General features: G+C 43.9%; 96 protein-coding genes, 3 tRNA genes and 1 pseudogene (1 of these 100 cut by a window edge). 57 read left to right on the top strand and 43 right to left on the bottom strand.

Features of this window, described 5'->3' with window-relative positions; translation table 11 throughout:
- Window positions 1-187 precede the first annotated feature (187 nt).
- From folP to GTQ48_RS09485, 7 genes are all read left to right on the top strand, one after another.
- The gene (folP, locus tag GTQ48_RS09515) at window positions 188-1009 is read left to right on the top strand and encodes a dihydropteroate synthase (RefSeq protein WP_163106461.1); all 822 of its coding nucleotides are present in this window, start codon (window positions 188-190) and stop codon (window positions 1007-1009) included.
- A 12-nt stretch (window positions 1010-1021) separates the two neighbouring features.
- Window positions 1022-2365 (top strand): phosphoglucosamine mutase, encoded by a 1344-nt coding sequence (gene glmM, locus GTQ48_RS09510; protein ID WP_163106460.1) that lies wholly within the window; start codon window positions 1022-1024, stop codon window positions 2363-2365.
- A 95-nt stretch (window positions 2366-2460) separates the two neighbouring features.
- The gene (tpiA, locus tag GTQ48_RS09505; RefSeq protein WP_163106459.1) at window positions 2461-3204 is read left to right on the top strand and encodes a triose-phosphate isomerase; all 744 of its coding nucleotides are present in this window, start codon (window positions 2461-2463) and stop codon (window positions 3202-3204) included.
- A gap of 10 nt (window positions 3205-3214) precedes the next feature.
- Window positions 3215-3631, top strand: a complete 417-nt coding sequence (gene secG / locus GTQ48_RS09500) for a preprotein translocase subunit SecG (RefSeq protein WP_163106458.1) — start codon at window positions 3215-3217, stop codon at window positions 3629-3631.
- Between the two features lie 10 nt (window positions 3632-3641).
- Window positions 3642-3727: transfer RNA gene (locus tag GTQ48_RS09495), tRNA-Leu, on the top strand.
- 303 nt (window positions 3728-4030) lie between these two features.
- Window positions 4031-6325, top strand: a complete 2295-nt coding sequence (locus tag GTQ48_RS09490) for an EAL domain-containing protein (protein ID WP_163106457.1) — start codon at window positions 4031-4033, stop codon at window positions 6323-6325.
- Window positions 6326-6594: 269 nt separating this feature from the next.
- Window positions 6595-6753 (top strand): YqaE/Pmp3 family membrane protein, encoded by a 159-nt coding sequence (locus tag GTQ48_RS09485; RefSeq protein ID WP_032096492.1) that lies wholly within the window; start codon window positions 6595-6597, stop codon window positions 6751-6753.
- Between the two features lie 312 nt (window positions 6754-7065).
- On the opposite strand, the gene GTQ48_RS09480 is transcribed toward GTQ48_RS09485, so the two are convergent.
- The 3 genes from GTQ48_RS09480 to GTQ48_RS09470 form a co-directional block, all read right to left on the bottom strand.
- Window positions 7066-7506 carry a hemerythrin domain-containing protein gene (locus GTQ48_RS09480; RefSeq protein ID WP_163106456.1) on the bottom strand — a complete coding sequence of 147 codons (441 nt, stop codon included), beginning with the start codon at window positions 7504-7506 and terminating at the stop codon, window positions 7066-7068.
- A gap of 201 nt (window positions 7507-7707) precedes the next feature.
- Entirely contained in the window at window positions 7708-9060 is a 1353-nt protein-coding gene (gdhA, locus tag GTQ48_RS09475; protein ID WP_163106455.1) for an NADP-specific glutamate dehydrogenase, read from the bottom strand.
- An 8-nt stretch (window positions 9061-9068) separates the two neighbouring features.
- Window positions 9069-10697 carry a diacylglycerol kinase family protein gene (locus tag GTQ48_RS09470; RefSeq protein ID WP_163106454.1) on the bottom strand — a complete coding sequence of 543 codons (1629 nt, stop codon included), beginning with the start codon at window positions 10695-10697 and terminating at the stop codon, window positions 9069-9071.
- A 193-nt stretch (window positions 10698-10890) separates the two neighbouring features.
- Here GTQ48_RS09470 and GTQ48_RS09465 point away from each other — a divergent pair, with 193 nt between their 5' ends.
- Both GTQ48_RS09465 and GTQ48_RS09460 read left to right on the top strand, forming a co-directional pair.
- Complete coding sequence (locus GTQ48_RS09465; protein WP_163106453.1) at window positions 10891-11421, top strand: DUF2878 domain-containing protein; 531 nt, start codon at window positions 10891-10893, stop codon at window positions 11419-11421.
- Window positions 11422-11472: 51 nt separating this feature from the next.
- Window positions 11473-12177, top strand: a complete 705-nt coding sequence (locus tag GTQ48_RS09460) for an SDR family NAD(P)-dependent oxidoreductase (RefSeq protein ID WP_163106452.1) — start codon at window positions 11473-11475, stop codon at window positions 12175-12177.
- A gap of 160 nt (window positions 12178-12337) precedes the next feature.
- On the opposite strand, the gene GTQ48_RS09455 is transcribed toward GTQ48_RS09460, so the two are convergent.
- From GTQ48_RS09455 to GTQ48_RS09445, 3 genes are all read right to left on the bottom strand, one after another.
- On the bottom strand, window positions 12338-13168 hold the full coding sequence (locus tag GTQ48_RS09455; RefSeq protein WP_163106451.1) for an HAD family hydrolase: 831 nt from the start codon (window positions 13166-13168) through the stop codon (window positions 12338-12340).
- Between the two features lie 99 nt (window positions 13169-13267).
- The gene (locus GTQ48_RS09450) at window positions 13268-13849 is read right to left on the bottom strand and encodes a hypothetical protein (protein ID WP_163106450.1); all 582 of its coding nucleotides are present in this window, start codon (window positions 13847-13849) and stop codon (window positions 13268-13270) included.
- A 1047-nt stretch (window positions 13850-14896) separates the two neighbouring features.
- A complete protein-coding gene (locus GTQ48_RS09445) occupies window positions 14897-15181 on the bottom strand; it encodes a hypothetical protein (protein WP_163106449.1) in 285 nt (94 codons plus the stop codon).
- 301 nt (window positions 15182-15482) lie between these two features.
- Between GTQ48_RS09445 and proB the strand changes: the two genes are divergently transcribed.
- The 3 genes from proB (at window position 15483) to GTQ48_RS09430 (ending at window position 18959) form a co-directional block, all read left to right on the top strand.
- Window positions 15483-16592, top strand: coding sequence for a glutamate 5-kinase (gene proB / locus GTQ48_RS09440; RefSeq protein WP_163106448.1), 1110 nt, complete (start codon window positions 15483-15485; stop codon window positions 16590-16592).
- Window positions 16589-17836, top strand: coding sequence for a glutamate-5-semialdehyde dehydrogenase (locus GTQ48_RS09435; RefSeq protein ID WP_163106447.1), 1248 nt, complete (start codon window positions 16589-16591; stop codon window positions 17834-17836). The genes proB and GTQ48_RS09435 overlap by 4 nt, the downstream gene beginning before the upstream one ends.
- Window positions 17837-18011: 175 nt before the next feature.
- Window positions 18012-18959 carry a mechanosensitive ion channel family protein gene (locus GTQ48_RS09430; protein ID WP_338023303.1) on the top strand — a complete coding sequence of 316 codons (948 nt, stop codon included), beginning with the start codon at window positions 18012-18014 and terminating at the stop codon, window positions 18957-18959.
- On the opposite strand, the gene GTQ48_RS09425 is transcribed toward GTQ48_RS09430, so the two are convergent.
- The gene (locus tag GTQ48_RS09425) at window positions 18956-19507 is read right to left on the bottom strand and encodes an HNH endonuclease (RefSeq protein ID WP_163106446.1); all 552 of its coding nucleotides are present in this window, start codon (window positions 19505-19507) and stop codon (window positions 18956-18958) included. The genes GTQ48_RS09430 and GTQ48_RS09425 overlap by 4 nt on opposite strands.
- A 299-nt stretch (window positions 19508-19806) precedes the next feature.
- Here GTQ48_RS09425 and pnp point away from each other — a divergent pair, with 299 nt between their 5' ends.
- The 6 genes from pnp to GTQ48_RS09400 all read left to right on the top strand — a co-directional run bounded on the left by pnp (window position 19807) and on the right by GTQ48_RS09400 (window position 28126).
- The gene (gene pnp / locus GTQ48_RS09420) at window positions 19807-21918 is read left to right on the top strand and encodes a polyribonucleotide nucleotidyltransferase (RefSeq protein ID WP_163106445.1); all 2112 of its coding nucleotides are present in this window, start codon (window positions 19807-19809) and stop codon (window positions 21916-21918) included.
- A gap of 120 nt (window positions 21919-22038) precedes the next feature.
- Window positions 22039-22332, top strand: coding sequence for a DUF1244 domain-containing protein (locus tag GTQ48_RS09415; protein ID WP_032096480.1), 294 nt, complete (start codon window positions 22039-22041; stop codon window positions 22330-22332).
- A 226-nt stretch (window positions 22333-22558) separates the two neighbouring features.
- Window positions 22559-23395, top strand: a complete 837-nt coding sequence (locus GTQ48_RS17680; protein WP_239060057.1) for an MATE family efflux transporter — start codon at window positions 22559-22561, stop codon at window positions 23393-23395.
- An 18-nt stretch (window positions 23396-23413) separates the two neighbouring features.
- Window positions 23414-23905 (top strand): MATE family efflux transporter, encoded by a 492-nt coding sequence (locus GTQ48_RS17675; RefSeq protein ID WP_275405628.1) that lies wholly within the window; start codon window positions 23414-23416, stop codon window positions 23903-23905.
- Window positions 23906-24306: 401 nt separating this feature from the next.
- The gene (locus tag GTQ48_RS09405; RefSeq protein ID WP_163106444.1) at window positions 24307-27063 is read left to right on the top strand and encodes a M16 family metallopeptidase; all 2757 of its coding nucleotides are present in this window, start codon (window positions 24307-24309) and stop codon (window positions 27061-27063) included.
- A gap of 106 nt (window positions 27064-27169) precedes the next feature.
- Complete coding sequence (locus tag GTQ48_RS09400; RefSeq protein WP_163106443.1) at window positions 27170-28126, top strand: PhzF family phenazine biosynthesis protein; 957 nt, start codon at window positions 27170-27172, stop codon at window positions 28124-28126.
- Between the two features lie 116 nt (window positions 28127-28242).
- Here GTQ48_RS09400 and GTQ48_RS09395 read toward each other — a convergent pair whose 3' ends face one another.
- Window positions 28243-28482 carry an RNA recognition motif domain-containing protein gene (locus tag GTQ48_RS09395; RefSeq protein WP_163106442.1) on the bottom strand — a complete coding sequence of 80 codons (240 nt, stop codon included), beginning with the start codon at window positions 28480-28482 and terminating at the stop codon, window positions 28243-28245.
- A gap of 194 nt (window positions 28483-28676) precedes the next feature.
- On the opposite strand from GTQ48_RS09395, the gene GTQ48_RS09390 reads away from it, so the two are divergent.
- Complete coding sequence (locus tag GTQ48_RS09390; RefSeq protein ID WP_163106441.1) at window positions 28677-30122, top strand: M24 family metallopeptidase; 1446 nt, start codon at window positions 28677-28679, stop codon at window positions 30120-30122.
- Between the two features lie 83 nt (window positions 30123-30205).
- Here the strand turns inward: GTQ48_RS09390 and GTQ48_RS09385 are convergent, their stop codons facing one another.
- Window positions 30206-30664: a nuclear transport factor 2 family protein gene (locus GTQ48_RS09385; RefSeq protein WP_163106440.1), complete on the bottom strand. Its 459-nt coding sequence runs from the start codon at window positions 30662-30664 to the stop codon at window positions 30206-30208.
- Window positions 30665-30966: 302 nt separating this feature from the next.
- Window positions 30967-31932, bottom strand: coding sequence for a cysteine synthase A (gene cysK, locus GTQ48_RS09380; protein ID WP_163106439.1), 966 nt, complete (start codon window positions 31930-31932; stop codon window positions 30967-30969).
- 213 nt (window positions 31933-32145) lie between these two features.
- Here cysK and GTQ48_RS09375 point away from each other — a divergent pair, with 213 nt between their 5' ends.
- Window positions 32146-32982, top strand: a complete 837-nt coding sequence (locus GTQ48_RS09375) for an AAA family ATPase (protein ID WP_163106438.1) — start codon at window positions 32146-32148, stop codon at window positions 32980-32982.
- The gene (locus GTQ48_RS09370; protein WP_163106437.1) at window positions 32982-34163 is read left to right on the top strand and encodes a vWA domain-containing protein; all 1182 of its coding nucleotides are present in this window, start codon (window positions 32982-32984) and stop codon (window positions 34161-34163) included. Before GTQ48_RS09375 ends, GTQ48_RS09370 begins: the two co-directional genes overlap by 1 nt.
- Window positions 34164-34267: 104 nt before the next feature.
- Here GTQ48_RS09370 and GTQ48_RS09365 read toward each other — a convergent pair whose 3' ends face one another.
- The 9 genes from GTQ48_RS09365 to cmoA all read right to left on the bottom strand — a co-directional run bounded on the left by GTQ48_RS09365 (window position 34268) and on the right by cmoA (window position 44801).
- The gene (locus GTQ48_RS09365) at window positions 34268-35641 is read right to left on the bottom strand and encodes an MATE family efflux transporter (RefSeq protein ID WP_163106436.1); all 1374 of its coding nucleotides are present in this window, start codon (window positions 35639-35641) and stop codon (window positions 34268-34270) included.
- Between the two features lie 133 nt (window positions 35642-35774).
- Window positions 35775-37025, bottom strand: coding sequence for a molybdopterin molybdotransferase MoeA (moeA, locus tag GTQ48_RS09360; RefSeq protein ID WP_163106435.1), 1251 nt, complete (start codon window positions 37023-37025; stop codon window positions 35775-35777).
- Between the two features lie 299 nt (window positions 37026-37324).
- The gene (locus tag GTQ48_RS09355; RefSeq protein WP_163106434.1) at window positions 37325-38008 is read right to left on the bottom strand and encodes a phosphoglycolate phosphatase; all 684 of its coding nucleotides are present in this window, start codon (window positions 38006-38008) and stop codon (window positions 37325-37327) included.
- 201 nt (window positions 38009-38209) lie between these two features.
- Window positions 38210-39964, bottom strand: a complete 1755-nt coding sequence (locus GTQ48_RS09350; protein ID WP_163106433.1) for a sugar phosphorylase — start codon at window positions 39962-39964, stop codon at window positions 38210-38212.
- A gap of 1 nt (window position 39965) precedes the next feature.
- Window positions 39966-41192, bottom strand: a complete 1227-nt coding sequence (locus GTQ48_RS09345) for a glycosyltransferase family protein (protein WP_163106432.1) — start codon at window positions 41190-41192, stop codon at window positions 39966-39968.
- Window positions 41193-41204: 12 nt separating this feature from the next.
- A complete protein-coding gene (locus tag GTQ48_RS09340) occupies window positions 41205-42014 on the bottom strand; it encodes an HAD-IIB family hydrolase (RefSeq protein WP_163106431.1) in 810 nt (269 codons plus the stop codon).
- On the bottom strand, window positions 42014-42883 hold the full coding sequence (locus GTQ48_RS09335) for a kinase (protein ID WP_163106430.1): 870 nt from the start codon (window positions 42881-42883) through the stop codon (window positions 42014-42016). Before GTQ48_RS09335 ends, GTQ48_RS09340 begins: the two co-directional genes overlap by 1 nt.
- A 95-nt stretch (window positions 42884-42978) precedes the next feature.
- A complete protein-coding gene (gene cmoB / locus GTQ48_RS09330) occupies window positions 42979-43962 on the bottom strand; it encodes a tRNA 5-methoxyuridine(34)/uridine 5-oxyacetic acid(34) synthase CmoB (RefSeq protein ID WP_163106429.1) in 984 nt (327 codons plus the stop codon).
- A 107-nt stretch (window positions 43963-44069) separates the two neighbouring features.
- The gene (gene cmoA / locus GTQ48_RS09325) at window positions 44070-44801 is read right to left on the bottom strand and encodes a carboxy-S-adenosyl-L-methionine synthase CmoA (protein WP_163106428.1); all 732 of its coding nucleotides are present in this window, start codon (window positions 44799-44801) and stop codon (window positions 44070-44072) included.
- 173 nt (window positions 44802-44974) lie between these two features.
- Between cmoA and GTQ48_RS09320 the strand changes: the two genes are divergently transcribed.
- Complete coding sequence (locus GTQ48_RS09320; RefSeq protein ID WP_163106427.1) at window positions 44975-45610, top strand: response regulator transcription factor; 636 nt, start codon at window positions 44975-44977, stop codon at window positions 45608-45610.
- 240 nt (window positions 45611-45850) lie between these two features.
- Here the strand turns inward: GTQ48_RS09320 and fadE are convergent, their stop codons facing one another.
- From fadE to purM, 4 genes are all read right to left on the bottom strand, one after another.
- Window positions 45851-48313 (bottom strand): acyl-CoA dehydrogenase FadE, encoded by a 2463-nt coding sequence (gene fadE / locus GTQ48_RS09315; RefSeq protein ID WP_163106426.1) that lies wholly within the window; start codon window positions 48311-48313, stop codon window positions 45851-45853.
- 472 nt (window positions 48314-48785) lie between these two features.
- A complete protein-coding gene (locus tag GTQ48_RS09310; protein WP_163106425.1) occupies window positions 48786-49538 on the bottom strand; it encodes a DUF3108 domain-containing protein in 753 nt (250 codons plus the stop codon).
- Window positions 49498-50148, bottom strand: a complete 651-nt coding sequence (gene purN / locus GTQ48_RS09305) for a phosphoribosylglycinamide formyltransferase (RefSeq protein ID WP_163106424.1) — start codon at window positions 50146-50148, stop codon at window positions 49498-49500. Before purN ends, GTQ48_RS09310 begins: the two co-directional genes overlap by 41 nt.
- Window positions 50145-51188, bottom strand: a complete 1044-nt coding sequence (gene purM / locus GTQ48_RS09300; RefSeq protein WP_163106423.1) for a phosphoribosylformylglycinamidine cyclo-ligase — start codon at window positions 51186-51188, stop codon at window positions 50145-50147. The genes purN and purM overlap by 4 nt, the downstream gene beginning before the upstream one ends.
- A 418-nt stretch (window positions 51189-51606) precedes the next feature.
- On the opposite strand from purM, the gene GTQ48_RS09295 reads away from it, so the two are divergent.
- Together GTQ48_RS09295 and hda are read left to right on the top strand one after the other, a co-directional pair.
- Window positions 51607-53040, top strand: coding sequence for a DUF2066 domain-containing protein (locus tag GTQ48_RS09295; protein ID WP_239060055.1), 1434 nt, complete (start codon window positions 51607-51609; stop codon window positions 53038-53040).
- Between the two features lie 6 nt (window positions 53041-53046).
- Window positions 53047-53784 (top strand): DnaA regulatory inactivator Hda, encoded by a 738-nt coding sequence (hda, locus tag GTQ48_RS09290; RefSeq protein ID WP_163106422.1) that lies wholly within the window; start codon window positions 53047-53049, stop codon window positions 53782-53784.
- Between the two features lie 167 nt (window positions 53785-53951).
- On the opposite strand, the gene GTQ48_RS09285 is transcribed toward hda, so the two are convergent.
- From GTQ48_RS09285 to arsC, 3 genes are read right to left on the bottom strand one after another with little or no spacing between them, the layout of a single operon-like run.
- Window positions 53952-54371 carry a DUF2069 domain-containing protein gene (locus GTQ48_RS09285; protein WP_163106421.1) on the bottom strand — a complete coding sequence of 140 codons (420 nt, stop codon included), beginning with the start codon at window positions 54369-54371 and terminating at the stop codon, window positions 53952-53954.
- Window positions 54361-55005 (bottom strand): NAD(P)H:quinone oxidoreductase, encoded by a 645-nt coding sequence (wrbA, locus tag GTQ48_RS09280; protein ID WP_163106420.1) that lies wholly within the window; start codon window positions 55003-55005, stop codon window positions 54361-54363. Before wrbA ends, GTQ48_RS09285 begins: the two co-directional genes overlap by 11 nt.
- Window positions 55005-55358, bottom strand: coding sequence for an arsenate reductase (glutaredoxin) (gene arsC, locus GTQ48_RS09275; RefSeq protein ID WP_163106419.1), 354 nt, complete (start codon window positions 55356-55358; stop codon window positions 55005-55007). The genes wrbA and arsC overlap by 1 nt, the downstream gene beginning before the upstream one ends.
- A 220-nt stretch (window positions 55359-55578) precedes the next feature.
- On the opposite strand from arsC, the gene GTQ48_RS09270 reads away from it, so the two are divergent.
- Window positions 55579-56166, top strand: a complete 588-nt coding sequence (locus GTQ48_RS09270) for a TlpA family protein disulfide reductase (RefSeq protein ID WP_163106418.1) — start codon at window positions 55579-55581, stop codon at window positions 56164-56166.
- 8 nt (window positions 56167-56174) lie between these two features.
- On the opposite strand, the gene bepA is transcribed toward GTQ48_RS09270, so the two are convergent.
- Entirely contained in the window at window positions 56175-57638 is a 1464-nt protein-coding gene (bepA, locus tag GTQ48_RS09265) for a beta-barrel assembly-enhancing protease (RefSeq protein WP_163106417.1), read from the bottom strand.
- A 333-nt stretch (window positions 57639-57971) separates the two neighbouring features.
- Here bepA and GTQ48_RS09260 point away from each other — a divergent pair, with 333 nt between their 5' ends.
- Window positions 57972-59045 (top strand): AI-2E family transporter, encoded by a 1074-nt coding sequence (locus tag GTQ48_RS09260; protein ID WP_032096452.1) that lies wholly within the window; start codon window positions 57972-57974, stop codon window positions 59043-59045.
- A 135-nt stretch (window positions 59046-59180) separates the two neighbouring features.
- Here the strand turns inward: GTQ48_RS09260 and bcp are convergent, their stop codons facing one another.
- The gene (gene bcp, locus GTQ48_RS09255; RefSeq protein ID WP_163106416.1) at window positions 59181-59648 is read right to left on the bottom strand and encodes a thioredoxin-dependent thiol peroxidase; all 468 of its coding nucleotides are present in this window, start codon (window positions 59646-59648) and stop codon (window positions 59181-59183) included.
- Window positions 59626-60183: a glycine cleavage system transcriptional repressor gene (locus GTQ48_RS09250; RefSeq protein ID WP_163106415.1), complete on the bottom strand. Its 558-nt coding sequence runs from the start codon at window positions 60181-60183 to the stop codon at window positions 59626-59628. Before GTQ48_RS09250 ends, bcp begins: the two co-directional genes overlap by 23 nt.
- Before the next feature lie 178 nt (window positions 60184-60361).
- Between GTQ48_RS09250 and dapA the strand changes: the two genes are divergently transcribed.
- The 5 genes from dapA (at window position 60362) to GTQ48_RS09225 (ending at window position 66770) form a co-directional block, all read left to right on the top strand.
- Entirely contained in the window at window positions 60362-61246 is an 885-nt protein-coding gene (gene dapA / locus GTQ48_RS09245; RefSeq protein WP_163106414.1) for a 4-hydroxy-tetrahydrodipicolinate synthase, read from the top strand.
- A gap of 13 nt (window positions 61247-61259) precedes the next feature.
- On the top strand, window positions 61260-62363 hold the full coding sequence (gene bamC / locus GTQ48_RS09240; protein ID WP_163106413.1) for an outer membrane protein assembly factor BamC: 1104 nt from the start codon (window positions 61260-61262) through the stop codon (window positions 62361-62363).
- Window positions 62364-62375: 12 nt separating this feature from the next.
- A complete protein-coding gene (purC, locus tag GTQ48_RS09235; protein ID WP_163106412.1) occupies window positions 62376-63089 on the top strand; it encodes a phosphoribosylaminoimidazolesuccinocarboxamide synthase in 714 nt (237 codons plus the stop codon).
- A 156-nt stretch (window positions 63090-63245) separates the two neighbouring features.
- On the top strand, window positions 63246-64124 hold the full coding sequence (locus tag GTQ48_RS09230; RefSeq protein ID WP_163106411.1) for a DMT family transporter: 879 nt from the start codon (window positions 63246-63248) through the stop codon (window positions 64122-64124).
- A gap of 294 nt (window positions 64125-64418) precedes the next feature.
- Window positions 64419-66770 carry a sensor domain-containing phosphodiesterase gene (locus GTQ48_RS09225; protein ID WP_239060054.1) on the top strand — a complete coding sequence of 784 codons (2352 nt, stop codon included), beginning with the start codon at window positions 64419-64421 and terminating at the stop codon, window positions 66768-66770.
- Between the two features lie 264 nt (window positions 66771-67034).
- Here GTQ48_RS09225 and GTQ48_RS09220 read toward each other — a convergent pair whose 3' ends face one another.
- The gene (locus GTQ48_RS09220; protein ID WP_163106410.1) at window positions 67035-67931 is read right to left on the bottom strand and encodes a LysR family transcriptional regulator; all 897 of its coding nucleotides are present in this window, start codon (window positions 67929-67931) and stop codon (window positions 67035-67037) included.
- 193 nt (window positions 67932-68124) lie between these two features.
- Here GTQ48_RS09220 and GTQ48_RS09215 point away from each other — a divergent pair, with 193 nt between their 5' ends.
- Window positions 68125-69315, top strand: coding sequence for an MFS transporter (locus GTQ48_RS09215; RefSeq protein WP_163106409.1), 1191 nt, complete (start codon window positions 68125-68127; stop codon window positions 69313-69315).
- A gap of 9 nt (window positions 69316-69324) precedes the next feature.
- Window positions 69325-69546: pseudogene (locus tag GTQ48_RS09210) on the top strand (TIGR03571 family LLM class oxidoreductase); the annotation flags it as partial.
- 215 nt (window positions 69547-69761) lie between these two features.
- Here GTQ48_RS09210 and GTQ48_RS09205 read toward each other — a convergent pair.
- Window positions 69762-70859 (bottom strand): NADH:flavin oxidoreductase, encoded by a 1098-nt coding sequence (locus GTQ48_RS09205; RefSeq protein WP_163106408.1) that lies wholly within the window; start codon window positions 70857-70859, stop codon window positions 69762-69764.
- A 358-nt stretch (window positions 70860-71217) separates the two neighbouring features.
- Here GTQ48_RS09205 and GTQ48_RS09200 point away from each other — a divergent pair, with 358 nt between their 5' ends.
- Window positions 71218-72453, top strand: coding sequence for a sensor domain-containing phosphodiesterase (locus GTQ48_RS09200; RefSeq protein ID WP_163106407.1), 1236 nt, complete (start codon window positions 71218-71220; stop codon window positions 72451-72453).
- A gap of 116 nt (window positions 72454-72569) precedes the next feature.
- Here GTQ48_RS09200 and GTQ48_RS09195 read toward each other — a convergent pair whose 3' ends face one another.
- Window positions 72570-72965: a DUF3718 domain-containing protein gene (locus GTQ48_RS09195; RefSeq protein WP_163106406.1), complete on the bottom strand. Its 396-nt coding sequence runs from the start codon at window positions 72963-72965 to the stop codon at window positions 72570-72572.
- 243 nt (window positions 72966-73208) lie between these two features.
- Between GTQ48_RS09195 and GTQ48_RS09190 the strand changes: the two genes are divergently transcribed.
- Window positions 73209-73583: a winged helix-turn-helix domain-containing protein gene (locus tag GTQ48_RS09190; RefSeq protein WP_163106405.1), complete on the top strand. Its 375-nt coding sequence runs from the start codon at window positions 73209-73211 to the stop codon at window positions 73581-73583.
- A 108-nt stretch (window positions 73584-73691) separates the two neighbouring features.
- Here GTQ48_RS09190 and yfaE read toward each other — a convergent pair whose 3' ends face one another.
- From yfaE to ubiG, 4 genes are all read right to left on the bottom strand, one after another.
- Entirely contained in the window at window positions 73692-73964 is a 273-nt protein-coding gene (gene yfaE, locus GTQ48_RS09185; protein WP_163106404.1) for a class I ribonucleotide reductase maintenance protein YfaE, read from the bottom strand.
- A 12-nt stretch (window positions 73965-73976) separates the two neighbouring features.
- Window positions 73977-75107 (bottom strand): class Ia ribonucleoside-diphosphate reductase subunit beta, encoded by a 1131-nt coding sequence (gene nrdB / locus GTQ48_RS09180; protein ID WP_163106403.1) that lies wholly within the window; start codon window positions 75105-75107, stop codon window positions 73977-73979.
- 107 nt (window positions 75108-75214) lie between these two features.
- Entirely contained in the window at window positions 75215-77536 is a 2322-nt protein-coding gene (nrdA, locus tag GTQ48_RS09175) for a class 1a ribonucleoside-diphosphate reductase subunit alpha (protein WP_163106402.1), read from the bottom strand.
- A gap of 577 nt (window positions 77537-78113) precedes the next feature.
- Window positions 78114-78833, bottom strand: coding sequence for a bifunctional 2-polyprenyl-6-hydroxyphenol methylase/3-demethylubiquinol 3-O-methyltransferase UbiG (ubiG, locus tag GTQ48_RS09170; RefSeq protein WP_163106401.1), 720 nt, complete (start codon window positions 78831-78833; stop codon window positions 78114-78116).
- Between the two features lie 315 nt (window positions 78834-79148).
- On the opposite strand from ubiG, the gene gyrA reads away from it, so the two are divergent.
- The 10 genes from gyrA to pyrF all read left to right on the top strand — a co-directional run bounded on the left by gyrA (window position 79149) and on the right by pyrF (window position 92225).
- The gene (gene gyrA / locus GTQ48_RS09165) at window positions 79149-81842 is read left to right on the top strand and encodes a DNA topoisomerase (ATP-hydrolyzing) subunit A (protein ID WP_163106400.1); all 2694 of its coding nucleotides are present in this window, start codon (window positions 79149-79151) and stop codon (window positions 81840-81842) included.
- 172 nt (window positions 81843-82014) lie between these two features.
- Complete coding sequence (gene serC, locus GTQ48_RS09160) at window positions 82015-83100, top strand: 3-phosphoserine/phosphohydroxythreonine transaminase (RefSeq protein ID WP_163106476.1); 1086 nt, start codon at window positions 82015-82017, stop codon at window positions 83098-83100.
- Between the two features lie 19 nt (window positions 83101-83119).
- Window positions 83120-84409: a 3-phosphoshikimate 1-carboxyvinyltransferase gene (gene aroA / locus GTQ48_RS09155; RefSeq protein ID WP_163106399.1), complete on the top strand. Its 1290-nt coding sequence runs from the start codon at window positions 83120-83122 to the stop codon at window positions 84407-84409.
- 186 nt (window positions 84410-84595) lie between these two features.
- Complete coding sequence (cmk, locus tag GTQ48_RS09150) at window positions 84596-85267, top strand: (d)CMP kinase (protein ID WP_032096431.1); 672 nt, start codon at window positions 84596-84598, stop codon at window positions 85265-85267.
- Between the two features lie 121 nt (window positions 85268-85388).
- Entirely contained in the window at window positions 85389-87059 is a 1671-nt protein-coding gene (gene rpsA / locus GTQ48_RS09145) for a 30S ribosomal protein S1 (protein ID WP_032096430.1), read from the top strand.
- 76 nt (window positions 87060-87135) lie between these two features.
- Window positions 87136-87423 (top strand): integration host factor subunit beta, encoded by a 288-nt coding sequence (gene ihfB, locus GTQ48_RS09140; protein ID WP_032096429.1) that lies wholly within the window; start codon window positions 87136-87138, stop codon window positions 87421-87423.
- A gap of 189 nt (window positions 87424-87612) precedes the next feature.
- Entirely contained in the window at window positions 87613-89952 is a 2340-nt protein-coding gene (locus tag GTQ48_RS09135) for a PilZ domain-containing protein (protein WP_163106398.1), read from the top strand.
- Window positions 89953-90051: 99 nt separating this feature from the next.
- Window positions 90052-90312, top strand: a complete 261-nt coding sequence (locus tag GTQ48_RS09130) for a LapA family protein (RefSeq protein ID WP_235207789.1) — start codon at window positions 90052-90054, stop codon at window positions 90310-90312.
- Entirely contained in the window at window positions 90312-91481 is a 1170-nt protein-coding gene (gene lapB / locus GTQ48_RS09125; RefSeq protein ID WP_163106397.1) for a lipopolysaccharide assembly protein LapB, read from the top strand. The genes GTQ48_RS09130 and lapB overlap by 1 nt, the downstream gene beginning before the upstream one ends.
- A gap of 48 nt (window positions 91482-91529) precedes the next feature.
- Window positions 91530-92225: an orotidine-5'-phosphate decarboxylase gene (gene pyrF, locus GTQ48_RS09120; RefSeq protein WP_163106475.1), complete on the top strand. Its 696-nt coding sequence runs from the start codon at window positions 91530-91532 to the stop codon at window positions 92223-92225.
- A 115-nt stretch (window positions 92226-92340) separates the two neighbouring features.
- Here pyrF and ald read toward each other — a convergent pair whose 3' ends face one another.
- Window positions 92341-93474, bottom strand: coding sequence for an alanine dehydrogenase (ald, locus tag GTQ48_RS09115; RefSeq protein ID WP_163106396.1), 1134 nt, complete (start codon window positions 93472-93474; stop codon window positions 92341-92343).
- A gap of 161 nt (window positions 93475-93635) precedes the next feature.
- Between ald and lrp the strand changes: the two genes are divergently transcribed.
- From lrp to GTQ48_RS09080, 7 genes are all read left to right on the top strand, one after another.
- Window positions 93636-94121, top strand: a complete 486-nt coding sequence (gene lrp, locus GTQ48_RS09110) for a leucine-responsive transcriptional regulator Lrp (protein WP_032096289.1) — start codon at window positions 93636-93638, stop codon at window positions 94119-94121.
- Between the two features lie 223 nt (window positions 94122-94344).
- A complete protein-coding gene (locus GTQ48_RS09105) occupies window positions 94345-97152 on the top strand; it encodes a DNA translocase FtsK (protein WP_163106395.1) in 2808 nt (935 codons plus the stop codon).
- A 4-nt stretch (window positions 97153-97156) separates the two neighbouring features.
- Window positions 97157-97936, top strand: coding sequence for an outer membrane lipoprotein periplasmic chaperone LolA (lolA, locus tag GTQ48_RS09100; RefSeq protein WP_239060052.1), 780 nt, complete (start codon window positions 97157-97159; stop codon window positions 97934-97936).
- Window positions 97923-99230, top strand: a complete 1308-nt coding sequence (locus GTQ48_RS09095) for a replication-associated recombination protein A (RefSeq protein ID WP_163106394.1) — start codon at window positions 97923-97925, stop codon at window positions 99228-99230. The genes lolA and GTQ48_RS09095 overlap by 14 nt, the downstream gene beginning before the upstream one ends.
- A gap of 12 nt (window positions 99231-99242) precedes the next feature.
- Entirely contained in the window at window positions 99243-99638 is a 396-nt protein-coding gene (gene crcB / locus GTQ48_RS09090; protein ID WP_032096285.1) for a fluoride efflux transporter CrcB, read from the top strand.
- Window positions 99639-99648: 10 nt separating this feature from the next.
- Window positions 99649-100944 (top strand): serine--tRNA ligase, encoded by a 1296-nt coding sequence (gene serS / locus GTQ48_RS09085; RefSeq protein WP_163106393.1) that lies wholly within the window; start codon window positions 99649-99651, stop codon window positions 100942-100944.
- 268 nt (window positions 100945-101212) lie between these two features.
- Window positions 101213-101911: an SOS response-associated peptidase family protein gene (locus GTQ48_RS09080; protein WP_163106392.1), complete on the top strand. Its 699-nt coding sequence runs from the start codon at window positions 101213-101215 to the stop codon at window positions 101909-101911.
- Between the two features lie 217 nt (window positions 101912-102128).
- Here the strand turns inward: GTQ48_RS09080 and GTQ48_RS09075 are convergent, their stop codons facing one another.
- The 5 genes from GTQ48_RS09075 to GTQ48_RS09055 all read right to left on the bottom strand — a co-directional run bounded on the left by GTQ48_RS09075 (window position 102129) and on the right by GTQ48_RS09055 (window position 104576).
- Complete coding sequence (locus tag GTQ48_RS09075; protein ID WP_032096282.1) at window positions 102129-102476, bottom strand: TusE/DsrC/DsvC family sulfur relay protein; 348 nt, start codon at window positions 102474-102476, stop codon at window positions 102129-102131.
- 223 nt (window positions 102477-102699) lie between these two features.
- Window positions 102700-103089: a DsrH/TusB family sulfur metabolism protein gene (locus GTQ48_RS09070; protein WP_163106391.1), complete on the bottom strand. Its 390-nt coding sequence runs from the start codon at window positions 103087-103089 to the stop codon at window positions 102700-102702.
- Entirely contained in the window at window positions 103089-103457 is a 369-nt protein-coding gene (locus GTQ48_RS09065; protein ID WP_163106390.1) for a DsrE family protein, read from the bottom strand. Before GTQ48_RS09065 ends, GTQ48_RS09070 begins: the two co-directional genes overlap by 1 nt.
- The gene (gene tusD / locus GTQ48_RS09060; RefSeq protein WP_163106389.1) at window positions 103457-103846 is read right to left on the bottom strand and encodes a sulfurtransferase complex subunit TusD; all 390 of its coding nucleotides are present in this window, start codon (window positions 103844-103846) and stop codon (window positions 103457-103459) included. Before tusD ends, GTQ48_RS09065 begins: the two co-directional genes overlap by 1 nt.
- A 64-nt stretch (window positions 103847-103910) precedes the next feature.
- Window positions 103911-104576, bottom strand: coding sequence for a Bax inhibitor-1/YccA family protein (locus tag GTQ48_RS09055; protein ID WP_163106388.1), 666 nt, complete (start codon window positions 104574-104576; stop codon window positions 103911-103913).
- Window positions 104577-104815: 239 nt separating this feature from the next.
- Between GTQ48_RS09055 and GTQ48_RS09050 the strand changes: the two genes are divergently transcribed.
- Together GTQ48_RS09050 and GTQ48_RS09045 are read left to right on the top strand one after the other, a co-directional pair.
- Window positions 104816-104907 (top strand) — tRNA-Ser (locus GTQ48_RS09050).
- 162 nt (window positions 104908-105069) lie between these two features.
- Window positions 105070-106536 (top strand): DUF3360 family protein, encoded by a 1467-nt coding sequence (locus tag GTQ48_RS09045; RefSeq protein WP_163106387.1) that lies wholly within the window; start codon window positions 105070-105072, stop codon window positions 106534-106536.
- Between the two features lies 1 nt (window position 106537).
- Here GTQ48_RS09045 and GTQ48_RS09040 read toward each other — a convergent pair whose 3' ends face one another.
- On the bottom strand, window positions 106538-107443 hold the full coding sequence (locus tag GTQ48_RS09040) for a LysR family transcriptional regulator (RefSeq protein ID WP_163106386.1): 906 nt from the start codon (window positions 107441-107443) through the stop codon (window positions 106538-106540).
- Between the two features lie 205 nt (window positions 107444-107648).
- Between GTQ48_RS09040 and GTQ48_RS09035 the strand changes: the two genes are divergently transcribed.
- From GTQ48_RS09035 to ovoA, 3 genes are all read left to right on the top strand, one after another.
- Window positions 107649-108107 (top strand): DoxX family protein, encoded by a 459-nt coding sequence (locus GTQ48_RS09035; protein ID WP_163106385.1) that lies wholly within the window; start codon window positions 107649-107651, stop codon window positions 108105-108107.
- A gap of 171 nt (window positions 108108-108278) precedes the next feature.
- Window positions 108279-108370 (top strand) — tRNA-Ser (locus GTQ48_RS09030).
- A gap of 382 nt (window positions 108371-108752) precedes the next feature.
- A protein-coding gene (gene ovoA, locus GTQ48_RS09025; RefSeq protein ID WP_163106384.1) for a 5-histidylcysteine sulfoxide synthase crosses the window boundary here: on the top strand, window positions 108753-109607 show its 5' end (the start). It continues 1254 nt past the right edge of the window; only the first 855 of its 2109 coding nucleotides appear in the window; it begins with the start codon at window positions 108753-108755; the stop codon falls past the right edge of the window.

The raw sequence follows: 109607 nt of genomic DNA, 5'->3' as shown, positions 1-109607 counted from the left end.
ATATTAAATAATTAAAACTTGCTCGTGAATGACATTCATGGTCATTATCTAATGCTAAAGGCATGATTTTAAGCATATAAATGAAAAGGGATCTACATAAGTAGATCCCTAATAAAGTATCAGCCCAAGTTAATCTGGCGTTTTTTATTATAGACACTGTAATCTACAAATATTAACGAGTTTTTTAATGCAGTTTGCCAATCACTCTATCAATCTTTCTGAACCTCGAATTATGGGTATTTTAAATGTCACCCCCGATTCTTTTTCTGATGGGGGACAACATACCTCCATTCAACACGCAGTTCAGCATGCACTCAAAATGGTTGAGCAGGGCGCTACTTTTATTGATATCGGTGGAGAGTCTACTCGACCGGGCGCAAAAGAAGTGGCGCTTCAAGAAGAATTGGACAGAACCATCCCAGTTATTGAAGCCATTTCGGCAAACAGCGACTGTGTCATTTCAATAGACACAAGCAAAGCGCAGGTGATGACTGAAGCTGTTAATGCTGGTGCCGGTTTGATAAACGATGTAAGAGCGCTTCGCGAACCAGGCGCGCTAGCTGCGGCTGCAAATGCTAACGTACCTGTATGCTTAATGCATATGTTAGGTCAACCAAGAACCATGCAGTCTAACCCGCAATACGATGATGTACTCGCAGATGTAAGCCAATTTTTACTTGAGCGTATTGACGCCTGCAAAAGTGCTGGAATAGACAAGTCGTCTATATTGTTAGACCCTGGTTATGGCTTTGGGAAATCACTTGAACACAATTACGCGTTGGTGAAATATCTTCCTGATATCATGGCGTTAGGTCTTCCTGTTTTAGTGGGCATGTCTCGAAAATCTATGATTGGAAAGTTATTAGACAGAAATGTGGACGAACGCTTGGCTGGAAGCATAGCACTCGCTACAATTGTCGCTCAAATGGGCGCACACATAATACGTGTACACGATGTGCAAGAAACGGCGGATGCTGTGAATATCGTGAAAATGCTGAATAAAATGTAATAAGGAATAATAATGAGTCAGCGTAAATATTTTGGTACCGACGGTATTCGCGGGAAGGTTGGCGAAAGCAGCATAAACCCCGAGTTTTGCATTAAATTAGGCTGGGCCGCGGGTAAAGTACTTGCCGGACGGGGTACGAATAAAGTGCTCATTGGTAAAGATACCCGTATTTCTGGATACATGCTTGAGTCTTCTTTAGAAGCAGGGCTTTCAGCGGCGGGTATCAACATAGGTCTTTTAGGTCCAATGCCGACGCCTGCTATTGCCTACCTTACCAAAACATTCCGCTCTGAAGCTGGTATTGTTATCAGTGCGTCGCACAATCCTTATTACGATAACGGCATAAAGTTCTTTTCCGCTCAAGGCTTTAAGCTTGACGATGACATTGAATTGGCAATAGAAGAAATGCTTGAGCGACCAATGACATGCGTTGCGTCTGATAAACTTGGTAAGGCAACCCGTATTGATGATGCCGCAGGTCGTTATATCGAGTTTTGCAAAGGCACGTTCCCTTCTGAATTGTCTCTCACTGGTATAAAGATAGTAGTCGATTGCGCCCATGGCGCTACCTATCACATTGCGCCTAATGTACTGAGAGAGCTTGGCGCTACTGTTATTGAAATTGGCACCGCGCCAAATGGCTTGAATATTAACGATGAAGTTGGCGCGACGGCGATGGACGGCATTGTAGCAAAAGTTAAAGAAACTGGGGCTGACCTCGGATTTGCCCTAGACGGTGATGGTGATAGGCTCATGATGGTTGACCATCTAGGCAACGTTCTTGATGGCGATCAGATTGTTTATATCATCGCACGGGATGCGCTAAAAAATGGTCAGATGCAGGGCGGTGTAGTCGGTACATTGATGAGTAACCTTGGCTTAGAGAACGCATTGAGTAAGTTGGGGGTTCCATTTGCTAGAAGCAATGTGGGCGATCGCTACGTCATGGAGCTTCTACAGCAAAAAGGCTGGTCTATTGGCGGAGAGAACTCAGGTCATATACTTAACTTGTCTATGTGTTCAACAGGCGATGGTATTGTCGCAGGCCTTCAGGTGCTCGCCGCTATGCTGCGTTCGCACATGGATTTACATGATTTAGCCAGCGGATTTGAAATGTATCCTCAAACCTTGGTTAATGTGCGTTATACAAAGCAAGATATTGACTACCTAGCACATCAAGATGTACAAAATGCAAAACAGGAAGCTGAGGCAGCACTGGGTAAAACCGGCAGAGTATTACTGCGAAAAAGTGGTACTGAGCCTTTAATAAGAGTTATGGTTGAATCTAACGAAGAGCAAAAGTCCGAGAAATGGGCTGAGCATATTGCAGAAACTGTTCGTAATCTCGCCAATTGATTGGTGTGGCAGGAAATTTCGCTTTTTATACTTGTATCTTACGTTGTAAATAGTTAATATCACGCCCGCTAAAAGACAGGGCTAAGGTCGACATAGTGAGTAAAAAAATAAGACAGTCGCTAGTTGCTGGAAACTGGAAAATGAATGGAAGCGCTGCGCTAGTTGCTGACTTCAATGAGAAGCTCAAAACAGTGCAATGTGACGCAAATATAGTTGTTTGTTCACCGTCTACGCTGTTTCATCATTTTTCTGCCGATGCATTTTCTCTAGGTGCTCAAAATGTAAGTCACCTAGACAACGGCGCCCACACTGGTGAGTTGTCTCTAGAGATGATTAAAGATGCCGGTTGCAGTTATGCAATTGTCGGTCACTCTGAAAGAAGGGAAGACCAGCAGGAATCAAATGACCTTGTCGCATCGAAAGCAAAAAAATGCGTTGAGGCCGGTGTTACGCCTATTATTTGTGTAGGTGAGTCCCTTGAAATTCGCGAAGCGGGTAACGTAGAGCAATTTGTGGGTGAGCAGCTAGATGCATTAACTTCAACGCTTTCGGTTGAAGAGTTGTCAAAATCTGTTATTGCTTATGAGCCGATTTGGGCCATAGGAACAGGAAAAACAGCAACGCCCGAACAGGCGCAAGAAGTACACGAGTTTATACGAGGTTACTTTAACAAAGTGGACGCAGATTTGGCTCTCAAGCTTCCTATACTATATGGTGGAAGTGTGAAACCCGATAACGCGCAAACGTTGTTTTCACAAAAAGACGTAGACGGCGGTTTAATTGGTGGAGCCAGTTTAAAAGCTGAAGATTTTATTTCAATTTGCCAAGCGGCAAACTGACGAGGTATTTATGATATATGAAGTGCTTTTAGTAGCATATCTAGTTGTAGCGCTCTTATTGGTTGGGTTTGTATTAATCCAGCAAGGAAAAGGTGCGGATATGGGTGCTTCTTTTGGCTCAGGCGGCTCAAACACAGTGTTTGGATCAGGCGGCTCTGGTAACTTTATGACGCGCACAACGTCAATTTTAGCAGGCTTGTTTTTCTTCATAAGCTTGTCACTAGGTGCGATGACTGCAAACCGTGAAAGCGCTGATGATGAGTGGAATAATTTAGACGTACCTGCAGCGGTTGAAGCACCGGTGGAAGTACCAGGCGATACAGACGTGCCGGTAGTGGAAGACGTGCCAGCACAATCTGATATCCCAGTTTCTGATGAAACAAAAAACGATGTGCCTGTTGTTGATAGCAGCGACACACCAGATTAAACAGTTTATTGCGGAAGTGGTGGAATTGGTAGACACGCCATCTTGAGGGGGTGGTGAGCATAGCTCGTGCGGGTTCAAGTCCCGCTTTCCGCACCAACTTTAAAGGGCCAGCAGAAATGCTGGCCCTTTTTTTATTCTCTACATATACATTTGCCAAATCAAGAACCTACGAAAAGCGCTCATTTATGCTGGCTTTAAAGTATGCTTCGTTTGTGTATCGGTAACAAAATAAAAAATAAGTGCAAAATAAAGTGTAATAACAGCATGGTTACCCTGTCTTGATGGGGCTAAGTCAGCTATTATTTTCCTAATATATCGAGGGTTGCTGCATTTTGTTTTGAAAGCGAGAGCAGCAACACGCCATAAAACGGCAAAAACTCATTCACTAGAGGCGTATTCGTGCATACAGGTCTTCGCCAATCATTGACTAGGCTTATCGCTATCGGGGCAACCATTGCGACGCTATTCGTGTTCATCGCACTGTGGACGTCGTTTAGCACCTTGATAAAAAGTCATTTGGACAAAGAAGTATTCATTGCCGAAAGCGCTTTAGAAAAAGTAATAACTGAACAAAAAAGGTTACTTAGCACCACGCTTGATGCCCTGACAGGCTCTGAAGCACTCAACAACCTTAAAACGCTCTCTGATGCCTCTTCATTCATAAACTCTTTTAACCGTGAAAGAGGCTCATCGAACATTGTGCATTTAGCGATTGTAAATCTAGATCATGTTGTTAACGCCTCTAGCTCTCCGCTATTCAAAGCAGGAAAACAAGCTAAACAGAGCGTTGCAATGGCTGCCATGGGGTTAACGCAAACCATTGCGATGGTTAACGGGAAGCTGACGTACCTCAGGTTTAAAACAATACAATCTAACGGTATTCGCTACTATTTACTCATCGCTAGGCATATTCAAGACGACGTGATTCAAAGCGTAGAATCATTTTCAAACGCATATATCAACATTATTGATAGTAATACTGGTGCAGTTTTAGCGTCTACGCTACCTGAACATATTAAAGGTTCGCGCCAGTCTATAGCCTCTCAAATCAGGTGGCACGATATTACTTTTTTAGACACGGCTGAGTACATAGAGCACACTGTCTCACTAGAGTCCTTATCGATTGCACCTGTAAAGATAACATTTTTTGTGGATGTTGCAGCTCAGGTGGAGAGCTTTCGCTCAATACAGCTGACTTTGTTTTCTCTCTATATTTTAGGCCTTTTTACCATCACTCTATTTGCCCTGATATGGATACGAAGGGTCACAATACCGATGAATTCCGTGATAGGAGCTATTAATAATATAGCGTCTGGGCGCTATAAAAATACGTTTGAGAAAACAGGGAATTTCCACGAAGTTGTTGCATTGGAAAAAGCGGTTGATGGCATGCAGAAGAGCATCTCCCAGCGCGAGGACAGCATTCGGTATCAGGCACAGCACGATGATTTAACGGGATTATTCAATCGCAATTATCTAGAACGCTATTTTGTTGAGCAAATGCGAGAGCCTAAATGGGTACAAGTTATTGCTATCACCGTTATTGGCTTTCGAACTATTAACGACTTGTACGGCTACTCTAACGGGGACAATACATTAAAGACGTTAGCAAGACGTTTATTGCGCTGGCCGGGCACATCTGCGCGCTTAGCCGGCGGTGAGGTTATTTACGTCACCGATGAGCCCCTGAATGATAATCAACTTGAAACGTTAAAACATATTCTTGAACAGCCCGTTGAAAGTAACTTGATAACGATTCCTGTCAAAGTGGCTATGGCGGTATTATCGTGTCCTGAAGATGCGCATACCACGGAAGAGCTCTTTAGGAAGCTCAATATTGTGTCTGACAAAGCCATTCGAACAGGTGCTTGGTCAGTTCACTATAGTGCAGAGTTAGAGGCTAACTATAATAGACGCCTATCAATTACGACTGAGTTAAAGCGTGCCCTTGCAACTCAGCAAGATGAGCTATCTATGGTATATCAACCTAAGATAGATTTACGTTCGATGAAGGTATGCAGCATGGAAGCACTAATACGCTGGAATAACAGTAAATTAGGCCATGTTGCACCGGATGAATTTATTGCCATCGCTGAGCAGGCTGGTCTTATCGAGCAAGTGACTAAGTGGGTAATGCGCCAAACTATTTCAGATCTGGCCTATTTCAGAGAACAATATTACGATTTTACCATCGCGATGAATCTGTCAACACAAGACATACAGAACAAAGCCTTACTCAATGAATTGGTTGCTTTTTTGACAGAGAAAGGACTATCACCTGCGTCACTTCAGCTTGAAATAACAGAGAGCGATTTAGTCTCTGATGCAACCCTTGCAGTAGAGAATCTATCATCGCTAAGAGCTTTAGGGTTTCGCTTTGCTATCGATGATTTTGGTACAGGTTACTCTTCACTGGCCTATTTGAAAAATTTACCGGTTGAATCAATCAAAATAGATAAAAGTTTCATTTTGGCGCTCGCAACCCAAGATAACGATCAGCAAATCGTTCACACTATTTTAAGCTTAGCCAGCATATTCGACTTAAGAGTGGTTGCAGAAGGGGTGGAGGATGAAGAGTCTTTACGCATTTTGAAAGAATGGGGGTGCGACGAGGCCCAGGGGTACTTTATAAGTAGGCCTTTGAAGCGAGAAGACTTAGAAGTATGGCTGCTTAATTCACCATTCAAAAAGTAAATTGAATAAGAAAGATGCGCGCTTCTATATGGAACAAAAGGCGTTAATCACAATTATTATTACTTTTTGGTAATACTGGAACGTATTATGCTTTATTTAAGAACTAGGTGCTAAGTGCTAAGCGTTTAGAACGCTTTTACGGTCTAGTGTTTTTAAACTAAAGAGTTAAAGCAATTTGAGCATTATGTGGTTTCATTACTCACTAATTAGCTGCATATTTAGCTAAAAAATAGCAAAGAACGAAATTAAGAACAAACAAGGAATTTATTATGGACATCATACGCGTACTACTATCAATCTTACTTCCTCCATTAGGTGTGTTTTTGCAAGTAGGCATTGGCGCCCACTTCTGGATAAACATACTGCTTACTATTCTTGGTTATTTTCCAGGCGTAATTCATGCGGTTTATATCATCGCGAAAAAATAGTGAAGGTATAAAAGGTCAAACTTTAAAAAGCCAGTGACAGAAATATGATTTCTGTCACTGGCTTTTTTGTTGCGTGTTTTTTACCAACGCTTTTGCAATAAAGTGAATTGTTATGTGTTCGAAGGAATGTGCACTTAAGAGTGTGAGCTTCGAAATACGTATTTAGGTAAAGACATTTTCGTACTTGCACCCAAAAAGTCATTGCTTCATATTATGGATTAAAGCCAGTATGCAAAAACCCTCTATGTATGGCTCTCACGTCATATATAGAGGGTTTTTCAGCTCTTAACACTTGCATTAGGTATTGGCGAGTTAAGACGCTAACTCTTGGTTCATTTCTTTCTTATAACCTGCCGCTAGTTCGGTCTTTTGGTGTTCATTAAGCACTCTTCCCGCTACGTGAAAGAACTCTTGCTCTTCGTCAGCTAAATGGTGCTCAACTTTTCCCTGAAGCACTTTTAAATGATGCAGCCATGCAGGTGAACTCATATCGGTATCGTCTAACTTTGCGATAAGCTCATCAATTTCATGATGCTCTGCAATTCCATGCCGCGTTAAATCTATCGTCGCGTCTTTCTCAAGAAGATGAGTATAAAAATGACGTTCCTCAGCAATAGCGTGGCTCTCAAGCTGTTGTTTAAGTTCTTCGAAATATTCTTGACGGGCAGGGGTATTGCCACTTGTCTCTGCAAGAATTTTAAGCAGTAGGCGTTGCTTCTCATGGTCTTGACGTAATGCTTCAAAGATTTTCACAGTTAGTTCCTCATTAATTAAATATTCAATTACTTATATAGTGTAATGCGATAACCATTCCATAATGCTGAATTTTGTATCTCATTGAATATTATGCGATTTTATTTGAATTAAATCGGGCGCTTGATGTGGGCGTACAAATGTGAGCAGTTTTTACACTTTGTACGCCTAATCTTTCAAAAGGAATTATACACTGTTGGTTTACACGCCTTGTGCAACAATAGCATCCGCTAATCTTCTAAACGCGGCGATGTTGGCGCCTTTCATGTAGTTAATGTAACCGTTTCGATTAGCTAGCAATTTGGCTTCCTCAAGGCAACGCTCATGAATACTTTGCATAATAGACTGTAGCTCTTCATCGAGAATGTGGGCACTACGTTGACTAAACATCGCATTTTGCGACATTTCTAAACCCGAAAGGGCAACGCCACCTGCGTTGGATGCTTTACCAGGTACATAGGCTATATTTTTGCTAATGAACGCTTCTTGAGCTTCTATACTACAAGGCATATTTGCCCCTTCTAGCACCATAGTACATCCATTTTTCAATAGCTCTTTTGCGTCGGCTTCGTGAAGCTCATTTTGTGTTGCACAGGGTAGGGCGATATCACATTTAATATGCCAAGGGGTTTTCTTTTCAAACCACACTCCAGCGCCTCTTTTTTCAAGTGCGACCAATATATTGTCTGATGTGGTGTGTTGTTTGATAGCCCACGCGATGTCAGCTTCGCTGAAGCCCTCGTCGCAAAACAACAACCCGCGACTGTTTGATAGTGTGACAACACGCGCGCCTTTTTGAATGGCTTTTTGCGCAGCGTGCAGGGCAACATTACCCGCACCAGAAACCACAACGCGCTTATTGTTGAGATCTGTGTCGTTGGCCTTACACACCGACTCAGTAAAGTAGATAAGGCCAAATCCTGTTGCCTCGGTTCTCACATAGCTTCCACCAAATTCAAGGCCTTTCCCCGTGAGAACGCCTTCAAACTTGTTGTTTAATCGGCGATACTCACCATACATGTAGCCAATCTCTCTTGCTCCAACGTTGATGTCGCCCGCTGGAATATCGGTATTGGCACCAATATGACGTTGAAGTTCTCGCATAAACGCCTGGCAAAAAAGCATAATGTCACGGTCGCTTCTACCTTTAGGATTAAAGTCTGAGCCTCCTTTACCACCGCCCATTGGTAAGCCCGTTAATGCGTTTTTAAAGCATTGCTCGAAAGCCAAAAACTTCAGTACTGAAAGATTCACCGTTGGATGAAACCTTAATCCCCCCTTGTATGGGCCCATTGCGCCGTTATGCTGCACGCGCCAACCTTGATTAACTTCTACGTTTCCTTCTGAGCTTACCCAGGAAACCGTGAAATAGATAACACGCTCTGGCAAACACAGGCGGCGAACGACGTCTCCCTGTTTGTAAGCGCTATTGGCATTGTAAATTGGAATGATGTCTTCTAGTACTTCATGAACAGCCTGAAGATATTCTTTTTCGTTTTCAAATTTTGTATTTAAAAAACCGTAAATTTCATCAAAGTTACTGACGTCTGACATGTGGGTATTTATTCCTTGTTTTCTATATTGGTAAGCACATTGAGGCTTCTAGGAGAGGTAGTTATTGACAAGATGTCTGCTTGATAGATTTCACCATCTACTGCATATGACACTGTGCTATCGAAAGTTAGTGTGACTGTTTTAGCTTGCGCATGACGAATATTCTCTGAGTGACGCTTGCTTTCGCTGGGTCTCAATATTAATTCTGCCAACGACAATAACTGCTTATCAGGTGTGGTTTGGGGTATCAGCCACGTCAGGTCAAGCTTTCCGTCAGTAATATCTGGTGGCTCATCACCTTGAGCTAGCGCCGTTGACATGGGGGCAGCATTGGCCACTACAAAACTTGGCGTTGTCAACGTATCTTCTTCACCCTCGTCGGTTTGAATGCGAAATTTCATATTTTGATTGTTACTGATAGCGCTCCACAGGCCTTTGAGATAGGCAAATTGACCGCCTTCATTTTTTTCATCTCTATCTGCGGATGAAATCATTTGTTCCTCAAAACCAACGGCAGCAACGAGTAACATGATGTTGTCATTACAGCTTGCCGTATCAATAGACAGTGTTTTACCTTCGATAATAATGTCGCAGGCAATATCAATTGGCATTACTTTGCTCATGTAGCCGTGAAGCACTTGGCTAAGTGCATTCGCTGTGCCTAACGGAATAAAGCCCATGGTAAGCGGTGTATTAACGAGTACTGAGGCAACCTCTGCCAAGGTACCATCTCCACCGCACGCCACAACGATATCGGCGCCTTTGTCTTTTGCCTTTTGGGCAAGCACTTTTCCATCTTCATCTGGGGTGGTTTCAGCTACGGTCACATTGAATTTTTCGTTTAGCCGCGCCAATATCTGGCTTTTGTTTTGTGACCATTTGCCGCCCCCCGCTACGGGGTTAGCGATAAGAAATAGATTCTGTTGTAGAGAAAGTAGCCCACCTTTTTTTACCTTTTCTAAAGCAGATAACTGTTTCTTGTTAAGCCTTGCAGTTTCACGTATTTGATTAATACTCTGCATGGCCTGGTCAACGGTTAACGATGGGTCTTTTGCTAACAAATAAGCCGCAACCACGAGTACAGAACGTCCTCTGCCTAAGGCACAATGCACAACCACATTTCGCTCAGCTGCTATCTGTTGATCAATCCAGTTGATAGCATGAATAAGTTGCTCTGAAGTGGGACTTGTATGATCAAGTACAGGAATATTAAGGTATTGGTAGTCTTCGCGCAGCGCGGTGTAATCAAGACCATCAAATTCGGCGGTGACATCAAGTATGGCGGCAATATCATTTTCATTTAATAGGTCAACATGCTGACCAGACATTCGACATGCTAAAAAAAGATTGTCTTTCACCTTCTGCAGAGGAGGCACCTTATCAGTTCTTCGCGCGTATTCGTTGTAAAGCCACGAACCGAATAGGAAAGGAACGAAAATCCAGCGTATATAAAAGGGGATGGAGCCATCATCGCGTTTTCTAAAAAGAGAGGGATAGTTGAAAATGTAAGCACTGCTCACCGCTGCTAAAGAAAACGAAGTCCATCCTAGTAAAATTTTCAAGACAATAGATTGACTAATAAGCAGAAGAGCAAATGCTAGTAGTGCACCGGCGATATAATATTTAACCATCTTCACGGCGAAACATATCCTTTGTTATTGCAATTAGTTATCTATACAGCACAGGGTTAAATTTCGTTTACTTTTCTAAATAATTTAAGGCCCTCATTATTCGTTGCATCTCATGTAGATAATGAACTTTGTTTGTGTTGTCGTCGTAAGTGAGGTTATCTAGTCGTAACTGATGTTTCGTAAATAACGAGTGAGTTCAATGAAAAACGATGTTGTTGTTAAGGTTGCCAATTTTGTATGGTTTCAAACCATTTGGTGGCTAGTGATTTTATTTCAGAACCAAGCTGTTCTTGCAGTCGTCGGGTTACTCATTCTGTGGCTTTGGTTTTCAACGGAACGTCAAAATGACCTAAAACTGATGGCATCCATGTTTGTTATCGGCACTCTTATCGATACAGCACTGACTGTATCAGGCGTTTTCATTTTTACTGAGGCGCAAGCCAATATTTCTTTGCTACCCATTCCTATTTGGCTCAGTTTGCTATGGGCTGGCTTTGCTGGCACCGTGTACCACAGTCTCACTGTGTTTAAGGGGCGTCCACTTTTAGCTGCACTAGGTGGCGCCATTTTTGCGCCGCTTAGTTACATTGCAGGGGCTAATTTTGACGCTGTTGAACTGGGCTTCTCTGTGCCTGTAACGTTTGTAATTATAGGGATAGTATGGAGCATTGCGTTTCCATTTTGCTTTTATCTATCAACCGTGTTTGTATCGTCAGACACCCAGAAATAGTCGTCGGTAAAGCGCGGCTTTACATCCATCAACTCAAGGAGTGTATTGATTATGACAAAAAATGTTTTGGTCACCGGAGGCAATAGGGGCGTTGGCTTAGAGATTGTCAAAGGCATGGTTGCTGAAGGCTACAAAGTGTTAATGGGCTGTCGAGACGAAGATGCCGGACTAGAAGCGAAAAAAGATATTGTTGGTGGAGATCTCCACGTTATCGAAATGCCTTTGGACAATGAGTCTGCCATTGTAGACGCATTTACGAGAGCAGAAGCGGTATATGGGCCTATTGATATTTTGATTAATAACGCTGGCGTGTTAGACGATACCCAGTGGACAGACGTGACCTCCGAGTCATTTGCATCGTCTATGCAAGTCAACGTTTTCGCACCGTTAACATTAATTCAGCAGTCCCTCCCGAAAATGATAGAGCGAGGATTTGGCCGGATTATTAACGTCAATTCTAGCTATGGTAGTTTTCATGAATCCCTAGCAGGTCCATTTTCTTATGCAATATCAAAAGCAGCCGTTAACGCACTAACCGTGAAGATGGCTGCGGTAGTAGACAATGCAAAAGAAGATAAAGAGATTGATGTTGCGGTAAACAGTATGACTCCAGGTTGGGTGCACACGAGGATGGGGGGGGCAGATGCACCAAAAACCCCTGAGGAGGGGGCCGATACTGCAATATGGCTAGCAACGTTGGCAGACGATGTACCCAATGGCAAGTTCTTTAAAGATCGAAAAGAAATTGCTTGGTAAAAGTGATTCGTAAATGCAATTTAGAAGGCTGCCAATGTTTAAGGCAACCTTCTGCTTGTAGAGGCAGTCCTCTACGTATAGAAGCATCGTGGCGCTATGGTTTGGCAAATTTCTTTCTTAGTAAAGCTTTGCCGAAATAGCACTGTGGCGTACGTACTGGTTATAGCGAAAATCGCTCTCTCAAAAATCGTGCAACACCATCCTCATGATGATGGCCTATGATGGATGATGCAGCCTCCTTGATGGGCGCTTTCGCATTACTTGGTGCGTAAGCCTCATCCGCTATGGAAAACATACTCATATCGTTATCGCTGTCTCCAAAGCAGATTACATTTGTCGCCCCTAATTGCTGCTTTAATATTTCAACGGCACTACCCTTGCTGGCGAGTTCGTGATGCACATCCATCCATCGATATCCATCGCCTTCAATTGCAGGGCCTGAATAGGCAATTAGGCCCTCGTTGGCATTAAGCTCGTTCCACATTCCCCGAATAACATCCCCATCACCTATCATGCTGATATTGGTAATATGCGCCTGGGCCGGCATGTGGTCAAATGGTAGTAGGGCTGCTTTTGTTTTTGAAAAATATTTATTGATGAGGTTTTTCTCAATCTCATGCTGCGGTGCGTGATGAAATATGATGTGGTCGTGATGTTGCGTGTTTACATCCACCGTATTGATAAAAGGCGTAATTCCATTACGAGTAGCACACTCAATAATTGTGGCGGCTTCGTTGTCATTAAGTAGGTTTTCAAGTGTAAGAGCATTGCCAGTAGGGTCCCAGATGGCGACGCCATTGTTGTATATATGGGGTAGTACAAATGGTTGCTGCCCAATCACATGCTGTGCAGAGTGCATTGTCCTCCCAGTTGCCACGGTGTATGCAATATCGCGTTCACTGAGAAGTGCTAGTGTCTCTCTGGTGTAATCCGATATTTCGGACGACTTGTTCAGTAACGTTCCGTCTAAATCAAAAAAAATTAAATCCATAGATACTGTCCGGTCGATGTAGGTGAGGGCAATATGATAAAGATCCCATGATACGGGATCTTTACTCAATAGTTTAATAGAACGGAAGGTCTATGTAACTTATTTAATCGATTGCACTACATTGTTGCTTTGTTGCTGTAGCAAACCTGAAATCGTCTTTGCGGATTGTGATTTATGTAAATTAATAATTAATGCCGACTTTCCGTTACGAGCGGCATCACTCACATTCAAAACAATTTCGTTGCGATCTGGTCGCAGAGCAATTAAGCCCGCCACAAACATACCAATAAATGTACCAGGGCTTATGAGGGCGATGTGCGTAAACCAAGGATTTTGTTGCGTAAGTGCTGGTCCGTACTGCGTTAGTAGAAACGCAGCAATCATACCTATGACAAACCCTATCCCAGAAAGCGCAAGATGCGACGTCCAAAGGGTGTTTGCTATAGATGAAGATTTCTGCTCCAACTTTTCGCTCAATTTGGGGTCACAAGGCTCTATCAACTCGCTTTGGTGCGAGGCAACGTTTGTTTCTTCTTCAACCCGTCTCAAAGCAATTTTTGCCTCGTCAGTAGTGTCAAATATAGCAGCAACCTGGAGCTTGTCACTTGAGACAATCGCTGCTCGTATATTGGGGTTGCTACTCTCTTGTGACGTAGTTGTATTCTGGCTGTTGCTTTTCATTGGAACTCCCATATTTCAAAACTTACAGCTGCCTTCACGCAAACCCGAAAATTGCTTGATAAAAATTTAACATCCTATTTTTGTCTTTAATCGTTAACGATGTTAATCAAACAATTGTCAATTAAGTAGCATGTCGGGCATGAACGCTGTGCAGTTGAAGTGCAATATCGATTCATTTGTATTAATTCGCTTATGAATAAACGTATACAAGATGTATTCCGTTCATAAATTTTATCGCATCAAAGTAGTAGTGAGTTGCTCAGACGAGGCTATGTGTAAAAAAGGTGAATAGTTGTATCGCTGTATCTTATTGAATTTAAAGTACTAAGCACAAGAGTCAAGTTATATTCCTGATCAAGAAATTTGAATTCAACGCTACAAGCCGCTTCACATTCAATCGTAATAGAGGCTCAACATAAGGATGATTGTGTGTCGGTTTTTCACAACATTTGCAAAAATAACACGGTAAATTCGACAGTAGATGATTATGCCAGCACGCTCCAATATTTTACTTCACTCGAAGTTAAAAAAACGCAATCAGTGAGAATTAGAGCTATTTTTCATTAAGATTTCGGCGATTCATTTGTTGTCATAAAACTGTTTTAGGATGTTCCTAAAAGCCAAGGGATAGCTTCTTTGGAATGTTATTTGTTCAGGAAGGGTGGTTTGTTTCATTTAAGACGCAAATGTTTTGTTATCTATGTAACTGGTTAAATTTTGTTTAAGATTATAGCTGATTGTATTGTTTCATAGTAAATAAGTGTTTTTTAATCATATGAAAATTAACAAAAAAATTTAATTTTTGAACCAATGTTGTTCGTGAAACACGTTAAACGTAAAACATCATGCTACTAGTACTGACTGCAAGTTGAGCATAATTTGCGCTTGAAATATTCTCAAAAATCTATATATTGTTTGAACTCTAATGATTATTGCTCGATGTAAATAGCATTTTGCTAGAAAGGCATGCACGTTGCTTGAGCTGGAACATAATGATTAGATTCCCGAAGCTGAAGAGGACTTTGTTCACTATATGACATCTGAAAGTTACATATCGCTGGCAGCGTTTTCGACAACATTGCTAGGTAAAGGCGTGTTTGCACACCGCCCGATAAAAAGTAACGTAGCGAATGCTTCAGTAAACGGACAGCTTAAAAGCGGAGCAGAAAAATCGTCTCTGCCACATTTTTTGCCTTCAAGCACTACAACATGCACGGCTTGCTCACCAACAACACGTTCACGAATTGAATATTCGCGAACGGCAGCAGGTTTATTGTCGGTGCGTAACAACATTGCGCTAAGGGGAGTAAGTTCGTCTCTTAGGCTGCGCAAGGTTTTCTCAAAGACCAATTCATTATTTTTATCAATACCGTCAGAACCGCTTCGTTTATTGGAACTGCGTGGCTGAATGTGATTTAAAAAAAATGGTCTAAAATTAATAAAACTAAGTTAAAAATTACTATGGAGCATGCAATTTGCAGTTGCTTCAAGGCCGGCTAACGCCAATCGCGTTTTAATACTTGATAATGAGTATTTAAGAGCATTGCAATTAACTGCACTGCTCAAGAACATCGATAGATAAAGCGCCGGTCAAGAATTTGCGAATCAACAATCTAAAGGTTAGATATTTATTATGAGTCATCCAAATTGGAATCGCGTAGTTATCAAAGTGGGAAGCGCACTAATTGCACCTAATCAACAGGGGTGTAGTAGTCACTACTTACTTAGCATTGCGCAATTCATCGTGCGCTGTAGAGCCAATGGTACCCAGGTTGTTTTAGTTTCCTCGGGGTCAGTGGCTGCAGGTTCACACATGTTTGCAGATCAAGAAAAATCTAACATAGCGGTCAAAAAAGCTATGGCTGCTGCAGGGCAAACAGAAATGATTGCAACCTGGGATAGATTGTTCGATTTTCCGTCTGCTCAAATGCTGCTAACACACGCCGATCTGCGTGACAGAGAGCGTTATGTCAGTATCAGGGAAACTATTTTCAGTCTTCTTTATAACAACATTCTACCAATCGTAAACGAAAACGATACGGTTACGACTGACAAGTTGAAAGTTGGCGATAACGACAACTTGTCAGCAATGGTTGCAGCAGCAGCGGATGCTGATGCACTAATAATATGCTCTGACATTGATGGGTTGTACAATAAAAACCCACACGAACACGATGATGCAAAGATGCTTAAATCGGTGGATACCATTGATGAAAGTATTTACGCCATGGCCGGCGGTGCAGTGAAAGGTGGCGTTGGTACCGGCGGTATGCGCACCAAAATTGAAGCTGCAGAAAAAGCAGTGTCACATGGCATAGACACCTACATAATTAATGGTTTTACAGAATTGTCGTTTAATATGCTGTTGGCCGGTGAAAACCCTGGCACGCACTTTAGACCGTTCAAAAAACCAATGAAAGAAAATGAACATTGGATGCGTCACACATCAAACGCCCAAGGTGAAGTTATTATTGAAGGTAACTTTGACGGCACGTTGATAACGGACAGCGACCAACTGACAAGCAGCGAAATTATCGGTGTAAACGGCGAGTTTTCAGTGGGCGATACCATATTGGTTCGAAAAGAAGACGGAACGAAACTTGTTAAAGCCAAATCGAATTACAGTAGCTGTTTATTGAATTTTATTGCTAATCAGGAAAGTGATGAGTTTGCCCATGAATTCGAAGAGAAGACAGGGCCAATTATTTCTGATCAGCACGTAGCAAACCTGGAGAAAGAATGAGTATTATTACTGAGTTAGCACAACAAGCAAAACAAGCTGCACGTACACTGGCAATTTTGGATGAGAGCCAGAAAAACGCGGTGTTAACTGACATGGCTGCAGCGATTCGAGCAAATAAAGACAAAATTATTGCTGTGAATGAGAAAGAAGTTGCACGAGCTAAAGAAAATAATCTAGACGCTGCAATGATTGACCGTTTGATCCTTGACGATGAGCGCATTGAATCAATGGCCGAAGGCATCGAAGTTATCGTTGAACTTGACGATCCAGTGGGCAAAGAACGTGTGTTCGGCACGCGTCCTAATGGCATCGAAATTAAGAAAATGCGTATACCTCTTGGTGTAGTGTGCATGATTTATGAAGCACGCCCAAATGTAACAGCAGATGCTGGTGCTCTATGCTTCAAATCGGGTAACGCGGTAATACTGCGTGGTGGTAAAGAAGCGCTAGATACCAGCCTTGCGATAGCAGAGCTAATGCAAGAGACTCTTGAAAAGCACAACTTGCCAAAAGCCCTTGTAACCGTGGTGCCAAATCCTGACCGTGCGCTGATGCAAGAACTCATGGAACAGAGAGACTACATTGATGTGATAATCCCTCGCGGTGGTGAAGGGCTTATTAACTATGTAACTGAGAACTCAAAAGTGCCAGTTATCCAGCACTTTAAAGGTGTATGCCATCTTTACGTAGACAGCGATGCCGACTTAGACAATGCGCTAGAAATTTTACTTAACGGTAAGACGCAGCGTACGGGCGTATGTAACGCTTTAGAAGGGTTAGTTGTTCACCAAGCCGTTGCTGGTGAGTTTTTGCCTCGCGTCGCTCAGGCGTTTAAAGAGCACAACGTAAAAGTTCACGTAGACAGCAAAGGCGCTTCTTACTTTGAAGGCGCAGATGTTATCGACGAAAGTGGCTACGGTGAAGAGTATCTTGGCCTTGAAATTGCCATTCGCGTGGTTGATGATTTTGACGGTGCCATCGACCATATTGCACAATTCGGTAGTAATCATACTGAAGTAATCTGCACGAAAGACAAAGCAAAAGCGAAGCTTTTCCAACGTGCCGTTGATGCCAGTGTGGTAATGGTAAATGCATCATCGCGTTTCTCAGATGGTAGTCAACTAGGTTTAGGTGCCGAAATTGGTATTGCAACAACCAAGCTGCATGCCTATGGACCAATGGGTCTTGAATCGCTCACGTCGGAAAAATATTTGGTTAATGGCGAAGGTCAAATTCGCGCGTAAACCCCATTTCCATAGACATCATAAGGTGTTACTTATGACATTCTTTTGATATTCCTATGGGATTCAGACTGGTCGGCATTGTGCCAACTAGTTGCGTGCTTCATAATGCAAAGCGCTGACACTCGTCAGCGCTTTTTTTTTACTAAATTTTCAAATTACGTCTCGGAGTACATGCGTGCAGATAATGATAGAGCCAGAACAGCTATGGCAGCAACTTATTGCTTATGCGAACGAATACAAACTAGTGGCCTCTATTTTATTGCTCGTAATGCTTCACTATGTAAAAAAAGGGCTTCTACGTCTCATTAAACATAGAAGTACTCGCCACGGCGAGGACCGACGAAACCAAATCAACATTCTTGAGCAGCTAGGCAATGCATTCATCATAATCTTGCTGATGGTAGTGTGGTCATCAGAAATACAAACCTTGGCCATATCCATAGCGGCATTCATGGTAGCCATAGTACTGGCTACCAGAGAGTTTATTCAGTGCTTCATGGGGTTTATCTACTACCTTAGCGCCAGACCGTTTCGTGTGGGTGACTGGATCCAAATGAATAACGTGATTGGTGAAGTTGTCGAAATGGACTGGGCGAAAACTGCATTATTAGAGGTTGACCCAGAAAGCTTCAACTTTACCGGCAAGCATGTTTATGTGCCTAATAGCCAGCTAGTGACACAGACTGTCAAAAACCTCAACTTTATGCGCCGCTACAGACTGCATTCCTTTGAAATCGTTAATGAACCCACCGTTAACGCTTACAGTTTATTGCCTGCATTTCACGCCAGAGCGCAAGCACACTGCGAATACTTTCGCGATGTTGCTGAAAGGTATAAAGGATTAATTGAGCGTCACCTAGAACAAGAGTTTATTCGTATTGACCCTGAAGTTGAAATTAAGACCAACGAATTAGCAAAAGTCGTGGTTAAAGTGAGTTTGTTTTGCCCCACCGCCGAAGCTCATGAATTGGAACACAAGATGTGTTCAGATTGGCTAAGTCTATGGTTTAGAGCGATGAAAGAGGACAACTTACTGGGCAATACCCCAGAGCAAGCCGCTATCGGGGTGCCGCAACACCTTGGTGCTGCAACACAGCCATCAGCTGGTGGCGGTGGTTTCTAACTACATGTCCATTGCCGATTTCGAGTGAAATGATTTTGTAAAAAAGCCATCTGGTCTGCGAGAATTTTCCTGTTCATCAAGTAAAAACGCTCATAAACGTTTGGTCTGAAAGGAACGGCGAGTAAGGGCATGCTAGCTTCTTCAGGTGTTTTTGCGCCTTTGGCGTGGTTGCATCGCTGACAGGCAGAGGCAACGTTAGTCCAGTTGTCTTTACCGCCCCGAGAGCGGGGTAGAATATGATCGCGAGTAAGCTGTTTTGGCGCAAACTGTGTACCGCAATAAAGGCACATGTAATTATCGCGGCGAAAAAGGTACTTATTAGTTAACGCAATTTTTCCGCTCATATCAGTGACCTTGCCATCGCAAGCTATGATACTCGATAACGGCAGCTCACTTTGAATGCCAGCGTGATTCCAGCCTCCTTTAAGCGTGATGGCGTCTTTACCAAGTTCAAACAATACCTTGTCCTGACAATACAGTTTGGCGGCGTGTTCTATATCTATCCACTCTTGTGGCATTCCAGCCTTATTCAGTCTTAGCACAAGCATAAATTCCCCTTAACGCACATTTGTTTTATACGGTTATTTTGTGAGGTTGTTATTTTTGACCGTTGCTCAAACACCAGCATACTCGATTTTATGGCATCAGTTTATTGCATTGTGATGAAAATATAGCCATGTCATCACATTTAATACAGTCACAAAGCTGCGGTGGGGAATAGGGGAGATAAATACATAATAATTTCAATGTTAGCTCGCATTTGACGATGGCAAAATTCAGCGTTCATAGCTATACTAACCGCCGCAATTAAAAGCGATAAATAAAGATTGAAATTAAAGGACAAATAGTGACTCCTATTACTAAATCATTTCAGTATGGTCAGCATACTGTAACTCTAGAAACGGGCGTAATCGCTCGTCAGGCAACAGCAGCGGTTTTAGCGAGTATGGACGACACGTCTGTATTGGTATCGGTAGTTGGCAAGAAAGAAGCAAATGCGAATCAAGACTTCTTTCCTCTAACAGTTAATTACCAAGAAAAAGCGTATGCTGCAGGTAAAATTCCTGGTGGATTCTTCAAACGTGAAGGCCGTCCATCTGAAGGTGAAACGTTAATTGCACGTCTTATTGACCGTCCAATTCGTCCACTTTTCCCTGAAGGCTTCAAAAACGAAGTTCAAATCATCATTACGGTAATGTCTGCTAACCCAGATATTCCAACTGATATCATCTCTCTTATTGGTACATCAGCAGCGTTAGCGATTTCTGGTATGCCTTTCAACGGCCCAATTGGTGCCGCACGAGTAGGTTTCAGTAACGGTGAATACATTCTTAACACCCGCGCAGAAGAGCAAGAATCAAGTGAGCTTGATTTAGTTGTTGCTGGTACTGAAGCGGCAGTATTAATGGTTGAATCTGAAGCCGCTGTGCTTTCAGAAGACACTATGCTTGGCGCCGTTATGTACGGTCACGAGCAAATGCAAGCAGTCGTTACTGCGGTTAACGAATTCGCAGCAGAAGTCGGCACTGAAAAGTGGGACTGGAAGCCGGAAGAAGAAAACACGTCGCTTAAAGATAAAGTGAAAGCACTTGCTGAAGCAGAAATGACGGCGGCTTACCAAATTTCCGACAAGCTAGAGCGTAAAAACGCTGTAGTTGCTGCAACAGACAAAGCGCTAGCGGCGATTGTTGCTGAAGATGAAGAACAAGACCAAAAAGAAGTGCTTGAGCTTCTTCACGACCTTGAATCTGACGTAGTGCGCTCTCGCATTCTTTCAGGTGCACCTCGTATTGACGGTCGTGATCCTAAGATGATCCGTGCTATCGACGTAGCGACTGGCATTCTTCCACGTACTCACGGTTCTTCGTTGTTCACACGTGGTGAAACGCAGGCAATCGTAGCTGCAACACTAGGTACAGAACGTGACGCACAGATGATTGACGAGCTTCAAGGCAAGCGCGACAGTCGTTTCATGCTTCATTACAACTTCCCTCCATACTGTGTAGGCGAGACTGGTTTTGTTGGGTCTCCAAAGCGTCGTGAGATTGGCCACGGCCGTCTAGCGAAACGTGGTATCCAAGCGGTTATGCCAAGTGAAGAAGAATTCCCGTACGTAGTACGTGTGGTATCTGAAATCACTGAGTCTAACGGTTCATCATCTATGGCATCAGTGTGCGGTACGTCACTTGCGCTAATGGATGCTGGTGTTCCTATTAAGGCATCAGTTGCAGGTATTGCAATGGGTCTAGTGAAGAGCGACGAAAACTTTGTTGTACTTTCAGACATCCTTGGTGACGAAGATCACCTTGGCGACATGGACTTTAAAGTTGCGGGTACTACCGACGGTATTACTGCACTTCAAATGGACATAAAGATTGAAGGTATCACTAAAGAAATCATGCAGATTGCGCTTAAGCAAGCTAAAGAAGCCCGTTTGCATATTCTTAAAGTGATGGACGAAGCGATTGGCGGTCACCGTGAAGAGCTTAGTGAATTTGCACCGCGCATTTACACCATGAAAGTTGACCAAGACAAGATTCGTGACGTAATTGGTAAAGGCGGAGCAATGATTCGCCAAATTACTGAAGAATCTGATACCAACATCGAAATTGAAGATGACGGCACTATCAAAATCTTTGCAACAGAGCGTGCGAAAGCAGAAATCGCTATTGCTAAGATTGAGCAAGTGACTGCTGAAATTGAAGTGGGTAAAACCTATAACGGTAAAATTACCCGCATCGTTGACTTCGGTGCTTTCGTAGAAGTACTTCCAGGTAAAGAAGGTCTTGTTCACATTTCACAAATCGCTCATGAGCGAGTGAACAAAGTAACTGATTATCTTAAAGAAGGCGAAATGGTTGACGTTAAGGTTATGGAAATTGATCGCCAAAACCGTGTACGTTTAAGCATTAAAGAACTTCTAGAAAAACCTGCTCCAAAGTCTGACGACGCAGAGTAAGTATGTTTAAATGCGGTAAACACCGTAGTTAAACAACGAAGTTAAAAAGAAAGTTATAAAAAGGGAGCCTGGCTCCCTTTTTTGTTTTGTGAAAATGAGTTTTACAGCTAAGGATTAAAAATGGATAAACAAACGCAAACCGAAGTAGAAGCAGCAGTTTTTCGTCGCTTAGTAGAGCACCTTGATGCCAACAAAGATGTTCAAAATATCGACCTAATGATTCTGGCTGACTTCTGCCGCAATTGTTTAGCAAAGTGGTACTCAGCTGCTGCAAACGATAAGGGCGTTGAAATAGATTATGACGCGGCACGTGAAGTAGTTTACAAGATGCCTTATTCTCAGTGGAAGGAAAATCACCAGCTGCCGGCTTCTGATGAACAATTAGAAAAATTAGCGGCAAGACAAAACAAGTAAGGGTTTCCTTTCCCTCAAGCATCTCGATACCGCTGAGGCAGCAGTACAAAAAGTCTGTTGTCTCATAATAAACTTAAACCCTTAGATTACGTAACTTTTGTGTAACCAATATTTTTGTACAGATTTTTTATTGTTGATATAGGGACAGTGTTTCTAAGGGACGATGCTTCTATTAGCTTAAAAATCGTATGTCACTGCGCCTACTCGACATAGCTGGAGAAGCTTAATGCAAGAAGCCTTAAAAAAATCTGAACCATCGCTGACGGAAGGCTCCATATTCTCTCACATGGTGCGCTTGGCGATCCCCGCCTCAACGGGCATGATTTTCAACACCTTGTATAACCTCACGGATACCTGGTTTGCCGGCTATTTGTCAGATAATGCGCTCGCAGGCTTATCTATCGCATCAAGTGTTTTCTTTTTACTTTTATCAATCGGTATTGGTATTCAAACCGGTGCGTCTGCAATGATTGCGCCCGGGGCTGGACGAGGAGAGACTCACGAAGTTAAAGGGTGGCTAGATAATGTAAGCGGCATTGCCATCGCCTTCAGTGCACTTTCATGTATTTTAGGTTACTTTACGGCGCGCCCCTTAGTGGTGTTGCTTGGTGCTGAGCCTAATATTGAGCCACTGGCGATGGAGTATCTATGGGTAACGCTAGCAGGCACCGTAGGCTTCACTTTATCGTTCGGTGCCGCTGGTGCGTTAATGGCACTGGGAGATACTAAATCTAATCGCAACGCCCTGATGATTGGTTTTTTTGCGAATTTCGGACTTAATCCGCTATTTACCTTCGGCCTTGATTTAGGGGTAAGCGGCATAGCACTGGCTACCGTAGTGATAAAGTTTGCTACTGCCTTTTACCTGCTTCGTGTACTTATGAAGCGTTTAAATATATCGGTAATGCCCACCTTTGATAAACAACGTTGGCTCGATCTTCTGAAGCAAATTTTACCTGCCAGCTTTAACATGCTCACAATTATTTTGGGTGGGTTTATTACCGTCGCGCTTATTGGTCAATTCGGGAGCGAACACGTGGCAGGGTACACCGTTGGTCTTTGACTTGAGCAGGTACTTTTACTGCCAGCATTAGGTTTAAACAGCGCGGTAATGGCTATTGCAGGTCAGAATATGGGCGTGGGTTTTTACGACCGAGTAGCCCAGACGTACCGAAAAGGATTGTTAATCGGTTTCTTAATGGCAGTTGTTTCTATTCCGGTGATGTATTTTCTATCGCCAATGGCAATGGGTCTTTTCAGCGACGACAGTGCCATTAAAAATACAGGCGTCACTTACCTTCGAATTGATACGTTAGCGTTTTATGCGTACGTTGTTTTGTTTCAGAGTGTGGCTATTTTGCAGGCAATGCAAAAGCCCATGTTTCCTATGTATCTTGGGATTGCCCGACAGCTTGTTGTGCCTGCCTCCATTAATTATGTGCTCATTGTGATGTGGGACTATCCCATGGTATCCATGTTCTACACCATAGTGACTGTGGTTATCTTGAGCGCCATTATTGCTTTCTTCTATACCACTAGAGAAATTAATCGAGTTAAGGGCCCTAGCTCCTAAAAAGACTCCTAGAAAAAGCGTCTAAAAAAGTGCCTAAAAAGAGCTCCTACAGCAAAGAAAATTACGACTCAAACCTACTAAGTTGAGAATAATAAAGGGAGGGTTGTACTAATGTGTCTCGAGCCACACCAGCGGCTACTCCTTGACGTTGCATCGTGCTTTAACGTTTTGTAACGATTATTCTTTATTAGTCCTTTGCGTTACCGCTGTTGAAAGGCTACCTTAATTTAGATGGTGGGTACAATCTGCATTTTTGCCGCCCGAGAAAGGTTTAACACCCCAAAGCTAAAACAAAAATTTACGACAAAAATTAACGTCAGAAACTGGCGTGTTGACCTACGAACTAACCTACGAATAAAGTCATAAACGTTTTGCAAACATAAAAATAAGGATAATATTTTATGAGTGTGTTCAAACATATTACGAGGCAGTTTTCTAAAAAATGCCTGAGTATTGTCGCTATTACCTTGGTAGGAATATCCCCCGTGGTAGCTAACGACGATATTGATATAAGCTATGAAAAGTTCACGATTGATAACGGTCTTACCGTTATTGTTCATGAAGATCGCAAAGCCCCCGTTGTCGCAGTGGCGGTGTGGTATAAAGTGGGGTCGAAGGATGAGCCCGAGGGTAAATCTGGTTTTGCTCACCTTTTTGAACACCTTATGTTCAACGGCACTGAAAACTACGATGACGAGTGGTTTGGACCTCTTCAAGAAGCTGGCGCTACCGGGCTAAATGGTACAACAAATTTTGACCGCACCAACTATTTTCAAACCGTTCCAACTCCAGCGTTAGACCGTATTTTATGGATGGAATCGGATCGCATGGGTCACCTTTTAGGTGCAGTTACTCAAGAGAAGCTTGATGAACAACGCGGCGTAGTGCAAAACGAAAAGCGTCAAAGAGAAGATCAGCCATACGGCGCGTTTTTAGGTCATGCTGTTAAAGCATTGTTTCCCAATGAACACCCTTATTCTCACAACGTTATCGGCTCTATGGATGATTTGAATTCAGCGTCTTTAGATGACGTGAAATCGTGGTTTAATAAATATTATGGCCCGAACAACGCTATCCTGGTGCTAAGCGGTGATATTAATGCCGAAGAGGCCAAACCGATGGTAAACAAATACTTCGGTGATATTGAGCCCGGTCCATCACTTGCCAAGTGGCAATCTTGGATCCCAAGCCGCTCTGCGAATACACGGGAAATTATTCAAGACAAAGTACCGCAAACTCGTATTTCTCGCTTGTGGGTGTCTCCTGAAAACAAAAGTGCAAAAGCCACAGACTTGTTAATTGCAGCAAGTGTGTTGGGCGATGGTAAAAACTCTCGCATGTACAAAGAGTTGGTTTACGATCAACAGATTGCTACCAATGCGTCAGTATTTAACTACGAACTGCAAATTGCATCCATCTTTGGTTTGAGTGTTGATGTGGCTGCGGGTGAAGATGTAGAAAAAGTAGAACGCGAAATGGATAAAATTATCCAGGAATTCTTGCGCAAAGGACCAACGAAAGATGAAGTTAAGCTGGTATCTACAAAACGACGCGCCTCAATCATCCGTGGACTTGAAGAAGTTGGCGGCTTTGGTGGTAAAGCCGATAGATTAGCAACGGGTGAATTCATTGCAGGTGACCCTACTTATTTCAAAACAGAACTAAAAGAATTGGCTAATGCAACGCCTAAGAAGATAAAAGCGGCAGCTAAAGAATGGTTAGGTGATGGCTGGCACCAGATTACTTTTGTGCCATTTGAAGAGCATGCTGCTAGTGGCGAGGGCGTTGACCGCAGTTCAGGGCTTCCTGATATTGCTGCTGAAACACAGCTTACCTTTCCAGAAGTGACCCAGACCACACTATCAAATGGCATAAATGTGGTATTCGCAAAGCGTTCTACCGTGCCGCTTATTAATGTTGCGGTTCAGTTTGACGCAGGCTACGCGGCAGATGCGGGCGGCAAACTTGGTTTAGCAAGCTTTGCAACGGGTATGCTCGATGAAGGTGCAGGTCGTTACGACGCGCTCGAATTAGCTGCAGAGCTTGAGCAATTAGGCACAAACCTTAATAGCGGCTCAAATTTAGATACGACAACAGTGCGCATGTCCATGCTTAAAGAGAATATGGAAGAGTCACTTGCCTTATTTGGCGATATTCTCAAAGACCCAACGTTTGATAAAGAAGAAATTGAGCGTCAGCGCACATTGATACTCAGCAATATTGCACAGCAGATGACACGCCCAATAAGCATTGCGCTTACGCTGCTGCCACCACTAATTTACGGTGATGATCATGCCTATGGCATACCTTTCACAGGTTTAGGTACGGCGCCTGATGTGACTTCAATTACGCGCAGCGATTTAATCGACTTTAAAAACACGTGGTTACGCCCAGACAATGCGACCATTTTTGTTGTTGGCGATACAACCCTTGACGATATCAAACCCACGTTAGAAAAAGAGTTTGGTAAATGGAAAGTATCTGGTGAAAAAGGGACTAAGCAGATTGCCGAAGCACAGCTGCCTGAAAAAGGTCGAGCCATTATTATCGACCGCCCTGGGTCACAGCAGTCACTCATTCTTGCCGCCCACCTTGCACCACCAACGGGTGTTGAAAATAACATCGCGATTAACGCAATGAACGAAACGCTCGGCGGCGCATTCACTGCGCGGGTAAACATGAATCTTCGCGAAGATAAAGGGTGGGCATACGGTGCTTACACATTCTTGCAGGAAGCTCGTGGACAACGGCCATACATGGTTTATGCACCAGTGCAAACCGATAAGACTGGCGCGTCGCTAGAAGAGCTAAAGAAAGAGCTTAACGGCTATCTTGGTGACAACCCACCTACTGAAATGGAATTGAACAGAGCCCGACTCGATCAGGTACGTTCGTTACCCGGACAGTATGAGACAGCAGGTGCTGTACTAGGTAGCTTATTGTCAAGCAGTCGGTTTAATCGCGAATTTAATTATCCAGAAAGCTTGGTAGAAAAATACAATGGCTTAACCCTTGACGACTTAAATAGCGCAGCTAAACAAGTTGTACAACCAGGTAAGCTTACGTGGCTAATTATTGGTGATGCTGAGAAGATTAAGGCGGAAGTAGAAGCCGCTGATATTGGACCTGTAACGGTTCAGGATATGAGCAGCCTTTAAACAAACTCCCATAATAAAAGCCGAAGCAGATATTGCTTCGGCTTTTTTGTTTGTAGCTTTTATTACATTGTTTATTAAAACTTTTTTTGAAACGAGGAAATGCCAAATGAAGACAATTGAAGTGCATTTGGTCAATGCGTTTACCGCTTTTGATGAGGGCGGAAATCCTGCGGGGGTGGTACTAAATGCAGATAGCTTGTCTGCTGAAGAAAAACTGAAGGTTGCTCAGGCCGTGGGCTATTCTGAAACTGCCTTTGTCTCTAAAGACGAATACGCCGACTTGGCGCTGTCATTTTTCACCGTCACTGGTGAAGTTGATTTTTGCGGCCATGCCACTCTCGCTGCATTCTCACTGATGTTTCAACAGGGAATATTACAAGCAGGGGACTATACACAACGCACCAAGGCGGGAATGTTGGGGGTGAGTATCACGGGCGACGGTAATGTCGTTATGGAGCAAAAGTCGCCAGAGTTTACCCAACGCCTTCCTTATGAAGATGTATCTGAACTTATTGGAATTTCACCTGATGTTTTGGCATCCACTCAACTTCCCATTGAAGTTGTTTCTACTGGGCTGCCGGATATTATTGTGGCTGTGCCAACAGGGTATTTAAGTAAAATTGACCTAAACGCAGATAAAACCACTGAGTTTTGCCGACAGCATAATGCAGTTGGCATTCACGCCTTTGAGATCTGTGAATCCTCGTCTAACCTCACCGCGAGTTGTCGAAACTTCGCCCCTTTGCTAGGGATCGCGGAAGAATCGGCTACCGGAAGTGCCAGTGGTGCCTTGGCCTGTTATTTAGCTAAGCATAGTATTGAAGAGATTGATTCTAAAGGAAGCAGCAGTGAAAATTGCAGCAAACACCAGCGTGCGCTCACTAAGGTGAATCCAACTTTTAACTTCGTCTTTGAGCAGGGGCGGGCAATGGGATGTGTTTCACGTATTTTGGCTACTGTTGCCATTAAAGACAGCGAAAACACTCAATGGGAAGTATCGGTGGTAGGCTTAGCCAGCCTTATTGGCAAAAAAGCTATCGAGCTGAGGTCCCCGAGTATCTAAAGCTCACTTACTTTTGTTCCGCTTAAGGTAATAGCCTAGAGGGATGCCGGAAGCAGAACGTGTTCAGATACTCAATGTGCCAAAGTGAAATCGTAAGGGCGCTTGTTTTAAAAGCCCTAGTCTTGGACTAGTTTTACCCGTATTTTATTACTTGCCAATGTAGTGTGGTGAAGACTTTTCAAAGCATTGTTAGCCTCGTCAGCATCAGCCATCTCAACAAAGGCAAAACCTTTTGATTGGCCGGTCTCTTTGTCAAGTACAAGGCTGCACTCATTTACAGTGCCGTGCGCTGAAAAAAGAGTAAGAATTTCTTGTTCTGTGGTCGTTCTCGCAAGATTGCGAACTAGAAGTTTCATAGGATCGTCGCTTTATAGAGTGAACCTTTATTGTCTCAGGTATAAACAAGCAAACCAAGCAAAGAATACATTTATTCAACACGCCCTAGTTGCTGTGAAATCCTTGGTCGGTGGTAGCGTTTAACAATGAATGTCAGGTCTGAGTTTTTAAATGTAAAACTCAACTCTCAATACGTGATAAAAGGAAAAGAATAATGATTACGCACAAACGATATATACCGTTGTTATTGATTGTACTAGTGAGCGGGGGACTCTATAAAAATGCCTATGGCCAAACCAGCAGCGACGAAAATCTGCTATCTGAAAAGTCCTATGCAAGGGAGCCGAATGCTGTAAATAGGATCCCCTCTTCTGAGGAAGTAAAAGGATATATCGAGTATTTCAATTCGCCATCTCCCTGGCTTGAAATACGAAAGAAGCGCATTAGAACGTTATTGCCCGGCGCAATGGCTGCCGCAGACTTGGACCACTGGTTAATTATATGCCGCGAGAATAACAACGATCCACTAGCCAACCATGTAGGTTGTGAAAATGCAGGTGGCACAGCGGTGGTTCTCTTTAGTAAAGATAGTGAATCCGAGGCAGTGACTTCACGGATATTTTCACCATTGAGTGAGTCAACGGCGTTAAAAGAATTAGGTACGTTTGACTTTGTAATCGACGTAGATAAATCACAAAGCGCGATAGAGGCAGCATCATCGTATCTCACTCAGCAGAATACGAAAGGCCAAATTGGGATTAATAGCTTTACCGTTAACCCACTTGCTGATGGACTAAGCCATTCACAATATATAGCACTTAACGACGCTTTTACAGATACTGATATATCATTTAAAAGCGCTGAAGACGCTATTTACTATTGGCTTGCGCGAAAGTTACCAGAAGAAATAGAGATCATGGCGAAAGCCGCGGCTATTACCTCAAGGTGGGAATATGAAGCTTATCAAGCCGTTATTCCAGGAAAGAGCACTGACCTAGACATTGCTCAATTCTTAAAGCGTAAAATATCGGACGCGGGAGTAGGAGATGGTTGGGCTCCTAGTCAGAATCCAGCGGTTAATTCCGGTCCAGACAGAGGGCATTCACACCCTACTGATCGAGTGATTCAGCGAGGGGATGTCATTCAAATAGATTTCGGAATACGCGTTTTTAATCAGTGGGTCACTGACATTCAACGTTTTGCGTATGTGTTGCAAGAGGGTGAGGCACAACCACCGGAGCAACTTCAGCATGCTTGGAAAAGTGCAATCAATGGTCGCAACGCAGCATTTAACGCCATGACTCCCGGTGCTAAGGGTAATGCTGTTCACAAAGCGCAGCAATACGTTATGCAGCAATCAGGCTCTTTACCAGTTATGTGGAGCACAGGTCACCCAGTGGGTTATGTGGCGCACGATGTCGGGCCCAATTTGGGAGTGAGACCTGCATCCGATAAACTATTGGATAGACATATGACCTTTGCATTTGATGGTTTTTTTAGTTGGTATTATTCTGAAGACAATACAGATACATCAACATTTTTACATGAAGGAAAAAATCAAAAAACTAAGACTATTTCAGTAGAAGATATGGTAGTCATTCAAGAGGATGGTGCTAGATTTCTAACGCCACCGCAAACTTCTCTTATCTTAATACAGTAGATGTGGTGAAGAGAGCGTGTCAGCCAGCGTTTTTTTATTACTATGGAGCACGCTCTTGTTAGGATTGGGTAGGAAGAGAAAGCCTATAAATAGGTATCGGGATGAATTTTATTGATTTTCCAATCACCGTCTTCTTTTATAAGGTCTAAGCTGCGTAATTTCTCGATTTTATCATCGCCATACATACCGCTTAAAAAGACGGTAATGGTAGATTTCTCCGCAAACTCGGTTCTGCCTAAGCTGCCAGACGTTTGAGGTGTCACGATTACTGTGTCGTATTTTAAATTGAGAAGATGTCGCTGAACGTTTCTATTGGTGTGGTAGCGTTTAAGTATGCGAGTCATCTTTTCACTAGATAATGAAATGGCTCTATCTAGATTGTCATCTTCATACACGCTATTTAAAAAGGCAACGGCAGTGTATTCAGGTGTACTTTCATCAAGCATGCCATAGCGCCCAATTCCCTTTTCCTTCTCACCACATGCGCTTAGCACTAGCAAAACGGTTAGCCAGAACACGATATACAACTTATTAGCGTTCATTCTTTCAGCCTCCTGGGCGTTTAATCTTAAGGGCATTTGATCTCAAGTGTAATGCACACTATCTAGCGCAAATTAGTCTGCCCATTGTCTTTGAATGCAAGAATACCAAAAATGTGGCGGCTAAACGAAATGCAAAAACAAAAAAGCGAGAAACTTTTTCAAGTTTCTCGCTTTTGTTCTCAATAAAAGAGCGTGCTCTGCCTTTTTTCATTAATGCATGCTTTGCACTAAAGCGTGTTTTCTATTAAAACAGGTTAGCCTTAGCGACACTCTGCGAGGTTAGTTCGCAGTAGGTTTGTCTATTATTGCACTTCTTCTTGTTCGTCGAAGGCTCCCGCAAACATTGGGCTACTTAAGTAACGCTCAGTTGCGCTGGCTAAAAGCACGACAACAATCTTGTCTTTATTTTCTGGACGTTCAGCAAAACGCTTTGCTGCTACAACCGCCGCACCAGAAGAAATACCCGCTAATATGCCTTCGTCGGTCATTAGCTTGCGTGCCATATCCATACAATCTTCGTTTGAGACTTGCTCTACTTCGTCGATAAGACTTAGGTCAAGGTTGCCCGGGATGAATCCTGCACCAATACCCTGAATTTTATGTGGGCCTGGCGTTAACTCTTCACCCGCAAGTGCTTGGGTAATAACAGGAGAGTCAGTTGGTTCAACCGCAACAGAGGTAATGGCTTTACCTTTAGTGTTTTTAAGGTAACGACTTACACCGGTGATGGTGCCGCCTGTACCTACGCCAGCGACGAAAGCATCAACTTTACCATCGGTGTCTTCCCAAATTTCAGGCCCGGTGGTTTTTTCATGGATGGCTGGGTTTGCCGGGTTGTCGAACTGCTGCAATAACACGTACTTGTCAGGATCTGAGTTCACAATTTCTTGTGCAGCGGCCACAGCCCCTTTCATGCCTTTTGGCGCTTCGGTAAGGACTAAGTTTGCGCCTAGTGCTTTAAGCAGTTTACGTCGCTCTAAACTCATGCTGCTTGGCATGGTTAGAGTTATCTTATAGCCTCGTGAAGCCGCAACAAACGCTAGGGCAATACCTGTATTACCACTTGTAGGCTCTACGATCTCTTTACCTTTAGTCAGTACACCGCGTTCTTCCGCATCCCATACCATGTTTGCACCAATACGGCACTTAACGCTGAAGCTTGGGTTACGAGACTCTATTTTTGCGTACACGTTGCCAGAGGTAACGCGATTTAATTTCACTAATGGCGTACGGCCAATCGCAAGAGAATTGTCGTCAAATACGTTCATTTCTAATCCTTAACTCGTTCTTGATTTGCAAGCAAATCCCAACAGTCGTGATCTGTACGACCTTTTTAATAGTTAATAATTCATAGCCTGAATTTGGGGATTTCTTTATACCCCTATATCATTGGCCCCAAACGTAAAAATGCAAAGTGTTTTTTAGCTATATGTTATTGTTAAATTACATGAAGACGAAGAATTAAACGGAGTATAAGAAGAATGGCTTTTAGTGGCACGTCTAATTACATCGCAACCAAAGACTTACAGCTTGCGGTAAACGCAGCTATCACCCTAGAGCGACCCTTATTAATCAAGGGCGAGCCAGGTACCGGTAAAACGATGCTTGCTGAAGAGCTCGCTGAAAGTTTAGGCACTGAGCTTATCCAATGGCATATCAAATCGACGACTAAAGCTCAGCAAGGACTGTACGAATACGATGCGGTTTCCCGTCTTCGTGATTCACAGCTTGGCGACGATCGTGTTCACGATATTAAAAACTACATTGTTAAAGGAAAGCTTTGGGAAGCATTTACCGCTGAAAAACGCCCGGTATTGCTCATTGATGAGATAGACAAAGCCGACATCGAGTTTCCAAACGACTTATTGCTCGAGCTCGATAAAATGGAATTCTATGTGTACGAGACTCAAGAGCGCGTTGTCGCCGCTCAGCGTCCCATCGTGATTATTACGTCCAATAATGAGAAAGAATTGCCCGACGCTTTCTTGCGCCGTTGTTTCTTCCACTATATTCAATTTCCAACACCTGAAGATATGGAAGAGATTGTTAATGTTCACTTCCCTAGTCTTAAGAAGAATTTGCTGAGCGAAGCATTAGGTGCATTTTTCAATCTACGTGATGTGCCAGGGCTTAAGAAAAAGCCATCGACCTCTGAGCTAATTGACTGGCTTAAGCTGCTGGTCGCTGAGGATATTCCACCTGAGGCACTACACAACAAAGATGGGAAAGCATCTATTCCACCACTTTATGGTGCATTGCTGAAAAATGAGCAAGATATTCACCTGTTTGAAAAACTGGCCTTTATGGCGAGACGCTAATGCTTATTCAGTTTTTTTTCACGCTGCGAAAATATCAGGTTAAAACAACCCTTCGCGAGTTGCTTGATTTACTCAGGGCAATGGAAAAGCACGTGGTGTATGCCGATATAGAAGCGTTTTACAGTTTGTCGCGCACCATCATGGTAAAAGATGAAACTCAGTACGATAAGTTCGACCGGGCTTTTGCTAATTATTTTGAAGGTGTCGAGTCAATTGACTTATTTGGTAAAGAGATCCCTGAGGAATGGTTACGCAAAGAGCTTGAAAAGAACTTAAGCGCTGAAGAGCGCGAGGCCCTGAGGCAAGCTGGTGGTCTTGATGAGCTTATGGAAACCCTCAAAAAACGTTTAGAAGAGCAAGAAAAACGTCACCAAGGTGGCAACAAATGGGTAGGCACGGGCGGTACGTCACCCTTTGGCGCTTATGGCGATAATTCTGAGGGCGTTCGCATTGGTCAAAAGGGCAATCGCAAGTTCTCAGCTGCTAAGGTATGGGACAAACGGGAATTCAAAAACCTGTCGTCAGATGTAGAGCTAGGCACGCGAAACATTAAGGTTGCCCTTCGAAAGCTACGCAAATTTGCCCGCACAGGTGCGAGTGAAGAGCTTGATGTTAGAACGACCATTGGTGAAACCGCGAAAAAGGGTGGCATGCTGGATATTCATATGGCACCTGAAAGACACAATGCGGTTAAAGTGTTGATGTTTTTCGACGTGGGAGGCTCTATGGACCCCCATGTAAAAACTACTCAAGAGCTGTTTTCAGCGGTGCAGTCTGAATTTAAGTACTTGGAATACTTTTATTTTCATAACTGCGTGTATGAAGAAGTGTGGAAGGATAATTTGCGCCGTAATAAAGAGCGGATCTCAATATGGGATATTATTCATCGATACGGCAAAGATTATAAAGTGATTTTTGTGGGGGATGCCACTATGGGGCCTTATGAAATCACTTATCCTGGTGGCAGTGTCGAGCACTGGAATGAAGAGCCGGGCAGTGCATGGATGCAAAGGCTATTAAACCATTTCAGTAACGCGGTTTGGCTCAACCCTCAGGCTGAAAATTATTGGCCTTATTACTCGTCTATCAAAATTATGCGTGAAATTATGGAAGACAAAATGTATGGGTTGACGCTAGAAGGGCTCACCGAGGCCATCAAAGGACTGAGTCGCACTCGCTAATACACAAGTGGTTAATAGCAGTATGTGCGTCTAAAGCGCGCTGTAAACACGAGAAACTAGGCCCTTTTTATTTCCTTGAATGAAAGGGCCTAGCGAAAAAACCTTTACGCAGGTTGTTCGATAAGCACGTTGGTCGAACGCTGAATATAAAGCAGCCTGGCTCCCAGTAATACTGCGGCAGCGCTTAATCCCACAATAAATCCAATCCAAAAGCCAGCTGCAGCCATTGGCTCGTTAGTCAGCCAGGAGGTTCTTCCCAAAATAATGCCGGTGGGAAGCCCGATAAGCCAATATGACACAAAGGTGATGATAAACATTGCCGTGGTGTCTTTATATCCTCGCAGCGCATTGGCCGATATTACCTGTACAGCGTCTGAGAGCTGGAAAAGCGCTGCATAGATAAGTAGGGCATTGGCAATAGCGTAAACCTCGCCGTCGCTTGTGTATAAGCTGATGATGAAACCTTTAGCCACAAGGGTGAAGGTGGCGGTACACGCAGAAGTAATAAATCCAATTAATATGGCACTTCGCGCTGCTATTTTTGCCTGTCGAGGGTTCTTTTGTCCAATACGGTAGCCAATGCGAATGGCCACGGCCATACCTATACTCATCGGAAACATAAACATCAGTGCTGAAAAGTTAAGCGCGACTTGGTGGGCTGCAACGACTGTTGCGCCAAACGGTGCAAGAAGTAGGGCAACGGCAGAAAACAGCGTTACTTCAAACAGGATTGTCATTGCAATAGGAAGGCCTAAAGCGAAGGTTCGACCAATGGTTTTTAAGTTTGGACGGTACCATTGATTAAACAGGTCGTATTTGCGCAGCGCAGGTGCAAGTCGCACGTAAATAAAGGTAGCAATTAGCATGGTATAAATAACCAGCGCAGTAGCAACCCCGCAGCCAGCACCACCCATGGCAGGTAATGGGCCAACGCCATAAATGAATAAATAATTGCCCACAATGTTTGCCATTAACCCAATGACGGTAATGATCATGGTGGGCTTTGTTTTACCCAGTCCTTCACAATAATTCCTCAACCATTGATAGATAGCAAAGCCAGGCATGGCAAGAAATACATAGATGACGTAGTCCACGGTTATGCTGTGAAGCTCTGGTGCCATTGGAAATAACGATACGATACTTTCAGTAAAGGGAATAAACGCGGCGATGACTAAGCCTACAAATAACACTAAATAACCGGCCTGCTGACTGGCATCAGCAATACCAGCAATGTTCTTGTTACCTTGTAGCCTTGAGATGATAGGCGGTAAGGCAAGGGCAATACCCTGAATGAAGCAAAGAAGGGGGATGGTAATACTAAAACCTAACGCCACCGCAGCCATGTCAGTCGCGCTGTAGCGTCCTGCCATGATGGTGTCACTCACACCCATGAGCATTTGCGTAATTTGGGCAATAAGCAATGGCCAGGCTAACTTTAATACGTCTCTAGCTTCGATAATAAAGCGTTTTCTATTCACAGATGTTTATTCTCACGGTAAAAAATTCAGACTAAGATGTTTTTAAAAGCTCATGTCTAAACAGCATTGTTTGAAAGATGAAAAGCAAAAGGCATAGCTCAATAGGCATAGCTCAACAGGCAAGGCTTAAGCGCTAGGTAAATGGCATCACCGGCACCGTATCGCCTATAGCTAATGTGCTTATATCTTCATGGATGATCATAAAGCAATTAGCGGATGTGATCGATGTCATCACGCCTGAGCTTTGAGTTTTAAACGGCGTGACCACTAAGTTCCCATTGTCGTCGTAACTCATCGTGGCTCGCTGGTAATCTCGACGCCCAGCGCGACCCTTAATGTCTTTTGTCAGCGTGGCCGTTACTGTGAGCGCAGTGTGACCATCTTGCCGCCCCTGCATTTTACTAATGATGGGAAGTACAAGAAGCTTAGCCGTCACAAACGAGGAAACTGGGTTACCTGGAAGCCCACAAAATACGGTATTGTTCAATCTACCGAGTGCAAAAGGTTTTCCAGGTTTAACGGCAATTTTCCAAAACTCGATGTGGCCCATGGCCTCTATGACGTCTTTTACATAATCGGCATCGCCAACGGATACACCGCCGCTGCTCACCATAATATCCACATGGTTGCCTGTCACGTTGCTAGTAGGGTCTGCAGTAGTAGATGCCGCTTGATGAAACAACCTAGTCAGAGATGCTTTATCATCTTCAACTATGCCAAAATCGATAACTTCTACATTTTGGTCACTTAGAATAGCGCTTATGCCAACACGGTTCGACTCGTAAATTTGCGTGTCGCTACGCGACTCTCCAGGGGCCGCCAGTTCGTTGCCAGTGGCAACAATACCAACTCGTAATTTTCGATAAACCACAACCTCGTTTAGGCCTTGAGAGGAGAGTAACATGAGGTGCTCTGCCCGCAGCTGAGTCCCTTCTTTAATAAGAACTTGCCCCTTGGCGATATCATTGGCTTGAGGGCGAATATTTTGACCCAGTGTAGGGGCCTCATTAATGATCAGGTTGCCGTTGGCATCATTGCCACAGTTCTCAATCATTATCACTGTATTCGCGCCATCTGGAATAGGCGCGCCAGTCATAATTTTGTAAGCATGACCCGCGGAAAGGGGGGTAGAAGCCTTTTCTCCAGCTGTAATAATACCTTGAACGGTAAGCGCTTGGCCTTGAGTGTACGAATTTGCATTAATAGCAAACCCGTCCATTGCAGAGTTATCCCATGGCGGCACATCTATCGTGGCGACAACGTCTTGTGCCACTACACGACGATGTGCACTAAACAAGCTTATTGTTTCAATGTCAGAAACTACATGTGTCGCTGCCAGCGCCTTTGAGAGCGCCTCTTCCAATGAAAGCCAGCTGGATGACATTTCGATAACTCCCTGAGTGATTTAACCGTGGCATGAGGCTGTTTACTTTTGGCCAAATAAAGACGAAAACAAAGTTAACAACGATAAAAATAGACGGGGAATACTACAGAAAAAGTACGCTATTCACCAAAGGTAAATGCGATAGTGTTTATCCTTTATTGAGAGTCTTAACTAAAATTGAGGGTGAAGAGTGACTAGTTGGAAGTATCGATTAGACTAGGTGCTCTATTGGACGCCGCTTGTATAGGCTTGAGGCTATAGGGCTGAAGGTGTAAGGGAAAAGTGCTAAGTAAATAGTGCTAGGGGGTAATTGAAGCGATCCGACTAAAGTCATCGAATACCCAATTAGGGTTGTGTGCACCAATATCTTCGCCGTAGTTATACCCATAGGTAAGTCCAACACTTCGCATGTTTGCAGCATGTGCCGCTAAAATATCGTTTTTCGAATCGCCCACCATTACGCACTCACTTGCTTTGACGTTCAGGGTTTTACAAACATGGTTCAAAGGCAAGGGGGAAGGTTTCTTTTCCTTTAAAGAATCACCCCCAATAAAAAGAGAGAAAAAAGATTCTACCTTGAACGCTTCTACAATGGGGGCAATAAACTTTTTGGGCTTATTGGTTACTAGCGCTAGCGTATAGCCTTTGCGTGAAAGGGTACTGAGTGTGTCATACACATGAGGGTAAAGAGTAGAAGCGCGACACACGTTTAAATCGTAATGATATAAAAAACGCTGAAAGGTATGGTCGATTAACTCGTTGCTTATAGAGTTACACTGCTGCGTGTTAGCATCAGTTTTACCCGATAGTCCTCGTTCAACCAGCACTCTTGCACCATTACCCACCCAATTTCTAATTGTGGATTCACCAAACTTTGCCATACCCACATCGCTGAGTGCATTGTTTAATGCACTCGCAAGGTCGGGAACTGAATCAACAAGTGTACCGTCTAAATCAAATATAAAAGTGGTTATAGGTTGCATAAAATACTGTTCATTTCTGTTTAAAACTACGGTCCATGTTTGAGACTACTGTCTGTGTTTAGGGCTATGTCGAAGGATACTTGCCCATATCGACAACTTGCTCTAAATACCTGGAGCCAAGTGAGCCGAAACCCTCTTTCGTCACAGGTTTCGGCACTTAGGCCACAGTCTCATATAGGCCAGCAGCCTTACCGATACACACTATTCAAAGTCTTGATTACTGATCCATAATGTCTGGTAGGGCTTCAATTGAATGAAGCCGCTTGAAAGACAAATTTCATCACGTGTTACCAAGTCTATCCAGTTGTCAGTGCCGATTAAATTGATATCTGATAGCAAAATGGTTTTTTCTTCATCGCAAATATTATTTACGCAGAAAATACTCTGCTTTCTATCAAGACTTTGTCGCCAATACCCAAATATTTCATTACCCAACTGCAGCGTGAACTGAGTTGCATTTGGGTGAAACGCCGGTTGCGCCTTTCGTATGCGGATAAGCTGAGACACCCGGGTTAACACTTTGTGGTGTTGAGAGAAGGGCGAATCGAGCAAAGTCTCTAATTCATCAATATTCCAGCGACGACGGTTAATACTTCGATTTTGTCCTGTATTCGCCACTTTTTCATAGTCATTGGAGGTGCCCAATAAACTATGAATATACAGCCCGGGAATACCTTCCATGCCTAGCATAATTGAGTGGGCACAGATAAAGCGGTCTACTTGGAACCGGTCTGGCCCTTTAGTGGTGCCTTGTAATGCGTCAAACAGGGTAATATTAATTTCATAAGGTTTTTGTTTACCATGCTCAGATGCACGCCAAGAAATCTTACCGCCAAAGTTCTGCATGGTATGAACCAATTCGGATATTTCCTCATCGTCTAGCAGCCCCTCTGCGGGACGCAGTCCAATACCATCATGAGATGCAATGAAATTAAAATAGGCCGTGCCGTTTTGCGCGGGCGGCATACTCATCATCCAGCTTTTTAAATAGGTACAGTCGCCGGTCACTAACGTGTTAACCAAAAGCGGTGGTAGAGAGAAGTTATAAATGGCATGCGCTTCGTTAGCATTGCCGAAATACGTTAGGTTTTCTCTATTCGGAATGTTGGTTTCTGTGATGATAATAATAGAAGGATCGACATGCTCAATCAGCGTTCTCAGTAAACGCACAACTTCGTGGGTTTGAAACAGGTTGATGCTGTTTGAACCGACAATTTTCCACAAAAATGCCACCGCATCTAGGCGGAAAAGCTTGGTGCCTTTATCAATATACAGTTTGATAATGTCCACAAAGGCCAGCAGCACCTTTGGATTTCTAAAATCAAAATCGACCTGATCATGACTGAAGGTACACCACACGTACTTAGTCCCTTCGGCGGTTTCCGTTTCTCGCAGTAACGGTGACACACGAGGCCTAGTTACCATAGAAAGGTCATCTTGCGGGTCTGCGGTAAAGAAAAAATCTGAACCGGGTCCTTCACTTTTAATAAAGTTATCAAACCAAACGCTTCTCGCCGAGCAATGGTTTATTACCAAATCTGTCATCAGCCCATAGTCTTTCGCTATGGCCTCTATGTCGTCCCACGAGCCTAACGACTCATTCACTGTTGAGTAATCAATGACTGAAAAGCCATCATCGGAGCTATAGGGGAAGAACGGCAATATATGCACATTGTTGATCGTGTTTTTGCAATATTGATGTAAGAAGTTATTCAAGGTTACCAATGGTTTTTCGTTATCACGAATAACGCTATCACCATAGGTGATCATGATAATATCTTCTTCGTCCCAATAGTTATGGTGAGATTGAGGCGAAGCAATGTCTTCGCTCGATGCTATGCCGATAGCGGCTAGCAGCTGCTCCGTTAGCGTGTCATAGGACACGTCTAACGAAACATCGGCATAGATAGTCTCTAAATGGTGCTTTACTTTGTCATAGAGAGGATCCCATGCCATATTACTTCTCCATATATTCGGCGGTGTCTGCTTCAACCGCTTCAAGTAGGCGTTCTAAAATGTCAGGTACCGCACTAGTTACTCGGTTCCAACTTGGAATAAACGGCGTTTCCATCGGATTTTCTAAGAAATTTTGACCCGCTTTCATAATGTTACTGGCAAACATTTCTACCGCTTTTTCTTCGCTGTGAATGTCTAGGGTTAACCCGTTCATTACCGCGTCGTTGTGGTAGGTTTCGATAAAGTCGAGTGCAATCCTAAAGTACGTCGCCTTAATTGAGCGGAACATTTCATTACTGAACGTATAGCCCTGAGTGGCCAGTTTCCTGAAAATGGCTTTAGTGATGTCGATAGACATTTTTGATAAGCCGCCTTGATCATTATTCAATGATAAATCCTGGTGCTTATGGTCGTAAATATCGCAGATGTCTGCTTGGCATAGACGGTTATGGGAATAGTTGCGATGCATCTCAGACAACACACCAATCTCTAGTCCCCAGTCGCTCGGAATGCGAATGTCGTTTAACACGTCACGTCTAAATGAAAACTCTCCCGCAAGTGGATAACGAAAGCTATCCATAAACTCAAGGTATTCATTGTCGCCCATAATGCGTTTTAGGGCTCTTAGCAAAGGAGTTACCAGCAAGCGAGAAACACGACCGTTAATTTTACCGTTGGCAACACGGGCGTAAAACCCTTTACAGAACTCGTAGTTAAAGTTGGGGTTCGCAACGGGATAAATTAGCTTGGCAAGTAAGTCTTTTTCATAGGTCACAATATCGCAATCGTGAAGCGCCACAGATTCAGCGCGGTTTGAGGCCAGTATGTAACCCATGCAGTACCAAACGTTCCTGCCTTTACCCATTTCCTTTGGGGCTAAACCCTGCGCTTGTAACTCTTCGTCTAAGGCCTTTAGGCGCGGCCCATCGTTCCATAACACTCGGTGGTGCTGTGGTAATTTACCGAAAAATTTAAGTGCGTGTTTATATTGCTCTTCGTTGGCTCTGTCTAATCCGATAACAACTTCGGCCAAATAGGGAACCGATGTAAGCTCACCAATAATATGAGGTAATGCGTCACCTTCAAGCTCTGAAAACAAAGAGGGCAAAATTAACGCCATGGGACGTTTTTTGGAGAATTGTAATAGCTCAGCCTCTAAGTCTTCAGTAGGTCTGCGCGATAAGTTGTGTAATGTAGTAATAACACCGTTTTGATAAAAATCAGCCATGTGTGCTCCTGATTATAGAGATAGCAATTGAGTAAGCATTTCAGTCCAACCTTCTGGACCGTTAAGGGTGCTGGTATATACCTCTTCTTTTTTTACTGTTGGCGGAGGATTTACCGGTGATAAAATTCGTATTGAGACATCTGCCGCTTCTAGCATGGCAATATCGTTATTTCCGTCTCCAAGGGCTACGGTTTGTACGCAAACCCCATTTTGTCTTTGGTATTCTTTTGCCAGCCACGTTAGCGCTTGGCCTTTATCGCAGTTGCCGGAAACGTGGATAAATCGCCCACCTTCTAGAGGATACGCACCTCTTTGTGATACTGCTTTGAGAAATTTTTGTTTATCATCATCACTTCCTTGCCACAAAATGGGCTCGCCAAACTGACGCTTAGCAGCAAGAGAGGCTGAGTATTCATCTAATCCGGTACTGTCTTGGATTTCTTCAATGGACATTTTGGAAAACTGTTTGTAGCTGCCTTCAAAGTCACCGCTTATTTTTTCCAACAGCTTAATCCAATGATTTTTGCTCGATATAAACGCCTTACACCAATATCCGTCTACCCACACTGTGCCAGCTGGCTTTTGTTTAAAAAAACCATGAGGAATAAAAATGGCAGCGCCATTTTCAATGATGAAAGGGCCCGTTAAATCTATTTTTTCTCTAAGAGGCTGAAGCTCTGCAAAGGTCTTGCTGGTGGTTGGAATAACGGGGATCTGCTTTTTGTCCAATGCGGTTAAAGCCGGTTTCGCCGCCTCAAAAGAGTAAGTATGATGGTCTAACAGCGTGCCATCCATATCGGTGAAAACAAGCGTTTTTGTCATTACTTCAAATCCTGTTGTGTGATGTTTCTGTGTTCGTCTAAATAGAATACGGTATCGCATTGCTGAGGGAGCGTACTGAGTGCATGCTCAGTAAGGCGCTGATAGTGTTCAATAAAGCGAGCAACCTCATCATCGTTCATTACGCCAGTTTTTTCACCTTTAGACGTTTTGGCAAGCTTGTGCTCTTGCTCTAAACGCCAATGTAGAACGCTGTCGAAGGAGGGCGCCGCTAGCATTACACTATAATCTATCTTGTTAAAAAGTGTTTGATATTGATTACCTAATTCGCTGTTAACAAAAGAGCGCCATGTACACAGAGAATCTTCCTCGCTTTCTAGCGCATTAACAGGGTGTGTTAACGCTGACGATTCTTGTGGCGAGACGCCCACGCACCACCCTTCTAAAATAATGACATCAGAAAGAGCGTCCATTACCGGCCACTGAGATATCGGGAAGGGGTTATCTGTGGATTTATCAAACCGTGGGAGTTGTGTACGTTCGCCTTTTTCAAGCATAGAAAACGTATCGAGAGCCAATGCTATGTTGTGGGTTCCCGGTACGCCGCGCGTCTTTAATAGTGGGTGTACCTTTATGGCAAGGGCGTTTCGGTGTTTTTTGTCGAGATAAAAATCATCGATGGAAAGAGAGACCACACGCATGTCGTGCTCAGATTTCAAAAAGGTTTCTATAAAACTTGTGAGTGTAGACTTTCCAGAGCCTTGGCAACCATTAATACCCACAATGAATGGTTTTTTTGCACTTTTTTGGTGCTTTAGTAACTGTTCACAGAGTGGGATGAACCACATTTGTGCAGTGTCTGCATAACTACTTGGCAGATGATGGGCTGTTAAAAAGCCATGTATATCCATGTTGTCACCCTAATCAATACAGAATTAGCACTCCATAGCTGATTAGGGTTACAACATCTATGCCAACAAAGCGATTAACTTCAAGATGAGCGCAATTACTTTTTGTTAGCGACGATCACGGCTCTTTGTGGTGCAGGGTAGCCTTCAATGGTGCGCGTAATATCTTCTGGGTTGAGAAAATCTTTCAACGACTGGGTCTCCATCCATTCTGTTGCACGCTGCTCATCAAGGGTAGTGTGGTTAATATCAACTACACGTATATTTTCAAATCCGAGACGCTCTAACCACACCATCAGCGCCTTTGCACTGGGAAGAAACCAAACATTACGCATTTGTGCGTAACGCTCGCCAGCCATCAGTACAGTGGTTTCATCACCATCAACAACAAGGGTCTCAAGCACTAACTCGCCACCCTTACGTAGCTGGTCTTTCAACTGGGTAAGAAACTGCATGGGATCCTTACGGTGATAGAGGACTCCCATTGAAAACACGGTGTCGAAAGCCTTAAGCGGCTGCATGTCTTCAATGCCAAGGGGCAGGAAATGAATATTTCGTTGTCCGATAAAGTGCTTAATGGCTTGAAACTGAATTAAAAACAGCTGTGTGGGGTCGATACCATAAACACCGGATGCGTCTTCGCCCAGCATTCTCCACATGTGATAGCCACTGCCACAGCCTACGTCTAGCACTTGTCTGTTTTTAAGCGGCGCAATATGAGGCACTACGCGATCCCATTTCCAATCTGAGCGCCACTCGGTATCGATGTGAATGTCGTGCAGATAGAAAGGGCCTTTACGCCAAGGCATAAATTGCTTCAATAACCCACTAATTTGTTTTTGAGTATATTCGTTTATGTCAGCAGCAGTGCCTACGGTTACGCTGGTGCTTAATTCAACAGTGCTAGGCGCTGTTTGCGGCAACTTGGCGAGAAGTCGACACCACTTGTCGAACTCACCGTGCTTATTGTGTTGCTGCCAAGTGTTGAGTTGTGAAGGAAGCGTTTGAAGCCACGCTGAAAGAGGGCTATCTAACAGAGATTTATAGCAGTCGTTAAACCAAGTCTGCGCTAATTTGCTCATTGTGTTCTCGTTGTGCTCTTAATGTATTAAACGTTGATAACGCCGTGTGTAGCTAAAAGAAATGGTGAGTGCCAATAAAGTGGTACATGTAACTTGAGGCTGTACACCTATTGCTTAAGGGCAACAATAGAGGTGAAGTTGTAGCACTTAAACCACATCACTACCTCGTCAAACCCCGCGTTGCTGAGCCTTTGCTCATGCTCTGCATACGTATCGGTCAACATGACCTTTTCTAGCGAGGCACGTTTTTGACTGACTTCTAACTCGCTGTAGCCATTATCACGCTTAAATTGATGATGTAAGTCGATTAAAAGCTCATTTCCAGCCACTGAAGGGTGGCGAATTTTTTCAGATAAAACCAGTATGCCCCCAGGATTCAAGCCGTCAAAAATTCGTTTAAGCAGACTCTCCCTATCCGCAGGGGGAATAAACTGCAAAGTGAAATTCATTATCACCATAGATGCATTATCTATCCGAATGTCCTGGGCCATTCCTTGTTCAACTCTAACAGGGTTTGGCAATGAAAAGGTTTGAACAACCCGCTTGCAGCGGTCAACCATTGCCTCAGAGCTATCAATGCCGATGATTTCACAGGTTTTGTTTTCTGTTGCTCTTGCCACCGATAAACTTGCTGCGCCAAGAGAGCAGCCCAAGTCATAAACACGGCTACCATCGGTTACTTTCATTGCAGCAAGTTCACCAATAGCGTGAATAATAGATTCATAGCCCGGCACCGAGCGTTGAATCATATCGGGAAACACATCAACCACTGACTCATCAAATTTAAAGTCGGTGACTTTGTTCAGCGGGGCGGCAAAAATGTTGTCGTGTTTCTTCACGTATTTCTCTTGGTTTTGAATCTGGACGCTCAATTTTACCGTTTGAAACGAAAATGCCAAACCAAAACGTAAAATATATACTGAATTTGCAGGTTTTTTGCGGTTAAGGGGTTTTAGTAACTAGTCTAAAGTATTAATCTATACTCATATTATAAAAAGGACGTAGTACGTTAATGACTAGAATCTTAATTGCAGACGATCATCCGTTGTTTCGAGAAGCATTGAGTGGTGCGCTTACCCCTTATTTCGAGAATGCTCAAATCGTTGAAGCGGAAAGCCTAGAGACTGCCCAAGACAGACTTAGCGAATATGATGATATCAAGCTTGTACTTCTCGATTTGAATATGCCTGGTGGCGAATACTTCAATGGGTTAATTACGCTGAGAGAGCAATACCCGAATATCCCAGTTGGCGTTATCTCAGGTAGCGATAGTGTTGAAGTTGTTGCTCAGGTAATGAGTTTAGGTGCTCAGGGCTTTATTCCTAAAGTATCTGCAACAAGAGAGGTTGCGCAAGCTATTGTAGATATGATTGCTGGCAAAAAGTGGCTACCTGATGGCGTTGAAGAGCAACTTGAAAAAGTGGACGACGAGCTTAAAGTATTGCTGCAAAGATTCAGAGAATTAACGCCTAAGCAAATTCAAGTACTCTCATACTTGCGTGCGGGTCTTATGAATAAGCAAATTGCTCATGAGATGAACGTGACTGAGGCCACTATTAAAGCGCATATAAGCGCAATACTTCGCAAGTTAGAGATTAATACTCGTACTCAAGCGGTGTTATTGATGGATAAACTTCAGCTAAGCTAATATAAGAGCTAGCATTTGAGCTAAAAAGTGCGCGGCTAATCCTTAAATTGAAATGAGATCAAAGCCAATTTGGCGTGAGTCTATTAGCGAGACCGTTATAAAAAAACCGAACTTTGCGTTCGGTTTTTTTGTGTTTCTCACTTTATGTCTCAAGTAAGGAACAGGGATTAAAATACAAAGATAAAAAAGGCCGCTGTAGTAGCGACCTTGTTTTTAAAGCGAAATAGCTAAAGCGATAAACTATGCAGCCTTGCCGCTACGTTTCTTCGCGGCACTTGTTGAATTTATCTTGGCCACAAGTTCTTCATGGTCAAAGTCGTCAACGTTAATAGTGCGCAGTCTTCCGGCTTCCGTTTTGTGCAGTAACTCAGCTTCAGCTTTATCAATAATACCTTCAGCTAAGGCTTCGTCTGCTAACACGTCCAAACGAGTAAATGGAAGTTTTGCTTTCTTATGCTTACAAATGCGGTCAAACACAGGCTCGCTTAGCAACACATCATCAAGCGTTTGCTCAAGGTCGCCGAACAGGCTACCGTCTTCACGGCTTAGGTATTGACCATAACCTAGACGGCTACGTGCTGATGACGGCGTCTGAAGCATTTTAGCAATCGCATGTTCAGTTTTATCTGAAGGTTTACCAACACGACGTCCTACAGGAAGCACCATCACGCGTAATGCTACTGCAATGGCTCTGTTAGGGAAGTTCGCAAGGAAGTCTTCGATAGCCGTTTCTATATCGTGCAATGTGTTTTGCATTGCCCAATGTAGAAGAGGAAGGTCTTCTTTTAAACGACCGTCTTCATCGAAGCGCTTCAGCGTTGTGCTACCCATATAGATACCGCTTAGAATGTCGCCCAATCGAGCAGACAAACGTTCGCGACGTTTAAGATCGCCACCAAGTACACCCATAGACACATCTGTTAGTAGCGCTAAGTTTGCACTGTAACCTTGCATTAGTTTGTAATAGCGTGCTGTTTCGTCGGTAAATGGGGCACTGCTGAATGCTCCATTCGTTAGCGAGAACCAAATACTGCGAACAGTATTTGCTACCGCAAAACCAATGTGTCCGAATACGGCTTTGTCGAAAGCAACAAGTGCGTCTTTCTTATCTTCAATTGCAGCAGCTTGAAGTTCTTTCAACACAAATGGATGACAGCGCATTGCTCCTTGGCCGAATATCATCATGTTGCGGGTAAGAATATTTGCGCCCTCAACCGTGATTGAAATGGGAACGCCTTGATACCCACGACCTAGGTAGTTATTGGGGCCAAGCATAACGCCTTTACCACCATGAACGTCCATGGAATCGTCCATGACTTGACGCATTTTTTCCGTCAAATGGTATTTACATATCGCTGAGATAACAGAAGGCTTCTCGCCAAGGTCTACACCCACCGTTGAAAAGCGGGTTACGCCGTCCATCAAGTAAGCATTACCACCAATGCGTGCTAGCATCTCTTCAACGCCTTCCATATGACCAACTGGCATACGGAACTGGCGACGAATTCGCGCATAAGCACCTGTAGCAAGCGATACTGATTTAGCGCCGCCTGCAGCAGAAGAAGGTAGGGTAATACAACGACCAACAGACAAGCATTCCATCAGCATACGCCATCCGCGACCAGCCATTGAAGGCCCACCGATGATGTAGTCAATAGGGACGAAAATATCGTTGCCCTTCACCGGACCATTTTGAAATGGTGTATTAAGTGGGAAGTGACGACGACCAATTTCTAACCCCTTCGTATCGCGAGGAATAAGCGCACAGGTAATGCCTGGGTCGGCATTATCGCCAAGTAAACCATCTGGATCTTTCAATTTAAATGCAAGGCCAATAACCGTAGCAACTGGTGCGAGGGTGATATAACGCTTACTAAATGTAAGGCGCATACCTAACACTTCTTCACCATTGAATTCGCCCTTACACACTATACCAACGTCTGGAATAGCGCCTGCATCTGAGCCCGCTTCTGGACCCGTCAGCGCGAAACATGGAATTTCGTCACCAGCGGCAAGTCTGGGTAAATAATGGTCTTGCTGCTCTTTAGTACCATAGTGCTGTAGTAGCTCACCTGGACCTAATGAATTGGGTACACCTACCGTACTTGAAAGGACAGCACTCACACCTGCCAGCTTCTGTAAAACACGAGACTGAGCAAATGCCGAGAAATCTAAACCGCCATATTCTTTCTTAATGATCATAGCGAAGAATTTATGATCTTTAAGGAACTGCCAAATTTCAGGAGGCAGGTCGGCGTCTTTATGGTTGATTTGCCATTCGTCCACCATAGAACATACTTCTTCGCATGGTCCGTCTAGGAACGCCTGTTCTTCTGCTGTTAAACGGCCTTTAGGGATGCGGTGTAGCTTGTCCCAATCTGGCTTACCACTGAATATATCGCCATCCCACCAGACAGTACCGGCATCGATAGCTTCTTGTTCAGTACTCGACATTTCAGGCATTACCTTGCGATAGAATGCCAATAATTTCGTCGAGATGTGCTGTTGTCTAATATTCGACAGCGTGAAAGGGAGTGTGAGTGCTAAATACACTACCCAGCCTAAAAGGCCAATGTCACCAAAAAAGGTGCCTAAAACCATGACGCCTGCACCCATGGCAACTGCTGTTACCAAGCTAGTGCGCTGATAGCTAGCGACTGCTAGTGTCACAACGACCAGTAAAAACCATATAAAATCTGCCATACATCACTCCTGAAAGGCCTTGAATAATACACTTGTCTGACATTTTGAACGATGGAGCTTGGTTTGCTCGTGTTTAGTTGCCTAATGCCATGTTCTTTTAACTGCATTTTGAGGTCAGACCAGCATGCCCTAAACGTATTATTTAATGGCCGAAAGATCAAGATTATTACATGAATAATCTACTAATCACGGCGTAAATAATAGGCGGTTAATTAAAGTATAGCGGTTACTGAAAAATTCAGATCAAAACCCACAGCGATGATGGGGATGTGCCGCCTTAAATTATGCCCCTTTGGTAAAGTCCAATTTACGATAATAACAGCGCAATGATTGAAAAAGGCCGCAGATAGCGGCCTTTGGAGGGGAAAAGAGGTAAGCTAAAAACTTATTCAAAGTTCATTCAGGGCTCATTGACTTAAGCCCAATTGCCAAGGCGAACTAGACAAAGCTTGGCCCCATGTAAAACAATGAGCTAAAGCGTTTCAAATGCTTTTAATTTGATATCGCCTTGTTCTTCGCCTTCTTTAAATTGTTGTAATCTAACCAGGGCATAGTCTAATGAAGGTGCAAACCAAGCAAAAGTTTCGCGCTTTCTAGAATCGCGGATTAATTTCACTTTCACTGTCTTTAAATCGCCGTAAGGTAATTTCAACGTTTCGTTGTCTACAACCTCAACGCCGTATTGACGACGCTGACCACGATAATTAATAAAGTCGTAAGTCAGTGACGTTTCACCTTTAGCCAGTTGTTTGGCTAGATCTAAACGGTAAATTTGATTATCAAATTCTCCATCCCATTCAAATGCATTGCCATTATCAACGGTTATTTTGCCGTTACCCTGATGACTGAAAGACACTTCTAATGATTTATCTGGGCCGGTACCCGAGCGGCTATAATAGTACTCAGATGGTACGATATTATCGCCCTGAATTAGAAATATTGAATGTTCACTGCGTTTATCAGAGAGGAAAAACTTCGATACTTTAGAAGTATAAATAAGCGAATATTTTTCTTCGCCTAATTGGGAGAGCTCGATGGAGGCTTGACCCACATCGTCACCCCATTTATAAGCTGTATAGGTGGCTTTATAGGGTTCAATAGACAGCGAGGTATCAGCGAATGCATTCGCTGATACCGCACTCAAGGAGATAAATAGCGTCGCTAATACGTTTTTTGCTCGCGCATTACTCGTTCGCATAACCTGTTTCTGGAAGCTCTTGCTCATCTAAGATAGCCTTATTGTCTCGCATCGATAACCTGCCTGCGCTAAACCAGCCCAGAACAAGAGGGTAAATACGCCTCTCTTGCTCCTGTACACGCTCAGCTAAGTCGCTTGCAACGTCATCTTCAAACACTGGCACTCTGCATTGAATAATAACAGGGCCGCCGTCGAGTTCTGGTGTCACAAAGTGAACACTAACCCCGTGTTCCTCGTCACCGTTATCGATAGCACGCTGATGTGTATGTAAACCTTTGTACTTAGGCAACAATGATGGATGAATGTTCACTAATTTTCCAGCGAATGCATCAACAAATTCGGGTGTGAGTATTCGCATGAAACCTGCAAGTACCACACAATCTGCACCGAAGGCCTCAATCTGCGCTCTTAAAGCGGCATCGTAGGAGGCTCTGTCATCAAAGTCGGTGTGGTCAAGACAGATGGCCTCGATACCGGCATCTGCTGCCCGCTCTAAGCCATAAGCATTTGGACGGTTACTGATAACGCCGCTTACTACGGCATTGAGTCGGCCGGCAGCAATTGCATCGATAATCGCCTGCAAATTACTACCATTACCAGAAATGAGTACGCAAAGTTTTGTCACAGTGCTGCTCACCCGTTTATCTCTACTTGTTCACCGTCGCTATCTTTTGCTTCGATGGCACCAATAAGCCATGCATTCTCACCCTGACTGTTTAGTATTTCCAGTGAGCTCTCAACATCGCCTTCGTCAACAACGATAACCAAGCCAACGCCGCAGTTAAAGGTGCGATACATTTCATGACGAGTGACATTACCTTGAGTTTGTAACCAAGAAAAAATCTCTGGCCATTCCCAAGTGCTTTCGTCAATAACAACTTTTGCATCGTCAGGAAGCACACGAGGAATATTTTCCCAGAAGCCGCCACCGGTAATATGGGAGATTGCACTCACTTTAATTTGCTCTAACAGGGCAAGCACAGACTTAACATAGATGCGTGTGGGCTCAAGAAGGTGATCGATAATAGGCTTGCCGTTTAACTCGGCATCAACGTCGGCTTGACTCACTTCTATAATTTTACGCACTAACGAGTACCCGTTAGAGTGGGGGCCTGATGAGCCCAAGGCTATCAACTTTTGCCCTGGCTTAACGGTTGTTCCGTCAATGACTTTTTCTGCTTCAACAACACCTACACAGAATCCAGCAATATCGTAGTCACCGCCGTGATACATTCCAGGCATTTCAGCGGTTTCACCACCAATAAGTGCACAGCCTGCTAGTTCACAGCCTGCGCCAATACCAGTCACTACCGACGCTGCAACATCGATATCTAACTTGCCTGTCGCGTAATAATCCAGAAAGAACAGCGGCTCTGCGCCTTGAACAATGAGGTCGTTAACACACATGGCTACTAGGTCAATACCTACGCCATCATGGCGATTCGCGTCCATAGCCACGCGAAGCTTAGTACCTACGCCATCGGTTCCAGAAACAAGCAGTGGTTTTTTGTATTTAGTAGGTAACTCACATAACGCGCCAAAACCACCTAAATTACCTTTTACTTCAGGTCGGTGGGTTTTTTTAGTGACTGATTTGATGCGCTCTACAAGTTGATTTCCTGCGTCAATATCTACGCCTGCGTCTTTGTAGCTTAAAGAGGTTTTATTTTCGCTCACGGTTGGGCCCTGGAACTAAGAGGTAGAAAACCGCGGATTCTACCAGTTAGTTGACACAAGTCCAATTTGTAGCGGTGATTTTATGGCCTTTTTTCGGATTATCCTCTCCACGGCCTAGCAGGCGATTAAAATATTTATTGGTTTAAGGATGAAATAAAACCCAATATAAAAGAGAATGGACGTACCGCTGGCACGTTATCACTATTTTTTTATGGATATCGGCATGTATTTAGTCATTAGCATCAACGCTTGTTTGTAAGCACCGTGTTGATGCACACTTGAACATCAGGGCGTTGGCAGCGTAGTTGTTGATAGCGGAATTGTGAGCAGGGAGTTGTAAGCAAAGATTTGATAGCAAGCAGCTGATAGTAAACTGTTAAGACAGAAATACAACAAAGATGGAGCATTAACATTGACAATGAGTAGGGCATTCTCACTCGCCGGAACGAATAACTTGATGAAACCGTACCCTTCTTTACTACTGACGTTTGCAGTCGGTTTTACTCTCGTCTGCGCTTCTTTCGTCGCAAGCGCTACCCAGAGAATAGTTGTGAATGAAGCGAAGATCCTTGTCGAAGATCAGAGCTCTCGCGCTCAACAAAAAGCAGCCAAACAAGCATTGCGAGAGGTGTTTTTGAAGATGTCTGGGTCTACTGAATCCCTTAGAAATCCCGGCGTAAAAGCCGCACTATCTTCACCTCAGTCTTTGCTTCGGTCTTATCGCTATTCCTATGAAGGTAGCGAAACCTATTATGTTGCTGAATTTGATAGCACTAAAGTAGGTGAAATTCTACAACGTGAAATGTTGCCCCTGTGGGGCGACAGAAGGCCTGAGACGCTAATATGGCTAGCGGTGAAAGACGACAATGAAAACAAGCTTATTATTGACGAGTCTTTAGATTTTCCAATCGCAGAAGCGCTGAGAACCACCGCACAAGAAAGGGGGTTACCGTTAAGTCTTCCTCTTATGGATTTAACAGATAACGTCAACATTACTACTTACGATGTGTGGGGACGTTTTGTTGAGCCCGTTCGAGAAGCTTCTCGCAGATACAGCGTAGACAACATTATCGCCGCTCGAGTATATAAAAACGATTCGTCCTTTATTCCGGACCTACCCAACGCTGAGCCGAATGCGGCCCTCAATTCAAACAGTAACCCAAACGGCAACCCGAACAGCAATTCAAGTGGCGAAGAAAGTACGCAATTTGAACACATGTCTGACGAGTCAGATAACTATGGCAGCAATAACAAAGAGCTTGTTGAAGAGGGTGGCTATGTAAGTAATAGCCAAGGTGAACAGACAGGCGACACTAACACTTACAACGACACCACCGACGGAGTGAGTGAGTCAGGTGTGAAAAAAGTTAAACCAACGATCAAACCCTTTACCATGGACGAATTTGAAGCGTATGCCGAGCAGTCTGAAGAGGGAGATTTCGGGCTTGATTGGGTTTTTATCAGTAAAGAAAGCGTGAGTTACGGCAGTATTTATGCTGATTCACCCGCTGAACTTGGTAACGCACTGATGGATGCCTATGCGGACTACCTATCGTCGCAATATGCTGTCGTTGGCGTTGATAAGGCGAACCGTGAAGTGCTTGAGATATCTATTGCGAACGTTGGAACCATTGAAAGTTATGCCGCTGTAAGTCGCTATCTTACCACGCTAAGCGTAGTTGAAAGTGCATCTCTTAAGGCCCAGCGAGGTACAGTCGCAACGTTTTCCATTACGCTTATTGGTACGACAGAAGACCTTATGAATACGGTTGGCCTCGAAGCAAAACTCAGACCTGTAGCTGATGCCTACGGCCAGCCCGTAGAAGGTTTCAGTTTCTATTGGAATAACTAACTATTTATGCAATTACCTTTACCTGTGACGCTGCCCATTGATGAGAACTTCGATAGTTTCGTGGGTGATGGTAATGAAGAAATAGTCACTTTGTTAACTGATATTGTTGATGCGTTACCAAGCTGGCGTAACTCGTCCTCATTGGGGCAACTCGTATCTCTCAAACTTCCCCTTGTTACCTTACTGGGTGCAAGCAGTGCGGGGAAAAGTCACTTGTTATTTGCAGCGTGTCACCAGCTTGCAAACAAACAAGTGAATCACCTGTATTTAAACCTCAATGATTATCAAGCGTGGTCTCATGATATTTTCGATGGTCTCGAAAACTTATCGCTAATTGCTCTAGACAACGTTCATGCCATTGCGGGAGATGCAGAATGGGAAGAAGCGTTATTTGACCTACTCAATAGAGTGGTGGAGACCCAAGACACTCTCGTGCTGTGTACCAGTCATTTAGGCCCTTCAAACCCGGCATTTTCTCTGCCTGATTTACGTTCGCGCTTAGCGTGGGGCGTTATCTATCACATCAATCCACTTGGGGATGATGGCAGAGAAAGGGCGGTTCGAATTAGAGCATTAGAAAGAGGGCTTAAGTTATCTAACCAGGCCCTGAATTTTCTACTTCATCACAGTGAACGAGATTTGAAAAGTTTAATGACGCTGCTGGGGCGGCTCGACACACGCTCCTTACAGGAACAAAAGCGATTGTCGGTGGCCATGGTAAAACGAGAGTTAGGCATTCAATAATACCCTTTAATGGAAGAAACCATTTATGTTGAGCAGCGTTTCCAGCGTCACATGCTGAGCCACACTAAAACGAATACCTACACCTAAACGTACCCACTTGCACATTTAGGGTATGCGTTGAAACGCCGCTCTTTGTTGAGTAAACAAACTAGTTCTAAGTAAACCCACTATTTCTGTTGCTCGAAATACTCTTTTTCTTCCTGCATTTCTTCTTTCAGTTTTTTGATACCCAAACCAAGTTCGCGACCTCGTTTTCTTGCAAATGCTGCACAACCAACAAACATAGTGGTGCAAAGCACTAACTCAACAACGCCATACCAACGCTCAGCGGGTACTGCATACACCACGGTGCAAGCGTGAATAAGGTAAAACAGTACGACAAAGTTCGCCCATGCATGAGTATAGGGTTTGCCTTTCAATACGCCGCGATAAGGCAACAGTAAAGGCAACAGATAAATCAGCACAATAAACGTAGGCGAGTAGGTGTGTACCTTGGTAAAGGTAAATTGCCATAACGTAAGCCATATTATCAGTAGGGTGTGGCTTACGAGCGCTAAATAGCGAAAAAAGCGCGTATCAGATGCCATTCTCATTCTCCGAATGTGTAGGTGTATAAAGTTGTTGAGCAAATGAAGCCAAGCGTTTGCCTTGTGCCATACACAGTGACTTCTCGTCGTCGCTCAATTGATTTGAACTTTTTAGGTTGGAATGCGCCACGTGCGTAACGCCGTAAGGACTGCCGCCGGTTGTGGTGGTATGAAGCTCAGGCTCACTGTAGGGCAAACCACATAGCACCATGCCATGGTGTAAAAGCGGGATCATCATGGAAAGTAGCGTAGACTCCTGACCACCGTGCATGGAGGAAGATGAGGTAAATACGCAGGCTGGTTTGTCAATGAGCGAGCCTTTGAGCCACAACTTACTGGTTGTGTCTAAAAAGTGTTTCATCGGCGCTGCCATATTGCCAAAACGGGTAGGGCTTCCCAGTGCAAGGGCGCTGCAATTTTCTAACTCTTGCAATGACACCACAGGCACATCCAGTTCAGGATCACCGGTCGCAATGACAGCGCTACCATCCTGGTCTTGCTCCTCAACTTTTAAGCCAGGCACAGTACGGACAATAACAGGAACATCGGTGGAGGTAATACCTTGTGCAATGGCGTCAGCCAGGCGCTTGGTGCTTCCATGGCGACTGTAATAAAGAACAAGAACGGGTTTCACTATACTATTTCCAATACATTTTCAGGTGGACGACCAATGCGAGCGTGGTCTCCGTTTATCACAATAGGGCGCTCAATTAATTTAGGTGTAGTAACCATTGCCTGTAATAAAGCATGGTCGTCGACGTCCGCATTCATCAATTTTGCTTCTTTGTATTCTGTTTCCTTGGTACGCATCATGTGGCGAACCGATTCAACGTTAAGTTTTTTAAATATTGATGTGATTTCATCAAGGCTCAGCGGAGTTTTCAAATATTCAATAACGTTGGGCGTAATGCCATTTTCTTCTAGCAATGCCAAGGTTTGTCTGCTTTTAGAACAGCGCGGATTGTGGATGATAGTAACTTGAGTCATGAATAAAGCCTTACTTTGATATTTTGCGCAGACTATTGCGCTTTTGATTTTTGTTTTCAAGCAATAATCAGTGAGAAGGCGAAAAATGTTGAACGCCATTCAGGTTTCGTACTACTTTAAACCCTTAACAGTGCCTGTAGACTCTGAAAAGCACCGAAGAATTAGAAACGAAAACATATTGCTCGCACCCATATTGACGAAGAATTTACGGAAAACACGTATGGCCAACAAATTTAAGCCAATCCAAGCAGCACAAGCCTTTAATTCAAAAAAAGATACAAAAAGAAATACAAAAACAGGAACGAAAACAAAAGCGTTTAGCGTAAAAGCATTAGGCTTCGTTGTGGTAACGCTACTCGCGCTAGGTGCTGGTATTTTCACTTATCAGTCGCAGCGCAGTGATTTCGAAACAGTGAGTGGCCAAGGTTACCAATGGAGCGAATTACAAGGGCAGTGGACCGTAATCAATTACTTTGCGCCCTGGTGTGCGCCGTGCTTACGCGAAATGCCCGAGCTAAACGCGTTTAGTAAAAACCTGCCTGAGGACACGTTAATTTTTGCGATAAACTACGATAGGCAAACATCCACACAGATTACTGAAATGGCAAATAAATACACCATTGAAGTGCCTATTATTTTTGCATCTGAAAATACAGTGCTTCCCATGGAGAAGCCACCGTATCTACCAGCAACATTCATAGTAGGCCCAGAGGGAAAAGTCGTCGATACCATCATGGGTGAAGTATCAGAGCAAGAGTTGCGAGAGCGAATTCAACAGTTGAAGACTGCGGCCAATAAAGCCGCATAGGTTCGTAATTAAAGCCGCTCTAATCGGTCCTCTTGATCTCTAAACTGCTTAATGCGAGCTCGTATGCGTTGCTTTTGTAAATGATTGTCGCCGGCAAAATTGTAGGCATATTGCAGTTCATCTACTGCTCTGTTGTAGGCTCCATAAAGCGCATACACTTCCGCTTTACTTTGATGCATCTGAGAGAAGCGTTTCGCTTTTTGATATGCTTCGCTCATCATTTGATAAGCCACCTGATAATCTTTCTTTACTAGCAAGAAGTCTTTAAGCAGTATAATAGCATCGTCGTATTTTTGGGCGCTTATAAGTGCATTCGCTTGATTCAGCGCCAACACTTGGTTTCGCGGGTTATGCGTAACGTGAGGCTTGAGCATTTCTACCGCTTTTAACGGTTCGCCAAGGGCGATATATATGTCCGTTGCTGCATCGAGATAGAAAAGGTTGGTTGGGTCTTTTTCCAAAAGCTCGTCTAAAATCTTCTGGGCTTTCTTGTTCTCTTCGTTTCGCATATAAGCCAGAGTGAGCCCATACAGAGAAGCTTCTCTGCTTCGCTGCGCTTGTTGCTCAACGGCGGCCTGATAATATTCGAGTGAATAATCTGCATCGAAAGAGTAGCGTGACTTTATTCGCGCCTTTGCTAATTCAAACTGCTTGTTAATCGGCAAATAGCGTCTTGGATAGTCATTAGCGCGGTTTCTAGCGTCAGCAATACGCGTTTCAGTTAGAGGGTGAGTTAACAACCTAGCTGGCGGTCGTGACACCATTCTATATTCTTCTGCCATGGTCGAGAAAAAGCTCGCCGCACCTTTGGGATCAAACCCCGCTCTGGCTAGCATGGCAATTCCAATTCGGTCGGCTTCTTGCTCGTTAGACCTTGTATAATCTATTTGCAACTGCGCTGAGGCTGCCGAACCTGCCTGCATCGCTGCCATGCCTGCTTGAGGGTTCGCAATTGCAATAAGCACACCACCTATCAGTGAGGCTAGGGCCAGCGGGGAAGCCCGCTTTTGTGCTTGCATTCTTCGCGCAATGTGACGCTGGGTAACGTGAGATATTTCATGGGCAAGCACCGAGGCAAGTTCACTCTCATTGTCTGCTCGTCGCATCAATCCAGCGTGAACACCAATATGACCGCCAAAGAAAGCAAATGCGTTAATGGCATCGTTATTAACCCAAAAAAATTGGAAGGGGAATTTGGCATTATCTGCATGCACTACTAGGCGATTACCTAAATCCTGCAAATATTCATCTAATACAGGATCGGCGATAATTGGACTTTGGCCGCGCATTTGACGCATGACTGCGTCGCCAATGATCATCTCTTTGTCAAGAGAAATGGCGTCTGACGCTACCACTCCTATCTCGGGTAACGTATTTCTGTTGCTGTATTTCATATCTTGGGCAACAGCAGATAAGCTGAGGATAAGAGCGCAAGAAAGAATAATAAACGGCGCAGATGATTTTTTTCTCATGAACCTACAAGTGTACCAATGTTGTTTACTGTTTTGTTAGAACCATAAGTGGTTAAACAGTTTCATTTTTCTTAGAATATTTCACTAATAGTTGCGGCTATCATTGTGCACCATGCTTTACGTTATTGCTACATGTGCAATTCAGAACAAGCTGCTCGATAACCGTCTAGCTTAAACGCTTTCTTCGATTGAAAGTCATTTACTTACAGTTTTGTACGCAAGTAATGCCATACCAGTTTGATTTAGAAAGATTCTTATCTACTACTTATTGCTAACTCGCCATCTGATAAACTATTATGCGTGTCCTATTCTTTGTATTTTCTGGATATTGATATGATTAGCGTGTTTGGTCGATGGTACCGCCGCAAATTTTCCGATCCCGATGCAGCAATGCTGCTTATCTTAATTTTACTTAGCACCGCGGTTCTATTGCTGTGGGGCGAATTGATCATGCCTGTTTTGGTAGCGGCGGTTATCGCGTATCTTCTCGACTGGCCTGTGACCAGATTAATAAAGTTGGGAGTAGGAAGGGGGATAGCATGCGGCGTTGTGCTTCTTGGGTTTATTACGATCACTATTCTTACGCTAATAGGCCTTGTACCTATTATTTCTAAACAAAGTGTTAACCTTATCCAGGAGACGCCACTTATCTGGCAAAAAGCCCAAGAGTGGATTTTAACATTACCAGACAAATATCCTGACTACGTTCAGGTTTACCAAATTCATCAAATGATGGAAGGGTTAAACGACAAGCTAGTTGAAGTGGGAGAAACGCTTATTTCCGTGTCGTTTAGCAACATTGCTAATGTGGCTGCACTACTGGTTTACATGGTGCTTGTACCCCTAATGATATTTTTCATGTTAAAAGACAAAATGTTCTTTTTAGACAGCATCTCTCGATTGCTTCCAAAAGAGCGGCGGCTAATTACCCAGGTAGGTCACGAAATGAACTCTCAAATTGCCAATTATATTCGGGGTAAGGTCATTGAGATTGTCATCGTAGGTGTGATTAGCTGCGCGACGTTTGTTCTAATGGATTTGCGTTACGCTATCTTGTTAGGCGTTCTTGTGGGGCTTTCTGTGTTAATTCCTTACATCGGCGCTGCAGTGGTTACCATACCGGTCGCCATTGTTGCTATGTTTCAGTGGGGCATTAGCCCTGAGTTTTGGTATCTCATGCTAGCTTACGGCGTTATACAAGGCTTAGATGGCAATCTACTGGTGCCACTTTTGTTCTCTGAAGCAGTGAGTTTGCACCCCCTTTACATCATTATTGCTGTTTTGGTATTCGGCGGTTTGTGGGGGTTCTGGGGCGTGTTTTTTGCAATTCCACTTGCAACCCTAGTCAAGGCAGTGATAACCGCGTGGTCCAGTAACCCCGTAAAAGAGACGCCAGAAGTCGCATAAAAGAGAAGCACTGGTACAAAAAAAGCCCCTGAATTAAGGGGCTTCTTCATTTTGGCGATTTAACATTCGAAACAGGCGAGTTTTAAATTCGCCGCATTCCTCTTGTTTTACACTACGGGCTTTCGCTGTAAGCAATTAGCCATTGTTTAAGTAGTCTAGCACCACGATATGGTGGTCTTTCGTTTTGAATTTATTGAAGACGTGTTCAACTGTACCTTCTTCATTGATTAAAAACGTTAATCTATGTATGCCGTCGTATTCTTTGCCCATAAATTTCTTAAGACCCCACACTCCAAAATCATCTGCCACAGCGTGATCTTCGTCCGATAATAAGGTGAAGTTCAGACTCTCTTTCTCGATAAATTTCGGCAGGCGTTTTACTGCATCAGGACTAATACCTAATACCACAACGTTTTTCGCTTCAAGTTCGCTTTGGATATCACGAAGTCCTTGAGCCTGCACCGTGCATCCTGGCGTCATCGCTTTTGGATAAAAATAAACCAAGACCTTTTTACCTGCGAAGTCAGTCAATGCAACGGTTTCGCCATTTTGGTCTAAAAGAGAGAACTGTGGTGCTTTATCACCAGCTTGTAGTGTTTTCATTAGGATCCTTTTTCTGTTTGTCTACCACTTTGCCCGTAACATTTAACGAAGCAAATAGGGTCATTAGATCAGATTCTAGTTGTTCAAAGCTTTCTGATGTGGGAATAGACACCACAAATTTACACTGCATAACGTTATGGTCTGACTCTTGGTACGTTCGCTGCCTAAACGCACTAATGATGGCATCGCGATCGGCAAAAAAGCCAGTAACCGACTGAATGAGTCCCGCCGCGTCTTGGCCACTAAATTCAACATTGAGCAGATTAGCAAGATTTTGTTTTTCGTGGTGACTTGTCCGCTTCATCATCGATAACAAATCTAGACGTTGGATAACCGCGGGTAAGGTGCATTCAGCCTTTGTGATGGCGCTTTGGCTTCCCTCAATAATCATAGTGAGAGAAAACTCCCTCCCATAGACTGCTTGTCGACTATCGAGAATATTGCACTGGGCCTGCGAAACTGCGGTGGCTATTTCGCTTAGAATGCCGCTCTTATCTGTACCTAAAAGTGTAACGATTAGTTGGTGTTTAGACATCAAATTCACTTTAAACCTAGCAATGGCGGGATGTTAGCATAGAGTTTTTTGTTAAGTTAGTGCCTTTTTGGCGTCATTGCATAAGTTATTGTCAAATTCTTGTCTATTTACCCGCGCAACTGCTTGTGTTTGCGCACTGAGATAATTAACATGTGCGCTCACATTTTGCGGAGAGATTATGTTTACTGGTAGTTACGTCGCACTCGTCACACCCATGTTCGAAAATGGCGATATAGATTATAAGTCTTTAGAGAAACTCATTAAGTTTCATATAGAACAAGGAACCCACGGGATTGTTTCAGTTGGAACAACCGGTGAATCAGCGACACTTCCCTTTGACGAACACGTAAATGTGGTTAAAGAAACGGTAGCGATGGCGTCTGGTGCTATCCCCATTATTGCTGGAAGCGGAGCAAACTCCACCGCAGAAGCTATTTTTCTTACAGAACAACTTGGCGCAGTCGGTGTTGACGGCTTCTTAAGTGTGGTTCCGTATTATAACAAACCTCAACAAAGGGGCATGGTGGCGCATTTCAATGCGATTGCCGATGCGAGCGAACAGCCCGTTATTCTCTATAATGTGCCAGGCAGAACGGTTGCCGATATGTTGCCTGAAACTGTCGCTGAACTTGCCGTACACAAAAATATCGTGGGCTTGAAAGATGCCACAGGCGATATATCTCGCTTAAAAGAAACTCTGCCTTTAGTTCCCTCAGATTTTGTTATTTTAAGTGGTGACGATGGCACGAGCAGTCAATTTATGTGTGAAGGTGGGCACGGCGTTATTTCCGTAACCGCCAACATTACACCTAAGGCTATTTCACAAATGTGTGAGGCTGCGCTTAATAAAGATTTCGATAAATGCCGTGACATTGATAAAACAATCGAACTGCTTCACAGCGAACTGTTTATCGAGCCAAACCCTGTCATGCCTAAGTGGGCATTATACAAAATGGGCATGGTGGAAAGCGCAGTTATGCGTTTACCAATGGTATTGCCGGAACTATCAAGCCAAAAACGTATCGAAGAACTATTACAAAAATACGCATTGATTTCTGGTTAATTAAGGAACACAGATGAATAAAACGCTGGCTATAGCAAGTTCAGTAGCAATTGTTGCACTTGCGGGTTGTACAAGCCAAATAGATAGAAAGACTGCGTCAGGCAGTTACAAATATCTAGAAACGGAAAAACAAGAAGAACTCAAAATACCATCCGATTTAGACAAACCGGCTTTTTCTCGTGAGTTTGCGCTTCCTGAACTAGGCGAGGGTGCTAACGAAGATCTAGTAGGTCAAACATTGCCAGTGCAATCACCTGCGTTGGTTCTACCGCTAGTGACGGGCTCTCACGTTGAAGAGGGAACCAGTACCGCTACGATTTGGTTTGACCAAGTTGATGACAGTCAACCATTAAGTGAAGCTATTTGGAATTCATTACTGAGCTACCTTGATGAAAACGGCATCGGCGTTGATTCATTCGACCCTGAGGCGCGTGTACTTATCACCGACTGGATGGTAGTGAAGGAAGATGTAGATGGACCTTGGTACAGCATCGTTGATGACGAAAGCGAAATCGGTCGTAGGTTCGAGTTTAACCTGAGCGTTAAACCACACGGGCGAAGCGCTGCACTTAGCGTAGACCTAAAAGACTATATGAAGTCTATCGGTAATGACGTTACAGCACAGGTGACTGAGTTAGATGAACGCCGTGAAGAAGTGAGTGTTCTTAACCAAGTTGTTGGCCATTACGAATATCAAATTCGCTTAGAACAGACCCGTCGTATAGCGCGCATTCGCAAGGGTATTCAAACCGAAATGGGCTTTAACGCCGATGGCGAGCCTGCTTACGTGGTTGAGTCTCAATACGATATTGTGTGGCCACGTATGTTACTTGTATTGCGCAAACTTGGTTTTAACGTCAAAGACTTAGACAAATCTAACGGTCTGCTGTTTGTAACCTATAGCGGTCCAGAAGGCGACTGGTGGAATGATTTATTTTCAAGCGATGATAAGTTACTCGAAAAGGGTGATTATCGTTTGAAAGTGGCAAAAGCAGGTGACTCGAGAACGTCCGTAACCTTTATGGATAATGAGAGTACCCCGTTTGAAGCCAATCAGGTTTCCGACCTTTACGATGCATTTGCTGAGGTCATGTCAGAAGATAATCTTGATATATAACTGAGACTGAGAATGGAAAAACGCGACGAGCTTTACCGCGGTAAAGCAAAAACGGTTTATTACACCGATGACAGCGAAAAGCTGATATTGCACTTTCGAAACGATACATCAGCGTTTGACGGTGAAAAAATTGAGCAGCTTGACCGCAAAGGCGAAGTGAACAACAAGTTTAATCATTTTATTATGAATAAGCTTGAGGATGCTGGCATTGCTACGCAAGTAGAAGCCCTTGTATCTGATACCGAATCGCTGGTCAAAAAACTCGATATGATTCCGGTTGAATGCGTCGTGAGAAACCTCTCAGCGGGCTCTCTTGTGCGCCGACTTGGCGTTGAAGAAGGCCAAACGCTTAACCCACCCATTTTTGAGTTTTTCCTAAAAGATGATGCGCTCCACGACCCAATGGTAAATGACTTTCATATCATTTCTTTTGGTTGGGCTACGCAGTCGCAGATTAGCGAAATGAAAGCTCTCACATTCAAAGTTAACAACGTGCTTAAGGCATTGTTTGATAACGCCGGCATGCTGTTAGTAGACTACAAACTCGAGTTTGGTGTGGACAGCGACGGTAACATTGTCTTGGGTGATGAGTTTACGCCTGATGGCTGCCGTTTGTGGGACAAAGAAACCCGCAAAAAAATGGATAAAGACAGATTCAGACAAGGCTTAGGCTCGGTAGTAGAAACCTACATCGAAGTGGCCGAGCGTTTGGGATTATCTTTGTAGTAGCTTATAGTTGTAGTAGCTTATCGTCATATAATTCAGCAAAGAGGACCTGTCATGGTCCTCTTTTTGTTTTTAAATGGCGATAAGAGTAGTGTCTGCGGCACTAGTAATTAATGAATAGGCATTCACTGAGACTGCCTTTACGGAGAGTGTATTTTGTTTAAATCGGTGCTGCTCGTTATTGCCGCGATGGTCGCCTTTGCTGCAAATTCATTGCTGTGCCGTATGGCGTTAGTTAATACGAATATTGATCCCAGCTCTTTTACCATTATCCGGCTGTTAAGTGGCGCAGTTAGTCTTCTTGTTCTTTCAATAGTGTTCTATGTTTCTCAATCACGGTCGCAAGAGTCAGAAAGGCTCATCGCTATGATGAAGCAAAATGCGAGTGTTGCTGGAGGCATCGCGTTATTTGTTTATGCACTGTGTTTTTCATTTGCCTATATTTCAATGGCAACAGGAACAGGGGCACTGTTACTTTTTGGTACAGTTCAAGTAACTATGATCGCAGTAGGTCTTATTAAAGGGGAGAGGTTTACATTGTCACAGTGGCTTGGCTTTTCCTTTGCAATAATCGGTTTAGTCATATTGCTGCTGCCAAGTAGCAGCGCGCCCTCAATGCTTTCCGCTATCTTAATGATACTAGCTGGGTTTGCATGGGGAGCGTATTCTTTGATTGGAAAAAGCGCAATGTCACCAATAGTAGCAAGTGCAGGGAATTTTGTGATAGCTTCAGCGCTTTGTGTGCCTCTTGCTGCAGTTGTGCTTCTAACGGGAGCTAAAATCAATATAGATCCCACAGGCAGCTTATACGCGCTTGCATCAGGCATGCTCGCATCTGGCGCAGGTTACGCTATTTGGTATGCGTCCTTACCCTCAATAAAATCTACCACCGCCGCTACTGTTCAATTAAGTGTCCCTATCATTGCAACATTTATGGGGTGGGCTATTTTAAAAGAATCACTTAACATCACTATCATAGTGGCGTCACTTGCTACCTTAGGCGGAATATTGTTGGTGATAAGGCAAAGAAATTAGCATCGACGTGTCACGTCTCATCTCTTTAGCTGCAGAAGTAAGCTGCGAGTAATAATGGGCACAATCTGACTATTTCAGGCGATAAATCATAATAAATTGAACAAATGAGCGATTTTAGCACCAATTTATGTTGCTCTGTGTTAGGTTCATATGCGAGTTCAACTATATTTTCACTCAGGATGTGAGTTAGCTGTGTGGGTAAGCAGGCCCGCCTTTTTCAATACGGACGTTCATCAATCACAGTATCGTTTAAGATATCTAAAATAGCACTATTAAGTAGCGTTAGGAGAGATTTTGATCAGCCCAGCATTGCCGCCGAACGAACAAAAGCGAATGGAAGCGCTGCGCAAGTTAAACATATTGGATACCTCTCCAGAAGAACGTTTCGATAGAATTACGCGTTTGGCCGCGCAATTATTTTCCTGTGAATTTGCGACCGTTTCTCTAATAGACTCAACACGACAATGGTTTAAATCGAAAGTTAACCTTGATGTTGATGAAACATCACGAGATATCGCTTTTTGTGCCCATGCTATTTTAGAAACCGATGCGTTGATTGTACAAGATACCCATAAAGACAAACGCTTTTCTTCAAACCCCCTTGTGGTAGAAGACCCTTACATACGCTTTTATGCGGGGATAAAACTTATGGTTGACGGGCAGGCCGTGGGAACCATCTGTGTATTTGATACCACTCCCAGAGCCTTCTCTGCCCAGCAGCTTACATCGCTCAAGGATTTGGGCAGTTTGGTTGAACTTGAGTTAGAGCGCACTGACCTTAGTGTGATGTCACAGGAACTCGGTACAAAACATCAAGAGCTTGTTGAATCGCAAAAATTGCTGCGAGTTCGCAGTGCTATTCTCGAAAAAGTGGTTAACACGGAGCCGCTCTCTTTTGTACTTGACGATATCGTCGCTGCCGTTGAAAAAGAATATAAGAACCAGCTTTGTAGCATACTGTTATTAGATGGTACTCAGTTGCGATTAGGCGCAGCTCCCTCATTACCAGGTTTTTACAACGATTTGATAGATGGCGTTGAGATTGGTCTTGGACAGGGCGCGTGTGGCACTGCGGCTTTTCTTAATGAAAGAGTTATTACAGACGATTTAACTACCCATAGTTACTGGGCGTCTTGGCGTTATGCGGCAAAACAGGCTAACTTGGGAGCGTGTTGGTCGCAACCTATCTGCGGTGCAGATGGAAAAGTACTGGGTACCTTTGCCATTTATCACAAAGAAGCGGGCGTGCCATCAGATGAAGACATAACCCGTATTGAATACTTTGCCCATGTCGCAAGTATTGCCATTGAGCGGGAAAGGGCGGATGAAATAATTTGGCGACAGGCTAACTACGATAGTTTAACCGGTTTGGCCAACCGCCACCTTATGGAGGACAACCTGTCACATGCATTAAGTTCTGCCGACCGACTATCCACGAAAGTCGCCGTGATGTTTCTCGATTTAGATCATTTCAAAGACATAAACGATACTATGGGGCATGGCGTCGGCGACGAATTACTCGTTCAGTGTGCCCGCCGTATTGAGCGTTGTGTCAGGCAAAACGATAATGTTGCTCGCTTAGGCGGCGATGAGTTCGTCATCATCATCAATAATTTGCACGATGTTAAAAATGTTGAGCGAGTCACACATGATTTACTGTCGTCACTGTCTAAACCACTGACCATCGAAAATGAGGTGATTCACACCAGTGCCAGTATTGGTATAACGCTCTATCCCGATGATGCGCAAGATGTAAGCAGCCTGCTTAAAAATGCCGACCAAGCCATGTTTCGCGTTAAGGCAAGTGGTAGAAATAGCTATGAGTTTTACACGGAGAGCATGCGCGAGGCGGCTGTTAAAAGGTTGGGCCTGCTCAATGATTTGCGCTATGCCACCCAAAACGATGAGTTTTTTATTGAATACCAACCTATTGTGGCTTTAGACAGCGGCGACATTCATAAGGGTGAAGCGCTAATTAGGTGGAATCATCCTAAACGGGGACTAATCAGGCCCGATGATTTTATTCCACTAGCTGAAGAATCAGGTTTGATCATTGAAATAAGCAACTGGGTTTTTTCTCAGGTATGCGACGATATAAATCGCTGGAGAGAGGCTTATTGTAAAGACTTGCAGTTAAGCATTAATACATCAGCGAGCCACTATTTTAGTTCAGAGCCCAATATTATGGAGTGGATGACTGCACTATTGAAGACCAACACGCCATCAAGTGCTTTGTTAATTGAAATTACCGAAAGCTTGCTAATGGACGCTGATGAAAAAGTCTCACAAAAGCTATTTCAGTTCCGTCAGGCCGGGGTAAGCATTGCGCTTGATGACTTTGGTACTGGGTTCTCCTCCATTTCCTATCTAAAGAAATTCCCGACGGATTATATTAAGATAGACAGAAGCTTCGTTAATTCGATGACAGAAGTTAGCAACGACAAAATTCTTTGCGAGGCCATTATTGTTATGGCGAAAAAACTAGGTATTCAAGTAGTTGCAGAGGGCATTGAAACAAGTGAGCAGCTCAACATATTAAAGAATATGGGGTGTGAATACGGTCAAGGCTATTACTTTTCAAAACCAGTCAGTAAGTCGCAATTCGAATCTATACTCATGAATCAAAGCGAAGAAAAAAAGTCTTAGTGCTTAGCTAATCATAAAAAGAATAGGCATTGCATTGTCCTCGTTTAATGCTAACAGGTCATATATTATCATTCAGTCTCGTTGAATAGGTTTTAACGTCATCTGAAGTGAGCGATGAGCTTAACCCGCGAATTCGAGCCTAGGTCGCCTCCATAGCGCTCGCTGTTGTCTGTTTAAGACCTTGAGTTCAATCAATGACCAGCCGTTTCTAATTAGGGTTGTGTCTTGAGGAATGAAAGAAATATTCTATTTATCGATCTGTGATTATAACGTGAGCCGAGACTGAATGAAGTCTAGGAAAGCGGATATCCGAGACGAAACTGCGCTATTTTTATAGTACACCGCTTGAACCGATTCCCGTCGGTTCGGGCTTATAATGTCGTCGCTAAATAAATCGACAAGCGTGCCCGCGCTAAGGTCTTTATGCACCATAAAGTGAGACAGTAATGCAATACCTTGGCCTGCTAAGCATAGCTGACGAATGGTTTCACCGCTTGAGGCGTGAAGACTGTACTGCAAATTGATATCTTGTTTGAGTGGCCACTTATTTAAACTTGGTGCGTCGCTAAAACCAATCAGTTTGTGGTTGTTAAGCGTGCTAATGTCCCCCTCGTCGTCAGATAAAGGGTATTTCTCAAGATACTGTGGGCTTGCCACAATATGCAGCTTACTTTTTCCTAAGCGCCTAGCGTGCAAATTCGAATCAGTTAAATCACCAATACGTATCGCTATATCTGTCTTGTGTTTCAATAGGTCGATAATGCTATCGTGACTAGTCATGTCCAGAGTGATATCTGGAAATGCTTCGCTAAACTCGCCCACCAATGGCGCAAGCTGGTGCAAGACGAATGGGCTTGCCGCATCTACACGAAGTTTTCCTGAAGGAGTACGCTTTAAAAGTCTCAGTGCCTCTTCGCCTTTTTCTAACACGTTTAAGCCGTCTCTTGCGTATCGCAACAAGAGCGCGCCTTCTTCGGTTAGCTCTAAACGCCTGGTAGTGCGATTTAATAGGGTTACCTCTAATGCACCTTCAAGCCGCGTTACCGCTCGACTCACTTTCGCTACTTGCTGATTGAGCAAGTTAGCCGCACTGGAAAAGCTACCTGTATCTATCACGGTTAAAAACGCTTCTAAGTCTTCAGTTTTTGATGAAACTGGCATCACACACCTTATATTTTCAAATTTCACAAAAATATTTTGTCATTAGTGCGGTTTTTTGCAAATAAATTTATCGTCAAACTGAACGCACTTAATAAATGACTCCCAAAAAGACGATTTAATTGTTCACTTGGAGGGAGTAGGTGGGGTCGGCAACGACCCAGTTTATGTTGAATACTTTGTGAGGATAATTGAAATGCCCATTGCATTATTTGCCTTGACGCTGAGTGCGTTTGCTATTGGCACAACCGAGTTCGTTATAGTGGGGCTTGTACCTACCATAGCGACCGATCTTGGCGTTACATTACCCAGTGCAGGCTTACTGGTGAGCTTGTACGCTGTAGGTGTTGCCGTTGGCGCACCTGTTCTTACCGCCCTTACTGGTAAGTGGAATAGAAAACATGTTCTGCTTAGCTTAATGGCGCTTTTCGTCGCAGGTAATGTTCTTGCTTGGCAAGCGCCTAGCTATGAGAGCTTAATTTTAGCGCGCATACTGACAGGCCTAGCCCACGGTGTGTTCTTTTCCGTTGGTTCTACCATCGCTACAGGTCTCGTGGCTAAAGAAAAAGAAGCCAGTGCTATTGCCATTATGTTCACTGGCTTAACGGTAGCGTTGGTCACAGGCGTGCCTTTGGGTACCTGGATTGGCCAAAACTTTGGGTGGAGAGCCACCTTTCTTGTAGTTTCCGCTCTTGGTACGCTTGCGCTTATTGGCAGTGCGTTTCTGGTACCGAATAACTTAAAGCAAAGTAAGCCCGCTACTTTAGGTGAGCAAATGAAGGTGTTGGTTCAGCCTCGACTGGTATTAGTGTATCTAATGACGATATTAGGCTATGGCGGTACGTTTACAGCATTTACTTATCTTGCACCAATATTGCAAGAAGAGGCGGGTTTTGCTCCTTCAGCTATTAGCTTAATCATGTTGGTTTATGGTGCGTCAGTTGCGGTCGGTAATATTTATGGCGGGAAACTTGCCGACAAAAAAGGCCCAATTCAGGCGCTAACGATTATCTTTTCAGCCCTTGCGGTAATTTTGTTTGCGCTGACGTTCACTATGGGCAGTAAAGTTGCTGCAGTGATCACCGTATTGGTATGGGGCGCCTTTGCTTTTGGAAATGTCCCAGGTCTTCAGGTCTATGTCGTTCAATTAGCAGAGAAGTTTACGCCCAATGCAGTTGATGTTGCCTCTGGGTTAAACATTGCGGCATTTAATATTGGTATTGCTCTGGGCTCAATTATAGGCGGTGGCATTGTAGACGGCATGCAGTTATCAGATACCGCATGGATTGGGGCACTTATCTCTGTCGCGGCCCTAGTTGTTACTCGTTATAGCGGCCATTTAGACAAGCGTGCACTTAATACTACAGGCAATGCAACGAGTTCATAGGAGTTCACCATGACAACAAATACCTTTGATAAGCTTGCACAGCATGAATTTTCTGTCGGTGTGGAGCTTCCGCTAGATAACGACTGGGCGCATTTTGACGCTACAAAGGGTATGCCGTTTGGCATACCTGATATGACCGAGCACCACAGCCGTATTCAGCTAGCCGACAAGCTGGGGTTTAAAGCGGCGTGGGTTAGAGATGTACCGGTTTACGTTCCCAGCTTAGGTGAAAACGGAAGCTTTGCCGACTATAGCGAAGTGTACGCAAGTCAAGTCATGGTAGTGGTCAAGTCATTTTGGCCAATACCATTTGAGCTGTTTCAGTAAAATTTCCCTGAACTTCCCGGCGTTTTCTTTTTGGTTACACTTGGGCTACCGAAAGTGATTTAGATTTGGAAAATCGATTGTCCTTATGTCTGTCATTACGCCTGTCGTTATGCCTATCGTTATGATAGAGAGCCAAGCGATTTTCCTGAATACTGCTTTAACTCGTCTGTGCGGCCTTCTTTAATTTTGTTCGCCCAACTTGGGTCTTGAAGCAAGGCTCTACCAACAGCCACTAGATCAAATTCCCCTACATCTAGGCGCTCTAATAAATCATCCACTGAACGAGTGCTTGAATCTTGCCCTTTAAATGCACCGAAGAAATCGTCATTTAAGCCTACTGAGCCCACAGTGATTGTTGGTTTTCCAGTAATTTTCTTAGTCCACCCAGCTAAATTTAATTCACTGCCGTCAAACTCATTCTCCCAATACCGGCGCTGAGAACAATGAAATATATCAACACCAGCTTCGCTAAGTGGCTGTAAAAACTGCTCTAGTTCTTGAGGTGAATGTGCAAGTCGCGCGGTGTAGTCCTGCTGTTTCCATTGAGAGTATCGCAGCACAATAGGGAAGTCTTTTGAAGTTGCAGCGCGAATAGCTTTGATAATCTCAACGGCAAAACGGCCTCGATTTTCCATGCTGCCACCCCAACTATCGGTACGTTGATTAGTGCCTTCCCAGAAAAACTGATCAACCAAATATCCATGAGCCCCATGAATTTCGACACCGTCCATACCTATCTCTTGTGCGTCAGCTGCAGCTTCAGCAAACGCATTAATCACAGATTCAATATGCGCTACGGTCATCGGTTCTGCACCTTGCTTACCCGGTTTAAACAAACCAGAAGGCCCGGCACTTGGGAGCTCGGGGAAAGGCGCATTTTTAGCAACACGAGCCATACCTACATGCCATATTTGTGGCATTATTTTGCCGCCAGCATTGTGAACTTCATCTACGACTTGTTTCCAGCCTGCAAGGGCATCTTCGCCGTGAAAACGTGGGATTGTTGCGCCCATGGTAGCTACTTTATCGTTTACGGTTGTGCCTTCAGTAATAATGAGTCCGGTTCCGCCCTCGGCACGTCGACGATAATATCCAGCAACATCGCTTGTTGGTATGCCATCGGGTGAGAACTGTCTCGTCATTGGTGCCATTACAATGCGATTGTCCAGCGATAAGCTTTTATTATTAAACGATGAAAACAGGGTAGTCTTAGACATTGAAGTTCCTTTCAAGTTGTTTGGGGCATGCACGTTAATATGGGGTAGCTAGTTCTGTAAAAATTAACATCAAATTCAATCGTACACACCAAGGAATATCGATACTAAAACGGGTGGGGCACAAGTCAATTTTCTATTTCTGATAGTGGGTTATAAAATAAGTTACTTTTCTCTGCATTTTTTTATATCCGACGCTATAATTACACCGCGCGACCAAGCATTGCTTTCATACCTAAGCTATAGTCTGTATTTTAACAGTTATAACGGCCCTTTCTACGGGAACGGAAAGATGAAGTTTTTGATTGCTTAAATGAACCAACAAAAAAGATTAAATTTTAAAGGACTTCTACTTTAACCCATGTCTGGCTCTTCAATACACACCGTTACCTCATCCCCCCAACTCGCTGTTGATAATGACGAAAGTCTCAATAAAATGTTGAGCGTTATTCGCAAACACCTTGAAATGGATGTGGCTTTTTATTCTGAATTTGTCTCGGGGCAACGAATATTTAGGGCGGTAAGCAAAAGCGAACAAAAGATGTCTGCTATTGAGGTGGGTGATTCAGATCCTATCGAGGAGACCTACTGCGGAAAGATGTCTAATGGCGAATTTGATAATATTATTCATGATGCGAAGAAACATGAGGGCGCCAGCAAACTGGATGTAACAGAGGAGCTCGGTATAGGTGCGTACATGGGTGTACCTATCACCCTATCAGATGGTGCAATTTTTGGAACATTGTGTTGTTACAAAAGTGACAAAGATAACTCCCTAAATAAGCGTGATTTGGGCTTTCTAAATGCTTTTGCCGAAATCTATCGGGATCTTTTCGAAGAGCGTATGCAGCATACCTGCATTATTGATCAAATGGCTGAATCCACTCTTGCGGCCCTAGAACTCGATTTACTCACGGTTCACTATCAACCAATATACAGCTTAGAAAACAATTTAATCTGTGGATATGAGTCGCTAGCTAGATTCAATTCTCAGCCATACCGACCGCCTAATATTTGGTTTGACGAGGCTGAGCTTGTTGGTATGGGCGAAGCATTGCAGATTAAAGCGATACGTCAGGCGCTGCGCGATATAAAAAAAATGAGTAGTCACGCTCAGCTGTCGGTAAACATTGCTCCCGAGTATATTTTAAATGGCGCGATACACCGCGTACTAGACGATGTCGATCCCAGTCGTTTAATTCTCGAAGTCACTGAGCATTCACCCATAGAGGACTATGAGGTATTTCGTGAGCAGCTTGCGCCCCTTCGTGAACGAGGCGTTCAATTGGCAATAGACGACGCTGGTGCAGGTTATGCGAGTTTTCAACATATACTCGAATTAGAAGCAGACCTAATAAAGCTAGATTTAAGCCTCATCCGCGACATTCATTTACAGCCAAAAAAATATGCTCTTGCGAAAGCGCTATGCACATTTGCTACAGCAACCACGTGCGTCATTGTTGCCGAAGGGGTAGAAGTTATTGAAGAGCTTCGGGTTTTAGAGAAATTGGGCGTGGATCGAATTCAGGGTTACCTAACGGGCAAGCCTATGCCTATTGAAGAAGCCGTACTTCATCAATATAGCTTACCGCTATAAATTGAGTATATGTATAAAGCCCGCTGTGTATATCGCCTGTAACAACTGCTTTATTGTTACATAGAGCAAACAGCGGGCTTTGTTTTATGTCACTCGTTTTTCTTCGTGTGGAGATATTACTTCGCTGATTCAAACGCGACACGTATCTCTTTAGGCGGTGCTGTATTCACACTGGCAATGGTATCTCTAATTTCTACTACACCACGGCGAGTGGGACGGTGATGCCTTTTCAACACAGATAATGTGCCAACTGCACCGTATTTTTCAGCAAAATCGACCACGCTTAATCCATTGCAAATTAACCCATTCGCAATAGCGCTGTAGGTTTTACTCACAATTTTCGTTCCAACCATCATTTTCTTTACATCTCTTCGCAATCCATGACCGTCGTCAGTTGCAGCGTGTCGACATATCGAGATCAATCTTTCTTCGGTATAAGCAGAGGCTGCACTTGAGAACAAAAAGCCAGTAGATAGTAGGGCACCTACCATGTAAATCGTGGAGTTTTTCATGTTGCATATTCCTTTTCACATAGAATGAAGTTATGGGGTAAAAGGCTGCTAACCGCATTGCAGCTAATGTCAGAATAGATGCTGAATCATGTTTAACCATGACACTCGAGTGTCGAGTTCATGATAAAAATAAACGAAAGAAATTCATTAGCTTAAACGAGAACGTCATTGTTTAATCATGGATAAACCATGGCTTTATCATCTATGTGGTATACTAAAGTCTTAAAGATATCGGGGTAAACCATGAGAACCGTTGCCAAAACCCTGATGTACGAGCCGGAGACACGAAGGTTAGTCCGCTCGGATGGGCAATATGTTTCTTTATCACCAGCATGCTCTCGGCTACTGACAAGTTTAATTGAGGCTGAGTCTAAAGGTGTACCAAGAGATGAACTTCGCAGTATTGTATGGGGCCATCGTTACGTAAGCGACGACGCCATAAACCACCTTGTCTGTCGATTAAGGCGGAAAATCAGTGCTTTGTGTGAAGCACAAGAATGGGAAATTGAGACACTTCCGTGCCAAGGGTATCGGCTGTTGATAAAATCTCCACCGCAAGTTGGATTTCTATACAAAGTTATCAAGCAACTTAATACACTATGGCATTCTCGTCCTTAAACCAACTTGCAGCAGTTTAAATCGCCTAGGCTACATATCAGCCATGCTGAACTACGTGTAAATGTGCAAATTAGTTTTTGGAATGAGTTTTCTGCTGTGCTTGGGATATTACAGCGGGACCTTAATTTTCAACGGCTTTTTTGCTATGCAGCAGCAGGGTAATATCTCGTCGTCATCAATAAAGGCAAGAGGATCAGTGGTGTATTCCACTTCACCTTCAAGGAGCTTGGTTCTACAAGCACCACAGAAGCCTTCTCTGCAATGATAGTGGATGTTAATACCAGCAGCTTCAATAGCGCTTAATAGGGTTTTATCGGCAGGGGCGCTGATTTGCCCCACATCAACAATGTCGATGCGGAGCATCTCGTTACTACTATTCATTAAACTGTGTAATTACAGTTCAAAGTCAGCGAAGTCTTCTTCACTTACGGCTGAGTCGATTTGACCAACAAGGTAAGAGCTAATCTCAGACTCTTGAGGAGCTACCTGTACGTTGTCTGAATTAAGATAGTTATTCATCCAAGGCAGAGGATTACTGCTAACGTCAAACGGTGCGTCGAAACCAATGGCAGTCATACGCTGATTAGCAATGTACTCAACATAAGAACACAATATTTCCTTATTCAGGCCAATCATAGAACCGTTCTGGAATAAGTAATCTGCCCATTCTTTTTCTTGCTCAACGGCGTTCATAAAGATAGCGCGAGCTTCGTCTTTACATTCTTCTGCAATTTGCGCCATTTCAGGGTCGTCTTTACCCTTCGCCCACAGATTTAATACATGTTGCGTTGAAGACAAGTGAAGGTTCTCGTCGCGAGCAATAAGACGGATAATTTTTGAATTACCTTCCATCAGCTTGCGTTCAGCAAATGCGAACGTACATGCAAAAGATACATAAAAACGAATTGCTTCAAGGGCATTCACTGAGTTCATGCAAAGGTATAGTTTTTTCTTAAGCTCGTACATATTGATAGTGTGAGCAACACCGTCAACCGTATGCACGCCTTCACCTTGGGTTTGCCAAAGCTGGGTCGCAAAAATCAAATCGTCGTAGTATTTAGAAATATCAGCGGCACGGCGCTTTATTTCATCGTTTACCACGATGTCGTTAAAGATTTCACTTGGATCAGAAAACAAGTTACGCAATATGTGCGTGTAAGAGCGCGAGTGAATAGTCTCGTAAAAAGACCACGTCTCTACCCAGGTTTCTAATTCAGGCAGTGAAATAATTGGCAAGAACGCAATGTTAGGGCTTCTGCCTTGTACCGAATCAAGTAATGTTTGGTACTTAAGGTTAGAAATGAAAATGTGCTTCTCTGGCTCGGTTAATTTTTGAAAATCAACGCGATCTCGAGTGACATCAACTTCTTCAGGGCGCCAGAAAAAACTTATCTGTTTTTCAATAAGCTTTTCGAAAATGGCATGCTTCTGCTGGTCGTAGCGTGCAACGTTTACGGGGTTGCCGAAAAACATTGGCTCTAGCAACGGATTTGTACTTTGTTGATTAAACGTAGTGTATTTCATGATGACCTAACTAAAAACTTAATGATAAACGCATATTTTTATTTGTGTTCTTGCTGCTATCTATTACCTTGCGGCGTACCGCAAGGGCGCGTGCAGTTTCTAAATGCTTAGATTTTGCACGCACCGCCGGCACAATCATCATCTTCTTCTATTACAACTTCCTCTTGACGAGGAAGTGGCTCACTAGCTTTTGTATCTAGTGCTGAAGTGTCTGACGCGCCGTCGCGAGTATTATGATAATACAATGTTTTCACGCCAAGCTTGTATGTTGTTAACAGGTCTTTAAGCAACAGCTTCATTGGAACCTTGTTACCATCAAAACGGCTTGGGTCGTAGTTGGTGTTCGCTGAAATTGTCTGGTCGATAAACTTCTGCATAATACCCACTAATTGAAGATAGCCATCGTTAGATGGAATATCCCATAATAATTCGTATTGATTTCTCAGAGTCTCATACTCTGGAACAACTTGCTTTAAAACACCGTCTTTACTGGACTTGATACTGATAAATCCACGAGGTGGCTCAATACCATTGGTCGCATTTGAGATTTGTGACGATGTTTCTGACGGCATCAAGGCCGACAGTGTCGAGTTGCGCAATCCGTGTGTTTTTACATCTTCACGCAGTGCGTCCCAGTCGTATTGCAGCGGCTCATTGCATACCTTGTCTAAGTCACGCTTGTAACTGTCAATAGGCATTATTCCTTGCGAGTAGGTTGTCTCATTAAACTTCGGACAGGCGCCTTTTTCTTTAGCGAGATTGTTCGATGCCTTAAGCAGGTAGTACTGCATTGCTTCGAACGTGCGGTGAACAAGACCGTTCGCACTGCCGTCAGAGTATCTAACGTTATTCTTCGCCAAGTAGTAGGCAAAGTTAATTACACCAACACCCAGGGTTCTGCGACCCATAGTGGCGTTAAACGCTGCTGGCACTGGATAGTCTTGGTAGTCTAATAAGTTGTCGAGTGCACGAACTGCTAAATCTGCTAGCTCTTCAAATTCGTCTAATGACTTAATAGCCCCTAGATTAAATGCAGACAGTGTACATAACGCAATCTCACCTTCTTCATCATTAACGTGCTGAAGCGGCTTAGTTGGAAGCGCTATTTCAAGACATAGGTTACTTTGACGTACCGGCGCTACTTCAGGGTTGAATGGGCTGTGAGTATTACAGTGGTCCACATTTTGAAGATAAATACGGCCTGTGCTTGCTCGCTCTTGCATAAACAAGCTGAACAATTCCATGGCTTTGATTTGTTTCTTGCGAATGCTGTCGTCATTTTCGTATTTAACGTACAGCTCTTCAAACTTATCTTGATCGGCGAAGAAGGCATCATACAAACCAGGCACATCAGAAGGGCTGAACAATGAAATGTAGCCATCTTTCATCATGCGCTGATACATAAGCTTGTTAAACTGCACACCGTAGTCGAGGTGGCGAACGCGGTTTTCTTCAACACCACGATTGTTTTTAAGTACTAAAAGCGATTCAACTTCCATGTGCCATAGTGGGTAGAACAAAGTTGCTGCACCGCCGCGAACACCGCCTTGCGAACAGCTTTTAACTGCCGTTTGAAAGTACTTGTAGAAAGGAATGCATCCAGTGTGGAATGCTTCGCCACCGCGAATTGGGCTACCTAGTGCACGAATACGCCCAGCGTTCACTCCAATACCGGCACGTTGGCTCACGTACTTAACAATTGCGCTTGCGGTTGCATTGATTGAATCTAAGCTATCGCCTGCCTCAATTAAAACGCATGAGCTGAACTGACGAGTAGGGGTTCTAACACCAGACATGATTGGCGTTGGTAATGAAAGTTTAAACGTCGATGCAGCATCGTAGAACCGTCGGATGTAATCCATACGAGTCGCTTTGTCATAATTCGCAAATAAACAGGCGGCAACTAAAATATAAAGAAACTGTGCGCTTTCGTAGATTTCACCCGTAACACGGTTTTGGACAAGGTATTTCCCCTCGAGCTGTTTAACCGCGGCGTAGCTGAAGTTCATGTCGCGCCAATGGTCGATATACGTTTCCATTTCGGCGAACTCTTCAGCAGAGTAGTCTTCAAGTAGGTGGCTATCGTATTTGCCCATTTCAACCATTTGCTTAACTTGGTCGATAAGCGCTGGCGGCTCAAACTGTCCGTAGGCTTTTTTGCGTAAATGGAAGATAGCTAGACGAGCAGCAAGATATTGATAATCAGGGGCATCGGTAGAAATGAGATCTGCCGCCGACTTGATTAATGTTTCGTGGATCTCGCTGGTATTAATGCCGTCAAAGAACTGTATTTGCGCTTTAATTTCAACTTGCGAAACAGAAACGTTGCTAAGTCCTTTTGCCGCCCACGTTACTACTTTATGGATTTTTTCTAAATCAATAGACTCTTTTTCACCATTTCGTTTGGTGACAAACAAATTATCATTCATGTTACTTGGCCGTTTTTCTGTTAGCGCATAAAGCGTGGGTTTAACACCCATTTTAGTTTTAATTCGTGTCGTGTTTCTAAGGTGTTTCGTTGTCACTTTTAGCGTGTCTGCACACAGCATTAAACGCTGCTAGAGTGATGCTGTTTTTGTACTTATACCAACATCATTAAACACACTAAAGCCGTCTGAACTGAAATACACGAGTAGAGACTGCTTAGAAATTTTCTGCTTTTGTTGTGTCCAGTGAAAGCGTCACGTAAAATTTTTTGCGCGACGTCTGAGCTTTGATCCTGAAAAATTACTGCCGGATCGCGCTGCGGACAGAACACAAGATAGTGAGGTTTTCACTGTAATGCAACCCAATATCTGGTGGTATTTCCATCACTCAATCTGGCATAGTTTTTACGTTAGTGGAGGCTAACTTTTTAGCGTTCTACAAGCGTTAATCAAACCAAATGCAAGCACTTTTGAGAAAAATGATCGAACGCTAAATTAATTTAATATTAAAAACGCTTTTTTATAAAAACACGATATATGGTGTATGAAATATCATCATGCCCCTACATATAGTGTTAACTTAATCTGGTACTACTGTATATAGTAGGTAATTAACATCCACATTATCAGCAGAAAGATAAAACCCTTGTGTGACCGGATCCATATGAAGGCCTGTCATGTCTCGGGGAAGTAAACCCGCATTGTCAGTCATCGACATAAGTTCAGAAGGCTTCAAGAACTTGCTGTGATCGTGAGTACCTTTAGGGACCAATTTAAGGACATATTCAGCACCAACGATCCCCATCAAATATGACTTTATATTTCGATTAAGCGTAGAAAAGAACACATGCCCTCCAGGCTTAGCTAGCGCAGCGCATGCAGAAACTACCGAGGCAGGATCGGGAACGTGTTCAAGCATCTCCATGCAGGTGACTACATCAAACTTGCCAGCGTTATCAGCGGCAAAGTCCTCAGCAGTTGAGCAAACGTAGTCAACTTTGGCGCCTGATTCCAGACCGTGAAGCTTTGCCACTTCTAGAGAAGCTTGGGCCATGTCCAAGCCAGTGACTGCAGCACCGGCTTTGGCCATTGACTCAGCCAGTATTCCACCACCGCAACCTATGTCGATCACGGTTTTACCAAAGAGGCCTTGTGCATTTTGATTGATAAAGTCCAGACGAAGAGGGTTTATGAGGTGAAGGGGCTCAAACTCTCCCTCAGGGTCCCACCACCGAGAGGCGAGTTGAGAAAATTTATCAATTTCTTGTGGGTCTACATTTGTTACAGCTTTATTTGTCATAGACAGGTGAATCCTTCAATGGCGTATAAATAACATAACGCAAAATACCGAGTAGGAGTTACATTTTCCCCTATTTTTATCCATTATACAGGGTCTAAAACTGCCGTCTGCACGAAAAATAAACGCTTACCTTATATTGCTCCAATAAGCGTAATTAAGCGCTACATAAATCTGTCATCAAGTGGTACACTCGTGAGACGATTATGAACCCACATAATAACAATAGTGCGCACCATGGCATTGCTTTGAGATTACTTAAAAGCAGGTCAAAACGGATAACGCAGAACAAATCAAGAAAAAGGGATTAAGCAGTTTATGTCTGATAACGCTAAAGAAATTCTCCCCGTTAATATTGAGGAAGAGTTAAAAAACTCCTACCTCGATTACGCGATGAGCGTTATTGTCGGGCGAGCATTGCCTGATGTAAGAGATGGCTTGAAGCCAGTTCACCGCCGAGTGCTGTTCGCGATGAACGAACTAAAAAACGACTTCAACAAGCCATATAAAAAATCTGCCCGTGTGGTAGGCGATGTAATTGGTAAATATCACCCACATGGTGATTCCGCCGTGTACGACACTATCGTTCGTATGGCGCAGCCTTTTTCATTGCGATATATGCTGGTAGACGGACAAGGTAACTTTGGTTCTGTCGATGGCGATTCTGCGGCCGCAATGCGTTACACCGAAGTGCGCATGGCAAAAATTGCCCACGAGTTGTTAGCTGACCTAGATAAAGAAACCGTTAACTTTGTTCCAAACTACGACGGCACTGAATTTATTCCTGAAGTGTTACCAACGAAAGTGCCTAACCTTCTCGTTAATGGTTCGTCGGGTATTGCCGTGGGTATGGCCACTAATATTCCGCCGCATAACTTAACTGAAGTTATCAACGGCTGTGTTGCGCTTATCGAAAATCCCGATTTGTCTATCGACGAATTGATGACTCATATACCGGGTCCCGATTTCCCAACCGCTGCAACCATCAGCGGCCGCAAGGGAATTGAAGACGCTTACCGCACTGGCCGCGGTAAAATATACCTGCGTGCAAAAGCTGACATTGAAACTGACAGTAACGGTAAAGAAACAATTATCGTTAACGAAATACCCTATCAAGTTAACAAAGCTCGCCTTATCGAAAAGATGGCCGAGTTAGTTAAAGAAAAGCGTATTGAAGGTATTTCAGCACTGCGTGATGAGTCTGATAAAGACGGTATGCGCATTGTTATCGAGGTTAGACGCAACGAATCAGCTGAAGTATTGTTAAACCACCTATATGCCAATACGCAGTTACAAACTGTATTTGGTATAAATATGGTAGCGTTGGACAATACTCAGCCTAAGATATTTAACCTTAAAGAAACGCTAGAAGCATTTATTCTTCACCGCAGAGAAGTAGTTACACGTCGTACGGTGTTTGAATTGCGCAAAGCACGAGATCGTGCTCACATCCTTGAAGGCCTAGCTATTGCGCTTGCCAACATCGACCCAATTATTGAGTTGATTAAGGCATCGAACAGCCCAGCTGACGCGAAAAAAGGATTGGTTGCACAAGGCTGGCAGCTCGGCGACGTGTCGCAGATGCTAGAACGTGCTGGCGACGACGCTGCGCGACCAGATTGGCTAATGCCAGAGTTTGGTATTCGCGAAGGAAAATATTTCCTTACCGAGCAGCAGGCACAAGCTATTCTTGACCTTCGCTTGCACAAGCTGACAGGCCTTGAACACGAAAAGATTTTAGAAGAATACAAGCAGCTACTAGAGATCATTGCTGAATTACTTCACATATTAAATAGCCCAGAGCGTTTGATGGAAGTTATTCAAGAAGAACTTGAAAAAGTACGTGAAGAATACGGTGACGAACGCCGTACAGAAATCACAGCTGCAAGCCACGACATTGATATTGAAGACCTGATCGAGAGAGAAGAAGTGGTTGTAACCCTTTCTCGCGAAGGCTACGTGAAATACCAGAAGCTGACAGATTACGAGGCGCAACGACGTGGCGGCCGTGGTAAATCAGCGACAAAGATGAAAGACGAAGACATTATTGAAAAACTGCTTGTGGCAAATACCCACGACCATATTCTTTGTTTCTCAACTCGCGGAAGACTGTACTGGTTGAAGGTGTATCAACTGCCGTTTGCCAGTCGTAATGCCCGTGGTCGTCCAATAGTCAATATTTTACCGTTGGAAGAAAACGAACGTATTACTGCAATCCTACCTATTAAAGAGTTTGTTGAAGGCAAGTATGTCCTGATGGCAACGGCGAACGGTACGGTGAAGAAGACAGACTTAAGCCTTTATTCTCGCCCTCGTGCAAACGGTATTATTGCTGTTAATCTCAATGAAGGCGACGAACTGATTGGTGTTGATATTACCCACGGTGATGACGACATTATGTTGTTCTCTGACGCTGGTAAAGTGGTTCGCTTTAACGAAAAGCTTCGCGACAGCGAAACAGGTGAAGTGAAACGCGACCCTGAAACTGGGGAAGAGCTTCTTGCCCTTCGTCCAATGGGTAGAACAGCAACCGGTGTTCGTGGAATTCGTTTGCAAGATGATCAGAAAGTGGTTTCACTTATTGTTCCAAAAGGCGATGGTCCTATACTAACGGCCACCGTAAATGGTTTCGGTAAGCGTACGCCGCTAGAAGATTATCCAGCGAAGAGCCGAGCAACCCAGGGGGTTGTTTCTATAAAGGTTTCAGACCGTAACGGAAAAGTTGTTGGTGCCGTGCAAGTAGACGAAACTAACGAAATGATGTTGATCAGTGATCAAGGTACATTGGTACGTACACGAGTAAGCGAAGTCTCAGTAGTGGGACGTAACACTCAAGGTGTTCGCTTGATGCGTACTGTGGAAGGTGAACATGTGGTTGGCTTACAACGTATTGAAGAAGTTGTAGAGTTACCTGAGCTTGATGAAGAAGGTAATCCTATTACTCCTGAAGCGTTACCTGAGCAAGAAGAAAACGTCGCACAAGACGACGACAGCTCAACGACAGAAGACTAGGGGTAGTGCAAGTTACTTAAAAAGTAACTAGTTACCGGTTACAGACGATGCTCTGTGGTTGGTATGCATTATCATTGTTCTTATAAACAAGCGGCTTATGCCGCTTGTTTGCCAATTGGCGTTCTAATTGGCATCCCAATTGGCAACTAGTATACAGGTGTTGAAAAACGCGATGAATGAGGTATTTAACTTTAGTGCTGGCCCAGCAATGCTTCCTAAGGAAGTGATGCAAAAAGCCCAAGGCGAATTTACAAACTGGCGTGACTTACATTGCTCTGTTATGGAAGTCAGTCATCGAGGCAAAGACTTTATTGAGATAGCCGCAAAGGCCGAGCAGGATCTGCGTGACCTTTTATCTATTCCTTCAAACTATCACGTTCTGTTCACCCATGGTGGTGGTCGTGGTCAGTTTGCTGCAGTGCCTCTGAATATTTCTAAGAGTGAGGATACCAGTCTTCACCTTGTCAGTGGTTCTTGGTCTAAGGGAGCCGTAGCAGAAGCAAACAAGTATAACAACGCAGTGGTTATTGGCGAAGTAACGGATAAAGATGGAATGCACTTTGTTCCTCAACCTTCACTTGCCAATATTGACCAATCTGCGGCGTATTATCACTTTTGCCCGAATGAAACTGTCGATGGTATTGCTTTTGATTGGCTACCTGAATCAGGCGATGTGCCCTTAGTGTCAGACATGTCTTCAACAATATTGTCGCAACCGCTAGATGTGGCTAAGCACGGTATTATTTATGCTGGAGCGCAAAAGAACATTGGCCCTAGTGGTTTGTCAGTGGTTATTGTTCGTGAAGACTTAGTGGGTTATGCCCGTAAAGAAACACCTTCTATCTTCGATTATGGTCTAGCAGCTAAAGCTGACTCTATGTATAACACGCCGCCAACCTTCTCATGGTATTTAGCGGGGTTGGTATTTGAGTGGTTGAAAGACATGGGCGGCGTAGATGCAATGGCGAAACGCAATGCCGAAAAAGCCTCGTTACTATATTCAGCTATTGATAGTTCTGATTTCTATTCAAGTAAAGTGCACCCACACAATCGCTCAAAAATGAACGTGCCGTTTCATCTTGCAAATACTGACTTAAACGAGTTGTTTTTAAAGCAGTCTCAAGAAGCAGGGTTGCTAGCGCTTAAAGGTCATCGTTCTGTTGGCGGTATGCGCGCGAGTATTTACAACGCTATGTCTGTTGAAGGCGTGTTAGCCCTTGTAGAGTTTATGCGTGAATTCGAACGAGTGAATGGATAAGAAAGGAATAGACAAGAAGATGGAACAGTTAACATTAGAACCGATTGCAAAAGTATCGGGAGAGGTCAATGTACCTGGTTCGAAAAGCCTGTCAAATAGGGCTCTGCTCCTTGCGGCGCTAGCAGAGGGTGACACTGAACTGACCAACCTGCTTGATAGTGATGATATTTCTCACATGCTTACGGCGTTGACTCAACTTGGCGTGAGCTACACGTTAAGTGAAGATAAAACCCAATGTGTAGTAACGGGTAATGGCGGTGCTTTTGATGTAGCGGCGTCCCAAGAGTTATTTTTAGGTAATGCAGGAACGGCAATGCGCCCTTTGTGTGCTGCATTAGCAGTCAGTAAAGTAAATACAATCCTTACCGGTGAGCCTCGTATGGAAGAGCGACCCATCGCGGACTTAGTCGATGGGTTACGAGAAGCCGGTGCCGATATTACTTATCTAAAGAACGACGGCTTTCCGCCGCTTCATATCAAGGGTAAAACATTAGCCGGCGGTGAAATGTCGGTGGATGGCAGTGTGTCTAGTCAGTTTCTAACTGCGCTATTGATGGCTGCTCCTTTATTTAGCGACGATGTTATTATCCGAATTAAAGGCGAGCTGGTTTCTAAGCCATACATCGATATTACCTTGGACACTATGGCTAAGTTTGGCGTGCATGTGAGTAACGACAACTATCAAACGTTTACAATATCGGGTGACGCAAAATACATGTCTCCAGGTAAGTTTATGGTTGAGGGCGATGCGTCATCTGCTTCTTACTTTCTTGCAGCCGGTGCTATTAAAGGCGGCACGGTACGCGTAACCGGTATTGGCCAAAATAGCATTCAAGGTGATATCCGCTTTGCAGATGTTCTCGAGGCTATGGGGGCGACTGTTACTTGGCATGATGAATACGTGGAAGTCACGGGGGCACCTTTAAAAGGTATATCGATGGATATGAATCATATTCCCGATGCTGCCATGACGATTGCAACCACGGCACTTTTTGCTGAGGGTCCAACTACCATGACAAATATTTATAACTGGCGAGTTAAAGAAACCGACAGGCTTCACGCAATGGCCACCGAACTAAAGAAAGTAGGTGCTGAGGTAGAAGAAGGGCACGATTACATAAAAGTATGGCCCACTGATAGTTTGAAACATGTAGAAATAGACACGTACAACGATCACAGAATTGCCATGTGCTTTTCCCTTGTCGCATTAAGTGATACGCCGGTAACCATTAACGATCCGGGGTGCACCCGTAAGACGTTCCCAGACTACTTTACTCGGTTTAAAACGCTTTTCTCTGAAAAATCGTAGACGCTAAGGCCAGTAATCAGCTAGTTCCTAGAGCTACCTAGAGCGATTTCACAACATCAATAACGTGATACATATCAACGTTAGCGATTAACTGTGCGGCGTGCATGTACTGACGCCATTGCTAATCTCGTGTTAAAGCGTATAATTACGCGCGATTTTTAGCAATTTTAAAAATATGGAGCAGGTATGCATTCCACACCCGTAGTCACGGTCGACGGCCCAAGTGGTGCTGGTAAAGGTACACTAAGTAGCTTATTAGCCAAAAAGTTAGAGTGGCATTTTCTAGATAGCGGCGCAATTTATCGCGTTCTAGCCGTTGCTGCACTTCACCACGACCTCCCGTGTGATGATGAAGAATGTGTTGTTCCCCTTGCAACAGGGCTCGACGTTAGTTTCGAGACGAGCCAAGATGCGACCCGCATTATTTTGGAAGGCGAAGATGTTACTGACGACATCCGCACTGAAGAAGTGGGCGCTGTAGCGTCAAAGATTGCTGCACTACCAAGAGTGCGCGAAGCGTTATTGCGCAGGCAGCGCGCTTTTCAGCAGTCGCCAGGGCTCGTTGCTGACGGTCGCGATATGGGCACAGTGGTGTTCCCTGATGCACAGGTAAAGATATTTCTTACAGCAAGCGCTGAAGCGCGCGCAGAGCGACGCTATAGCCAGTTGAAAGCAAAGGGCATGGATGTTAATATTGCGCGCCTTTTAACCGATATCAAGGCGAGAGACGAGCGCGATACACAGCGCACGGTTGCACCTTTGGTACCGGCAGAAGATGCTGTAATTATAGATTCGACAGACTTGGATATAGACCAAGTCTTTGAAAAAGCGATGGATATTATTTCCTCACGACGTTAATCGCGTGGGGCAAAATACGTTCAGAGCAGAGCTGCAACAGGAAGTGGCGGCGATTTTTTTAATAACCCCGCGTTATCCGGATTAGAAGCGTGGATATCAACTTAAAAGTTATCTGAGACTTATGACTGAAAATTTTGCACAACTTTTTGAAGAAAGCTTACAAGAACTAGAAACACGTCCTGGTTCAATTGTAAAAGGTACTGTTGTTTCTATCGACAAAGACATCGTTCTTGTTGATGCGGGCTTGAAATCAGAAAGTGCTATCCCAGCAGACCAATTTAAAAATGCTGAAGGCGAATTAGAAATCGCTATCGGTGACGAAGTAGATGTTGCACTAGATGCAGTAGAAGATGGTTTCGGTGAAACTATTCTTTCTCGCGAAAAAGCGAAGCGTCACGAAGCATGGGTTGAGCTGGAAAAAGCTTACGATGATAAAGTTACTATTAAGGGCGTTATCAACGGTAAAGTTAAAGGCGGTTTCACTGTTGAAGTAAACAGTGTACGCGCGTTCCTTCCAGGTTCATTGGTTGATGTACGTCCAGTACGTGACACAACTCACCTTGAAGGCAAAGAGCTTGAATTTAAAGTTATCAAGCTTGATGCAAAACGCAACAACGTTGTTGTTTCTCGTCGTGCAGTTATTGAAGCAGAAAGCAGCGCAGAGCGCGAGACTCTTCTTGCTAACCTTGAAGAAGGCCACGAAATCAAAGGTATCGTTAAGAACCTTACTGATTACGGTGCGTTCGTTGACCTTGGTGGCGTAGACGGTCTTCTACACATTACAGATATGGCTTGGAAGCGCGTTAAGCACCCAAGTGAAATCGTAAATGTTGGCGATGAAATCAACGTTAAAGTTCTTAAGTTCGACAAAGAGAAGCAGCGTGTTTCTCTTGGTATGAAGCAAATGGGCAACGATCCATGGCAAGAAATTGCTTCACGTTACCCTGAAGGAACTAAGATCAACGGTCAGGTTACTAACCTAACTGACTACGGCTGTTTCGTAGAAATCGAAGACGGCGTTGAAGGTCTTGTTCACGTTTCTGAAATGGATTGGACTAACAAAAATATCCACCCATCTAAGGTTGTTAACCTTGGTGATACAGTAGATGTTATGGTTCTTGAAATTGACGAAGAGCGTCGTCGTATTTCTCTAGGTCTTAAGCAATGTATTGCTAATCCTTGGGAAACGTTTGCTGAATCGCACGAAAAAGGCGACAAAGTATCTGGTAAGATCAAGTCTATCACTGACTTCGGTATCTTCATCGGTCTTGACGGCGGCATCGACGGTCTAGTTCACCTTTCTGACATTAGCTGGAACAAGTCTGGTGAAGACGCAGTTCGTGACTATAAGAAAGGCGACGAAATCTCTGCTGTTGTTCTTCAGGTTGACCCAGAGCGTGAGCGTATCTCTCTAGGCGTTAAGCAAATTGAAGAAGACCCGTTCAACAAGTATCTGACAGATAACAAGAAAGGTGCTATCGTTGTTGGTACAGTAACTGAAGTTGAAGCGAAAGGCGTTACTGTAAACCTAGCTGAAGAAGTTGACGGTTATATCCGCGTTGCAGATATTGCTGTTGAGCGTGTAGAAGACGCAACTGAAGTAGCGAAAGTTGGTGATAGCATTGAAGCGAAATTTATGGGCGTTGACCGTAAGAACCGTACTGTTAACCTATCTGTAAGAGCGAAAGATCAGGCTGACGAAAAAGAAGCTATCGAGAAGGTTAATCAGCAAGATGATGCTGGTTTTGCTAGCGCGATGGCAGAAGCATTCAAAGCTGCTAAAGGCGAGTAATGTTTTTGTGGGTGTGCTTAGGCGCACCCAATTCGCGATAGCTGTTTAAACAATAATAGTGACAACGAGGTTAAGTATGACCAAGTCTGAATTAATTGAACGGCTCGCGGATCAAGCGCGTCAGGTTCCAGCGAAAGAACTAGAACTGGCTATCAAAGAGCTTCTCGAACAAATGGCACAAACCCTTCAAAAGGGCGAGCGTATAGAAATTCGAGGTTTTGGCAGTTTCTCACTGCACTATCGCGCACCACGCGTAGGTAGAAATCCTAAAACGGGCGAAACTGTGAAGCTAGACGGTAAATATGTACCGCACTTTAAGCCAGGAAAAGAACTTCGCGAACGAGTTGATGCCTCAATAGCATAAATTATAAAAGCCGCTTTTTTAGCGGCTTTTTTGTGTCTGCTTTCCCAATTCTCTATAACATTCCGTTAAAATCTCATAATTAATACGTATATTTTTTTATACGTAGTACTTGCCGCTAATAACTATTGACCCTTACTTAAAGACAGTTATATATTGTCGTGATAAGAATAAACGGTTTTAATTGAAGTAATGTCAGCCGGCGAAGAACAAGCAATAATAAAACAATACCAGCCGCTAATTCGTGCACTTATCCCCTATGAACAGCAAAATCGTTTGTTAGAGGGAATTAATAAGTTTTCCAAACGCTTACCAAGTGCTGTTCGAAAAGTAGTAAAGGAGGAAGTCGTTAGGCTTACCTCTCTTACAGACGCGCCCGCTGATAATTCCGCCTTTGCACACTTTCCGGTGATGAAGTTTAAACACTTCGGCATTCAAATGCGTTTAGATAAAGTGGGGGCAAAGATCCTCAAAAGCGAAACCTCGCTTTATCAAGACAGATACACCGTCGGCGTCTTTGAATCGGTAATGAACTCTGATTTCTATCAGAACCAGATTAAGAAAGACCAGTTTAAAAAAATCGTGGATGCTTTCAATATTGAGAGTCAGTCTTTTACTGACATCGATTTTGGTGACGACATCGCAATAAGACCTAATTTTACCGTAAGCTCTCCAGAATTTGAAAAGGGAAGGCACTGCAGTGTGAGTGCTTTTTCTCACCTTGGTATGGTGGTAGAAACGAAGCGCCCTCCAAACGTAACCACAGGCGATACTATAACGTTTACGTTACCTGAAGTAGCTGGCTTAACCAAAGAACCCACAGACATAGCGTTTAACCTTCAAGCGGTAAAATATAATAAGCACCTTGGGAAATATGAGTCATTCTTTGTATTTCCTGATGATATCGAGCCTGAGTTCTTAACTAATCTAAGACGCTATGTGAAGGTCACCGCTTACAGGCAGCCTTTGCAAAGGGATTTAGAGATAGAGCGCGCCATGCAAGAATTAGAGCGCGATAGAATTTTGGAAAATAGCCCCTGGCTACCCGTTTACTTATCTGCCCATAAAAAGTCACTTAAGCCAACAATAGCGCTTTTTACAAAAGCCAATGTTGAGCACAACAAAGCTGAAAAGTTACTTAGCAGCTTACAAGATAAACCGTTTTTTGATGCTCTTGCCAAGGAGCTATTGAAATACAATGAAGCGTTCGTCTTTCACGGTACAATGAAAACCAAAAATGCCACGGTAAAAATTACAGCTACCCATAGGCAACTGGTGGAAATGGGCCAGTTAAACGCGCTGGTTTACCTGTTGGCGAAGAACGATGATTTCATATGCAGTCACTGCCGCCTTGATGTTGTGACGCGAACAGATAAGCAAAAAGCCTTCGCCATACATGATATTGCCAGCAAAGAATTTGAGCAGCTCGATAACATTTCTCATGTCCTCTATTGTAAAGATGTCTCTGGTTATATTGGTAATTTAACCTTAAGTGCGAAATGTAGCTTCAAACCACTATCAAGCAGTCTTAAAGCCAGCGGTGACAATTGGCATATTGATTATGTAATGGAAGAGGATTTAGACAGACGTAACGAAACACGTTACGTCATCGATAAAGCAGCCTCAATTAAAATTGGGCTGCTATCGTCTTTAGAGGCACGGGTTGCCGATTTGTCTGCCAGCGGTATGCGGCTTATTGTTGCGCCAAACAGCGAATTACAAAAAGAAATTCGGGTTTCTGTGCCAGACCTTAAAATCAAAAATGAAAAATATAAGGTTGTGCATTTTGAGCCTGCCTCTGGCGTTATCAGGTTATGTTTGGCTGAAGCCGGTCGAAAAACCAAGGTTAGTGCCAATGTAGACATTATTGTAGAAGAAAATACGGCGTATTTTAAAGTAAGGGACATTGCTCGTATTCAGCGTTTAACACATCGGTTTATATGGGAGTTGGCGGTAAGGCATATGCCTTCTCTGGCAGTGCTGTGTGTAATGAATCGCTTTACGTTAGACAGACTCAAAACCGTGTATCAAAGCGATAACTCGGATGACTTATTTCCTTTTTCTCGTACCCAAAATATTATTCCTTTGCACGGGTTCTTTGCTGACAAAGGGCAAGCCAAACCTAAGTCTTTAATTCTAGAGGCAATGTTTAAAGAGTCAATACAGCAGCATTTGGTAGTACATTGCGTTCGCAAAAGTGACAACAGACTTGTTTTTATTAGAGAGCGAGACTTTTTGTACTCCAAACTTCGCACCCAAATTAAAGAGCAGCTGGATGAAGGAAAAATTCAGCTGAGTTCCACTGACGTAACGGCAATTCGCTGTCACGGTGCTATCACGCCGTTAACCAAGAAACGGTTGGCACAATTATCAAAACTCGATAAAGCGATGTACGATAAATTAGAGACGATGCAAGCAGGGTACACCCACTGTATTTTTATTACTAATATGTCGGCGCTGCATCACGATCTCGTTATCGACAACCTAATTGCAAAACGGGAGTTGAAAGAGCCTGATTCTGTTCCTGCTTAATCGATAAACCGCGCTGCTATCTGCATTGGGTAATGCTTTTTTGTGTTATCTTTTTTCCCATTTTGTTATTCTTACCAATAAATCAAATTAAAGGGTTTTGTGTTGAAAGGGATCGTATCATTTTTGATCATTCTTGCGCTGCTAACGGTGGCGTTCGTTATTGGGTCGCAAAACGAAGGAGTAGTGACGGTAAATTATCTTATTGCTCAAGCAAACATTAGGTTATCTACCCTTATCGCTATTTCGCTCTCTATAGGAGTTATTGTTGGTATCTTGATTATGCTAGCGAGTTGGTTGCGTTTAAAAGTGCAGCTCATGTCGGCGCAATCTAAGATGCAGCATTTGGAAAAAGACCACTAATGCTAGAGCTGCTGTTTTTACTTTTACCTGTCGCGGCAGGTTATGGCTGGATAATGGGGCGCAATAGCGTTCGCCAGGCACAAAGAAAGCAGTCGAGCATACTGTCTAAGCATTATTACAAAGGCCTTAACTTCCTTCTTTCAGACCAACCTGACAAAGCCGTTGATACGTTAATTAAAATGATTAACGTGAATAGCGACACGGTAGAAACCCACATTGCTATGGGCAGTTTTTTTCGTCACCGAGGCGAGATAGACCGCGCAATTAAGGTGCACCAAAACCTAGTGAGTCGTGATGAGCTTCAGCCTGCACAGCGGGAAAACGCGCTGCGGGAACTAGGGCAGGATTACACACAGGCAGGCTTTTTAGAACGGGCAGAAAATGCGTTTCTCCAGTTACTCAATAGTGAAAAACACTACCTCATAGCCCAGCAGCAACTTTTCAGTATTTATCAAACAACCAAAGAGTGGCAGCGAGCAATTGAGCTTGCTGAGCGTATGGTTGAATGTCACGGCGATAACGATGATGTGTGCGAGCGACTTGCCCACTTTTATTGTGAGCAGGCAACGGTTGAGCTTAAAAATGACAGTCAGGGTGCAGCCCTTACGTTACTTCAAAAAGCGGTTAATGCCGATGCTCACGCTGTGCGTCCTTGGCTGATGCTGGGCGAGCTAGCACTTAATCAAAAACGATACACCGACGCCACTGCTTATTTTGTTCAGGTAGCTGAGCGAGATATTAATTGGTTTAGTGAAGCCGTGCCGAGTTTAGAAAAAATTGCCGAAGATACTGGTGAGTGGGATAGCTTCGAAAAGACCTTAGAAGCACACTGGCAAGAATGTGCTACGTCATACCTAGCCATGGTTGATGTTTTGCTGAAAAAAGGTGAGATATCGCAAGCCAGTGAGTACTTAATTGAGCAGCTTAGAAAGCGTCCTACCATGCGAGGTTTTAAAACCTTAATGGGTCTTTATATCGACCAGCTCAGCGATAAGAATACTGCCGACAGTTTACGATTATTAAAAGAGTTAGTTGGAAAACAAATGCTTCAGCGCCCCAAATATCGCTGTAATAGCTGCGGTTTTTCCGGAAGAAAATTGTATTGGCTATGCCCATCGTGTAAGAAATGGGGTGTAGTAAAACCCATAAAAGGGTTAGATGGAGAGTAATGATTTATGCCCAAAGCTATTCCCAATGAAGCTATTCCCAATGAAGCTATTCAAAACCCCCGCGTTATTGTAGCGCTTGATTATGACGACAAAGACACCGCATTAGCGTTTGTCGATAAGCTAAGTCCCAGCTTGTGTAAACTCAAAGTAGGCAAAGAAATGTTTACTTTATTCGGGCCAGAGTTTGTTAAGAGTTTAGTGGGTAAAGGGTTTGACGTTTTCTTAGATCTAAAATTTCACGATATCCCCAATACCGTGGCCAAAGCGTGTAAAGCTGCTGCTGAACTTGGCGTTTGGATGGTAAATGTTCATGCCTCTGGTGGGCTGCCCATGATGCAGGCAGCAAAGCTTGCCATTGAAAATAGTAGCAACCCTAACACTAAACTGATTGCCGTTACTGTGCTAACCAGTATGGATCAAGAGCAGCTTTCAGGTGTTATTGATGACGTTACCCCTGAGCAGCAGGTATTGCGACTGGCAGAGTTAACGGAAAAAGCCGGCTTAGACGGTATCGTTTGCTCAGCGCAAGAAGCAGCTGCTCTGCGCAAACGTCATAACGATGATTTTTTACTGGTAACACCTGGCATAAGGCCTAGTGGAAGCCAAGCTGGTGACCAGAAGCGAGTAATGACGCCACCTGACGCTATTAATTCTGGCGTGAGCTATTTAGTGATGGGGCGACCTATCACACAGGCATCAGATCCCATGGCAGTGTTAACAGAGGTTAATGAATCTATTCGTTGAACAGTAAGTTAGTTTTTGTTTTATTAATCGAATACACACAAAAAAGCTCGATGTCTTATTACAGACATCGAGCTTTTTTATTAAGTGCGACTAATCCGAAGCAATAGCTTCTAGATTATAGACCGTTAAGCGCTACTTCTGCTGGCGTATAGGTTAGGCCAAGTTCTTCACCCAACGCATCAACAACCGCCTTATAAGTGACTTTTCCTTCGTGGGTGTTCAAGCCCGCAAGTAAATGCTTGTCATCTAGCATGGCTTGAACAGGACCTTTGTTTGCCAAAGCAAGGCCAAAGGGCAGAGTTGCATTGTTTAGCGCCATCGTTGATGTACGCGCAACACCACCTGGCATGTTAGCAACACAATAGTGCACAACGTCATCAATGATATACACAGGGTCTTGGTGTGTCGTTGCTTTTGAAGTTTCAAAACAACCGCCTTGATCGATGGCAACATCTACCAAAACAGAACCAGGCTTCATTGCAGCAATTTGTTCACGATTAAGTAACTTAGGTGCTGCTGCGCCAGGGATTAACACCGCGCCTACCACTAGGTCAGCTTTTGATGAATAGTGCTCGATCGCGTCAACAGTAGAATAAACTGTCTTCACTTGGCCATTAAAAATATCGTCAATTTGACGTAAGCGAGGAAGAGAGCGGTCAAGAATAACCACTTCAGCGCCTAAACCAAGGGCCATTTTCGCCGCATTTGTTCCTACAACGCCACCACCAATAACCAGTACTTTACCAGGTGCCACACCCGGTACACCGCCAAGCAATGTGCCACTACCACCGTGGGCTTTTTCTAGGTAATGCGCACCTGCTTGTACAGACATACGACCGGCAACTTCACTCATAGGAGCAAGAAGAGGGAGGCCTCCACGGTCGTCAGTGACTGTTTCATAAGCAATACATGTTGCTCCAGATTCAACGAGAAGTTTAGTCTGCGTTGGATCTGGTGCGAGGTGAAGATAAGTATATAAAGTCTGGCCTTTGCGAAGCATTTTACATTCGTTAGGCTGTGGCTCTTTTACCTTTACGATCATTTCCGCTTCTGCGAAAACTTGCTCAGCTGTTGGCGCAATAGTAGCGCCAGCGGCTACGTACATTTCGTCAGTAAAACCAATGGCGTCGCCTGCTAATGTTTGCACTAGCACAGAGTGACCGTTGCTTGTGAATTCTTTCACTGCAGCTGGCGTTAGGCCAACACGATACTCGTGGTTTTTAATTTCTTTTGGTACACCAACTAACATACTAGGTCCTCTTATTACTGATGAGCACGGGGTGGCTCGGCTTTAAAAATAACTGTGTGTTTATTTTGGCGAGTATACGTTAATAAAAAGCGAACTATGTGCTGAAAAATGGCAGTTACTAGCATATAGTATGGCTATTCATTGCTTTTGAAAAATATAATATGTTAGTAAAAACCCCAAAACACCTTGACCGAATAGACAGGAATATCCTAGTTCAGTTACAAAAAAATGGACGGGTTTCTAATGTAGAACTGGCTAAGGAAGTGGGTCTGAGCCCCAGCCCTTGTCTTGAGCGGGTTAAGCGACTGGAAAGCCAAGGCTATATAAAAGGCTACCACGCCATTGTGGATCCCGAAAAACTTGGCGCCGCAATGTTGGTGTTTGTGGAGATAACATTAACGAAAACTTCCGTGGATATCTTTGCAGAATTTTCTGCTGCGGTAAAACTGCATGACGATATACAGGAATGCCACCTTGTCTCAGGCGACTTTGATTTTCTGTTAAAGGCAAGAGTGGCAGATATGTCTAGCTATCGAAAGCTATTAGGAGACACATTACTGCGCTTGCCGGGCGTCAGTGAGTCTAGAACCTATGTGGTTATGGAAGAAGTCAAAAGCACATCTTCTTTGCGCATTAATTTGAAGTAATGAAAGCATGGCTCAGAATGTTGCTTTTATGGTAGGCTGTGCAAAAATACAGTGCTTTAATACTCGCGCGCTTTCAATACCTTACAGAACCAATACATATCGGTTACAGAAGGTTTGAGGCGGTTACAGAGAATGGATTGCGGGAAACAAAAACGGGTTTCTTGTACTTATAGCGAATTACACAAATAGTAGTGGCAGATAATTTAAAGGTTTTATAAACGTTATGGCGCGATTAACAGGGGTTCAGCGAGTGTGGGAAGCAGGCATGATAGTCGCTTGCGTTTTCGCCTTTTTCTTATTGCTGGCACTAGCATCTTTTCATCCTGGCGATCCTGGATGGAGTCAAGCAGGGCTGCAGCTCGATGTACACAATTGGGTGGGAGCTACTGGCGCATGGGTTGCCGATTTATTGCTGTTTTCTTTCGGCTTCCTTGCCTATTTACTGCCTTTTGGTGCAGCGTTCTTAGGTTGGTTTCTTTTTCAGCATATTAAAGAGCTTGATGAATTTGACTACTTAACCATAGGTCTTCGCATTATTGGCGGTTTACTTATGGCACTGGGCGCAACAGGTATCGCGAGTATCAACTTTGACGATATCTATAACTTTTCTGCTGGGGGCTTTGTTGGAGACGTTATAAGCTCCGCGTTAGTTCCCTATTTTAATACCGCAGGTACAATCCTCCTTTTACTCTGTTTCTTTTGTACTGGGTTTACTTTGCTGACCGGCGTGAGCTGGCTTTCGATCATTGACAAAATAGGCGAGGGTGCTCTGTGGCTTACTAGAAAAACGATTGCCGCGCCCCAGCGGTTACTGTCTTTTGAGATGCCGCGCTTAGCGCTAACCAGCAATGTTAAGAGTAATACCGCTTCATCAGGTGAGCTTGATATTACAACCATGCGCGCTGAGCCTGCTTATGAATCTGACTCTGATTCTGGCTCCAATTCTGAGAAGGGGCAGGAGAGGGGAGCGCAACCATCTGCGCCTTCACACAATGCACACGATGATAGTGCGGCAAATCAGCGTCATTCCTCCTCTGAGAGAATGGAGCCGAGGTTTACGGTAGACACTGCTCGCCATACCAGCCAGTCAAATGAAGAGAGCGAACCGCCATTTTATTCTCACAGCGACGGTACAGAAGAGCCATCAGCGTATTCTCAAGATATCGAAAAAGAACCGAAAAAGTCCCCATTCTCTTTATCAGGCATGCGCGCGGCCGTTAAGGATAAAGTGGGGCTCGGTGAGTCTGGAAATTCAGCTACATCAAGCGTAAACGATGCTGAGAGTGAAGATGCCGTTTCAGATGTAAGCACAATAAAAGCTGAGCCAACCATCGGTGACTTTGACGAGTTTGATGAGTTTAACGCAGACATGCCTTACGCTAGCGATGAAGAAGACGCACCCAGCTCGCATAATCAACCACCTGTTGAGCCAGCATTGGCTCAGAAAACGGTAGATACCTCTGTACAACAACCGTTTTCGCCAGCGGCAGTGGGTGCTAAGCCTATTAAGCCAAGACAGGAAATTGATGAAAATATGGCACCTATGCCATCCTTTGATTTGCTAGAGCGAGCCGATAAACACGAAAACCCCCTTACCCAAGAAGAGATTGAGGGTATATCTCGTTTGGTTGAGGAAAAGTTAGCCGACTTTAATATTGAAGCCACAGTAGTGGGTGTTTATCCAGGGCCTGTTATTACGCGCTTTGAGCTTGATTTAGCGCCGGGAGTTAAGGTAAGTAAAATTACCGGTTTGTCGAAAGATTTGGCGCGAGCGATGTCTGCCATGTCGGTGCGCGTTGTTGAAGTTATCCCTGGTAAATCGGTTATTGGGTTAGAGCTGCCGAATAAGCAGCGAGAAATGGTTCGCTTGAGCGAAGTCATCAGTTGCGACACGTTTCAATCGAATAAATCGGCGCTTACCATGGTACTTGGCGCTGATATATCCGGTAAGCCAGTTATTGTAGATTTAGCAAAAATGCCTCATGTACTCGTTGCGGGTACGACAGGCTCGGGTAAATCGGTAGGTGTGAACGTGATGATTTTGAGCTTGCTGTATAAAAGCACGCCTGAAGACGTTCGCATGATCATGATAGATCCTAAAATGCTCGAACTATCGGTATATGAAGGTATTCCTCACTTACTGTCTGAAGTGGTTACCGATATGAAAGAGGCGGCAAATGCCCTTCGCTGGTGTGTGGGCGAAATGGAGCGCCGATATCGATTAATGAGTGCACTTGGTGTGAGGAACCTCAAAGGCTACAACGTCAAAGTTGAAGAGGCTAAAGCTAATGGAACGCCGATAAAAGATCCGCTCTGGAAAAATGAAGAGAGCATGGAAACCGAAGCGCCAGATTTAGATAAATTACCTGCCATTGTGGTTGTGGTAGACGAATTTGCTGACATGATGATGATTGTTGGTAAGAAAGTAGAGGAATTGATTGCCCGAATTGCACAAAAAGCGCGAGCCGCCGGCATACACCTTATTTTGGCCACGCAAAGACCGTCGGTAGATGTTATTACCGGATTAATCAAAGCAAACATCCCTACTCGTATCGCGTTTCAGGTATCAAGCAAAATAGATTCGCGCACCATATTAGACCAGCAGGGTGCTGAAACACTGCTTGGTATGGGTGATATGCTTTACCTACCGCCAGGAAGCCCGGTGCCTACGCGAGTACATGGTGCGTTTGTAGACGATCATGAAGTGCATGCAGTGGTTGCCGATTGGCAGAAACGTGGCGAACCCGAGTACATCGATGAAATTCTAAATGGTGAAGCGTCTGCTGAAGTACTGTTGCCGGGTGAACAACCTGAAGGTGAAGAGCAAGAGTTTGATGCATTCTACGATGATGCCGTCGCATTTGTTACTGAAACACGCCGTGCAAGTGTGTCTAGCGTGCAGCGCAAATTCAGAATTGGTTACAATCGAGCGGCGCGTTTAGTTGAACAAATGGAAGCCAGTGGGGTCGTAAGTGCACAGGGGCACAACGGAAATCGCGAAGTGATAGCGCCGCCCCCAATAAAGGAATAATGATATGAAGAACAAAGCAATGTACCTTGTACGCAGTGTGCTTTTGGTCGCTGCTGGCGCCACAAGTTTTGTGTTAAATGCCCAAATACAGGCCTCAGCCGAAGCGGCTCCTGAATCATTGGCCGCACCTGTATCAACGAGCGATATTGATACTAACGACACTTCGGCATTAAAAGCACTGCTTAGTGATATGCGTCAGTTTCGGGCTAACTTTGCCCAAACCGTTGTGGATGCCCAACAAAATGTAGTACACGAAGCACAGGGCGTACTTACGATGACCCGTCCTGACAAGCTACGTTGGGAAACCACTTTTCCAGATGAGACGCTACTGATAGCCGACGGCGAGGCCGTGTGGAATGTAGACACATTTGTAGAGCAGGTTACTGTGCTATCTCAGGCTAACGCCATTAAAGACAACCCTGTTATGTTACTCACCTCGAATGATGACAGCACGTGGTCGATGTTTTCAATTAGCCAGCTTGATAATGCGTTATCGAAGCTGTCAGGACAAAAAAACAAATTAGGGCAAAAAAACAGGTCAGGACAAGAAAACACGTCGAGTTTGCGAAGCTTTCAAATAACACCTAAGCAGCAGGGCGGACAAATATTAACGCTTACCCTTACGTTCAACAGCCACAACGAACTCGCAGCGTTAACTATGTTAGATGCTCAACAACAAATAAGCACACTGACCTTCAGTGATATAGAAACCACTTTCCCACTTGCTGCTGATACGTTTGAAGTTGAAGTGCCAGACAGTTTTATTATCGATGACCAACGTTAATCAGGCATTCGTCCCACTGGCCGCGCGGATGCGGCCCACAACCATTGAAGAATACAGCGGTCAATCTCACCTTTTAGGCCCTGACAAGCCCCTTCGTAAAATGCTAGAGGCGGGTCACTGTCATTCGATGATTTTGTGGGGGCCTCCTGGAACAGGAAAGACAACCCTAGCAGAGCTCATCGCCGAATACACTAATGCTACAGTGCTTCGTATTTCAGCGGTGACGTCTGGGGTAAAAGAGATTCGTGCGGCCATGGACAGCGCCCAAGATAACGCACGCTACAATCAGCGTACGCTGTTATTTGTTGATGAAGTGCATCGTTTTAATAAAAGTCAGCAGGACGCGTTTTTACCGTTCGTTGAATCCGGTGTTGTAACTTTTATCGGTGCAACCACACAAAACCCGTCTTTTGAGCTCAATAATGCGTTGTTATCAAGGGTAAGAGTTTACGTACTTAAGCCACTTGAAAATGACGCTTTAGCCGAGTTAGTAGAACGGGCCTTAGTCAATGAGCAAAAAGGGCTGGGTGAACGACATTTAACAATTTCAGCACCAGCAAAACAAGCTCTTATCGACTTAAGCAGTGGTGATGCCAGACGCCTTCTCACTTATTTAGAGCTATCTGCCGACTTTACCAGTAATGATGAAATTGCCATTGGTGACATTGAGCAAGCCGTTGGTCAAAAGGTGGCGAGCTACGATAATAAAGGCGATACGTTTTACGACCTTATTTCAGCTTTTCACAAATCGGTGAGAGGTTCAGACCCCGATGCAGCGCTATACTGGTATGCCCGTATTTTAGACGGTGGTGGCGATGCCCTTTACGTTGGCAGGCGTTTACTAGCCATCGCGTCAGAGGATATTGGCAATGCTGATCCGCGGGCCATGCAGCTTTGCATTAATGCTTGGGACACATTTCATCGCGTAGGCCCAGCTGAAGGCGAACGGGCTATTGCGCAGGCTACCGTTTATTGTGCATTGGCAGCAAAGAGCAATGCGGTTTACATGGCATTTAGTGCGGCAAAGGCATTAGCGAGAAAAACATCTGATGCGCCAGTGCCTATGCATTTACGTAACGCTCCCACATCGTTAATGAAAGATCTTGGACATGGCGATGGTTATCGCTACGCACATAATGAGCCAAATGCTTTTGCAGCAGGCGAGACTTATTTGCCAGAGAGTATTGTGGGAACGCGATTTTATGAGCCAAGCGAACGAGGCTTAGAAAAGGCACTTAAAGCGAAGCGAGATTTCTTAGACAGCTTAAATTCACAGAGTAAAAACAAACGGTAAAGGGGTATTAGCGTGTCATTTGGCGTATCACACAGCTTAACATTGTACTGTTTTATCGCCGCGGGTGGCGCGACAGGTGCATGTTTACGCTATTTTGTTACCACAACGGTAGATTCTTGGTTTGGAAAAAACATGCCGTTTGGTACACTAACGGTAAATGTAATCGGCTCATTTGCGCTGGCGCTTCTTTATGGCTTGATAGAGCGTCACGATTTGAGCGATTCGCCATACCGCGCACTACTAGGTGTGGGGTTACTAGGTGCATTTACAACATTCTCAACGTTTTCCATTGAAACGCTAACGTTGTTAGAAAATGGGCTGTGGCTAAAGGCCGTAGCTAACGTATTTCTTAATGTCGGCGCTTGCTTAATAGCAGGGTGGCTGGCAATTGAATTGATGAAAGGATAAGTAGGAACGCATGTTAGATCCAAAGTGTTTGCGAAGCGATATAGAACAAACTGCCGAACGTTTGGCTGCCCGTGGTTTTAAGCTTGATGTGGCAGCATTTAGTTCGCTTGAAGAAAAAAGAAAAACACTTCAATCCAGAACTCAGGATCTGCAGAACGAGCGAAACGTGCGCAGTAAGTCTATTGGCAAAGCGAAAGCACAGGGCGAAGACATTGCGCCTTTGTTAGCTGAAGTTGGTAAGCTCGGTGATGAGCTTGATTCAGCAAAAGCTGAATTAACTGCATTGTTAGATGAAATTACAGTGATGACTCAAGGCATACCTAATTTGCCTGACGAGTCTGTGCCGCAAGGTGAGAACGAAGATCACAATGTAGAGATATCACGCTGGGGCCAGCCAAGAACGTTTGATTTTGAAGTAAGTGACCATGTAGACGTGGGCGAGCGCTTAAACAATGGCCTCGATTTTTCTACGGCAAGTAAAATTACCGGCAGCCGCTTTGTTGTCATGCGTGGTGATGTTGCACGTTTAAATCGAGCGATTGCGCAGTTTATGCTAGACGTGCATACCGGTGAGCACGGCTATCAAGAAATGTATGTGCCTTACTTAGTAAACTCTGACAGCCTGTATGGCACAGGTCAACTTCCAAAGTTTGGTGAAGATTTGTTTCACACGCAGCCTGCAACTGAGGAAGGGCAAGGGCTATCCCTTATACCTACCGCAGAAGTGCCACTAACGAACATTGTGCGCGATGAGATAGTAGATGCCAAATCGCTACCAGTGAAAATGACTGCTCACACACCGTGTTTTCGTTCTGAGGCAGGCTCATACGGTCGCGATACGCGAGGCCTAATTCGCCAGCATCAATTCGACAAAGTGGAATTAGTGCAACTCGTTAAGCCTGAAGATAGCTTTGACGCGCTTGAAGCGCTGACTAGTCATGCCGAAGCGATTCTGCAAAAACTTGAATTACCTTACCGTAAAATGTTGCTGTGTACGGGCGATATGGGCTTTGGGGCTTGTAAAACTTACGATTTGGAAGTGTGGTTACCAGCCCAAAACACTTACAGAGAAATCTCTTCGTGTTCTAACATGTTAGATTTCCAAGCCCGTCGTATGCAGGCTCGCTTCCGTAACCCTGAAACCAACAAGCCTGAGTTGCTTCACACATTGAATGGTTCAGGTTTAGCAGTAGGGCGTACATTGGTTGCTATTTTAGAGAATAACCAGCAAGACGACGGCAGCGTAACGGTACCTAAAGCACTAGTCCCTTACATGGGCGGTGTTGAAGTACTTAAAGCTCAGTAAACCGAGAGGCTTTGCGTTACAAGTTGAACACTGTATGTAACTACTAGTGCTTGTTCAGTTTTTAAAGTTTGTATTAGAAAGTGTTGTATTAAAGGGTTTTTAATTAAACCACACAAAAAAGCCTGATGGTTTCTACCTCAGGCTTTTTTTGTAGTTGGTAGTTTAATCGGTTACGCGTAACGAAAATCTTAATTAAATACCAGCGAACTTGCTAGAAAATTGTAATTCGTATTTGAAGTCTAATCAGTGTGGAAAACATGGAGGCTATATGTGCGGTTTTATTCAACGAGAGACACTTTCCCCCGCGGTTTTGGAACTGCTTGAGGAGGTGGGATTAGGTGAAACTATTCCGCTTTTTAACGATGAGGCACAGCATAGCGATGTACTCAATTTTTATCCGGCATTTGGTAAAGCGGTAGATAAACGCATCACTAATCTGATTGTAGATAGTAAGCGCACTATAAACGCAACGTGGTGGTTTGACGCGAGCCCCGTTGGCGATACATTAGCGCTTGGTGATCGCACCACGTTTAATGCAAGAAATTTGGATAGCCCTTATTGGCACAAAGCAATAACTAAACGGCGTGGTATTGTTGTCGCTACTGCAGTGGGAGAGTCTAATCCTTCTGCTAACGGTAAATCACATTACTTAATGCGTCCTACCAGCGGCGCCATGCTGCTGGGGGTGGTCTATCGGATGTTTAGCAACGGATGCTTTTCATGTGCAGTGGTAACGCGGCCGCCAAGACCTGATTTCAGCCAGTATCACGAAAAATCCATTCCTTGTTTCTTACCCCACGATAAAGAAGTCATTCACGCTTGGCTTGGGAACGAGGAAAACGAAGCCGTCGATGAGCTATTGTCGAACCCCAAAATCTACTGCGACCTGGAAGTCACTAAAGTGAAAACCTTTAAAAGCGGCGAACCTTTAGCACCCACAACTATACTGCCAGCCTCCACACGCTAAACAGCCAAGACAGCAGCTAACGGGATAGCTGCTTTGTCTGTAACAAAGCTCTCTTCTATGATGTGGTGACAATATTCTCTAGTAAAATGCCAATGGCACAATTTGAGCACGACATATTAGAAAAGGGTATATTAGGGACGCGAAGATTAGGGGAAATCACTTTAGGGAAGATCTCTTTAGGGAAAACACTTTAGGAAAGGGCATATTATTGGAGGCGTTATAGGCAGCGCGCAGGCTTTGGTAGACCAGCTAGCTTTGTTGCTTGTTTGGCCGGGCCTTTTTTGAACAGACGCTGTAAATAGCGGCTATTTCCTTTTTCGGGGCCAAATTTATTTGCCATGGCTTTTACCAGTGCTCTAATAGCGGGGCTTGTTTCGTACTCTTCATAAAACTCGCGAACAAAACGAACGACTTCCCAGTGTGCATCGCTTAGCTCAATATTCTCTTCTTGGGCCAGTAAGGGCACCATTCCCTCATCCCACAACGTATAATCTAGCAGGTAACCCGCTTTGTCTGTTGGAATTTCATTTCCGTTGTAGGTAAAGCTAAAGGTATCTTGTGACATTCTTATCTCGTCCGTCTTTCTCTTGAGTCTTGCTCGTAGCGAATTCTCGTAAGGCTATTTCGAAGCAGCGTCGAATTGGTCACTTCAGTGCCGCAATTTCTCATAGGTAGGCCATATCACCTTTTTAAACCGCCAAATACGCTTCACCAAATACGCTTCACTAAATATTCTTCACCAACACGAGCCACACACTCTTTAACGCAAATCAATCTAACCCGTAAGCTCAGAGCGTAACCCATTGCTGATGACGACTCGCTAGCTCTGCAAATTCTCGGTAATTGATTATCGAAACATTGTTCACAACACACGCACCTCGAAGTGCTAAATCTGCTTTTACTGCGAAAAGCATAGTCTTGCTGGGGCTCGCTTCGGCTTTCTTCGACAACGCTTTACGCTTAGCTAATAGTGCCGCAATACTGGATTGTGCAAAAACGCCATCGCCAGAAAATATAATGATGGGCGGCGAGTCAGTGGCATGGTCTTTTTTAACATCGGTATTAGAAGCCGCCTCATTATCTGTATTTAAAACTGCATCTAAATTTGCATCGAAAACGGCATTAATTAGTGCTTTGTTGCTATCTGAAAGCTGTGTACTGGTAATATTGATAATCATTAAAAGGTTACCACATGATCAGCGCGTTGAATCAATGCCAGTCGCTGTGAAGCGCTTAGCAGTTGTCCTTCGAGTTCTTCTATTAATCCTGTATTTAAAAGCACGCTATCGATTGCAAAGGCGTCGACGCTATCTTTGCAGATGAAGCATTCTTCAATATCAAAAAAAGGCATAGAGGCTAAACGTTTGCTGTGGTTCTTTATCCCTTTTGTTGATTCTGTTTGAACAAGCTGTAATACCCCTTCACCTTCAAAAAGAACGTGAACCGTATGCCCATAATTTGTTGCTGCAAGCGCAAAGTCTAGCCCGTCTTGACTAAACGCGCTGCCATAAGGGCTCTGGGTAAATCGGATAAGTAAACTCGCCATTAAAATTGTACCAACCTAGTGCAATTATGTAATTCAGTAAAAAACTCGCCCAAGCCAGCCTGAATAAAAGGAGCGGTTAAATTTGCAGAGGCGATGCCGTTATTAATCGCTTCTTGTTCGCTTACAATACCGCGTTTTACCGCCGCGGTAATGCATACCAACAGTTTTACATTATGAGCTTCAGATAGCTTTTTCCACTCACCAAAACTAAAGCACTCACCACCAGCCTCAAGCATAAGGTTATTGGTATGATAAACTCCATCACCATAAAAAAAGACATTATCAATAGTGCTGCCACTATCAATCACGCCCCCAATAAACTGAAGAGCACGAAGTGTATTGTCCCCATGAAAGGGAGGTGAGGTAATTAAAACTGAATATTGCGCCATAAAAAGTGTTCCAAACAAAAACACCCCGATTAAGGGGTGTTTGTTTTACGTATTAAACGCTTGTTTAGTCGTCGCCGCCAAATGCACCTAGAAGGTGAAGTATCGCAGTGAACAAGTTATATATGTTCAGGTAAAGCGACACAGTAGCGCGAATATAGTTTGTTTCACCACCATGGATAATACGGCTAGTATCAAACAAAATAAAACCAGACATAATAAATACGATAGCTGCACTAATTGCTAGGCTTACCGCTGGCACTGCAAAGAAGATGTTCGCAATTGCAGCAACAAGCACTACCACTAAACCTACAACCAAAAAGCCACCCATAAATGAGAAGTCTTTCTTAGTCGTCAGTACATAACCTGATAGGGCGAAAAACACCAGTGCTGTCGCGCCTAATGCTTCCATTATCAGACCTGGCCCCGCCACGCCTAGATAAAAGTTTAATGTGTAGCCGAGGGACGCGCCCATTAAACCTGTAAATGCAAACACCCAAAAGATACCTGATGAAGAGTCTGCTTTTTTCTGAACGACAAATAAAGTAATAAATGCGCCTATGGTCATGCCTAATGACATCATAGGAGAAATTCCTACTGCCATTGCGACACCTGCACAAACTGCACTAAACGCTAGTGTCATCGCAAGCAGCATGTAGGTGTTGCGTAGAACCTTGTTCGTCTGCAATACCGATGGTTGAGATGCACTAGAATACATCGAACGTTGATCCATTGTTTCCTCCAATAGGACTATGATATGACCACAACTGGTACACTTGTAATTAGTGTATGTTGTATGGGTTTTAGTTCCCATTTTCAAGTAGTTTCAGATGAAAATGACGTTATGTGCTTATAAAAACACCCAAGGTACAGACTAAATACGTTATTTGTTTGATTTATCGGCACTTAAATAACTTTTTTAATTTTTCTCTTTACAGTGAAAAAAATATCATTAAGATACGCTCCACTTCTGGAGAGTTGGCAGAGCTCGGTTTAATGCACCTGACTTGAAATCAGACGTGGGGTCAAACCCACCGGGGGTTCGAATCCCTCACTCTCCGCCAGATTAGAAAAACCCGCACATTGTTGCGGGTTTTTTTATGCTAAAAGAAAATATACCTACAGATCGGCGTTGATTAGACTTTTGACTAAGACTACAGTCGCATTGTTACCCTCCTTAGACCTGTTTACCCTTGCGCTTCCTTTTAGCGACCCACAGGTGTTTTGTGTCTCAAGATAGCGCTTCATATAAAGAACTGCATAAGCCAAGTCACTCTTTTAAAACCCGAGATGATTATCTCAATCACGAATTACAAATACTGTCTGTGAAACGCTGGCGTCCGAATCTTCCTTTTAAAGATTACCGCATTGAGTGGGAAGACTTTATTCCAGGTATGGCAGCGACTATAGGTAAAATTGTTATGGTTGCGGCAGTGGTAGGGGCTTTTGCTGCACCGCTTGGTTTATCGCCGGAATTTGTCATAGAGAACGTTCGCTTTGAGCTACTTATCGCTGCCGTTTTGTTTGTGGTTCTGATTTCCGGTTTTTTAAATCCATCGGCTAACTTGGCCGGCACCCACGGACCTTTGTTACCTCTAGTGCCTTTAATGGTTGCATCGGGTGGCCACCCCATGGCGTTAGGGTTATTAATTGGCGTACTAGGCTTTTTATTGGGGATCACCAAAGGGGGAAGCCTGCTTGCAAGGCTAACCAGTAACGGTGTGTGCGGCGGTCTCTTACTGTATCTCGGCTTTATTGGTATTACTGGGCAGGTAAAAAAACTGTTTGAGTGGGCCGAAGGTTTCAATATGGGCTATTTAGCGTTTGTTGTATTAATTGCCACTATTGTAATGTTTGCATGGCTCGAGCACATCAAAAAGCGCTGGTTAGCCATCCCTCTTGGGGCCGTCATGGCCGCGGTGATTGCACTTGCTATGGGCGCGCCTTTTGAATTCACGACCTCGCCAGGTATGCCAAATTTAAACCCAGCCTATTGGTGGGGTGAGAATACCGGTTGGCAGCTAGGGCTACCCGATTGGTCTCATTTTGTTGCCGTATTACCTTTTGCTGTGTTGGCCGTGGCTATGTGGTCACCGGATTTTCTCGGTCAGCAAGTATTCCAAAAACTGAGCTATCCTAAAAATAGTGAAAATGCCTACATGAATATTGATGACACTATGATTGCGGCGTCTTCTCGTCAAGCAATAGGCTCAGCGCTTGGAGGTGGCAATATTGCCTCATCATGGGGAACCTATATTATTCCAGCGTCAATCGCCCGCAGACCCATACCCGGTGGCGCAATAATAACAGGCCTATTGTGCGTGATAGCCGCAATTTGGGGCTATCCCATGGACTTGGCAATTTGGCCTCCAGTGTTATGTGTCGCCCTTATTGTTGGCGTGTTTCTGCCTCTTATGGAGGCTGGCATGCAAATGACCCGAGAGGGCAAAACAACCCAATCTGCAGCGCTTGTTGTGATCAGTTCAGTGTTGGTGAACCCCGTATTTGGATGGTCGTTTACGATGCTGCTGGATAACCTGGGCATTGTAGGGTGTAAAGAGCGAGCGTTAGACCTTGGAAAGGCGGGTAGGTGGTTAATACCGGGCATCACCTTTATTGTGCTATGTACGGTAATGGCACTGATTGGCATGTTTCCTGGTGTGCCGGCCATCATGTCGTCTTTTCGTGTTTAGTTTATCTATCCCAATGGGGCGTATCGTCAAAAAATTCGCATAAAAAGTCGATAAACACCTTTAGCTTTGAGGAAACCAGCTTACGGTGAGGGTACACAGCATAAAGTGATATAGATTGTGGAACATAGTTTTCTAGTATGGATACCAGTTCGCCGCTTTGTAGCGCTTTAGATACAATAAATGTAGGTTGCAGTACATAACCCTCGCCGTGCTTTGCCACATCAGCAAGTACCTCTCCGTTGTTGGCTGTTAATCGTGGCGCGTGCTTTTGCGCATTTGTTCTCAACGCCTGTATGAGCTCCGATTTGTCGTTGTCGTAATTAACATGTGCGTATTCGAGATAATGCGCTGGGCGCAGTTCGCGTGGGTGCTTTGGAGTACCGTACTTCTTTAAGTATTGTGGTGATGCGCAAACAGCAAGCTTTATTGTCGTCACCTTTTTAGCGATCAGCGAAGAATTGCTGAGTACGCCTGCGCGCAGTGCTACATCTAATCCTTCCTCCACCACATCCACTTTTCTGTCGTTTAACTGCAGGTTGATAGACACGTCGGGATATTGGGTTTGAAATTGACCTATACAGTCTGATAAGTGAAGAGTGGAAAATGAGACCGGAGCGCTAATGCGCAGTGTTCCCTTTACTTGAGAATTCAACAGTCCAAGTTGGCCTTCCATATCATTGACACTTTCAAGAATATGATTAGCGTGCTGCAAGCATTGATAACCGGCCTCTGTTAAATGAATCTTTCGAGTGGTTCGGTTGAAAAGACGCGCGTCGAGATGCTTTTCAAGCTGATTGATATATTTGCTAACGAGTTGATTAGACATATCGAGTTTAGATGCAGCGTTAGTAAAGCTGCCTTCGTTCACTACCACAACAAACGTCTTCAACAGATCTATACGGTCCATAACCATAGCCTCTCAGTCATTTTTCAATAATTATTCACTCATTCTTCGTAAATAATATTGAAAACAAATTGTTGATAATAATTCAATAAATCCACCATTTATTCAATCATTGTTGTTAGTTATTATTCTTATCATCTTGAGAGTACAGCTTATATGACAGGCACTCATGACTTCATAAATTGTAAAAACTATTGGAGATTAAAAAATGAAAAATTCACTACTAAAAAGCGTATTTACAACTAACAACAGCATCGGCAACCTTGCATTGCGCCTACCAGTAGGCATTATTTTAGCTGCACATGGCAGTCAGAAGCTGTTCGGGGCATTTGGCGGATACGGATTAGAAGGTACAGGTCAGTGGATGGAGAGTATTGGCTTAGCGCCTGGCTTTTTAATGGCGCTATTAGCTGGAAGTGCTGAATTTTTTGGCGGAATAGCGTTAGTACTCGGTTTATTAACTAGACCTGCGGCAATGGTAAGCGCCTTCACCATGATTATTGCAATTGTGACTGTTCATGGCAGTAACGGTTTATTTATGAGTAACAACGGATACGAATTTGCACTATCGCTGCTGGCTATCACTGTAGCATTGGCCATACAGGGTGGGGGTAAGTATTCAATAGATAGCACAATAGTAAAAAAATTCGAGCTATCAGAAAATTAAGAATAGCTTTAGTCCATTATTAGTTGTCGCAATAACAAGTGCGAATTGCTTAATTTTTGTTATTACAAATCAAAATATAATCACATTGTTCACCAATTCGCCAGTTGGTTGATTTTATTGAAATAAGGGCTTTACAGGCCAGCCAAAATCATTATCATACGCAGCACTTGAGGAGAGTTGGCAGAGCTCGGTTTAATGCACCTGACTTGAAATCAGACGTGGGGTCAAACCCACCGGGGGTTCGAATCCCTCACTCTCCGCCATATTGAAAAAAACCCGCACAATGTGCGGGTTTTTTTTTGCCTGTAACAAACACTCATTACACTGACTCATTGGACTTTCTTTTCAAACTACGGCTTCTTAATTTCATTCACTTCAGTATGTCAGTGATACATCACCGTTTTCGCTATTTTTAGAGAAGAACTTTTGATCTCAACCATTGCATGTAGGGTATTTAAGGTTCATCCCATCATATAGCTCCGTTGTAAAACCAATACAGAAAAGTCTGATAATGCAGCGGATTTTTGCTACAACTAATATATAACGAAATATTAATGCTTTTTGCATCGGCATCAGAGGCGGTGCTCCATGTCTTCCTTAGGAGAAGACAGCAAACATTAATAAAAGAATAAAAACGAGGAATATATGCAGGCAATGTCAACGCTCAAACTAAACGAAGGTTCTGTTGAGCAAAAACGTATGGAAGTGAAAACGTATTTTCTCGACTCTTTCGATACCTATGAATCACTTTTTTCATGCTTAAGCAGTGATGAGGCTTTTTATCAGCGTCCTGAACGACTTCGTCATCCGCTAATTTTCTATTTTGGCCATACAGCAACATTTTTTATCAACAAACTCATTCTTTCCAAAGCGATAAATGAGCGAATAAATCCTCGTTTTGAATCATTGTTTGCCATTGGCGTTGATGAAATGAGCTGGGACGACCTCAATGACAAAAATTACGATTGGCCAACCGTTGATGAAGTAAGAGCATACCGAGACCAAGTGCGTACACTTATGTGCGATCTCATTGATACTATTAACTTCTCTATGCCAATAAATTGGGAAAGCCCCATGTGGCCAATTGTAATGGGTATTGAACATGAGAGGATCCACCTTGAAACGTCTTCAGTGCTTATTCGCCAACTGCCGCTTTCCTTTGTTAAGCCTCAAGATGCTTGGCCTCGCTGTAGCGATTCTGTGACCAGCCCAGACAAGATACCAGTGAACGATTTTGTTAACGTGTCTTCTGGTAGTATTTCTCAAAATAAGTCTTGGGATAATCAATACTATGGCTGGGACAACGAATACGGCACGCTTAACGAACATGTGAACGATTTTAAAGCGTCTAAGTTTTTGGTGAGTAACGGCGAATTTTTATCGTTTGTTGAAGACGGCGGCTACGACAAAGCAGAATACTGGGAAGAGGAAGGCAATAGCTGGCGGCTTTATACCAAAGCAAAGCACCCCTTATTTTGGTCTAAAACCAAGTCTGGTTTT

It is taken from the genome of Alteromonas genovensis, assembly GCF_010500895.1.
GTDB lineage: Bacteria > Pseudomonadota > Gammaproteobacteria > Enterobacterales > Alteromonadaceae > Alteromonas > Alteromonas genovensis.
The sequence above is the reverse complement of the archived record's forward strand: the minus strand, read 5'-3'. Positions and strand labels throughout refer to the sequence as shown.

Coding starts and splice junctions, on each gene's coding strand:
- GTQ48_RS09105 (WP_163106395.1), top strand. CDS start 94,345: ATGGCGCGATTAACAGGGGTTCAGCGAGTGTGGGAAGCAGGCATGATA.
- yfaE (WP_163106404.1), bottom strand. CDS start 73,964: ATGAATAGTAGTAACGAGATGCTCCGCATCGACATTGTTGATGTGGGG.
- GTQ48_RS17680 (WP_239060057.1), top strand. CDS start 22,559: ATGCAAGAAGCCTTAAAAAAATCTGAACCATCGCTGACGGAAGGCTCC.
- GTQ48_RS09375 (WP_163106438.1), top strand. CDS start 32,146: ATGGCTTTTAGTGGCACGTCTAATTACATCGCAACCAAAGACTTACAG.
- GTQ48_RS09435 (WP_163106447.1), top strand. CDS start 16,589: ATGAGTATTATTACTGAGTTAGCACAACAAGCAAAACAAGCTGCACGT.
- GTQ48_RS09340 (WP_163106431.1), bottom strand. CDS start 42,014: ATGACAAAAACGCTTGTTTTCACCGATATGGATGGCACGCTGTTAGAC.
- GTQ48_RS09135 (WP_163106398.1), top strand. CDS start 87,613: ATGTCAGCCGGCGAAGAACAAGCAATAATAAAACAATACCAGCCGCTA.
- ubiG (WP_163106401.1), bottom strand. CDS start 78,833: ATGACAAATAAAGCTGTAACAAATGTAGACCCACAAGAAATTGATAAA.
- arsC (WP_163106419.1), bottom strand. CDS start 55,358: ATGACTCAAGTTACTATCATCCACAATCCGCGCTGTTCTAAAAGCAGA.
- nrdA (WP_163106402.1), bottom strand. CDS start 77,536: ATGAATGATAATTTGTTTGTCACCAAACGAAATGGTGAAAAAGAGTCT.
- GTQ48_RS09075 (WP_032096282.1), bottom strand. CDS start 102,476: ATGTCACAAGATACCTTTAGCTTTACCTACAACGGAAATGAAATTCCA.
- cmoB (WP_163106429.1), bottom strand. CDS start 43,962: ATGAGCAAATTAGCGCAGACTTGGTTTAACGACTGCTATAAATCTCTG.
- aroA (WP_163106399.1), top strand. CDS start 83,120: ATGGAACAGTTAACATTAGAACCGATTGCAAAAGTATCGGGAGAGGTC.
- GTQ48_RS09390 (WP_163106441.1), top strand. CDS start 28,677: ATGATTACGCACAAACGATATATACCGTTGTTATTGATTGTACTAGTG.
- GTQ48_RS09270 (WP_163106418.1), top strand. CDS start 55,579: ATGGCCAACAAATTTAAGCCAATCCAAGCAGCACAAGCCTTTAATTCA.
- GTQ48_RS09215 (WP_163106409.1), top strand. CDS start 68,125: ATGCCCATTGCATTATTTGCCTTGACGCTGAGTGCGTTTGCTATTGGC.
- GTQ48_RS09455 (WP_163106451.1), bottom strand. CDS start 13,168: ATGGATTTAATTTTTTTTGATTTAGACGGAACGTTACTGAACAAGTCG.
- GTQ48_RS09190 (WP_163106405.1), top strand. CDS start 73,209: ATGAGAACCGTTGCCAAAACCCTGATGTACGAGCCGGAGACACGAAGG.
- GTQ48_RS09080 (WP_163106392.1), top strand. CDS start 101,213: ATGTGCGGTTTTATTCAACGAGAGACACTTTCCCCCGCGGTTTTGGAA.
- GTQ48_RS09055 (WP_163106388.1), bottom strand. CDS start 104,576: ATGGATCAACGTTCGATGTATTCTAGTGCATCTCAACCATCGGTATTG.
- serC (WP_163106476.1), top strand. CDS start 82,015: ATGAATGAGGTATTTAACTTTAGTGCTGGCCCAGCAATGCTTCCTAAG.
- GTQ48_RS09040 (WP_163106386.1), bottom strand. CDS start 107,443: ATGGACCGTATAGATCTGTTGAAGACGTTTGTTGTGGTAGTGAACGAA.
- GTQ48_RS09405 (WP_163106444.1), top strand. CDS start 24,307: ATGAGTGTGTTCAAACATATTACGAGGCAGTTTTCTAAAAAATGCCTG.
- bcp (WP_163106416.1), bottom strand. CDS start 59,648: ATGAAAACACTACAAGCTGGTGATAAAGCACCACAGTTCTCTCTTTTA.
- purC (WP_163106412.1), top strand. CDS start 62,376: ATGGAAAAACGCGACGAGCTTTACCGCGGTAAAGCAAAAACGGTTTAT.
- gdhA (WP_163106455.1), bottom strand. CDS start 9,060: ATGTCAGACGTCAGTAACTTTGATGAAATTTACGGTTTTTTAAATACA.
- GTQ48_RS09250 (WP_163106415.1), bottom strand. CDS start 60,183: ATGTCTAAACACCAACTAATCGTTACACTTTTAGGTACAGATAAGAGC.
- GTQ48_RS09400 (WP_163106443.1), top strand. CDS start 27,170: ATGAAGACAATTGAAGTGCATTTGGTCAATGCGTTTACCGCTTTTGAT.
- nrdB (WP_163106403.1), bottom strand. CDS start 75,107: ATGAAATACACTACGTTTAATCAACAAAGTACAAATCCGTTGCTAGAG.
- lrp (WP_032096289.1), top strand. CDS start 93,636: ATGTTAGTAAAAACCCCAAAACACCTTGACCGAATAGACAGGAATATC.
- GTQ48_RS09035 (WP_163106385.1), top strand. CDS start 107,649: ATGAAAAATTCACTACTAAAAAGCGTATTTACAACTAACAACAGCATC.
- rpsA (WP_032096430.1), top strand. CDS start 85,389: ATGACTGAAAATTTTGCACAACTTTTTGAAGAAAGCTTACAAGAACTA.
- GTQ48_RS09095 (WP_163106394.1), top strand. CDS start 97,923: ATGACCAACGTTAATCAGGCATTCGTCCCACTGGCCGCGCGGATGCGG.
- GTQ48_RS09065 (WP_163106390.1), bottom strand. CDS start 103,457: ATGGCGAGTTTACTTATCCGATTTACCCAGAGCCCTTATGGCAGCGCG.
- GTQ48_RS09460 (WP_163106452.1), top strand. CDS start 11,473: ATGACAAAAAATGTTTTGGTCACCGGAGGCAATAGGGGCGTTGGCTTA.
- lapB (WP_163106397.1), top strand. CDS start 90,312: ATGCTAGAGCTGCTGTTTTTACTTTTACCTGTCGCGGCAGGTTATGGC.
- GTQ48_RS09485 (WP_032096492.1), top strand. CDS start 6,595: ATGGACATCATACGCGTACTACTATCAATCTTACTTCCTCCATTAGGT.
- moeA (WP_163106435.1), bottom strand. CDS start 37,025: ATGTCATCCAGCTGGCTTTCATTGGAAGAGGCGCTCTCAAAGGCGCTG.
- hda (WP_163106422.1), top strand. CDS start 53,047: ATGCAATTACCTTTACCTGTGACGCTGCCCATTGATGAGAACTTCGAT.
- lolA (WP_239060052.1), top strand. CDS start 97,157: ATGAAGAACAAAGCAATGTACCTTGTACGCAGTGTGCTTTTGGTCGCT.
- GTQ48_RS09320 (WP_163106427.1), top strand. CDS start 44,975: ATGACTAGAATCTTAATTGCAGACGATCATCCGTTGTTTCGAGAAGCA.
- GTQ48_RS09425 (WP_163106446.1), bottom strand. CDS start 19,507: ATGCTTGTGCTAAGACTGAATAAGGCTGGAATGCCACAAGAGTGGATA.
- GTQ48_RS09350 (WP_163106433.1), bottom strand. CDS start 39,964: ATGGCATGGGATCCTCTCTATGACAAAGTAAAGCACCATTTAGAGACT.
- GTQ48_RS09295 (WP_239060055.1), top strand. CDS start 51,607: ATGAGTAGGGCATTCTCACTCGCCGGAACGAATAACTTGATGAAACCG.
- gyrA (WP_163106400.1), top strand. CDS start 79,149: ATGTCTGATAACGCTAAAGAAATTCTCCCCGTTAATATTGAGGAAGAG.
- dapA (WP_163106414.1), top strand. CDS start 60,362: ATGTTTACTGGTAGTTACGTCGCACTCGTCACACCCATGTTCGAAAAT.
- GTQ48_RS09205 (WP_163106408.1), bottom strand. CDS start 70,859: ATGTCTAAGACTACCCTGTTTTCATCGTTTAATAATAAAAGCTTATCG.
- GTQ48_RS09310 (WP_163106425.1), bottom strand. CDS start 49,538: ATGAGCAAGAGCTTCCAGAAACAGGTTATGCGAACGAGTAATGCGCGA.
- GTQ48_RS09260 (WP_032096452.1), top strand. CDS start 57,972: ATGATTAGCGTGTTTGGTCGATGGTACCGCCGCAAATTTTCCGATCCC.
- fadE (WP_163106426.1), bottom strand. CDS start 48,313: ATGGCAGATTTTATATGGTTTTTACTGGTCGTTGTGACACTAGCAGTC.
- proB (WP_163106448.1), top strand. CDS start 15,483: ATGAGTCATCCAAATTGGAATCGCGTAGTTATCAAAGTGGGAAGCGCA.
- GTQ48_RS09395 (WP_163106442.1), bottom strand. CDS start 28,482: ATGAAACTTCTAGTTCGCAATCTTGCGAGAACGACCACAGAACAAGAA.
- tusD (WP_163106389.1), bottom strand. CDS start 103,846: ATGGCGCAATATTCAGTTTTAATTACCTCACCTCCCTTTCATGGGGAC.
- bepA (WP_163106417.1), bottom strand. CDS start 57,638: ATGAGAAAAAAATCATCTGCGCCGTTTATTATTCTTTCTTGCGCTCTT.
- cysK (WP_163106439.1), bottom strand. CDS start 31,932: ATGAACGTATTTGACGACAATTCTCTTGCGATTGGCCGTACGCCATTA.
- ihfB (WP_032096429.1), top strand. CDS start 87,136: ATGACCAAGTCTGAATTAATTGAACGGCTCGCGGATCAAGCGCGTCAG.
- GTQ48_RS09450 (WP_163106450.1), bottom strand. CDS start 13,849: ATGAAAAGCAACAGCCAGAATACAACTACGTCACAAGAGAGTAGCAAC.
- GTQ48_RS09355 (WP_163106434.1), bottom strand. CDS start 38,008: ATGCAACCTATAACCACTTTTATATTTGATTTAGACGGTACACTTGTT.
- glmM (WP_163106460.1), top strand. CDS start 1,022: ATGAGTCAGCGTAAATATTTTGGTACCGACGGTATTCGCGGGAAGGTT.
- GTQ48_RS09370 (WP_163106437.1), top strand. CDS start 32,982: ATGCTTATTCAGTTTTTTTTCACGCTGCGAAAATATCAGGTTAAAACA.
- GTQ48_RS09345 (WP_163106432.1), bottom strand. CDS start 41,192: ATGGCTGATTTTTATCAAAACGGTGTTATTACTACATTACACAACTTA.
- GTQ48_RS09220 (WP_163106410.1), bottom strand. CDS start 67,931: ATGCCAGTTTCATCAAAAACTGAAGACTTAGAAGCGTTTTTAACCGTG.
- GTQ48_RS09385 (WP_163106440.1), bottom strand. CDS start 30,664: ATGAACGCTAATAAGTTGTATATCGTGTTCTGGCTAACCGTTTTGCTA.
- GTQ48_RS09070 (WP_163106391.1), bottom strand. CDS start 103,089: ATGATTATCAATATTACCAGTACACAGCTTTCAGATAGCAACAAAGCA.
- GTQ48_RS09200 (WP_163106407.1), top strand. CDS start 71,218: ATGTCTGGCTCTTCAATACACACCGTTACCTCATCCCCCCAACTCGCT.
- GTQ48_RS09335 (WP_163106430.1), bottom strand. CDS start 42,883: ATGGATATACATGGCTTTTTAACAGCCCATCATCTGCCAAGTAGTTAT.
- serS (WP_163106393.1), top strand. CDS start 99,649: ATGTTAGATCCAAAGTGTTTGCGAAGCGATATAGAACAAACTGCCGAA.
- GTQ48_RS09195 (WP_163106406.1), bottom strand. CDS start 72,965: ATGAAAAACTCCACGATTTACATGGTAGGTGCCCTACTATCTACTGGC.
- ald (WP_163106396.1), bottom strand. CDS start 93,474: ATGTTAGTTGGTGTACCAAAAGAAATTAAAAACCACGAGTATCGTGTT.
- folP (WP_163106461.1), top strand. CDS start 188: ATGCAGTTTGCCAATCACTCTATCAATCTTTCTGAACCTCGAATTATG.
- GTQ48_RS09415 (WP_032096480.1), top strand. CDS start 22,039: ATGGATAAACAAACGCAAACCGAAGTAGAAGCAGCAGTTTTTCGTCGC.
- GTQ48_RS09465 (WP_163106453.1), top strand. CDS start 10,891: ATGAAAAACGATGTTGTTGTTAAGGTTGCCAATTTTGTATGGTTTCAA.
- bamC (WP_163106413.1), top strand. CDS start 61,260: ATGAATAAAACGCTGGCTATAGCAAGTTCAGTAGCAATTGTTGCACTT.
- cmk (WP_032096431.1), top strand. CDS start 84,596: ATGCATTCCACACCCGTAGTCACGGTCGACGGCCCAAGTGGTGCTGGT.
- secG (WP_163106458.1), top strand. CDS start 3,215: ATGATATATGAAGTGCTTTTAGTAGCATATCTAGTTGTAGCGCTCTTA.
- GTQ48_RS09285 (WP_163106421.1), bottom strand. CDS start 54,371: ATGGCATCTGATACGCGCTTTTTTCGCTATTTAGCGCTCGTAAGCCAC.